This is a genomic window from Leptolyngbya boryana PCC 6306 (genome assembly GCF_000353285.1).
GTDB lineage: Bacteria > Cyanobacteriota > Cyanobacteriia > Leptolyngbyales > Leptolyngbyaceae > Leptolyngbya > Leptolyngbya boryana.
The window spans coordinates 169,816-285,158 of sequence record NZ_KB731326.1; the positions used below are offsets into that span (position 1 = coordinate 169,816).

Genomic DNA, 115,343 nt, shown 5'->3' on the forward strand with positions numbered 1-115,343 from the left:
TGCCGCTAATGCGAAGCGAAACACGATCAGCGACGAGGCATCATTCAGTAGACTTTCGCCTTCGACAATGCTGACGAGCGATTTCGGCACGCTGACCCGCCGCATGATTGTCGTTGCGGAAACAGCATCAGGGGGTGAGACAATGCCACCCAACAAAAAGCCCAGCGCTAAAGTAAAACCGGGAATAATTGCACTAGAGACGATTGCGATTACGCACGACGTTAAGAGGACGATCGGAAACGCAAACCCGATGATCAGCCCTCGCCATTTCCAGAATTCTTTCCACGAGACTTGCCACGCCGCTTCATAGAGCAAGGGCGGGAGAAAAATAAGGAAAACTAGCTCTGGATTAATGGTGATATTTGAAAACGGAGCAACGAAACTCAGCGCGAGTCCACCCAATACAAGCACGATCGGGTAAGCCAATTGCAGCTTATTCGCGAGCATGACCAGTCCGAGAATAATCAAGATCAGGCAAATATATTGAATGAAAATGTCTTGCATTAGGAGTTGAGTTTATTCACACCAAGGTTTTCTCGAACAAATTTTCCTAACGTAAGTTAGCAGGTGGGTTTGCAGGCACAGTCCAAAAGTAGACATTGTGAGTTCGTCCATCCACTTCTACTTGTGCTGTTTGTTCGGGTTTCCACTCGCCCATATCAAAATCGTGGGAGACAATCCGCGTTCCAGGTTTCAATTGACTCAATAGCTGGGGTCGAAGTTTGACATTTAATTCGGGTAGCAAGTACAGCGTGACGACCGTTGCGTCACTAAAATTGCTTTGAAAGAGATCTTGATTGAGGAAGCGAACGCGGTCAGTTACGCCTGCTTGTTGGGCATTCGCATTTGCTTCGCTGATTCGCTCCGGATTGATATCAATTCCCACTGCACGGCGTACCCCCCGTTGTTGCACCGCCGTAATCGGAATGCGTCCATCGCCGCTCCCTAAGTCATACAGCACATCGTTTTGATTGACGTTGGCGATTGCTAACATGCGCTCAACGACTTGGGGTGGAGTTGGCACATACACCACATCGGGCGAACGTAACGGTGGAGACTGGACAGGAGGCGATTGTGCTTCAGCCGGAGCAGATTCAACCGTTGCATCGCTAGTGCGGCTACTACAGCCAGTACTGATGAGACTGATACTGATCGCGCAGATCACGATCGCTCGGTACAGTGAAATCATAACTATTCTCCAGATTTCTAACGTTGACTCGATGAAGTTCGATTCGTCCACCACAGCAAAGGTAATCCCAGCAAAAGCACAACCACCCCAAGTAAACCGCCCCATCCGGTATAAGCTAAACTGGCTTGCAGCATATAGAGACAAATTCCGCAAAATAAAAGTGGAGTCAGGGGATACAACGGAACTTTAAATGAACGCTCAACATCCGGTTCGCGCCTGCGTAGGACAAACAGCGAGATGCCGCTGAGTAAAAAGAAGAACCAAAACGCAGGAGCCGTGTAGTCTACCATTGTCTCGAATCCTTGTCGGGTGATACTCCCGACAAGGACTAGCAACAGGGCAATTGCACTTTGTACCAGCAGTGCATTGGTCGGATTACTTTCGCGTCCGCGTCCCAGCAGGGAAAAAATTGAGAAGTCCCGCCCTAGTGCATAGTTCGTTCGAGCGCCTGTAAAAATGGTGGCATTGATCGAGCAAAGGGTTGCGATCGCGACTAATCCACTGATCAAGACCACCCCAACAATCCCGACCGTCGATCGCATCAACTCAGCCACGACTGCCTCCGATGCTGCCATCCGAACCAATCCTAATTCTCGAACTAATGCCCAGTTAATCAACAGGTAGACCCCTGTGATGATTGCAATGCTCCAAACCAGAGCAAGAACAATGTTGCGCTGTCCGTTTCGCACTTCTGTCGAAATGTAGGCTGCTTCGTTCCAACCGCCATAAGTCAGCAACACAAAGACCAGAATAATCCCAAGATTGCTAGAAGCGGGAAGGCTGGCTTGAGCGGTGATCGACGCTTGAACAGAGGTGTAAGTTGCGGGATCAATCGGAACACCCGAAGTTGCTCCAAATGAGAAGGCAAGACCAATCCCGGATACGATTAACAGCCCAGCGACTTGAGCTACGGCTAAAACATTCTGCACCCACTTGCCTTGTTGAACGCCCAGAATATTTAATCCGGTGAAAATAACAATCGCGATCGCAGCATAGATCGAAGCAGAATAAGTGCCGAGCCGCCAAAGTTGCGAAGCATAGTCGCCGAATACAAACGCTAACAATGCGATCGACCCGGTTTGAATCACACTCAGCCGTGTCCAAGCGAATAGAAACGCGATCGCTCTGCCAAATGCACGTCTCAGGTAATAGTAGTTGCCGCCGGGATGGGGGTAGGCGGTCGCCAGTTCAGCATAGCAAAGTGCCCCAATCAACGATAGGACTCCACCTAGAACCCAGGTGAGGAGTGCAACAGTTGCACTGCCCGCGTTCGCAGCCACTAATGCAGGTGTTTCAAAGATCCCTGCACCGATCACTAAGCCGACGATTAGTGCGATCGCATCCAGCAAGGATAGTGTAGGTTTTAGCGTAGTCATTTGACGAGAGAGTAACTTCAAGATTCTGCTCCTTGATGCGAACAGTTGCGACGAGTCGTTTCTGTGCCTTCGATGCGATCGCTTTCGACTGGAGTCCTTGCATCATTGTTTCCCTCCAAGCTGTGCTTTTTTCCTTAGCACAGCAACCCTGCTATGATTCGGGGCTGACCGCTGTCATTCGACTCAATCTGTCAGGATGATCTGGTCGGAGGGGCAGTTATGCTAGACCTAAATCCTGCAATCAGCCTCAGCGACCTGTCAGTTGCTCCAACTTTTCGGGGTATCTCGCCCCTTGCACTGTGATCTTGGCAGCGGCATCATCAATGTCCCGCAGATCGGTGGGTGTGAGTTCGACTGACACTGCCCCAATGTTCTCCTCTAGGCGATGCAGTTTCGTAGTTCCTGGAATCGGAACAATCCACGGTTTCTGAGCCAGTAGCCACGCAAGCGCGATTTGAGCCGGAGTCACCTGCTTTCGTTGCGCGATATTGTTGAGCAGATCAATCAGGCTCTGATTTGCTTTGAGCGCATCTGATGTGAAGCGCGGCAGGGTGCTGCGGAAGTCGGAACTATCGAAGGTGGCGTTTGGGTCGATCGCACCCGTGAGAAAGCCCTTACCCAGTGGACTGTAGGGAACCAAACCGATTCCGAGTTCTTCAAGGGTCGGGATTACTTCTGCTTCAGGCTTTCTCCACCACAGTGAGTATTCGCTCTGAAGTGCCGTCACGGACTGAACGGCGTGAGCGCGACGGATCGTTTGTACGCCTGCTTCAGAGAGTCCAAAGTGCTTGACTTTCCCTTCCTGCATCAATTCCTTCACTGCTCCTGCTACGTCTTCGATCGGCACGTTCGGATCAACTCGGTGCTGATAAAGTAAGTCGATCGCCTCTACCTTGAGGCGCTTGAGCGAACCTTCCACGGCTGCCTTGATGTGTTCCGGTTGGCTATTGAGTCCAGGTGAACCCGCCATTCCACGAGGATCTTTATTAGGGCTTAGGTCGAATCCGAATTTGGTGGCAAGTACTACTTGGTTGCGGAAGGGAGCAAGGGCTTCACCCACCAGTTCTTCATTTAAGTACGGACCGTAAACTTCAGCGGTGTCAAAGAATGTAATGCCGTGATCGACAGCCGCATGAAGCAGATTAGTCATCTCCTGCTTGTCTTTGGGCGGACCATAGGAAAAGCTCATGCCCATACAGCCCAAGCCGATTGCTGAAACTTCTAAATTGCTATTGCCAAGTTTGCGTTTTTGCATGGTGTCTCCTCAGTTATTCAGATTTCAGGGATGCCATATCGATTGAGAAGCGGTACTTCACATCGGATTTGAGCAAGCGATCGTAGGCTTCGTTCACTTTTTGAATCGGAATGACTTCGACATCGGCAGTGATGTTGTGTTCGCCACAAAAGTCAAGCATTTCTTGAGTTTCAGCAATGCCACCAATATTCGAGCCACCGAGCGTATGGCGACCCATAATCAGGCTGAATGCTGCAACTTCCAGGGGCATCTCAGGTGCGCCGACCAGGGTAACATGACCATCAGGACGGAGCAGGTTGAGATAGGCGTTGATGTCGTGCTGAGCAGAAACGGTGTCGAGGATAAAATCGAAACTGCCAGCGTGCTTCTGCATCTCATCTGTGTTGCGGGAAACTACAACCTCATCAGCACCGAGGCGAAGCGCATCTTCTTTTTTGTCAGGAGACGTAGTAAAGACAACAACGTGGGCACCGAACGCATGAGCAAACTTCACGCCCATGTGACCTAATCCACCCAGACCGACCACGCCGACTTTGTTGCCCTCGCTGACTCCCCAGTGACGTAACGGCGAGTAAGTTGTGATGCCAGCACAAAGCAGCGGCGCGACTCCAGCAAGCTTAAGGTTAGAGGGAACTCGCAGCACGAAGCGTTCATCGACGACAACGCTATCGGAGTAACCACCATAGGTCATCCCGCCAAGATGCTTATCTGGGGAGTTGTAGGTGAAGATTACGTTCGGGCAAAACTGCTCAAAATTAGCTCTGCAATGGGGGCAGGTGTGGTCTGAGTCCACCATGCAGCCCACTCCGACAAGATCACCGGACTTGAACTTCGTCACGGCTGAGCCGACTTGGGTGACCCGACCGACGATCTCGTGACCGGGAACGATCGGATAGGCTGTGTTGCTCCACTCGTTCCGCACAGCGTGGAGGTCGGAGTGGCAGATGCCGCAGAAGAGAATTTCGATCTGGACATCGGTTTCGGTTAGATCGCGCCGCTCAATTGTGTCGGAAGTGAGGGGTGCAGTCGCACTGGCAGCAGAGTAAGCTTTTGCATTGTACATAGATTAATGTTCCTGTAGTTGATGCTTGTGGATGTGAAGGGTGTTGTTACAGATCGTGATCGCAAATCATCGCTGTCATCTGATGATCATTCATCCACCTTCTGGACCAAGTGAGTCAGGTTCTTACCAAGGCTGCGGGGTTGGACCAATCGTAAATTCGGTTACGTTTGTATCTTCTGGCTGGTCGATCGCAAACGCCACCACCTTGGCGACCCGATCCGGTGAGATGCCATATTGCTGATACAAGGCTGTCATTTGTTCAGCCACATCCTGATTGGTAATCTGACCTAACAACTCAGTGTTAATGGCAGCAGGATAAAGGGTCGCAGTCCGAATGTTCGTTCCCTCAAGAGCCGACTCCATGCGGAGAACTTCCATGAAATCACGCACGAACCATTTCGTCCCACCATACACTGCACCCCCTGGATAAGCTTTTAATCCAGCAACCGATGAAGTGGCGATCACATGCCCAGACTTTTGATTAATAAACGTTGGCAACACCGCAGCGATACCATTGAGGACACCCTTGATATTGATATCCACGGTTCGATGCCATTCATCGGTTTTCAAGGCAGACAGTGGAGAATTTGGCATGATGCCAGCGTTCAAGAAAATCACATCAACGCCACCAAAGGTTTCCTGAGCAAGCTTAACGATCGCAGTGTTATCTGATGGGTTCACCACATCCATCACTTGATATGCTGCTTGTCCGCCAGCGCTTTGAATTTCATCAACCAGTTGTCTTAGTTGGTCTTCACGACGCGCACCTAGTACGACTTTAGCGCTTTCGCTGGCAAGCAATTTTGCAGTTGCTTCACCAATGCCTGATGATGCGCCAGTAATAATCACAACTTTGTCTTTAATCATCTGATTCCTCTGTTTGTTGAGTAACTATTAAGTTCTCTGCTCCGACCATCACTACACCGTTTGACCGCCATCGACGACCAAGGCGTGTCCGACGACGAAGGCAGCCGCGTCCGAACACAACCAGACGACAGCATTGGCGATCTCTTCGGGCTGCCCCATCCGTCCGATCGGCTCCTCTGCGATCACCTGTTCGCGTCCTTCAGCAGTGCCGCCAGTGAAGCGCCCCATCATTGGGGTATCAATATAACCAGGGGCAACGGCATTAACGCGGATGTTCTGCGAGGCGTAGTCAAGAGCCGCCGACTTGGTGAGTCCAACCACGCCATGTTTGGCGGCGGTGTATGCAGCTCCGCCCTTGATGCCGATGACCCCGGCACCTGAAGATGTGTTGACGATCGCGCCGCCACCTTGCTTGAGGAGCAGCGGGATTTCATACTTCATGCACAGAAAAACGCCGCGCAGGTCGGTGTCTACGATCCGATCCCACTCTTGCTCTTCGATTTCCGCTGTTGCTGCATTCTTCTGCTCCACACCAGCGTTATTAAAGGCAAAGTCCAGCCGCCCAAAGGTTTCGATCGTCTTGTCCAGAGCCGCCTTCACGTCTTCGGCTTGCGCTACGTTGCATTTAATAGCGAGCGATCGTCCGCCGAGTTCTTCGATCATCTGTGCCGTTTCTTGATTGCTCTGTTCTGAAACGTCAGCGACCACCACATCAGCACCCTTACGGGCAAATGCCAGTGCTGTCGCTCGACCGATGCCGTTCGCTGCTCCGGTTACAAACGCAACCTTTCCTATGTAGTTTGCATTCTCGTTCGTTGTCATTTTCTACTCCTTGTGTTGCTAATTCGGAAAGTCTTTACCGGGATTTCTACGATTTATTGCTGGGTGGTGGAGCCAAGGACGTGCATCTCGATGCCCAAAAATTTCGAGCACGGAGATCAAGGGCGATATTGGTCGTCGCTGACCTGTTCCATCCAGTCCACATTCTTGCCATCAAGTGCTTCCTGAAGGGCAATGTGCGTCATGGCTGTCGTCGGTGTGGCACCGTGCCAGTGTTTCACTCCTGGCGGAATTTGCACCACATCACCGGGTCTAATTTCCTGAATGGGTCTGCCCAATTGCTGGACATATCCGGAGCCAGCCGCCACAATCAGCGTCTGCCCTAACGGATGGGTATGCCACGCGGTTCGCGCATTCGGCTCGAACGTTACATTTGCGCCAGATGTGCGGGCTGGATCGCGTGCTGCGAACAACGGGTCGATGCGGACAACCCCTGTAAAGTTTTTGGCAAGTCCTTTCGTGGAGGGCTGCGAGCCGTTTCGCCTCACCTCTACGATTGGTGTGTTATTCAACGGGGCTTGTGCTTGTTCCACCGGAGCGAAACCCAAAGCCAGCAGAGAAGATGACACGATCGCGGTCGCAAGCAATTTCATTTCTATCTCCTTTAACGGTTTCTACTGAATTCGCTCGATCGTCGCTTCTACAGAGCCAGGCACATTCAATGCCTTGATGTCACCGTCTATTTTTCCGAGGATCACGAGTCCGTCTGAGTATCCAAAATCTCGGTAATAGATCGCCAAGTTCCCCCAGGGAGCGTAATAAGCAATATCTCCAACAGATGGATCACTGCCTGGGGGTGCATCTTCTGTCGATAATCTTTTGGGCAAATTACTGATTTTTTCGGTCTTCGCGTAATCTTCTAACGTCAGCGTTAACGGCAGCAGGGAAACAAAATCCTGCGTCGTTTTGCTGTCGATCAAGGTAGCTGTCACAACTTGGTTTCCGACCTTGATGTTGATCTTCATGCTGTTTGCTTGCGGGGTTGATAGTTCAGTCGGCAGCTTCGATGCGGCACTGCTCGGCATCCTGTTATCGGCATGGCAGGCTGAGTAACTTAGAGACATCGCTAGAGCAAAAACCCAAATTAGCAGCCTCTTCTGGTAGTTTTTTCCCTGGGTAGAGAACCTTCTGAAAAGCATTAGGATTTTCCTTCATACTGCTCGTCGCTGACCTGTTCCATCCAATCCACCGCCTTACCGTCGAGTGCTTCCTGAATGGCGATGTGCGTCATGGCTGTCGTAGGTGTGGCACCATGCCAATGCTTCTCACCCGGCGCAAACTGAATCGCGTCTCCGGATCGAATTTGCTCGATCGCTCCACCCCATCGCTGTACTAGACCGCAACCCGCTGTCACGATCAAGGTCTGTCCCAAAGGGTGGGTGTGCCACGCCGTTCGAGCACCAGGCTCAAACGTGACACTGGAACCGGACGTGCGGGCTGGATCATGCGCCTCGAATAGGGGATCAATGCGAACCGTGCCCGTGAAATATTCGGTTGATCCTTTGGCAGAAGGCTGTGAGCCACTTCGTTTGATGTCCATTGTCTGAATTGGGTTACTTGATGCCACACGGGCTACTGTCCAATCGTAGAGATTGAGTACTGGCTGCTTCCTCTATAAGCAGGGATGAAAATTGTTAAGCAGCAAGGTTAGCCTTTCTACCGTTCGAGTTGTCAATCAGCAAATCCTTGCTCAATCAAACCTGAAGGCTTTAGCGCTGTAGCTCGACCAATGCCGTTTGCTGCTCTGGTGACAAAAGCTACCTTGCCTGTGAAGTTTCCATTCGAGTTGGGTAGTATGGTTTCTCCTGCTAGTTCGCTTACCGACCGAGATGCTGATTGAAAAAAGACACAAGCTTATCCCACGGGATCAGGTTCACCCGATCGTACAAATCGACATGTCCCGCGTTCGGAACGATGTAGAGATCCTTCGGCTCGGCTGCACGCTTGTAGGCATCTTCGCTGAACTCCCTCGAATGGGCATTGTCACCCGTGATGAACAGCATGGGACGAGGCGAAATCGTCTCAATGTCATCGAACGGGTAGAAGTTCATGAATTTGACGTTGCTGGTCAGCGTCGGATGTGTTGTCAGTTTCGGCGACGAACCTTTGGGGGTGTATTCGCCCCTGGGAGTGCGATAGAAGTCATAGAACTCACGCTCGATGGCAGTGGAGTTCTCATTGAGTTGATGCACGGTTCCGCTTGTATATTGGGTTTCGCCGCCCGTGAACTCCGCATAGCGTTGCTGGGCTGCCGCTGCGATCGCTTGCTTTCTCTGCTCAAGGGTCGTAGAATGCCTCAGCCCGTTACGATTGGCTGCACCCATGTCATACATGCTGACCGTCGCAATGGCTTTCATGCGTGGATCGATCTTGGCGGCGCTGATCACGAAGCTGCCGCTGCCGCAAATTCCAAGCGCGCCAATCCGATTCCGGTCAACGAAGGGTCGGGTGCCCAGAAAATCGACCGCAGCACTGAAATCCTCGGCATAAATATCCGGCGAAACAACGTTGCGAGGCTGCCCCTCACTCTCGCCCCAGAAGGACAAATCGAGGGACAAGGTAACGAATCCCTGCTCAGCCAGCTTTTGGGCATATAGATTTGAACTCTGTTCTTTGACTGCGCCCATTGGGTGCCCAACAATGATTGCCGGATTCTGGGTGTTCTGATCTAAGTCTTTGGGAATGAAGAGATTCCCGGCAACCTGCATGTTGTATTGGTTTCTGAACGTAATCTTCTGCATGTTCACCTTGTCGCTTTTGTAGAAATTGTTTGCTCCCTCGACCACAGCGGACTGTTGCACGGGTGCTTGAGCGCTCTGACGCGAGACGGGTGTTTTGTCGATCGCAAATGCTGCTGTTGTGCAGATTGCACTCATCAAGAGGGTTGGTATTAGAACGCGGTGTTTCATTGAGTTCTCCATGTTGATGCTTTATCACGCAAAGCTTTCCCACAGCGACCAATGCCTGCCGTGGATTTGAGGATGCTTCTCGTGCAATTCTGAGAAGCGCTTGACCAAACAAACCTGAGTGTTCTCTTGAAGAGAAATCCAGACGATTATAAGAAGCCGGAATCACGTTTCATTGCTTTAACCTCATTCTAGGCATCCTGGAAAGCAAGCAATAGGATGATTGTCTAGGATGGTTGTACAATCCTGCAAACTTGCACCAACTTCGATTGAAGCCACGCTAGATTCTATACAGGCTTAACTGCCAAACCCTTTCTAGACCTTGATGTGTCTATAAATCTATTTGGAACGAGTATAAGAAATGAACGCTGCAAGAACGAGTGAAAAGTCTGGTAGAGCTTTGATGAATGACCCTCAGGCAAAGCGCGAGGCAGACCGATCGCAAGCCAACCGGGAGGAACTGACCGAGCGAATGGCACGGGCGATTCGTCACGATGGCGTTATCGAACCGCTGAAAGGATTGCACTTCTATCGCACCTCCTTCCCTTCGGAGTGCCTGCATAGTGTCTCGATTCCTTCCTTTTGTGTGATTGCTCAGGGCAGCAAAGAAGTGCTTTTGGGCAGCGATCGCTACCAGTACGACCCAATGCATTATTTGCTGGGGACAGTCGAACTGCCGATTGCCAGCCGAATTCTAGAAGCAACCCAGGAGAAACCGTACTTGGGTCTTCGTCTCGATCTCGACCCCACTCTGGTTGGTTCAGTCATGGTTGAGGCGGGCTATCCTTCAGGACAAAGGGGGGTGAGTGTCAAAGCCATCGATGTGAGTCCATTAGATGCAGACCTGTTGGATGCTGCTGTACGGCTCGTCAGGCTAATAGATTCCCCGGCTGAAGCGCATGTGCTCGTACCCCTGATTAAGCGGGAGATTCTCTACCGACTCCTAATGGGAGAGCAAGGAAATCGGCTGCGTCAGATTGCCGTTCTCGGTGGCTACACCCACCACATTGCTAAGGCTGTTGATCGGCTGCGTCAAGACTTTAACCTGCCGCTACGGATTGAAGCGATCGCACGGGAGTTAGGCATGAGTGTTTCGGGCTTCCATCATCACTTCAAGTCGGTTACGGCGATGAGTCCTTTGCAGTTCCAGAAGCAACTACGGCTTCAGGAGGCTCGTCGCCTTATGCTGGGGGAAAACCTGGACGCGACTAGTGCAGCTTACCGAGTCGGGTATGACGACGCTTCGCACTTCAATCGGGAGTACAAACGGCTCTTCGGTGTACCACCGATGCGAGATGTGGCTCGGTTGCGGGAAACCGCTAGAGAGACCCTGAGTTCAACATGATCTCCTGTCGCATGAAGAAGACGTAGAAAGATGGTCAGCACAATTGAGCGCCCATTTAGAATCCCGTCCTCAAGAAACAACGTCATTCTCAGCGTTGGTTGAGGCATTGGATCTTCCAGCCAGTGCAATTCGGCTGGCGCTGCTGCTGGGCGACCATCCCTATGAACTGCGGCGCAAGCACGACGATTTCTACAGTGAGGTGGGCATCAAGGTTGTGCGAAAAGACGAGCAGGATTCGGCCTGATGGAACTGACGAACACCCTATGAAGCGGCACTAACCGAGAATCGTAACCGGGATAGAGAAAGATAGGGTTCAAGATAGACTTAGAAACGGACAGATAGAGTTTGAGATAGGGCTACGCTGCATTGATGCGTTTTTTGAATTGAGCTACATCTGGAAACGCTCACGCAGTGAGGATTTAAGAAAGAGTGCTATGCTTAACCTGGATCTAAAACTATCTCATCAGCCCGCAAGAATGGGCATTTCGAGCGGGTTAACTTCAACCACGTTAAAGCCGTGAATATGGGTTAAAAAGCTTGTTTGCTGAGAGTTGTAGCAATCAGAGACTGAAATGTTAAAGTTTCGATCGAGGGTCGGGTAAGAGAGAACAGGTCGCCCTGTCTCCCTCCCCTCAGAACGACTCGTGATACTTTCGCATCAAGCCGCTCAAGCCTCATACTTCACAGAACTCCACCTGCATGAAGATGTTTGTGGCAGGCGACGTGCAAATGCACAAGATTGTCGATCGAATCCGTGCCGCCTACTTTCACAGCTTTGCGATGGTGGGTATGCAGTGCTTCCCCATTGAACAGATGCTCTCCACAGAGGGGGCATTGCCATTGCTGGTTTTCTGCCACTTTCCTCAGTTTCGAGCCATTCTCCCACCGGATCTTGCCGAACTTGGTCAAGCGTTTCATCCAGTAGTCGTTTAAGCTGGGGTCGTCTGGAGAAGCAATGCCTTCAACCTTAACGTGCCGCTCGATGGGAATCGATGCTGCTCGAAATAAGGAGATGAAGGTCGTCTCTCCCCGTCGATTGCGTGTTCGTGCGAAGAACGCCCATGTTCGGTTTTGATGAGTGCGGAAGTATTTTTCCTTGACCCATTTTCGACCTTTGTTCGGGTGTCTTCGTTTTGCCCAACGCCAGAGTGCTTGCCAGACTTGTTTGTCAAAGTAGGACAAGACCTGTTTGCTGCTGCCAATGCGGTAGTAGTTTCCAAACCCCCGAATGATGGGATTGAGGTAGTTGATGACCGTCTCCGGACTGACTTGTTTATGATTTTTCAGCCAGGTTCTGATCTCCTTCAACTTGTTGAGAACCTTTTGTTTTTCAGGCATTCCCAAAGTTTTACCTTTGAATTGCCGAAAAGTCACTCCTAGAAAATTCACGCCATCATTGATATTTCTGATGGTTGTCTTTTCTGGATTCAGTTCTAACCCTCTTTCCGCTAACCATTGCTGGATCACCGGGACAATCTTCTCAATATCTTTCCTCGTCGTTGCAGTTACCAGCATGTCATCTGCATAGCGAATATAACCGTATGCGTTAGACTTTCTCGTTCTGTTTCTGACTTTTCCCCGACCTTTATCAAAGAACGGGGCAGGCTTAGATTTTTGGTATTGAGATAAAAGGTCTTCTAATCCGGTCAGAGCAATGTTTGCCAAAAGTGGTGAACATATTCCCCCTTGCGGTGTGCCCTTTATGGTTGGATAGAAGATTTCGGATTCTACATACCCTGCTTTCAACCATTGCTTGATTAATTCCCTGCCTGGTATCGTTCCGATGGCATTGAGAATCGATGAATGGCTGATATGATCAAAAGCACCCTGGATATCCGCATCGAGAATCCAGCTATCCCGCGCTCTGCTAAACCGACTGTGGCACTGCCTGAGCGCATCGTGACAGCCTCTTCCGGGGCGGAACCCGTAGCTGTTGGCTTCAAATCGAGCTTCCCAACTGGGTTCGAGTGCATTTTTGACCATTGCTTGGGCGACGCGATCTTGCAAAACAGGAATTCCGAGCGGTCTTTGTTTTCCGTTCGATTTCGGAATATAGACCCGTTTAGTTGGGCGAACTTTCCACATCGTATATTCCTGCATCTGATGCACAAGTTTCACTCGGTCAGCGGGTGTTAAGGCTCGCTGACCATCAATCCCAGCCGTTTTCTTGCCGTGATTTTCGAGTGTGACTCGTCGCACGGATAGCAGCAGGTTCGCGTAACTGCGTAACATCAGTTTGGTCAGGCTTCTCACCCGATTCCATTGATGGTTCTGTGTCGCACGATAAATCCGCTGTCTCAGGTTTTTCACACGCTTTTTGATCAACTTCCATTGAATGGTTGTCCAATCCGTCAGTGGTGCCTTTGCTCCGATTTCAAGGTTGAATCTATCTTTCACTCTGGTTCAATTCCTTTACGTTGGTTTATCGTTTGAGACCATTGGGAAGTCTGCTCCCTTTCAGGATGGGGCAAAGTTAGAACCCCTATCTCTTAAGTTACTAAGAGCCTTCGCTTTCTCCCGTTTCCTTTACCCGCTAGATGATTCTGCCTTCCTTACGGTTGACTTACTCAAAGGTTCGACCTAGCTTTGAGAATCTATCGGGCTTACCCTTTTCGCTGCGCTCTACCTTCGCTTCGGACTTAGGTGCCAACTCTATTCCGGTGAGACTGGAGACCTGCTGTTCGCTACTCCTATAACTAGCAAACCTCTCCTGAAACTCTTGCGAGTGATTCAGTTTGCTCACGTACCTTTTGGTTCAGGTGTGACAACCTCATTTCACCTGTTAGTCGATAACGGAACTGATGTTGATTCACAGATGTTCACCTTATCCAGCTTTCCCTTGCCCTGACATTCCTGGAGGTTAGGAATGGTTCAGGCTTTTGTGCCTTGCACTCCATCAGGTTCATTACTTACTGCTGACGTAGGCGGGGTCAGTGACCCTTTTACACGGGAACATGGGGCAGGAACCCAAGGGGAAGACGGCTTCCCAGTAGAGGCGCAACGCTGAAGGTCGCGCATAGGGATCGATTTAGTTCCGGATCTCGATCTGTTTCGATCTCTACAAGCTCTAATCACAAAATAATAGATCAGGTGTTCTAAGTCTCACTGCATCTCATCAGCATTTCCAAATGTCGGTGCTTGCGGCTCACGCGAAGCGTGTTCGATTTCCTTCAGCCGAACACTGCGTGGAGCGAAGCTACCGCGCCGATACTTCTGTCGTTTCGCCTCCTGATGCCCTGGGCTACCCTCTTCCCCGATATCGCAAGATTTCACCTTTTTTCCCCTAGAGCGCTTCGACTCAAATATTGCCTGCTCACTCCGCCACCAAGCTTCCTGCTGACCTGAAAGATTTGTCCCATCAAGATTTGCGATCGCCTGATCTAGACAGAGTAAGCGTTCAAGGATTCAGCGATTCTACCTTTCCAGTTATTCTATCAAGATCAGAATTTATAGAATTCTTGCTACATCAGCATTTCACCAATTTTACTCCCTAGAATCAGGTAGATTTGACCCAAATTTGATTGATTCCGCTGCTTAACTACAAATAATAACCATTATCTGTAGTTACGGTATTGTTGCAGTATAGAATGAGGTTTTTTAAGCGGAATCAATCGATGATAAAAATAGGAACGCTGTGATGTCCAGACTGTCAAGAGTTTATCCGTTTCTGCAATCGATAAATTCTTGTTGTTTTAAATGGCGCAGAGGGAGCGAAATCGAGTAAAATTACCGCATGGTCGGTATTTCAGGCGGATAAAATCAGTTTAGAGCGCGACTTTACCATGACTCAAGCCAAATTGCAATTCAAAACGATCGATGAATATTTGGAATACGATGACGGCACCGATACACACTACGAATTAGTGAATGGAGAGTTAATTGCTTTGCCAACGGAAGAACCCATTAATTCGACGATCGCGATGGTGCTCGCTTTTGCGTTTGGAGCCTTAAGCATTCCTGCTCATCGATTAGCCATTGGGCATCAAATCGAGGTTGAGTCGGATGAAGTGAGCGCACGGCAGCCAGATTTGATTGTTCATAGCGAAATGTCAATCAGCGCTTTACTATCAGGTGGGAGAATCATTCGGATGGGAATGCCTGTTCCCTTGTTGGTGGTAGAAGTTGTGTCACCTGGCGATCCGAACAGTAAAAACTATCGGCGCGATTATATTGAAAAACCGAAAGAATATGCTGCGCGTGGGATTTCTGAACTTTGGCAGGTTGATCCGGGTCGATCCGTCGTGAACGTGCTGGAACTGGTGAACGGAGCCTATCAATCTCGTCCGTTTGCAGGAGAGGATTTGATCCTGTCGCCGCAGTTCCCAAATTTACAATTGACCGCTGCACAACTTCTAGCCGTGCCGAGATGAACGTTAGGGTGAATCATGCCGAGAAAAGCGCCTGCTAAATGTTATAAATGTGCAGCACTGCACATCGATCAGGTGCATCAACTTCACGGCAGTCCGAAAACAGACCCAGAAAATTTTCTACGCGACCCAAACATTCCATCGGACGGCTGTTATAACCTCAAACTCTGCCCACCGAAGCGATCTCGTCTTAGAAATACTGAAATAAATAGCCAGAAACAGGCGATCGAGCAGCAAGAACAACAATTTGAGCGGCTTAATATCGAGTCTCCCTATCTTGACCTTGTTTATGCCGTTTTGATTGTCTATCGGGAAGCCGGATACGATTCCCCAGTTCACGCGATCGCAGGTTCAGTGTGGAAAGGGAATGAGCAGATTGTAGAGATTACTCCAGTGCATTGCGAAGCCATGACTCCTTCAATTATGGAAGCTTACACTGCAAATATGCTGAGTGTTCTGTACAAAGAGTATGGGATTCGCAAATTTGCTGCTCAGGTTCGTCGCGACCCCCAGTGTTGTCCCATCCGCCCTTGCTATCTGGAGGCGGTTCGATGATTCGATTAGACATTCCGCTGTTTGAGCATCTCCAGGACGCGATCGCGTTTCCTCAAGAGGCACAACTCCTTGAGCTATTGCAAGAGTTTGATGCAGCCATGTTAGGACTGGAGGAGCGACACCAGCTCGAAGTTGCTGCGGATGCGATTCTTCAACTCGCGACGATCGTGGAAGCGAAATATGTTGGTGTGATGGAACAAGTCAACACGGAATTGAAGAAATCGAGAGATCCGGTTGTGCCGATCGACTTCTTCGATCGCTTTGTGCGGCAATCGATGTTGGTGAATTTTGAGCAATTCATTGAGCCGATTCCACTTCTGCCCTTGCCTTCTCCTTCAGCGGCGTACTGGTCGGTGCCGGATCATTTTTTTATGAAGTCTCTCTCAGAGTCAGAAATGGTCAAGGCAATTCACGAGGCGATGATTGATGATGCGGCAGCTTTGCTGGATGCGTTACCGGATCGGAACGTCGAGCAGCCGGATTTCAATGCAATCGTCCATCTTTCGCATGGGGAAGAGATTCAGGGATGGACTGACGCACTGATCGCAATGATGGAAAAACTGCAACACCGTCATCGCGGGACGGTTTCGCTGCTTGACCTTATTTTCATGCTGAAGACTTCCCGAATCGAGTCGAAGCGCAAGGAGTGTTTCATTGACCTGTGGCTTGCGTTTCTTCTAGGCAACCATGCTTACAGGCTTCGCCGCACTGCTCATGATTTTTATAGTCCAGTCGGAATCCGAGTTGAGGTCGAGGATTGACGGGTGTTCGTGGAGTCCAAATGGCTTGTTTTAACAGGGATTGAATGGGTTGAAAGGGATGAAGCAGATTCAAGAATGTTGGTGCAAGTTAGGCTCAGAACCGCGTGTGGAATACCAGAATCCACATTGCGATCGCGAAGCGTGTTCAAAGCTGTCGGGATCGAAACAGATCGAGATCCGGAGCTATTTCGATCCATCATTTTTAGAACTACTACTGTGAGCCAGTTTCAGAAGCTCAAGATTTTTGAACTGTTGCATTTAGAAAAGCTGAAATACTTTCTATACCTGCGTTTCACCAGTCGGGTAAGAGAGAACAGGTCACCCCGTCTCCCTCCCCTCAGAACGGCTCGTGATACTTTCGCATCAAGCCGCTCAAGCCTCATGCTTCATAGAACTCCACCCGCATGAAGATGTTTATGGCAGGTGACGTGCAAATGCACGAGATTGTTGATCGAATCTGTGCCGCCTGCTTTCACACTTTCGCGATGGTGCGTATGCAGTACTTCCCCATTAAACAGATGCTCTCCACAAAGGGGGCATTTCCATTGCTGGTTTTCTGCCACTTTCCTCAGTTTCGAGACATTCTCCCACCGAATTTTGCCGAACTTGGTCAAGCGTTTCATCCAGTAGGCGTTTAAACTGGGGTCGTCTGGAGAAGCAGTGCCTTCAACCTTAACGTGCCGCTCGATGGGAATCGATGCAGCTCGAAATAAGTAGATGAAGGTCGGTTCTCCCTGTCGATTGCGTGTTCGTGCGAAGAACGCCCATCTCCGGTTTTGATGAGTGCGGAAGTATTTTTCCTTGACCCAATTTCGACCTTTATTTGGATGTCTTCGCTTTGCCCAACGCCAGAGTGTCTGCCATACTTGTTTATCGAAGTAGGACATGACCCGTTTGCTGCTGCCCATGCGGTAGTAGTTTCCAAACCCCCGAATGATAGGATTGAGATAGTTGATCACCGTCTCCGGGCTGACTTGTTTATGATTTTTCAGCCAGGTTCTGATCTCCTTCAACTTGTTGAGAACCTTTTGTTTTTCAGGCATCCCCAAGGTTTTCCCTTTGAATTGCCGGAAAGTCACTCCCAGAAAGTTCACACCATCATTGATATGTCTGGTCTGATAGCGGTCTTCTCTGAGCTCAGTTCCAACCCTCTTTCCGCTAACCATTGCTGGATCACCGGGACAATATTCTCAATCTCTTCCTTCGTCGTCGCAGTGACTAGTATGTCATCCGCATACCGAATATAGCCGTATGCGTTGGACTTTCTAGTTCTGTTTCTGACTTTCCCCCGACTTTTATCAAAGAACGGAGCGGGCTTAGATTTTTGATATTGAGATAGTAGCTCTTCAAGTCCAGTGAGGGCGATATTCGCTAAGAGGGGTGAACATATTCCCCCTTGCGGTGTGCCTTTCACAGTTGGATAGAAGACCTCGGATTCTACATACCCTGCTTTCAACCATTGCTTGATCAATTCCCTGCTTGGGATTGTCCCAATGGCGGTGAGAATCGATGAATGGCTGATATTATCAAAAGCACCCTTGATATCCGCATCGAGAATCCAGCTATCTCGCGCTCTGCTAAACCGATTGTGGCATTGCCTGAGCGCATCATGACATCCTCTAGTAAAGTCAACGACTCTCTCACAAGAGCCGTTGCTCTTCAAAACCGTGCATGAACCGTTAAATTCACACGGCTCCTCAATGTCTTGGTGCTTGTCACGCATTCCTCATTACCGATAGTTCCTTTGCGGTCGGCTTAGGCTTGGCACTGTTGCAGCCAGATTCGTTGCCAGGACTGCTATCGTTCGCAGTCTTTGTGTCGTGGCAATGCCTATGTAGAAGCTGCCAGTTTTTATACTCATCCTTTCCACCTTTCGATTTAGGAATGGTATGGTCAACTTCTATCACATCAGTTTCACGGAAGAGTAATCCGCAGTGGGCACATTTTCCCTGTTGTTGTTTCAAGAGTGCTGCCACCCTTTTAGACATTTCAGGACTGTTCCCCATTCTTGTACTCCAGTACACTAGGTTTCCGTCGTATGGAGACGCGCTCCCTTTAACTTTGATATGTCGCGCAATTTTGATGTGCGTGTGATCAAGGAGTCGAAAAGAGCTGTTTTCGTCTCTTTTCGTGGCAAAAACCCAGTTATCGCCATCAATGGAGTGCCAATATTTCTTTGACACCCAGCCTTTGCCTTTCATTGGATGACGAAATTTCGCCCAACTCACCAGTTTGCCGTATAGCAGATCGTCTAATCTGGCATACGTTTCTTTGCTTATGACTGTTGCAAAGTAATTCGCCCATCCCCGAATAATCGGATTCAGGCGTTTGATCAGCGCCGCTTGCGGTGCTGCTTTGTGGGCATCAATCTCCTTTGCAAGGTGATCATAATGCGCCTTAATGCTCTGGCAGCTTGGCGTGATGATGGTTTTGAATCCCAGCATTTCTCCAGACGTGTTTTTACCACTCTGGTGCTTACCCATCTGGAACTGACGAACATTGAATCCCAGGAAGTCAAACCCTGGGGTTCCTTCTGCTACACTCTCTAGTGTATGTGTCAGTCTAGTTTTGCTAGGTTTCAATTCCAAACCCATGTCATCTAACCATTCCGAGATGATCTCTCGGCATCTCTGAACAACGGTGATGTCTTCGTGAAGAACAACAAAGTCATCGGCAAATCGGATCAATGCGGCTCCCGGTTGGTAGCCCATGTACTTACCTTTCTTGACAAGAGTACGTCTCGGAAAGGCTTGTTTAATCCGATTTTCGATGCCGTGAAGGGCAACATTTGCCAAAAGTGGGCTTAATAGAGTAGGGACAGAGCGCACCTTCAAGACTTTCGACTCGCGTGTTTCATCCATCCCTCTCTCCAAACGAAGCGTGACAGTTTCCCGTCACTTCGCTTTCCCTCATTGCAATCGACTGTGATCCCCAAAGGTCTCAGTTCCCGTGTGACAGCTTCGGCAAAGCAATTGCAGATTCTCTTTGTGCGCTTTTCCCCCATAGCGTCTAGCTTGGAGGTGATGAAGGTCGAGATTCTCCCGACTGCCGCAGAGGTCGCACTTTGCACCGCGTTCAGCTTTGATCTCTTCTTTCAGTTCGCGCCATTCTTCGTTATTCTCGGCATTGCCAAGCCAAACGATTTCAGGCTGTGGAGCTTCGGCAAGGTTGAGTGTTGTGACCCATTCTCCAGCGAGATACAGATTCGGTGGGTTACGTGACCGATATTTAGTTATCGGTTGGTCGCTCATTCGATAGAGATACAAGGTTGTCTCTCCATTGCGAATGCCCCAATTGTCTCTGGTTCCATGTTCTCGTTGCTTATACAGGTCGATGATCTTCTTCGGCGGAAGCCGATGTCGCTTTTGTAGCCAGAGAAACAGGCGTTCATTCACCCAGAAATCTAGGTCTTTGGCTGTTCCTTTGGCATTTGAATAGCGAAAGTAATTGATCCATCCTCGTAGTACAGCATTGAGCGCACTGAACTTGAGTAAGGGTTTGTCCCGAAACCGCTTACGAGCAGTCATCTCCTTGATTTTCGCTTTCAGTCGTGTCACTGCTTTCTGGCTTGGAGTGACCAACAGTTTAGGTCGGTCATTCCGACTGGTATAGCGGCGGACGTGAAAGCCCAAGAAGTCGAACCCGTCGTTCACGTGTGTGACGTGCGTTTTCTCGACCGACAATTCCAGATGAAGTTCTTCCCGTAAGAAGGTCTGGATTTCGTCGCGGAGGCGAAGTGCTTCAGCTTTGCTTCCATTCGTTAGAATGAGCCAATCATCCGCATATCGAATCAGGGCACAGTTCCCTTGTTGCCGAATTCGACGACGCTCCTTTTCCTTGCGGTCAAGACAACCATACTTGTTCCACCAAAACAAATCGAGTTGGTGTAAGTAAATGTTTGCCAATAATGGCGAGCAAATACCGCCCTGCGGTATGCCAACTTCAGTAGATTTGAAGAGGCTGCCTTCCATCATTCCAGCTTTTAAGAAGCGGTCAACTAGGTTCAGGAGTCGTTGGTCTGCTATCCGTTGTGCCAAGAGTTTGAGCAATATTTCATGATGAATATTGTCAAAGGCTCCCTTGATATCACCCTCGATGACCCAGTAGTATTTATTGCGATTGTTGACGTAGCTATCCAGTCGGGCAATGCAATCCATTGTCCTGCGCCCTGGGCGAAAGCCGTTAGAGCAGTTCAGGAAGTTACTTTCCCAAATCGGTTCTAGCACCATCTTCAATAGCATTTGTACGACTCGATCTTTGAGTGTGGGAATGCCGAGCGGTCGCAGTTTGTCATTTGACTTCGGAATGTAGACGCGCCGGACTGGAACGGGGCGAAAGCGCTTTTGGCGCAATTCTGCTTGCAGTTCCAGAACAAATGCTGCTCGTGCCGTTTCTGACATGAGTGCCTTCTTGGTCACGCCATCAATCCCCGCTGTCCGCGCTCCTTGGTTAGAAAGAACGTGGTTTAAGGCGGTACGAATCCACTCTTCTCGACAAATTAGGCGATACAGATCCTCGAACTGATGAGTTCGGTGATGCGTTGCCTTTCGAGCAAGGCTGCGTTGGGTTTTGATGATATCGGACATACATCTTAGTCCTCTCTACTTCCCGGACGTTCCTTTTGCAATGACTGCGGTGCTTCGCCATGTACCAGTCTTTCTCTGGCTCGGACTACTACCACCGCTCTGCCACGTTATCGTCACTTCAGTTGCAGCTAACCCAGTCTTTTCAGACCGACCATAACGCTTCCTACGTTCACAGTGTGGTACGTGGTGCGTTTGACCGTAGGCTCCCTCTTTACGCCCGTAGGACACAGACCTAGTGTCCGCAACATCAGCCGTTGATTTATACCCCTATAATCAGAGCGGTTTGGTCGAACCAAAGACCGTTTCGCCAGTTGCGTGCAGGCTGGCTACCTGATGTCTCGCACCATCCCTGTTGTTTAGCAGTGCGCTCAAGGTGTGGACGCTTCGGACAAGGGTTTCTTGCGTAGCCATAGTCAAACTCAGACTTGGAGCCTTGCGCTGTAACAGGGTGTCAGCGGGTTGCCCCGTGTTCTCCGGGCTTCAGACGGGTTCTTGCTCATTGTCCGCCGCCTGCCGGATCAGTCTTGGCGCTTTGGGGGAAACGCCATCCCGTATCGTTGGTTGTTGACCTCCTTTTGAGAATTACCACACTGCGCTTCGTAGCGCACTACATCCCCCTTGTGGTGTTCCCTCAGATGTTGGAAACAACTGCTTGGCATCTATCACTCCCGCTTTTAACCAAGCACGAATCTGTCGATGCAAGGTTGGAAAAGTGTTCAATTTCCTCAGCAGTGCTTGATGGTCGATGCGGTCGAAACAACTCTTGATGTCGGCATCCAGTACAAATTTTGGTTTGTACCGAATTTCATTGAAGATTGCCTCAATTGCATCATGACAGGATCTTCCTACTCTGAACCCGTATGAGTTTGGTTCAAATCGCGCTTCCCATTCTGGCTCTAATGCCAGTTTGACAAGCGCTTGCAAGGCGCGGTCTTTCGTTGTAGGTATCCCTAAAGGTCGTTTCTCTTCCCTTCCTGGTTTGGGAATCCAAACTCGTCGGGTCGGGCTGACCTTAGAACCCAGTTTGAGTTGACTGACTAGGTTAAGTCGTCGCTTTGGGGTTAGTGATTTGACACCATCCACACCTGCTGTCTTTTTCCCGCAGTTATCCTGAGTGACTCTACGAACCGCTAATGCTCTTGCTGACCAGGATTTCATCAGTGTTTTTTGGAGTCTGCGAACTGCCCTCACATCGCCACGTTGAGAGGATTGATAAATTCTCGTTTGCAGCTTATACACGCGCCGCTCTAGCTTGCGCCAGTTAATCTCGTGCCATTCCACCGTAGTCTTAGAACTCGTTTTAGACATATTGACTGCTACTGGAAACGTTATCTTCCAAGTCACCGTGATTCTGTCTGCATATCCTTCCCATTACAGGTAGGCATTCGCTTCTGAATCAATCTCTCCAACTCGTTGTATCCGGTTAGCACCTGCTCAGTGCCTTTAGAGGCTGAGAACAAACGAGCGGTTACTTCGTTTCTAATAGTCATGGTTTGAGTTTTTAGAGCGGTACTATCCACCGGGTTTAGGGGAAGTGCTTGTTGGTCAACCAGGTCCTTGCCAACTCCCCATGATCCTTGCCCTTTTGGGTCTCCCAACGTATTAGCCGTTTCGCTGGTTCTTCCTGACGATGGTTCAAACATACCTTCGTGTTCCTACTCATGAACTCTTGCTCGATGAATTGCCAGATTCGGCTTCCAGCATTGTCACCTTTCACCCCCGCTTCAGGGATTGATGGCTAGTCGCTACCCTGGGGGACGCAGTTCGTAACCGCGTTCTGTGTGCTTTCACTCCTGCACCTGGAGGACGGGACTTGGGGTTCTAGGATACTGACCTCACCCGTATGACTATCAAATTGTCAAGGTTTTGTTCCTTGCGGGTAATCCTCCCTCCATTTCAGGATTAGTTTCTACCCAACGAATCGCACTCCGGGGCGAAACCCGTAGCTGTTAGCTTCAAATCGAGCTTCCCAACTCGGTTCAAGGGCATTTTTGACCATTGCTTGGGCGACGCGATCTTGTAGAACAGGAATTCCGAGCGGTCTTGGTTTTCCATTTGATTTCGGAATGTAAACCCGTTTAGTCGGGCGGACTTTCCACATCGTATATTCCTGCATCTGATCAACTAGCTTCACTCGGTCAGCGGGTGTTAAAGCTCGTTGACCATCAATCCCGGCGGTTTTCTTGCCGTGATTTTCTAAAGTGACTCGTCGCACCGATAGCAGCAGGTTGGCGTAACTGCGTAACATCAGTTTTGTCAGGCTTCTCACCCGATTCCACTGATAGTTCTGTGTCGCACGATAAATCCGCTGTCTTAGGTTTTTCACACGCTTTTTGATCAACTTCCATTGAATGGTTGTCCAATCCGTTAGCGGTTCCTTCGCTCCGATTTCAAGGTTGAATCTATCTTTCACTGAGGTTCAATTCCTTTACTTTGGGTTATCGTTTGAAACCATCGGGAAGTCTGCTCCCTTTCAGGATGAGGCAAAGTTTGAACCTTTATCTCTCCAATTACTAAGAGCCTTCGCTTTTTCCCGGTTCCTTTACCCGCTAGATGATTCTGCCTTCCTTACGGTTGACTTACTCAAAGCTTCGACCTGGCTTTGAGAACCTATCGGGCTTACCCTTTTCGCTGTGCTCTACATTCGCTTTGGACTTAGGTGCCAACTTTATTCCGGTGAGACTTGAGACCTGCTTGTTCGTTACCTCATCAACCAACGAACCTCTCCTGAAACTCTTGCGAGTGATTCAGTTTGCTCACGTACCTTTTGGTTCAGGTGTGACAACCTCATTTCACCTGTGTTTCGATAACGGAACTTGCGTTGATTCACAAACATTCACCTTATCCAGCTTTCCCTTGCCCTATCTTCCTCTGAGGTTGAGACTGTTTAGGCTTCTGTGCCTTGCACTCCATCAGGGTCATTACTTACTGCTGATGTAGGCGGGGTCAGTGACCCTTTTACACGGGAACATGGGGCAGGAACTTAAGGGGAAGACGGCTTCCCAGTAGAGACGCAACGCTTAAGGTCGCGCGATGATGTCGAAATAGATCGAGATCCAGATCTATTTCGACGTAACCCTATCATCAAATCTATCCAGATGCATCCCAATGTCTCCAGTATAAAAATCACTGCCACGTCGTTCTACTCGGTAGCCACCGGGTAGCAAGTCGAGCCATACACACTTAATCTTCGGGATTTTGCTGCTTCGAGTCAGGCACTTTCTCACCAAGCGCTTGATAAAACGCAGATTCCGCCGCTGCGAGTTGCTTGCCCTGAATGTAGCGTTCAAACACCTTCTCTGACCGATGCCCAGTCAACGTTCGTGCCAGCAGCGAATCAATCCCCAACTCCACCAATTCTGACGCATACGTATGACGAAAGCGGTGTGGGGTTAAATTTTCAATTCCAGTCGCCTCACCCAATCGGCTCTTTGCAAAGTGGTAAATTCCTTGGTAACCCAAACGTTTCCCCGAATTATGAAAGTCATAGGACAAGAACAGTGGACTTTCATCGGTCAACACTTCTCGCGCAGCACGTCTTCGTTCTAGATACGCCTGAATGTGGTCGCGTGCTGCTTGACGAATGGGAACGATCGCTTCTTCACCATCTTTTTTCCTGGCAAACCGCAACCGCGTTCCATCATAGTTTTCCACATAGATGCTGCGAACAGTTTGGCTGTACCGTCGGTATCGAGGTGAATCCCAACATCGCAAGTTCGGCTCAGGGTATCTTGCTAAAGTTCGAGCGAAAAGTATGAATTTTGCCATTGAAGAGAGCGAGCACGTCCGCGTGTGCCAGAGGCATCGCGCTTGTTGTATTTGCTCCAAATACGTCATCGTCTAATACAAGCGCTCTCAATAGGTAGAATGAGTTCTATCGGTTCGAGATCAAAAGCAACGAGCATTGTTGCGAGCAATCACGACTTCCCAACTTCTATCATCAGCCTAGCATCTTGAACCGTTCACGCCGATTTTCAGTGGTTAAACGTAACGGCGTTGCACAGAGGTGAATGATTCATCCCAGTAGAGACACTTGACGGTGTTTCAGATAGTAAATCAACAAGCGAATTGATGCCTTTAGCATCTCGACAAACTTGGAATAGCAAAAGGTCTTGCGATGTAATCGAGCAAGATAGTGCCGTAATCGACTGTTCTCTCCTTCAACGCGAGTCATAGCAGTCTTGCTAACTAAATGGTCACAATCCTCAATCAAACAGGGATAGACCGGATAACCATCAGTAATGTACAAGAAACAGCACCAACCCCGAATCAGCAACCAAAGCAGGCGAAACGTCGCAAGAGAACGGTCGCCGACCACCCATTTGAGAAGACCAGAGAACTTGGAATTTACTGCGACCCAAATCCACACTTTGACTTCTTTGAGCCGACAAAGGTCTGGAGTTCATCAACTTGAGCTGTTTCGGGAATCTCATCATCTTCCTCTGGCAAAGCTTGATGGGCTTGTTTAACCCAGTTGATCCCCGTGTTGTGGTTTACACTGGTCACGCGCTCGGACTCGCTTTGCGAGAGCCGAAGGCACTGCTCTAACGCCTCTGCCATTGAGATAAAGTTCCAAGCAGGGGTTTTTGACTTCGGCTGGATAGCCTTGAGAAGTGTGAGTTTCGCGAAATTGACGACCACAACTGCGGGACAGATAGCTCTGTATGCTCTTGCGTCGTCCGTTCTTGACGATTTGACTGGATTGGCAGTAAGGACATGGCATCATTCTTCTATTATGCAACGCCGGATTCTGCCACTACAAATCGACCAATGGTATTAAGCGTCATTTAGCGGTCGATACATTAGGGCTACCGTTTTTCACGCACTGTACCAGGGCGAATGTCACCGACGACCAAGGCTTAACTGAAATGCTCATCGATAACTTAGACTACTTTCGTCGTAAGCCCGTGAACATTCCGAAAGTAACCATCTTGCTTGATCACGGGTATCATCCTGAAACCATTGCTTATGCTTTGCAAGTGTTTTATCCACAAATCCTGACGAAGATTTGCTTTCAACTTGCGCCGAAGCCGACGAAAGCAGCGATTGGGAAAACTGGATTCGTTCCCGTTGCGACCCGGTGGATCATCGAGCGTTTCAATGCGTGGATGGAGCGATGTAAGAGTTTAATCAAAAACTTTGAGTGTACCTTAGATCATGCCACAGCCAAGATTAATCTCTGCTTTATCCGATTGATGCTAAAGCACTTGGCGCATGGATAAGAACCCATTTGGGTTCTATAGGATATTACGATCGCGAGGAAATGCAGTTCAGAGATACTCTTTTCAACACACTTCCGAATCTGCTGTACTCCAAGGACGTGGGCAGTCTTTCGCTTTGAAAGCATCACCTCCTTTGTGCTGAACATCATCTGTGCCCCAGTGGATCTTTTTGTCTAGTTTCTTCAGGAATGGAATGTGTTTGGAACAATGAATATAAGCTTCTTCGACTTCAACAAAGATCCAACGTTCTGGAGCATGACCGCCACGAGTCCGGCTTTCCTCAATGATTTCTGGCGACACATCAGCGCGATCGAACAATTCTGCATTTTCAACAATGCTCGCTTTCCCATTGATATGCAGCCCAACTGTATGTCGGAAAAAATCAATAAAAATCATACCAATGTGCGGATTTTCTAGAATGTTCCCCACACTCGCCATCACCCCATTGCCTCGATACTCTGGATAGGCAACGGTTTTCTCATTCAGCACTTTAACAAACCCAGGCGCACCTGCCCGAAGTGAGCAATCGCATTCTCCATGAGCGTCAGATGTAGCGATAAAAAGTAGTTCCTGTTCACCGATGAATTCACGCATTAAGGGGTTGAGATAGTTCAGCATTTGCCTGTTGTAGAATGCGAATGCTCGTCGGGTTGTTCCAAATTTTGCTTGGGCGAGGTGTTCACCGCTAGAACCAGGTAGCTTGATGCTGTTTCCTTCTGTTGTTTGCATAGATAATTTCAGAAACTCACTGATTGGATGCTCAATCAGGTTTGGGTTTCACACTGAGGGAGGTTATGCAATTCGCAAAAGTTGTTATCTTGCTTTTACGGGGATAAAGGTGTTATGACAGCTCGTCCACAGGTCTAGAACATTGCCGAAATTTCTAGCGTCTCAACATTATTACAAGAAGTCGTATCAACGTTATCGTAAACATAATTACATGAAAAGACCCAAAACCGTTTTGAGAAAACAAGGATGATAGCACTTGAGAAAACAAGAATGGTAGCAATGTTAGACTACCAACGTAGATCAGCAGCAAGCCTCCTATCCACCAAGAGAGATTAAGGGGTTTTTTGAGAGCTAAAGCCGTTATTCCCAAAAGCCCTAGAACAGGGAAAATAATCAAGTATAGCCAGAACCAAATTCCCAAACCTGGAGCCGTTTTAGGTGGTGACAGAAACAAGGCTATATGCCAAGCTCCATTGATACCCATCACGAAGAGAATTAAAAAGTAAAGTAGTGATTTTAGTAGTAACTTTAAATTCATGCCCTTGCTAGTCCTTCAGCGCGAAATGTGATGAACCCGATTTGGCTCAAGTACACCATAGTTCCAGTCGTAATTAGGAAACTCCCAATACAAGTCACCTGCCCAATTTGTCGCAGAAGCTGAAAAGCTTGATGTATCGGTTGTAAAGGTGTAGAGTTCACAGCAAGAGAGGTTATGCAATCCCTTCGCTCTCACAGTCGATCAATATAGCCAAAGAGCGACAATAACCAATAAAAATATAGGGTCAATGCTAAGAATGCAGACAATCCGCAGAGCAATGCAAGACCTTTTGACCAGTAAAAAGCCAAGAATTCAGAGACATTTGCTGCGCTGAAAATTGAAAAGATACTCAGCAGAATGCCTAACAATACTACATCTGAAGATTTATCCTCTAGAAATCGAAGACTGAGAATTGATTTTCGAGTCGCCTCCCACTTGAAGAACTTTTTTTTGATTCGTATCTAACTGTAGATCATCAATGTAGACAGTATCGAGTGCTGATGCCTGAACTCGTGTACAAGTGACATTCTGATTTCCATAAGTGGCTTGACAGTCTTTACCTGTTGTTCCTTTTAGAGAAAGCACTTGATTATTAATTATTTTTTGGCAAGTAAACAACTCTGCTTCCCCACAGTCATCAAGTAGCCTGGAATGACAATATCAGTCTCATTAGGCTGAGAAATCACAACTTCAAACAGTCTATTGAGTGCGCGATCGCGCTAGAGCAAAGCCGTGATTAGACCAAGCGCGACTAGGTTAAGAATTAAGCAATTTTTTAGACGCATGGCAGTTCGAGCGATCGCGACTCCAGTAAACTACTTTGCAAGTCCTGAGATCACAGCTACTCTGGCTAGATCCTCAGAAATCTCTTCTGCGGCTTGACGTGCTTTCTCGAACTGTCCTGACCGAACGAACTCATTCGCAATACTAGCCAAAAGACGATCGCGCTGAGGAGGTAACTCCCAATGACTGCTATTTTTGAGCGATAGTGCTAATTCCATCGCTTGATCAAGTTGTCCAAGTTTGACCTGTTGTGCTGCGATCGCTAGTAGAACGGGATGTCTATTTCCATTCTCTTTAAGTTTGCTAGAGAGTTCTAGAGCTGGCTTAAACTGGTTCAGGTTCACAAATTGCAGCGCAGTTTCTATTAAAATTCGTTGGTGTGCATCTGATTGCCCGTCTAGTTTAGCAATCAAATTGAGGGCGCGATCGCGTTGTCCGATCGCAATTAGTTCAGGCGCAGACTCAGGAGTTAACATTGGGATCAAACTCTCGAACAAAGTATCAGCTTGAGCTGTGAGTCCTACTTTTTGCAAATTCTCAACGATCGCAAGTTTGCTCCTTGTTCTCATTGTGGTATCTGAAACAGAGTTTGCGACTTGCATCGCCTTGTCGAGCTGTTTTGTATGAGCAAGTTGACCCGCAATTTCTTTACGAACAATATCCTGTCGAGAAGGGGCATCCGCTAGTAGCTGTGTCACTTGCAAAGCTGCCTCAAATTGTCGCTTCTTAGCAAGTTTAAGGGCAGTTTTTTGCAAATCCTTCTGCCCCATTTCTACTAAAAATTCTGGATAGATGTATGTTCGAGTGCCATCTTTGACCTTTGAGAGTGTAGAGAGTTGGGTTGTGATTGATAAAGCCAGTGGAATATCTCCTAAATCAATTAGCTTATCGGCAAGCTCATGCCAAGTCATTAATCGTTCGACTGGATCTCCTGAAACGTTTGGTGCTTGGGGCATCTGTTTAGCACTATTCCAAGTTTGTTGGAGTTGCTCAACAGTTTCAAGGTGACTCAGAATTCCCAAGTAAGCCCAAGCTTGATAATACTGCGCTGCATCTCCTGATGCCGAGTTGCAACCCCATATCGTTTCGGCAACTTGTAACGCTTGATCTAACTCTGAGACTAAACTTAAGCTTTTAGCAATGTCTGAGAAAATTGCAAACTTTTCATTCCCACAACTGCCGTTCGATTCATAGGCGTAGTCTTCAGTGTCGCCTTTCACCGATCGCACAGCTTCACTCAATAACTCTCTAGCCTGTTGAGCGTTACCTTGGTGTGCGACTGCGACCGCAATTTTGTTGAGCGCTTGCCCTTTACGCAGATTTGAGGAAATCCTAGTTTTGACTAACTGAAGGGCGCGATCGACCTGTCCAGCTTCTGCAAGTTGAGCGCTGATGATAGCTAGGTCTTCCTGTTGTCGAGCCTTGTCATAGTCATCTTTGACGGGTTCTGAAACGCGATCAAGTGAAAGTTGAATCGCTCGTTCAATTAATTGCTGAGATCTTGAAACTTGATTGACTTCACGAAGTCTACGAGCAATGGTGAGCAACGCTTGAGTCCGCTCTGTGAAAGTAGGGATTGCTTCTGCTATCTGAATCGCTCTCTCGAATAGCGCCTCAGCAGGTTTAGGAGTCGGACTTTCAGCGATTTGAATTCCAAGCTCTGTCAAGGATCCAGATGTCGTGAGAGTCTGTGTTACCTGAACTGCGGGAGCTGCTTGAGCAGGCTGCTTAAATTCAAAAAGCAAAAGTAGGGCAATTGGAAAATGTATCGCTGGTTTTGAGGAAGCTAATATCGTCATAACGTCTAGTGTGTAAGTCTAAATCAAACTTTGATGTGCTTCTAATCTTTTGTTAAGATTACCCCTTTTGAATTTGGGTAGCTCAACGTGCTTTAGCTTTTCACAATAAGCAGATGCTGAGTAAGCTCACGTCGCACTATCTTGAGGTCTACTCTGATTAATGGTTAGATCACTCTCTCTTTTATTCGGGTAGAACTGCTTCTTTTCAGGAAGCTGATAGAACAAAGTACCGTGAATGCCATGAATTTCTGGCTTTTTTAACCGCCTCTTCCAAAGTCGAGCTAAGATCTGTCGAATCTCTTCATCATCTTCAATGTCCTCGTTGAATTGGATATCTTGATTTGGCTCTGGGAAAATCTTGAGAAATTCCTCATCGGTTGCACTATAAACATCATAAGCACAGTTCGTTGCACGATCGATAACTTGAATATTTTTCATACTACCGAAGTTGACAACTGATATTACGCAAGGCAATTTTGATCGAATCTAGCAACAAAGTAACTTGCTTACCTGTTGAGCTACTTTGGCATCAATTTAAGCCTTGCAACCTGCGTTTAGCGCAGAGCGCAAGTGCAAGGCACCCGCAAAACAGCTAGAGGGAAAGACGAAACTGAGATAGCGCATTGTAATAAATCTTGAGAAGTAAAGTGCTTTTAGCAATATGCAACAGACATCGAATTTCTGATCTTGACCCATTCGCGCATTGCAGCACGTTCATCTGGGCGAATGGGTGTTCCTCTTCTCTCAGGATAGCGACTGTGAAAGACAGCATCTGCAAGACGATCTTTGAGTGCCTCATCTTTGTTGGAAAATGTCCAGTCTGGCTCACCACATGCGCCTCCGTTTGGACCCACTTTGGAGTAACGCAAGCCGTCTTGGTCAATCACACGGCGAATCGCATTCCACTCTCGAATATAGCCATGCTCATAATGCTGCAATCTGCGGCGGTTCAGTCCAGGATTCAGATTTCCAAACAACCAATCCGTCACACTATCCACAGACTGCTCACGGGTTTCAGCATGAACGATGCTTGGACTACTCAGAATCAAAGGAATGCTTCCAGTGCAAGCGATCGCGATTACAAAAGCACTTGAAGTAAAAAACTTCGAGATAGATTTCAAATTCTGATTTTGCATGAGAAAAGCTCTAATTAGCTACAAGGTTTTTCCACGATAATCGATCGATGAATGCTCTTCTTTAGAGATTGAGAGTTGACTAGCTGCAAGGTTGTTCGATCATGATGGCTTGACGAATCTGGCTCCATTCACGAGCGAGTGCAGAATTTGAGGAAGAGAGCGATCGACCTGCAAGTTCAGGATGACGACTGTAGAAAATCGCATCTGCAATTCGGTCAAAAGATGAGGCAGGGCGGCGACCAGAAGGCAATCCATTGATGCCGTCATAGCTGTAGAGTTCCCAGTACTGATCGCCTGCACATTCAGTGATATTCGGCTTCATTTCTTGATTGACAGCTTGCCGAATCGCATTCCACTCTCGAATGTAGCTAGTATCACTCAATCGCAGTTTCCGCCCGTTTAATTCAGGATTCACTTTATGAAGAAATAGGTCGGTTTGCCAATCGATCGCGCCTTCACGAGTTTGAACAGGAGCCGCATTTGCAATATCTCCAGCGGCAATCATCGTGATCAGAAGTCCTGTGAGAAGTGAGATCGAGCGGAGACTGGAACATTGATATTTCATGATTCGGGTTGTGAACGTCTTGAGCGGGTGTAGAGTTCGGGATTACAGAGGTTATGCAATATGGAAGATATTTTATCAACAGAGCAAACTAACAACGCTCGGAGAGATTGTGACAGTGCAACTGTTCACGATCGCGAAACTCTATACCCAGTTGGAAAATTCTGCAACCTCTCAAATTATCTTGAACACTATGTTTCAACGGTTTATGATCGGGCTTCTCTCTTTCATTCCATTGTTTGCAGTTCCCGCAGTCGCTCAAACTGCTTGCCAAAGTTTCTATCCTCCAGGACTTTCAGATCGGTTGAGTAGTCTGCCGATTTCACCAGAATTTGAACAGCAAATTCGAGCAATGTGGCAAGCTGAAATCGCGATCGAGTTTCTTCGTGCGAATCGCCCGGATCGTCTTGAGCAAATCAATGAAACAATTCGATTTCAAATGAAGCTTTCACCCGAATCTGTGACGGTATTAAGGTTGTTGCAGAATTTAGCAGTTGAAAAGACAAATGATGCGATCGCGCTTGTTCCCAGTATTCAATCTTCATGGCTGAACTCGCCTGCTGTGGCTCTTCAATTGCTAGAACTGCCGTTGAATGATAGAACACAATGGGTGCTCAAAGTCATTGAAACGATGCCAGAGTCTTCGACCTATCTTGAATTAGAGAAAACTGATTGGCTGTTAAATTTAGCTGCTCAACATCAAGAAGCAGACAATCCAAAGCAAGCTCTAGCGCTATTAGAAAAAGCTCGATCGCGCACAGGAAAGACTAGGATTGTAACCCTAATTCGACTGGCAGAAGCCTATCGCAAATCGGGAAAACCGGACATTGCACGATCGATACTCGACACTGTACCCGCTCGAATCGAGACCGAAGTGCGATCGCTCGATGGTTCCAATTCTGTCAAAATCTTCAATCTCGTGAATCTAGGACATCAACTTGCACTACTTGGTCGATCGCAGAAAGCTTTGTCCTATCTTACTCAAGCAGAAATACTGCTGCGGAAATCTCCAGACCCGATTTACCAGTCGCACATTCAATTATTAGCATTAGGTTATGCTGCTGCGAATCGATCGACAAAAGCATTTGAAGTGATCAAATTGCTGCAACCTAATCAAGCGGATTTAGCTTATGCGTTAGTGGCGAAACAAGCGGCGGAATTGGGGAACGATCGTTTCACAATTCAAGCCATCCAGCGAATTCGACCTGAATCAACAAAAGCCTGGAGCTTCGATAGACAATCGCTGACCGTGTTACCTGAGATTGTCGAATTCTATGCAAAAGCAGGCAAGTTTGATCTGGCTCAACAAGTCACGGCTTCAATTCAGTCTCCGTTATTCCGGATCAAGTCGCTAGCTACGATCGTAAACTATGCTGATCGCGCAAATCAAGCATCGCTCTCGAATCGAATTGTTGCTCAAATGTTGCAGATTGCTTCTAAATTGCGGTCAGGCACTCCAGAGTTTGAAGTTGCGAATCACTTGGTTAAGGCTGGTGCAGTTAATCGAGTGCAGCAACTTCTCAACCAAGTCTCACTCAAAGATCTAAAATCGCAATTCGTGATCGCTTATCTCTATGCGAGAGTTGGTGATTTTCAAACTGCGAATCAGCGACTAGCTGCCATTAATGTCGATCGTGCAGCGGCTGATCTAGTTGCTTCTCCGACCCCGAATCAGTACGAGTCCCACTTCGAGTTAGCTCCGCTGTCTCCATCTTCTGGATTAGGATCATTCTTCTCTTCAGCCCGTTTCGCCCCATCACCTTCCGCGATTCCTGCTCCTCAGCAAAAACAATTCGACAAACCTGTACCAATTCCGAGCGCAAAGCCTTCCCCTGCAACTGTGACAGCAAATCGATTTGAAATTCTAGGTGCATTAGCGAAACATTATGCGATCGCTCAAAATTTCCAGAAAGCGAATGCTCTGATCGAACAGATTCCGAATCAATATTGCACCTTCAAATCTGATGTTCTCGCACAAGTGACAAAAAGCGCGATCGCAGCTAACCAGCTAGAAATTGCTCTCGATGCGTTGCAAAAGAGCGATCGTCTGAATCAACGCGCCTCACAGCTTGATCCGAACTTCATCAGAATGCAACTAATCGCGATCGCGAAACGCTATTCCCAACGGAATCAATTCAAAGAAGCTGCTCTTTTACTAGAATCTGCACTCACTCTAATTCCATAACCATGTTTCAACGTTTTACGATCGGACTTCTCACCTTTTCGTTGGCTCAATCGATTTCTGTTCCGACGATTGCCCAAACTCGACCCGCGCCTGCTTGCAAAAGCTCAATCGCAGTTGCACGATTCTCATCTCCTTATTCAACTCATTCGGTTCGAGGAATCTCGCTCCAACAAGCAGAGCAACGCGCTGAAATTGCGATCGAGTTTCTCCGCGCCAATCGCCCAGATCGGGCGAATCAAATCAATGAGAATCTGCGATCGCGGCTGGAACTATCTGCGTCTGAGATCGCAGTCTTAAGAACGATTCAGAACTTAGAAGCGGGCAAAATTCAAGCTGCGATCGCGCTATTTCCTGAACTTAAAAAACCGGAGGCTTATCGTCGACTGCTCGCGCTACAACTCAAAAAGATTCCCCTACAAGCAAAATCAACTTGGATTCTACAAGCGGTTGACTATTTTCCAGAACCCGACGAAGACGAGATGAAATATCAACAGCAGTGGAATCTTCCAACGCTTAAAGCAGAATGGATGCTGCTACTTTCGGAGGACTATCGGACTCAAGGTAATGTGACCGAAGCCGTGAAGATTCTCGATCAGGCTCGAATGCTTCTGAACTGGAATAACAATGCCGAAGCTCTTCAATTTGTTGAAGCTTATCGCAAAGCTGAACAACCTGAGAAGGCTCGATCGATAATGACTTCGATCGTTGCTCAATTGCTACGCGACGTTGAACCCCAAACCGTCAGACCAAGAGCAATTCAGAACCTCATCAAAGCAGGACATGAACTCGCATTGATGAAACAATCTTCTGAAGCCTTGCTACTTTTGAATCAAGCCGAAACATTGATCAAATCTATCGATCGTAGTAACGTAAAACCCCTTCAGCAGTCGTTAGTTCTCGCGTATGCTGCCGCAGATCAAACTGCACAATCCCTCCAAATCGCTCAAAGCTTAGATTCGCGTGATGCAAGAGAAAGCTACATCAGTTTAGCAAAACAAGCCGCAGAACTGGGGGATAGTCGTAGTGCTCAACAATTTCTCCAATTCATTCGAGATCAATGGACAGCTTCACGCGCATCGCTTGATGTTGTCAAAATTTTCGTCGATGCAGAACTCTTATCTGTTGCTTACAACATTGCAAGCCTGATCGCTGATCCTCAAATGCGTCTCGAAGCAATGGCAACGATCGTAAAACGTGCTGACCAAGCGAAACCGTCTGCTCTCAGCACTCAGATTATTGCTGAAATGCAGCAAGTTAAAACAGGAGAGTTTTCAGGATTTCAACGACTCGACGCGATCCGCGCCCTGATTCAAGTTGGAGAACGAACCCAGGCTCGGTCGCTTCTTGCTGAACTAATCCGACAGCCTGATCTCGCTTGGTTAAACTTACAAATTGCAGAACAATACGCAGCGATCGGAGAGTTTGATCAAGCAACACGATTGATCGATCAACAACGAGCCAGACGTGTTCAATCTAAACTTTCACCGTTGCCAGTCTCGATCGTTGCACCACCGCTCGATCTTCTCAATGAACCACCCTTCACCCCTCTAGGCGTGTTTTTCTCCAATGTCCTCTTGGATGTGAATCTTCCGCAACGTGTACCAGATACGAGACTGCTGCAACGTCGAGTTACACCCATTCCATCGGTTCAATCAAAGCAATCTAAGAAACCCAGAACCGTCCAATCGCCCACGCTTCCCCCAACTTTACGGCTGTCTCCCGAAGAAAATCGTGCCTTGGACGAAGCCCGATATATTCGCGCTTATGCTCAAGCCCGTAACTTCACGAAAGCCTCTAATCTACTCGCTCAAATTCCCGATCATCTCTGCTTGTTCAAAGCCGAATTATTCGATAACATCGCGATCGCAGCACTCGAAGCCGGACAGTTAGAAATCGCGATCGATAGCTTTCAACAAGCCAAGCGCCTTTCCCAACGTGCGAATCGAGTCAGGTCTGAGTCAGTTGGTCGGTTGATTGCGATCGCAAAACTCTACTCTGAGCGCAACCGAACGACAGAAACGATTCGATTACTAGAAGCTACCCTGGCTCTACTATCGAATCGCTAAATTGCTTTGTAGTATTCAGGGGATCAGTACTTACAATGGGTTGAGCAATCTTACACATTGTAAGTACTTTTCTCAAGAGCGATTAACGGAGTGCACTCCGGAGTTGAGCTTCTGTCCAAGTGGTTCCATTTGCAAACCGGATACTCTCCACTCCATAGTTTGCAGAAAGACCGCCAAAGAGTTGATTCTTCAGCAAAATCGATGCTGAACTTCCCCCAAAGGAAAGCTGCACATCATCAGTATTCACGCGGGTTGCTCGAACGTTTGTCGATTCGAGACCTGCTCCCGATAGTACCAGCACATCCACACTCGCATCAGGACTACTATCACCGAGGATATCTGCACCATCAAGCGCATTGAAAAGATAGGTATCTGCACCATTTTTACCATCAAGGTAATCATTGCCGGTTTGTCCCGGCAAAGTATCGCTTGTAGTGCTGCCAATGAGCGAATCATTTCCAGCAGTGCCCGTTAGACTCATTCAATTTTCTCCTGAAGTTTGTTGTGAAAAATTCTGTTTCAGCACCCTGTATCCGTGTTGGCATTCGTCAATCTCACACCGAACACCAACTGTTTCAAAGTTCAATGCCATCACTTCTGCTCAATCAATCAAAGAGTGATAGCTTTAACTTGCTGTAGTGGTTTAGGTTCACGATCCGAGAGGTTATGCAGAGGATTAGAATGCACAAAAAGTGCTTTCTTCGACTTCTCGAATCGTGCTAGAGCTTTTAGCTGAATCGTTACTGTAAGCTCAACAAGTAACTATTGCGGTTTTGTCGATCGTAGTTTTTGCGTCAGTCTCCAGCACCCATTCCGATGCTGAAAAATGTATGCGGCTGAATTCCCAAATGTTTGCACAATTTCTTCGGATTCTGTGCCTGTAACATCTCCGGTGTACTTGTATTGTGCTTTGATATAATCGACTTGAAACGTATCCGAACTAATACGATCGATGTTCAAATTCAATCGAGTGTACGGGCTGTTATCAACCGGAGAAGCTACGAGTTGAACCCACCGAGTGTCTACTAGATCGATGCTAAATTCATCATCTTGGCGGCGCAAAACTTCCAGTACTTGATCTGGGTTGTCATAGTTGCGAACTTCGATGAGATCGGCAGTGTACATTGCTCGAATATCATTGCCCTGCTCGTCTTTCCCTAGAACGAACTTCTCAAAGAAAAGTTTGTACTCGTCTGGAGCACAGAAAGCAGGTAAGTTTGGGCGTTCCGCAGTTTGAACCTCTCTAACTGGCTCAATCGATTGAGTTGGTGTTTCAGAAGTTGGCGGATTCGGTTGAGAAACAGCTTCCTGATTAGTAACAGGTGTGGATTGCAGCGAAACAGGAGGACTCCCACTACAAGCTTGCAGCAATCCAATCAAGACGATCGGTATTAGTTTCTGACAGTTCATACCGTTAGCAATAAGCAACATATAGCAGTCGCCTAAAAGCTTGCGGCAGCGATAGTTATGCGATTAAGCCGTTGCATCTTTGAGAACAGCTTCCATTGCATGGCGCAAGGATGGAGCTTGGCCTAAGCGCTTGCGAGTGCGACTTTTGAGCCAAGCCCAACACTTTTCAATCCGATTGAAGTCTGGAGAATAGGGCGGTAGATAAAGGAGATGGCAGCCTGCCGCCTCAATAATTTCAGCCACCCGTCCACCATGATGAAAAGTCGCGTTGTCGAGAATCACCACTTGATTGGGCTGAAGTTGCGGAACTAAGCAAGTTTCGAGCCAGGTCTCAAAGATGGTTCGATTACACGAGCCTTCAACCGTGAACGGCGCTTGGAGTTGTCGCTCACAGTACGCTGCAATCATGTTGATGCGTCCGCCCCGTCGTCCAGATTTGACAGCTTCAAATCGTTGCCCCGCTTCGCACCAACCATAGCCATAGTCATCGCGCTGATCCATGCCCGCTTCATCCACGTAGACACGCCGCGACGGCTCGATTTCGGCAAGTTGTTCGAGAAATTCCGCCCGTTTCACTTCATCGCGTTCACGATAGCCGTAGGTCTTTTTTTCCGCGTGAATCCAATTCGAGCTAAAGCCCGTGAGATGGTTCGCGAACTCACGGAGTCGTGCCACAGTTCTGCAAGTTCTTCCTGGGTCTTGTCGCCATGCTGTTTGACAAACGCACGAAACCGCTCCCAATCGACAATCCGATGGCTGTGTCCGCGTTGATAGCCTTGAATAGCTTCAAAATCTCCGGTATCTGCACGTCGTTTAAGCCAACGGTCAAGACTATCACGACTAATGTTGAACATGGTGATGACTTCATGTTTAGGCACACCACGATCAATTGCGGCAATCGCTTTTTCCCGCAAATCTCGACTGTAAGCTTTCGGCATTGAAGGAACTTGGAAACTCGACTTTCTTAGAGTGCCCAGCTATTCCTCTGCAATACCGCAACGCTAATGGCAACCGCTATACATTGAATTTTTCAACCGAAGCCATTCCCGCATTGCAGCCCGTTCGTTTGGGTTAATCGGTCTCCCTCTTCTTTCGGGTAACGAGCGTAGAAGACTGCATCTGCAAGTCGTTCTTTCAAGGCTTCATCATTGTTTTGAAATGACCAATCTGGAATCCCGCAAGCTCTAATGTCCTTCGCTCTCTCGTAGCGGAGTCCTCCATTATTAATCACCGTCCAGATTGCTTGCCGTTCTTGAATGTACTGATACTCATTTGCTCTCAGCTTTCGACGATTCAATTGAGGATAAAGATTGCCAAACAGCCAATCAGTCACACTGTTTACAGATTGTTGGCGAGTTTCAGCACTGGCAACTTTTGCACCTCCAAATACTAAGATTGTTGTGCAAGCGCTCATGATGAGAAGCATTGAAATCGATTTGAATCCTTGATGTAGCATAGAGAAATCTCCAAATGAAATAAGATTGAACATTAATTCAGAATTGCGATCGACCTGCTATATGATGCAGGTTGATTAATTGCGTGAATTGTTGTCTGGAGTGGATGGAGTCACCCAGCCTTTTTCAGAACAAGATGCAATCTGACCTTGAGGAGCCATGCTCGATAAGCACCAATAGTTGTTTCCGTCGTAGATCACACCTTCTTGCACCGCTTGTAGTTCGGTAATCGATCGCCAAGGTTGTGTTCCGCCCTCAGTTTCGTATCGATAGCGATTGCCTTCGACTTCTAATGCTTGACCTGTGTAACCGATCCAGTATCGTCCTTCTAGAATTGTAGGAGTTTCAACTTCGGTAGGAAAGTTCTGTGCTGACTCTGACGGTTTCTGAGTCGCAACGGGTTCTGGTGCAGTTTTAGGAGATTCCGCAGCAGCAGGAATTGCTTTTTCTGGTGCAGTTTTAGGAGATTCCGCAGCAGCAGGAATTGCTTTTTCTGGTGCAGTTTTAGGAGCTTCCGTAGCAGCAGGAATTGCTTTAGATTGAACAGACTGATTACAGCCGATACATAGGCTCATGAGACTGATCAAGATGGTTTTTGTGATAAATGATGGATTGAGAAGCATAAAAGATTGTTCTGTGAAGAACACAAGCAAGGAAGTTATGTGGATTTAGGGATTGCTGTCGAACAGGTTATGCGATCGATTAAATCTGTTTGCAAGCCACTCCTTTAGGGCTAGTGGATTCAATCTTTTCGGTCTTGGTGTTGGCTCTCCAAGCTCGACGGATGTTAGTACGGATGTCTTCGTCTGTCGCTTCTGCGATCGCAAAAATCTCTCGATCGTCTTGACCATTGAAGGTGCAAAAAGCAAAGTGTAGTTCTTGCGATCGCGGGAATGTCGGTAGCTCCATCACGTCTACGACTTGCACCGGAACGGCTCCCCCTCGATTCCACGGAAGCGCTTTAGTAAACCAGATCATTCTGGTGTTGCCTCGCTGCACAAAATCCGCTCGATATCGACCGCCTTTCACGACCCATCCTCCGTTATCTTTGAATCCTTTGGGTAGTGTTCGATAGGTTAGCCCAATGTAGGAGCGAATGTTCGATCGAGACACAGACACGGGTTCTTGACTGATTGCGGGCAACGTTGCACTAAACAAAATGCTTCCCATCAACGTCAGCGACAGTAATGACTTCATGAGTTATTCTCCAGGTTTCGGAATGAGCGAACGTTGCGTCTAGCACGAGTTGCACGATCGAAAAATTCTTTTGACTTTGCAGAGTTTCCGAGTGCTTTGTAGAATTCTGCCAGATTCGTTAATGTTGCGATCGTCTGTGGATGGTTCTCTCCGACTGTTTTTTCTAGAATCCTGAGTCCGTTTAGGAAAAGAGGTTCAGCCTTTGCGGGTTGTCCTTGAATGGCATAGAGATCGGCAAGATGATTTAATGCGATACCTGTTCGGGGATGTTCTTTTCCTAATCCCGCTTCATAGATCGCCAAAGCACGTAGAAGCAAAGGTTCGCTCTTTGCAGGTTGCTTCTGATCTCGATAAAGCAAAGCTAAGGCGTTCAAGCTAGTTGCTAGCTCAGGATGCGCTGAACCCAAACGAGATTCACGAATGCTGATTGCTCGGAGATACAGCGGTTCTGCTTTGGCATACTGTTGTCGATCGCGGTATAAGCTTGCCAAGTTGTGCAGCGTCATCGCAACCAATGGATGAGCTTTGCTTAATGCTGTTTCATAGATGCGGAGGGCACGCAGATAGAGCGATTCTGCTTTCGTATCTTGATTTTGCTTTTTGTACAATCCTCCTAGCGTATTCAGCGTAAATGCAACTTCAGGATGGTTTTTACCGATCGTTTGTTCCCGGATGTTCAAAGCGCGAAGATAGAGCGGTTCTGCTTTGGTATAGTTTGCTTGCTCATCATAGAGGGCTGCAAGATTCTGTAAGGTTGCAGCCACATCAGGATGATTCTGTCCCAAAGCTTTCTCTCGAATCGTCAGAGCACGAGTAAACAGACTTTCTGCAATGGCATATTTTCCTTGCTGCAAGGTCACAACTGCTAGATTGTGTAAACCGACGGCAATATCAGGATGACCCGGTCTTAACGTCGTTTCCCGGATGTTGAGGGCACGAGTAAACAGGGCTTCTGCATTCGCATATTTCCCTTGATCGAAATAGAGAACACCGAGATTGCTTAGAGTCTGAGCCACGGAGGGATGATTCTGACCGAATGTTGTCTCTTGAATTTTGATCGATCGTTGATAGAGTGGTTCTGCCTTGGCGTACTGTCCTTGCTCTCGGAAGACTTCGGCAAGATTACCAAGAATTGTTGCAATGGATGGATGCTCTTTGCCGAGCGCTCTTTCTCGAATGACGAGGGCGCGAACATAGAGCGGCTCTACTTTGGCATACTGTTCTTGAAGGTGGTAGAGCATTGCTAAATTACTTAGCGTGATAGAAAGTCCGGGATGATTTGCGCCGGATTTTGCTTCGCGAATTTGAATCGATCGCTGATAGAGCGGTTCTGCTTTGGCATACTGTCCTTGCCGAACGTAGCTCAACCCCAAGTCATTCAGCAACACTGCAATTTCAGGATGATTTTTACCTAAAGCTGTTTCCTGAAGTTGCAACGCCTTCTCCAACAGCGGAATTGCTTCTCGATATCTGCCTTGATCAGTGAGTTGACTCGCTTGCGCTTGTAGCTGTTGCACCTCAGAAGATGCGGTTTGTGCGATCGGAGGATTAGCAGGTCTGGGTTGGGCGACCACTGGCAACTGAGTCCCGATCGACAAACTCATAACCAAGGCGACTCGAAGAATGCGATCGCGCTTCTTGAATTTAATCCGGTTGTCTATCATGTGCTTACTGAATCTCGATTGATCGCTCATCGTCTTAGAAATTTGAATCTGTTTGGGTTTAGAGTTCAAGGTTTATCAGGTTATGCAATCTTTTGAAGCGCACAACTTGCATATCCTTGATCGCACTCAGCCATAGATCCAGAGTGCCTACCCATGAGAATTAAGATGAAGTATCGAAACGTTGCTTGTTGGATAGTTGCGATCGCATTCGGATTCGCGATCTCGTCCCCAGTTTCCGCTCAGATTAGCATTCTTCCGACTCAAGAAGCGGCGACTGAAGGATTAGTCGATCGACTCAATCAGCAAACTTTAGATCTGACGTTGCAAGAGAAGTATGAAGAGGCGGCAGCGGCAGCAGAACACGCGATTGAAGCTGGGGAACCGATTCTAGGACTCTCAAATCCTGCACTTGCAATTAGCTTCGATCGATTACTTACGGTTTATCATTTACAGAAACAGTACGACAAAGCAGAAGCATTGTTACTTCGTTTGATTCGTAGCTATGACTCTACCCCGAATGAGACTCATCCTTCACTTGCGCCCAGTCTCAGCAGGCTTGCAGATCTATATCGCGAACAGGAACAATACATTAAAGCAGAACCGCTCTATTTACGCGCCCTCAGCATTCAGGAGAAGAGATTGGGAGCGAATCATCCTGCGGCAATTTCAGCGATCGAGACGCTTGCTAATCTCTACAAAGCAACGGACAATCCGACTCAGGCTCAACAGTTTTTACAACGACTTAATACACTGCGACAACAAGGTAAAACAAATCTGCGTTAGTCGTAAAAATGTGAGTATCTAATTTCGTAACACTATCTGCTTTTTCCTACATCAACTTCAGAATTGTTACTGTAGCATTTCTCAATTACTGTATGTTTCAAAGATTTAGCATCAAAAATATCGCCTCTGTAGTAGCAGGTAGCATTGTATTGACTACTTTCTGCGGGTTTGCGGCTCAATCTCTTCCAACGCTTACAACTCAGCTGATTAACCCGATTGGGCAATCTGTTCCCTTTGAAGGTATCACCTGGCAGCTTTCCGAATGGCGACGATCGAATGGCGATCGTATTTCGTTACTACCCAAAAATCCGATCACGATTCGACTTGATGGCAGAAGGCTCGGTGGTTCATCAGGTTGTAATTCTTATGCCGCAGATTACCAAGTGCAAAACGGTCAATTACGAGTAATCGGAGATTTCGTTTCTACAATGATTGGGTGTTCTTTAGAAGTGGGTGTGCGGGAAAATGAATTTAGAACGATTCTAAAATCACCTCGCCTATCGATTCGTTCTGCCAAAAATCGACTGACAATGAACTATTCATCAGCACAGGGTAGCGGCGTTTTAGTGTTTACTCCTGTTCAGTCGAAGCTACAGAATACAAGCTGGCAACTTCGCTCAATCAGCACTCTTGCACCCAACTCTGTGAGAAGCCAACATCCGATCACTCTTCAATTTACAGCAGATTCAGTGAGGGGATTTTCAGGCTGTAATCGATACAATGCAACCTATCAAGAACCTGCGAATCAACTCAAAATCGAAGCTATTGCCAGCACGAAAAAGGGATGTGCTATCCCGCAGATGCAGCTTGAACAGAATTATCTATCCTCTCTCGCAACTGTTCAGCGGTATGAACTCGGTAGTAATGATAACTTACAGCTGTTTTTTGCAAATAGAACTGAGCTAGGAGTAATGACTTTCGCTCGGCAGAAATAGGGAATCGCAAACCGAAATCCGAGGATAGATGCTACTTCCTCGGATTCCTAAGCTATTCGACGCTAATCGCGATTTTTCCTTGCACCTGCCGCTCTTCGATCGCACGAATCGCGGTCGGAATTTCACTTAGCGAATAACAGCGATCTACGTACGGACGAATCTTGCCCGCCTCAATCAGATCTTTCAACACAATCAAATCAGCTTGAGTCGGCTTTTGAGCTAGACTTTTCACTCGACGATCGCTAATTTTTGACATCCAAGCTCCAAACAACATCACCTGAAACAATCGAGCGATCGAGCCACCAACGCAGACATAGTGACCTTTGGGTTTTAACAGTGGTAAATAGTCAAAAACCGAACCGTATGCAGCAACATCAAACAGCAGATCGTACTGCTCCTTCAATCCCGTTTTCGCCTGCGTATAGTCCAGAACATAGTCTGCTCCAATTTCTTGTACCATCTTCGCTTTGCTAGGACTACACACCCCGGTCACTTCGGCTCCGAATGCCTCGGCAATCTGCACCGCAAACGATCCCACTCCACCAGAAGCCCCTTTCACTAAAACCTTCTGTCCTGGTTGAATCTGTCCAACATCCCGCAATCCTTGTAAAGCAGTCATCGCAGAAACGGGAATTGTTGCAGCTTCCTCGAACGTCAAGTTAGTTGGCTTCAAAACCAAAGCAGTTTCGGGAACACAAACGTATTGAGCAAATGCCCCAAATCCAGCTTCTGATAAATCACCAAAGACCTGATCCCCTGGCTTAAATTGCGTCACTGCTTTGCCAACTGCTTCCACTTCTCCCGCCACATCAGTCCCTAAGATTTTGATTTTTGGCGATCGTATTCCCCCATAAACAAGACGAATAAAGAACGGTTTCCCGCGCATTAAATGCCAGTCTCCTGCATGAACAGCAGTAGCACGAACACGCACAAGCACACCGTTATCAGATAGAACTGGTTTATCAACTTCTGCCAGTTTCAACACATTGGGAGAACCATACTCGGTCTGAACGATCGCTTTCATCTTAGGCTTTGTAATGTTAGTTGTGTTCATGGTCATGTTAAATCTGTAAGAGTTCAAAGCTAGAAAGTGATGCAACATTAGCTTCTACGTTGAGAAGATTCGAGGGCTTTTAGTTGCGTGAGTAGCTGATCAATCGCAGTTTGTCGTTCTGTTGGAGATAAGCTTGATCGCTCAATTTCTTGAAACGCATCAGACCAAAGTTCATGTTTTGCAAATACCTCAATTCGTCGCTGTAATTGGTCTAATGGTTTGAGCTTTTTATTAATGCGATCGAGGTCTGCTGTGACTTTTTGACGTTGTACGATCGACAAAGTTTGAAATTCCCAAGCGGTCACAATCTCATCTTTTTGCAGATCAGCATTGCGTTTGAGAAACCTTACAAGATAGGTTTTGCTTGGTTCAAGTTTAACAGCGATCGAGAGTGTACCGCCTGATTGAATTGTCCGGCTCCATAGCGGAGTGCGTGAACCTGCTTGGAGAATTTCAACGCGATCGGGAAGTTGCTTTGAGGTACGCCAAATTAAGCTTGGTTGCAACGTCCAAAGCTGCTTTCTCCAAATGCCAGGTGAAATCACTTCCCAGTCTCCACGTCCGCCGCCTCGTTTGCGTGGAACCGGAGTTCGAGAAACAATCCGCTGGAAAAAAGGTTGCCAACTCGATCGCTGCTGAGATTGAGCAGAAAGCAGATTCGCATCCGTGAAGAAAGAAACGGTGAGTAGGCTAGATAGAATCAGAGTTCGTTTAATCATCAGATTGAGGTTTCGAGGTGACAAGAAATGCAAGGTACGTGAGTGCTGGGAGTAAAAATGGAAGTAAGACAGAGTAAGAAATATAGAACTGTAAACTTGCTAAACCATAACCAATCGGAACCATAAAAAACCGTTTTCGTTGGTGTTGATTGATTAGGATGATTGTTGCTTTTCCTGCGATCGCAGCAATGATCACGATCCATAGATCCGGAATTGGTAGGAGCATTCGGCGATTTAATAAGCTATGAACTAAGTAAGCGTGAATTGTTCCGCTTGATGTTTTTGCACTCGCGGTGGATTGCCAGAATTTGAAGGCAAGCGGGCTGATGAAGTAGTCTTCTCCAGGTGTGACTCCTGCATCAATTTGACCATCTGGAACAATTAGCGCGATCGCATTTGTGCGATCTGTTGTATCTTGATTTCGCAAGAGTTTCCAGCTTGGAATTGCTTTGTAGACCTGGTTTGGTGGAATTGAATAATCGATTAAGGGATGTAACCAGGTTTGTCCAAAGATTGCAGAGAACTGAGTGATTGGCTGAAAGTATAGGCGCGGATCTCGTCGATCGAGGGCTTGCGGATTGCACAATCGAACAACTTGATAGGCAAAAGGTAACATTTCGCTTTGAGCTAGAGTATCGCCAATTACTCTGGCATAGAAGGCAGGATCACCAATTAGATCCATATCACCATTGCTTCCGAATTGTTTGAACTCTGGTAGTGCTGTGATCCAAGATTGATTTGACTGTAAATCTGGCGTTGCTGCCAATACAAACTGTTTACCCGATTGAATCGCCGTTGAGAGCGATGTTTCTAGAGCGCGATCGCCACTTGGTTGATGTCGAAACAAAAGATAATTGATGCCAATCACTGAACTTTCTGATTGTGAAACGCGATCGACAACTTTTGCTAAATATCGTCGATCGAGATTTTGTTCGATCAAGCTTACTCTATCTTTCTGAAGCGATTCTTCATTGATTTGAACGAGTAACACCGGAGAAGATTGAGGTTGAATGCTTTGATTTGTAACTTGGCGGTAGATTGCCTGCACGAATTGGCGCTGATCAATGAGCGCACTTTGAACCGGGAGCAGAACACTGAGAGAAGCGAAAATACTGACTGCGATCGCTTCTAAACATTGCGGCTTCCACGGTCTTATGCGGGTTTTCCAAGTGGGTGTTGCGAATCGAAAGGGTTTTGCTTGAGGATGAGAAAAAAGTGAAGGAATAAGATAGGCAGAAGGATAAGTTAGATTTTTCTCTAGTTTGAGAAACTGACAGGCAGAAAGCGTTGCTTCTTGTGCGTTCTGGTGATTTGATAGATATCTTAAGAAGTGAAGTAGAAAGTCTTTTGCAACATCATCACGAATCGGTTCGCGCATCACAACGACTTGATTTAGACCTAAGTTAATGAGTGATTCAGCAATACTGAGACCATTACAAGAATTGAAAATAGCAAACTGTAATCCGCACTCCTGAGCAATCTTTAGCTGTGGAGCAATCTCGCTGATTAGAATCGAAGTGTTTGGCGCAATGCCTAATTCGCCGCCTGTAAGTGTGGATTCGTTGCTGTGTCCGGCGAAGAAGAGAATATCCCAGCCTTTTGGATCAGCGATCGCATTCCGAATTTGTTGCAGTAGCTCAGGAGTTCGCGCCTCTGGTTGCCATCCAATTAACTGAATTTCTGCACGATGATTTAACTGCTGTAAGGCTGCCCGTTCCGCTTCAAAATTGAGACCTGTTTCATCACCCAAAATGACTAAGATGCGATTTTTAGTGCGATGAATCGGTTTCGCTCGTTCAGCACAAAGCGCGAGTGAAGTCCGAATAATCTGAATCGGTTGAGAAGAGCCGAACTCTGCACCAATTTGCCAAGATTCCCAAGGTAATTTAACAATCTCTGAAGAATCACAGCGAAGATAAAGAACTGAGGTTTTAGTGATTTCGCGTCGAATTTCTAATAGTTCTGCACTGTTTAACCAATAATGAAATTCAGCCAGAAAAGCGGCTTCAGCTTGAACGAGCCGAGTTCGCCAATCGATTTCGGGTTGTTGAATGTTGAGGACTAACCCAAGACGAGCGCGTAAGGTTGAACGGTAAAACTGAAGGTAAGTACTTTGCCAAGTTTGATAAAGCGTAGTAAGTGTTTCTGGATAGGTCAGCTTTGCACTTAAAGTCTGTGTCTCATGCCAGACTAACTCAAATAAGCAAGTTTGTTCAACGCGCCAAATCTTTAATAGCATGGCATTAGTACGGTTGAAATACGATCGGGGCTAGACTCAGAGAATCCGTTAGAGTATGGGTTTCAGGATTGATGCTTCTGAGCATTAAAGTAAATTTCTCATTCCAGTTTCCAATAATTTGAGCAATCAAATAGGATGATTCTACCTTAGCTACTTCTTCAATTAATACCGTACTCCCTTCTTGAACAATCAATTGAGTCCCTGTCGGTAATGTTGAAGAATCGATCGACTCTAAGATCACTAACAAAGACCATTCTGGCTCTGAGGTTTCTTCCATTGCCCAAGTCGTAACATAGAGCCGAAATATATGTTGATTCAGCGTGATCGATCGATAACCCGATTGTGCCGTTGATGGAATGTGAATGCCAGAGCGTTCGATTTCCGTAAACACAGACGTTACATCTGCACTAAACGCATCTGCGCGTGTTCTCATTGCCGGAACTAACTCAAGCGAGAACAATGTCCAAGTCAATTCATCAATCTGAGTTTGTGCCCATTGAGCCGCATTCACAAGCGGTTGAATTAACCATTGAGGAGAAATCACTGAACAAGTTTTTAGTAATGGAATTGCACTAAGCTCTAAACCTGCGAGATACCATAGCAATTGTTCTAAGTTGGTTTCACATAAAGAAATTGGAATCAGACACGTCTCATCTGCTGAATTTATCGTAAGTCGATCGCCAAGTATAAAGGAATGAAACGCTATTTGATTCGATTCCTCATCAACATAAATCACCACATAAAAATGAGCAGGGTTTTGCAGCAATGAGATCGGGAACTCGATCGTATCTTCTACGTCATTGATAACAATAAAACCAAGATGAAACTGATTCGCATACACAGAATTGATCGCAGCAGGGATACCAAAGCCTGAAGGTTCAATTAACCGAGCTTGGGAGCGATCGAACTCGATTGGAGTTGAGCGATCAAGCATCCACTGAGTAAAACCCTCCAAGGCAAGCAAGGCAAGATAGGAGTGCCATTGAGTGAGCGGATTTGAGAGCGATTGAGTGAATGCGATCGCGGTTCTCACTCGCTCTGGATCGAGGTCAATTAAGGTAGAGGCAGCGTTTAACGGAGTCATCATGATCTGAAGATTGAATCAATGTAAGTCACGACTGAGCAAAGCACAAAGCTGTTCAGCGAACAAATTATCTTTTTGATAGGCTTTTGGAGTTTTAGATTGTTGAGCATCCTTTTCTAATAGGGCATCGACTTGATCGCGCAACGCTTCATCGATCGTTTCGGCAAATTGGCTCAACCGTTCCGAGTCGGTGAAATTTTGGGCGATCGCTGAGATATCCTGTTTCAGTCGGGTGAGGATATGCAATCCCACATCAGCCCGTAAAGTTTTGAGTTTCAATAATCGCGCAACGTTGTCTTGGCGCTTGAGATCGAGTTGTTCCGCGATTTGCGTCATCGTGATCCGTTGGCAGTAAAACAAATGAAGCGCAATACGGAATTGGTTAGCTTTCTGCTCTTTTAGACGACTGGTATAGTCGCGAATCACAATTTCTAGAGCCGCACTCAAACATTGAACGAATTGAGCGCGGTAGTAATACAAAAATTCATCTGTTGGATCGGATTCAGTGCTACGAACTGTAAGCTGTTCTGCTTGAATCGGTTTTTCCTCGATCGATTCAGTTTCGTAGCGATTGAGACGATGCTGGCGGAGACATTGCGCGATCGCAAGTAATTGTTTTAGCACTTGAGTTGAAGAAATCGGCTGATTCAGCTTTGTTTGCAGTTGATCAGCGATTCGTTTTAATTGTTCAGGGGTCGGTTCTTTACATCGTCCCTGACTGCCTTCAGAAATACGATCGCTTAAATAAACCGCGTGATAGCTTTCTAAATAGAGAATTGCAGTCTGGATTGCATCTATCGACCAGTAAAATCGATCGCTTAATATTCGTTCTAATCGCTTGGTCGTTGTACTGTTGAGAATCGCCCAATCGCTTTTTAGATATAGTCCTTGCTGCTTGAGAAATTGATTGAGATCGGGGTGCTGTCTTACCAGTCGAGTCGCCCAAGTGTTGAGAGATGCGATCGCTGGATTGTAACTTGCTAGAATCTTCTGCGATAACGGATGATAGTGACGGTTTAGCGTTCCATCATCATCGAGAACATAGCTCAGAACATCAAACTGATTGAATTGGTAGTAGTCTCCGAACTGACGTGTGATCGAGCTTGCTTCTTCTAAGGTGCAGTGAGAAATAAAGCAACGAAGACACAATTCCGCCTCAGTTGAACCATTTTGATAGTCGCGAATAAGCAACTGTTGTAATGAATTTGATTCTGTGATTTGAGCGTAATTTTGCTCGATGTAGTGATGTGCGATCGCGGATTTTTCCGCACGATATCCGCCTGCTGGATTGACCCGAACTAACGTCCAATATTCACCTATCTCACTCATCGCCACCTCGATTCCTGCTAGTCAGAGAAAACAATTAATCTTTCCCCGAAGAAGTTATGACATATCGAAGGGATTCTCGGCAAATTTTCCGAATTCCGTAAATTCAGCGAGAAGAATAAAAAATAAGATACCGCAAATAAATTTTCTTTTAAGATGAACTCCGGACGATCAAGGACTGACCGATGATGCAACGCTCTCTCAATCTTTTAGCGATCGCGCTTCTCTTTGTAGGTACAAATGCACCCTTAACACTGGCTCAATCGATTGCTCAAACGCAACAGATCGATCGCAAATCAGAAGCCGATCGCTTATCAAAACAAGGTCAGCAGCAGTACGAATCCGAGCAGCACGAAGCCGCGATCGCATCTTGGGAAGCAGCACTAAAAATTTATCGGGAAATTGGCGATCGACAAAAAGAAGCAAGCATTCTGAACGATCAAGGACGCTCTTACACGCTGCTATCTCGCTACGAAGAAGGAATTCGTGCGTTTGATCAAGTACTCTCTATTTTTCAGCAACTCAAGCGGCGCAACGATGCAGCAGTCGTCTTGATGAATCGGGGAAGTGCTTATACTGCTTTATCTCGTCACGAAGACGCACTCCGGTCTTACGATGAAGCTTTATCAATCGTTCGTGAAATGAACGATCGCAGCCGTGAAGCAGAAGTTCTAATGAATCGCAGCATCACGTATGCTTACCTCACTCGTAACGATGAAGCGATCGCAGGTTTCGGAGCTGCTTTAGCAATCTTTCAAGCTGCAAACGATCGGAACAATGTCGCTAAAGCACTGATGAATCGAGGCATTGTCTATAATTTCATCTCTCGTTACGACGATGCGATCGCAGCTTTCAATCAAGCCTTACCGATCTTTCGAGAACTCAAAAATCGTCGCTCAGAAGCTTCAGCACTATCTAGTCTTGGAGATGCGTATCGTTTCTTATCCCGTTTCGAGGAAGCTTTAACCGCATTCGATCAAGCTTTACCCATCTTGAGAGCGATCAAAGACCGAAGCGGGGAAGCAGGCGTTCTGATGAATCGGGGAGTCGTTTATGATTTGCTCGATCGTAATGATGAAGCGATCGAAGCTTACACTGAAGCTTTATCGATTTTTCGATCGATTAAAAACCCTCAAGGGGAAGCAGAAGCACTCAGCAACTTAGGCATTATCTACGGTGCGCTGTCTCGACATACGGATTCAATTCAGGCGCATACACAAGCACTCTCAATCTATCGAGCGATCCGAAACCGTGACGGGGAAGCATTAGCACTGATGAATCGCGGAATTGCTTATGTTGCGATTTCACGCTACGAGGATGCAATTCGAGCTTATGCAGAATCTTTAGTGCTTCACCGAGCGATCAAAAACCGTAACGGGGAAGCAAAAGTTCTATTGAATCAAGGGAATGCTTATCGAGCTTTACGGCGCTACGAAGATGCAATTCGTTCGTATAATGAAGCATTGCCCGTCTACAAAGCGGTTAGAGATCGCTCTGGGGAAGCACGAGCATTGTATAATCTGGGTGCTACTTACTTTGAGATAGGTCGATTTGCTCCAGCAGAACAATCTCTGAAAAGCGCGATCGCTGTTTTTGAATCGATTCGACTCGATCGACTTTCTGAAGCAAATAAAATCTCATTCTTCGAGACTCAAGCCGTTAGCTACCGCATCTTACAAGAGGTAATGATTGCACAGAAGAAATTTGAAGCAGCACTCACGATTTCAGAATGGGGACGAACAAAAGCGTTAGTAGAACGATTAAGTCAACAGTTGCAGCCAACAGATTCACCCTCTCAAGCAGCACCGAGCGCGGAGCAACTTCGACAAATTGCGCGATCTCAGAATGCTACTCTCGTTGAATACTCGCTCAACGAACGCAAACGAGAACTCTATATCTGGGTTGTTCAGCCGACTGGAGCGATCGACTTTCGACAAGTCAAGTTAACCGACGTTCTACCGCAGCAATGTTCTTCGATCGCACAATTGATCGGAAATGGTCGTCAATCGATCGGGGTTCGGAGTTCCCAATCTGATTGGCTAATTGTCGATGACGCAGCCCAAAAGAATCCCTGTGCCCAGTCTGATCGAGATGCAAATTTCAGAGCGCTTCATCGATTGCTGATTGAACCGATCGCATCTCTTCTTCCAACCGATCCGAATCAGCACATTGTTTTTATCCCAGATGGAACACTCTTTTTAGTTCCCTTTGCTGCTCTCAAAGCTACAAACGGTCAATTCTTAATCGAGCAACGTACAATCCGTACTGCTTCTTCGATTCAACTGCTGGATAAAACTCGTGCGCTCAACTCTCGTCCAAAAGGAAACAATGTGCTGATTGTTGGCAATCCGCTGATGCCGATCGATCCAAATTCTACCCAAGCGAAACAACTATCGAATCTACCGAATGCAGAACAAGAAGCTAGAGCGATCGCGCCTTTATTCAACACACAAGCGATCACAGGCAAAGCAGGAACGAAACAAACAATCCTTCAGCAAATCTCTGATGCTAGAGTGATTCATTTCGCAACACATGGATCGTTTTCCGATCGCAATGGTTTCAAAAGCTGGTTAGCGCTTGCTCCCTCTGAAAATGATAGTGGGATTCTTACGGCTGAAGAAGTCGCGCAACTGAAGTTAAATGCTGATTTAGTGGTTCTGAGTGCTTGTGATACGGGACGGGGACGAGTGACGGGTGATGGGGTTGTGGGATTATCTCGATCGTTTATTGCCGCAGGTGTTCCGAGCGTGATTGTCTCATTGTGGGCGGTTCCTGATGCTCCTACAGCAGATTTGATGAAGGAATTCTATCAACAACTAAAACGCAATCCTGATAAGGCTCAAGCCCTAAGACAAGCAATGTTAACAACGTTCAGAACCCATCCGAATCTGAAAGATTGGGCGGCTTTCACACTGATCGGGGAGGCACGATGAAACGTCGGTATTTTCTTCAAACGACAGCTTTAAGTGCAATTTATCTCGCTCAGGCAGAACAGTATCGTCAGGCATTAGCTCGATCGAGTTCACGCAAACTTGCATTATTAGTCGGCATTAATAGTTATTCGGAGACTCGCAATCGCAGTCTTTCCCCTCTAAACGGTTGCAAAACTGATGTTGAACTTCAACGCGAACTTCTAATTCATCGCTTTGGTTTCAAACCTTCAGATATCAAAATCTTGCTCAACGAAGATGCAACTCGAAGCAACATCCTACAAACTTTCGAGACTCATCTAATTCAGCAAGCAAACTCAGATGATATTGTTATGTTTCACTTTTCAGGACATGGCTCACGAGTGTTCGACTCTGAAGCAATTACCTCGGATCAAGCAAATACCGCTTTCGTTCCTGCGGCTTCAAATCATCTCAATCCTGACCAAAGCGTGAATGACATTATGGGCAAGACCTTATTTCTATTAATGTCAGCCCTGAAAACAGAGAATGTTACTGCCGTTTTTGATTGTTGTTACTCAGGGGGTGGAACTCGCGGAAGTGAACGAGTTCGAGCCGATGCAAGCAATACGCTCTATCAACCGAGCAAAGTAGAAATTGACTATCAGAAGAGTTGGATGCGAAAGCTGGGATTGACTCCTGAACAATTGCGCGATCGCAGAAAGAAAGGCGCGAAAGGTGTAATTCTCGCTGCCGCCACAGCGAACCAACTTGCAAAAGAAAATGATCTCGCTGATGTATCTTCTGGCTTGTTCACGTACTTTCTCACTCAATACCTTTGGGAATCAGCAGAGAGTTTAACGGACGCAGAAGCAATGATTAAACGATCGCTGTTCGCTGCCACAGGCTTCCAAGAACCCGTTTTTGATGTTGGACCCGAACTTACAACAAAGCCAATCTACTTCACGGCTCCGATTGATCGATCAGCTCAAGCGGTGGTGCAATCCATTCGACAAAATCAAGCTACTCTTTGGTTAGGAGGATTAGATAAGAGAACATTAGAATCTTTTGGAACGGGATCAACGTTCTCAACATTAGAGGGAACAGAGACAGTAACCATCATTGAACGAAAAGGATTAACCGCGATCGCAAAAATTCCCAGCAAGCTCCGCCCCGGAACATTGCTAAAAGAATCCGCACGAGTCATTCCAAGAACAATCAAACTGCGAATTGGTTTAGATTCATCGTTTGACGATCAAGCGCTGAAGATTGAGAGCGATCGCATCGAATTTGTCCCGACTCAAAACGGTGCTTATCCTCAATTCGTTCAACATATTCTCAGTCGCGCAACTTCAAACAGCATTGGATTATTCTCACCGAGCTTAGAACGATTGCCTGATTCATTTGGGCAAGCTGATGAATCGATTTCAGATGCGATCGTACGTCTCACCCCCAGATTTCAGAGTCTTTTCGCCGCTCATCTCATTCGCCAAACCCTCAACCCGACTGCTTCACAGTTAAACATTGAAGTTTCACTACATCGCCAAAACCAACCGGATCAAATCATCGCTCAGTCTAGTACAAATCGAAGTTCAAACCTTCGCAATCAACCGATTCCAGTTAAAACGCCTTGTCAATTTCAGATTAAAAATCACGATCGTTCATCGCTTTACTTACTCATTGCCTTGATCAGTCCGAATGGTCGTTTTTCGATCGTTTTTCCGAATGATTACATTAGCGGAGATTTGAGCGGTGAAGTGTCTGCAAAAGCAAATCGATTCGTTCCTGATCCAGATCAAGGCGAAACCTTCAGAATTGTACCTCCTTTAGTTGGACGAGGTGAAGCTTTAATTGTTGCGAGCCGTAATCCACTCACGAGAACTTACAAACAACTAAGAACACTAGCAGAAGAATCGAATCGAATGCCAATCGCGATCGCAACTCAGCGGGGAATTGATGCGATCGAGAATCTTCTCTCTGATCTCGATCGCCAATCTGGTCATTCCACTTACAAGATTAGCACTGAAGATGTTGCCACTCTTTCCCTTGCATTCCAAATTATCTAAAGATTTACTACATCACAGGGTACTGTCAACTTAACCCTCGTGACCCCGATCGTCGAAGCCTTGCCGTACCAAAACATTGACAACATCACCCTGATGGCTGTGGCAATATGGCTAGGATGGTGCCTCTTCTAATAACGGCCTCGGAAAAAATTAGTTGTAGCCAATGAGTTAAATAACTCTGCAATGAAACTCGATGAGCTTCATTGCAGAGCCAAGATGCTTTATGGACGACAGATTAACGTCCCAGCAACCGGGGTCAGTGCCCTGACCGTTGCGGTATTAGGACCGCCGCCGCCTGTCACAACAAACTGTTCAGAGCCTCTTTCGTTCATGTATTGAACGGTCACCTCTGTCCCAAAGGTCAAGTATGTTAAAGAATTCCTTCCCGATAGTGCTTGAGTGACAGCATTTGTTCTGACATCCTGTGATGATCGACAATCGACCGTGAGCAGCGACAAACTTGTCTGTGGGTACTGTGGTGGTTCCAGAAGACCGATATCCTCCAAGGTTTCTGTGGGTAGTGTTCTAGATGTGTGGGCATAACGTTATACTGCTCGCCCGAACTCATGACGATTGATGAATAATCCAATCACAGTATCATGCATCTTCTCAGTCTTGGAAAAACAGATCGTCTTTCTGGCAAGCCGCTTGATCCGAGTTCTCAAAGTTAGATGTTTCCGCTCAATGCGCTGTGTGTTGGCTTTGCCAACCGTATGGTGCTGCTCATCTAGCAATCGCAAGTAAGCTCCCCAACTATCGGTGTAAAACCGTTGAATCGAAAAAGGAGCTAACAGTTGCTGAAGTTGCTTAAGAGCTGAGTCTTCATGGGTGGCTAGCACATAGGCAAGGACTTTTCCAGTTTGATGGTCAATCGCGTGCCACAACCATCGTTGATGCTGCTTTGACTCGACAAAACTCCACATCTCGTCCATCTCCGCCGCCTCGACTCTGACGACCATGACTGCCGTGTTATCCGGTTGGTGCTGTTCGAGCAGACTTATGTTTACTTGTTCAAGTTGACTTGACTTTTTTTCAGCGTTTCAATCACAGTCGTTGGGCTAATCTTCAACACTCTGGCGGTATCACGAATACCACTGCCGTTGATTGCCATGTCGCTGATTTGCGCTTTGACTTCAGGCAGTCGTCCTCGATAGCTAAAGTTCAAGATAAATGATCGTCTCGAACACTCTAAGTTACGGCAACAATACCGTTGTTTTCCAGCAGCACTGCGACCATGCTTAACGACATCCACACTCTGGCAATCGGGACATTGAACAGGTTCTAGGACCATCTCTAGACTCAGCCCTCTAACACATCGTTTTCATTCTGCCATATATCCACATATCTAGAACACTACCGTTTCTGTGATGGGAGAGGGTTGTCTGACCTGATCCAAGATCCGTTCGATATCGGTACGGCTTTGGGGAGGATGTCCAATGACGACGATCGTTGGGAGTGTTGTTTGAGCCTCAGCGGGGTGTGGAGTTAGGACAGTGCTACAAGACGCGACTAAGGATAGTCCGATCAGTGCTTTGCAAGAGTTGATATTCATGACTTTCAGAAAGTAAACAGTTTGTTTGAATGTGTTGAGCATAGAGCGCGGTTAAATGTCCCGATGCTCATCATGGTTGACTGTGCGATCTAAGATGCTCTTAGAAGTTTTAGAGAGTTCATTGAACTTCTCATATCGGTGTAGAGTTCACTCCTAGAGAGGTTATGCAATCTCAAGAATTCGCTCTACGATAAATTCAGACGGTCGAGGAATTGCGATGAACAGCAGATTAAGTTTGATGATGGTGCTGATCCTTGTTGGAACAAACCCTACAATGGCTCAAACCACTCTGGTTACTCAACTTCAGCACTCTGAAAAAGTCGAAGCAGATCGATTGTTTAATCAAGGATTGCAGCAATATCAGGAAAATCAGTATGGATCTGCGATCACATCCTGGCAATCTGCATTAAAGCTTTACCGAAGACTTCGTGATCGACCAGGAGAAGCGCAAACCCTACTACATCAAGGTAAAGTCAGCTTTGCTCTGTCTCGCTATGGAGAAGCGCTGCAACTATACAGTGAAGCACTACCGATTATCAGATCGCTGAAAAATCAAGATAGCGAATCTACTCTACTCTTACTTCAAGGGAATGCTTACTTTGCTCTAGCCCGCTATGAGGAAGCATTGCAACTCTATCATCAAGCATTGTCGATCGCTCAAGCGGTTCAAAACCACAGTGAGGAAGCCAACAGCCTGATGAGCCAAGCGAATGTCTATACATCTCTTCTTCGCTACGACGAGGCAATTCACACCTACGGTGAAGCACTCCTCATCTTCCAAGCCGTTCAAGATCGCAGAGGCGAAGCAACCGTTCTACTTAATCTAGCAACAACCTATCGCCGCTCCTCCCGCTACAAGGAAGCGCTTCAGTACTACAATCAAGCACTGCCCATTTTTCAAAAACTGAAAAACCGTATTCTTGAAGCACACACCTTATTAAGTCGAGGCATTGCTTACGTTTCCCTCTCTCGCTATGAAGAAGCAATGGCTGGCTACAATCAAGCACTGCCCATTTTTCAAAAACTCAACGCTCGCGATCATGAAGCAAACGCCTGGATGAATCTGGGGTTCGCTCAATTTGCAGTGCAGCAATTTTCTCAAGCAGAACGGTCGCTCAGACGGGCGATCGCAGTATTTGAACAAATTCGATTAGACCGACTCTCTGAAGCAAATAAAATTTCAGTGTTTGAGACGCAAACGAAGAGCTATCGGGCGTTACAAGAAGTTTTAATTGCTCAAAATCAACCTGAAACTGCCCTGACCATTTCAGAGTGGGGGCGTACTAAAGCTTTAGTTGAACGGTTAACTCAACAGCTACAACCATCCTCGCAACTGATTAGCCAAGCCCCCTCTCTTGCTACCCTGACTCAGACTGCACGATCGCAAAATGCCACTTTAGTGGAGTATTCAGTCATTGATGATCCTAAAGGGCAAGAAACGCGACTCTTTATATGGGTGATTCAACCGAATGGCAGCATTGCGTTTCGTCAAGTCAATCTTGCAGCAGTTCTACCGAAGCAATGTCCAACAATTTCTCGTTTGATTGGTAACAGTCGTGACTCAATCGGTGTTCGTAGCTCCCAATCAGATTGGCTCATTGTCGATGCAGTCACTCAAAAGCATCCTTGTACTCAGTCTGATCCCGATGAGAATTTCACAACACTTTATAAACTGCTAATCGAACCGATCGCGTCTCTACTTCCAACTGATCCGAATCAGCACATTGTTTTTATTCCCGATCGCACTCTTTTTCTTGTTCCTCTTGCTGCGCTTAAATCTGCTGATGGTCAATTTCTAATCGAGAAGCACACAATTCGCACTGCCCCTTCTATCCGACTCCTAGACAAAACCCGTGCCCTCAAATCACTGTCAAGCGGGCAAGGTGCGCTAATTGTTGGGAATCCTTTCATGCCGAATGATCCAAATTCAGCACAACCGCTCTCGAATTTGCCAAACGCCGCACAAGAAGCGAATGCAATCGCGCCTTTATTTGGCACTCAAGCAATCACTGGCAAGCAAGGAACTAAGAAAACTGTCCTTCAACAAATGTCGGATGCAAGGATCATTCATCTTGCAACGCATGGCTCGTTCGACGATCGTAATGGCTTCAAAAGCTGGTTGGCGCTTGCTCCATCTGAAACAGATAATGGAATTCTCACGGCTGAAGAAGTTGCACAATTGAAGCTAAATGCAGATTTAGTGGTCTTGAGTGCCTGTGATACTGGACGTGGAAAAGTAACTGGAGATGGAGTCATTGGACTATCGCGATCGTTCATCAGTGCAGGTGTTCCAAGTGTGATTGTTTCACTCTGGGCTGTTCCTGATGCTCCGACGGCTGAACTAATGCAGGCATTCTATCAACAGTTGAAACACAATGCCGATAAAGCACAAGCACTCCGTCAAGCAATGTTAACGACTCTCAAAACTCATCCCAATCCAAAAAATTGGGCAGCATTCACACTCATCGGTGAAGGGCTATAAGATGTCGTCATGGCAACGATATTATCTTCAGCCTTGGTCGAGGCGTTAAATCTGTCATCAAGCGCGGTCTGGCTGGCGCTGCTACTTTACGATCATCCCTACTAGTTGTAGCGTGTGGGAAAAATAGGGTTCGGGATAGACTTAGAAATGAACAGATAGAGTTCGAGATAGGGTTCGCTCATATTTTGCACCTTGTCTCATTGAAACGTCTGTGGAAATATCTATGAAATAAGGGTTTGAGAAATGGGAGCAATTAGAGGTTTGAACCGAAACTATTTCGACAGCACGCAAAATCAGGCATTTCGAGTCGTCTGAAGCACTGCTGTTGTAGAAATTTATATTGGCTAGAAAGCCTCTCTAACAGGACTTACAGCGATTAATGTCTAAGTGTTAAGGTATCAATCAAAGATAGGGATCGATTTAGATCCGGATCTCGATCTGTTTCGATCTCTACGCGCGACCTTCAGCGTTGCGCCTCTACTGGGAAGCCGTCTTCCCCCTGAGTTCCTGTCCCATGTTCCCATGTAAAAGGGTCACTGACCCCGCCTACATCAGCAGTAAGTAATGACCCTGATGGCGTGCAAGGCACAAAAGCCTGAATCACTCTTAACCTCTAAGAATGACAGGGCAAGGGCAAGCTGGATAAGGTATGGCGCGACAATAGTAGGCACTTGTCCAAATTTGGTGATCTAGCATTGAGAGGGAGCTAACTTGTCAGCAAGAAGCGCTGCTCTAGTAACTTGATTCCTGCTCGACCGTACATCTGCCTTTTAAGTAGCTTCAATCGATTGATTTGCCCTTCTACGGGTCCGTTACTAATCGGCAGAGTCATTGCTGCTTTGACTGCTTCATAATCCTGCTGTAGTCCTTGAGCAAACTTCTGAAAAGGAACGAGATCGCTGACCTCCACTTGCTTTAACCAAGTCTCGAACTGCTCTGCTTGCCGACGACGAATGATTTTGCAAAATGCCTCACTCAGTTCAATTGCGGTTTTCAAAACAGGCGAGTGTATCTTCAATCTCTTAATCAGTTGTTTTTGCTCACGGGTGCGCTTCTTTGGTACACGCATCACAAGCCAAGTCGCTCGATTCGCACTCAGCGGTGTAGCAGGAACCGTTGACCCAGCCTTGCGTTTTGGAGTAGGCAAACGAGGGTGATCTTGAGATTGAGAAGTCAGAGGCTTGGCTTCGCGTAACCGATGAACATATCGACTTAATGTTCGTCTACTCCCCTTGTAGCCTTGGCGTTTTAGTGCACTAAACAATCCGTAGGGTTGCTTGTGCTTTTGTAAGGACTCAAGGATGAAGGCTCGATAGGGCACAGCTAGGCTATCGCCATAGTCACTGCGTCGTTGAGGGTCAGCAAACTGAGGTTTGCGAAGGTCTCGTTGGACAGTCCGAATCCCCAAGCCAACTTCCTCGGCAATCGCAGTAGTAGACCATCCTTGCTCAAACAAACTCCAGATTGTTTGATGTTGTGTACTACGCTTCTGCCAGTGAGCAGAACCAATGGTCTGCTCTGCTTGTGGTTCAGCGTCTGTTTCTGGTGCTAGGGCTGATTTTGGAACTAAATCGCTCAAATGCTGGGCAATGACCGCAATCGTTTCTGAACTCACCTGCTTCGACTCGGTTTTCCCGACCGTTTTCAACACCTGAGTTTGAGTTCTCAAAACTTGCTCTAAAACCTCCGCCAGATTCTGCATCAGATGGAATCGGTCTGCAACTTGAGTGGCACTCGGCGCACCTGCTGTAATTGCACTCCGATACGTGGAGGAGCGGTCTCGTGATACGAATTCGATGCCGCGATACTGGCTCAACCATTCGGCAACAGGTTCCGCCGCTCGTCCGGGGAGTAATGCAATCGGTTTATGCGTCTCTAAATCCACAATAATCGTGCCATAGCTCACACATTTCCGAAAAGCAAAATCATCAATTCCGACAATTCGAGGCGAGGCAACTTGTGGAGGAGGTAGGCGCATCACCAATCGCAGAATAGTATTGCGGCTTACAGGACAATGCAGCTTCTGGCTCAGCCTAATTCCGGCTGCACCTCCTAATACCAAGCCGATTTCACTCAATTGATCGTTCAGCCGTCGCGTCCGGCGTGCCCAAGGTGCTGCGATTTCGTGCAGTCGTTCGCTGAAGATGCGGCGTTGACACGCGGAGTTATCACAGAAGAATTTTCGCACTGCAAATTGCATCACCACCCGATAGTCCGCCCACGGCAAATCTCCGAGTGTTCGTTCATAGCAGCTATGCACTCGAACTGCTTCGTGCTGACAAACTGGGCAAGGTGCAAATGCTTGAGTTGAACAAAGATAAATCTGCACTTGCTTCTGAACGCGATCTAGCTCATAGTTTTGGATTTCTATCTGTTCTGAGTTGGGTAATAGTTCTAAAAATCTCACAAGCAATCTGAAGAGTTCCCTGCTCTATTCTAGCGAATTGCTTCACCAAATTTGGACAAGTGCCCAATAGTATTGGCTCAACCGACAATTACGGGCACTTGTCCAGATTTGGTAATCTAGCATCGAGAGATAGCTAACTTATGAGTAAGAAGCGCTGCTCTAGTAACTTGATTCCTGCTCGACCGTACATCTGCCTCTTAAGTAGCTTCAATCGATTGATTTGCCCTTCCACAGGTCCGTTACTAATCGGCAGAGTCATTGCTGCTTTGACTGCTTCATAATCCTGCTGTAGTCCTTGAGCAAACTTCTGAAAAGGAATGAGATCGCTGACCTCCACTTCCTTTAACCAAGTCTCGAACTGCTCTGATTGCCGATGGCGAATGAGTTTGCAAAATGCCTCACTCAGTTCAATTACAGTTTTCAAAACAGGCGAATGGGTTTTCAACCTCTTAATCAGTTGTTTCTGCTCACGGGTGCGCTTCTTTGGTACACACATCACAAGCCAAGTTGCTCGATTCGCACTCAGCGGCGTAGCAGGAACTGTTGATTCAGTCTTGCGTTTTGGAGCAGGTGAACGAGGGCGATGAGATTGAGAAGTCAGAGATCCGGCTTCGCGTAATCGATGAACATATCGACTCAATGTCCGTCTACTCCCCTTGTAGCCTTGTCGTTTTAGTACACTAAACAATCCGTAGGTTTGCTTGTGCTTCTGTAAGTACTCAGTGATGAAGGCTCGATAGGGCACAGCCAGACTATCGCCATAGTCACTGCGTCGTTGAGGGTCAGCAAACTGAGGTTTGCGAAGGTCTCGTTGGACAGTCCGAACGCCCAAGCCAACTTCCTGGGCAATCGCAGCAGTCGCCCATCCTTGCTCAAACAAACTCCAGATCGTCTGATGCTGTGTGCTACGCTTCTGCCAATGAGCAGAGCCAATCAATTGCTCTTCCTGCAATTGGGAGTCTGTTTCTGATACTTGATCTGATTTTGGAACTAAATCGCTCAGTATCTGAGCAATCACAGCGATTGTTTCTGAACTCACCTGCTTCGACTCGGTTTCTCCGACCGTTCTCAGCACCTGTGTTTGAGTTCTCAAAACTTGTTCTAAAACCTCTGCTAGATTCTGCATCAGATGAAATCGGTCTGCAACTTGAGTAGCACTCGGCGCACCTGCTGTAATTCCACTCCGATACGCGGAGGAGCGGTCTCGTGACACGATTTCGATGCCGGGATACTGGCTCAGCCATTCGGTAACAGGTTCCGCAGCTCGTCTAGGGAGTAATGAGATCGGTTTATGAGTTTCTAGATTCACAATGATCGTGCCATAGCTCACACACTTACGAAAAGCAAAATCATCAATCCCGACAATTCGAGGCGCTGCAACTTGTAGCGGCGGTAAACGCATCACTAATCGTAGGATGGTATTGCGACTCACAGTGCAATGCAACTTCTGGCTCAACCGAATTCCGGCTGCACCTCCTAATACCAAACCGATTTCACTCAATTGAGCATTTAGCCGTTGAGTTCGTCGTGCCCAGGGTGCTGCGATTTCATGCAGTCGTTCGCTAAAGATCCGACGTTGACAGGAGGCGTTATCGCAGAAAAATTTTCGCACTTCAAATTGCATGACTACCCGATAGTCTGCCCACGGTAAATCTCCGAGTGTTCGTTCATATCGGCTATGCACTCGAACTGCTTCGTGCTGACAAATCGGGCAAGGTGCAAATATTTGAGTTGAACACAGATCAATTCGCACTTGCTTCTGAACGCGATCTAGCTCATAGTTCCGAATTTGTATGTGTTCCGAGTTGGGAAGTAGTTCTAAAAGTTCCACGAGTCATCTGAAGAGTTCCTTGCTCTATTCTAGCGAATTGCTTCACCAAATTTGGGCAAGTGCCGAACTTCGGGATCATGTCAGCTTTTGGTGATCCCCTTGTAAGTAACGTGAAAACTTAGCGATAATTTGCTGATTCGTTAGCAGAATAATTTCTTAACTCTTGATAAATCACAAGACCACTTCTGCCAGCTTACAAAAATCCAATACTTTTCTTTGTCTTTCAGCAATCGCTTCACTGGGAAGTCTACATAATTGTATCTGTTGCTTCAACAAGATGCAAGTCATTCAACTTGCACTCAGAACTCGCCGCCTCAATAGCTCAAAGCCCGCTCTTCCGTACATCTGTCGCTTGATCATCTTCAGCCGATTGATTTGTCCTTCCACTTGTCCGTTACTCACACTCAAGGTCATGCCTGCTTTCACTGCCTCATAGTCTTCTTGCAGACTCTTGGCAAAACGCTGAAATACAACCGCAGAGCTTTCAACGGCTGATTTAAGCCAAGCATCGAATTGATCTCCCTGTCGTTCTCGTACCAAGGTCGCAAAGTTCTCTGCTAATCCAATCGCACCTGATAGTGCTGAGTGTTGCCTCAATCGCTCTAACCATTGTTGGTCTTCTGAATTGAGTTGTTTGGCTGGTCGCAGGACAAGCCATGTAGCGCGTCTTGCACTTAATGGGGGTTGCGTATCTTTGAGATCAGTGGGACAAGCACCTCGCCCCTCTTCCTGACTTAATTGAGATCGCTGTTGCTGTTTCAGTTGGTGGGTATAACGTGCCACGGTTGGATAGCTGCCTCGATACCCCTGCTGCTGAATCAGCTTGTACAGTTCCTTCGTGCTGCGTTGTCCACGGTTCCACTGCTGTAACAATTCAGGCTTATACTTGTCCAACTGGCTCCAGCACTGCCGTTTCTGCGGTTGCCACTCTGGAAAGGTCGGCGTTGCCAGGTAACGAGCTACAGTGCGTTCTCCCATGCCGAGATGATGAGCGATATCTAGCACTGCATAACCCTGAGATCGCAGGCGATGGACTTTCTTAAACTTGGCACGTCGTTGCTCGTTCCGTTGAGCTTGTAAAGCCGTTGGTTGACGTGCAACACTCGCCCTCGCTTGTTGCTGCTGGTAGTATTGCTTTTCGATTGCTTTGAGTACTGCCTGATGTCCGGCAAAGTAGCGCTCTAGTACTTCAGACAAGTTTTGCAGGAGATGAAAGCGGTCTGCTACCTGAATTGCTTCTGGTGCTCCTTGCGTCATGCCCTGCTTGTAGGTCTTCGAGCGGTCTCGTGAGAGAACTTCGACACCCGGATGCGCTTTCAGCCACTCTGCTAATGTGTTCGCTTCACGATCTTCTAGCATTGCTATCGGACAATGACGCTCTAAATCGACTAAGATTGTTCCATACCGCTGTCCCCGGCGAAAAGCAAAGTCATCCACTCCGAGAATCCTGGGTAAACCGCTCTGAGGCAATGGCAAGCGCATGACACGCTGAATCAAGGTATTGCGGCTGAAGCGATAGCCAAGTTTCTGGCTCAGGCGCTTGCCTGCTGAGCCGCCCAATGCCAAGCCAATCGCGCTAATTTGGTCAATAAAACGCTTGGTCGAGCGTGCCCACGGCATAGCCACTCTCGGTAAGCGTTCCGTGAAAATTCGCCGATTGCAGTCTGAATGAATGCAGAAGAATTTCCGCACTTGCAGGTGCAGTGTCAAGCGATAGTTGGCACAAGACAAATCTTGCAACGTTCGATCATAATGGCTGTGAATCCGAGAGCTGGATCGTTGGCAAAGCGGACAAGTTGCTTGGGATTGGGTGGAGGAAACGGTCAAACTCAAGTGAGCAGTTTCACTATCGATTGCCCAGTCCTGAAGGTGAAGATTGGCAGGATCAGGCAGGAATTGTTTGAAAAAGTCCAACAGCTTATGTCGTGAAGAGGGCTATTTCTATTTTGGCAAATGATTCACCAAAAACTGACATGATCCCAAAGTATTGCAACCCAATTTGAGGGGCTTTCCTGTCTAACTCGGTTAACAGTCTGACTATAAGTTGATATTTCCCGTTCCAACTCTGTCAGTTCGCGACCAATAAAATATAAATGTTCGGGTATGTGAAATCCGCAATAGCCCACATGCTCAAAATTTCCGGTTTCCATTGCACTTTGATAGCTCTCTAGCAAAATTGGTAGCGTCTCTTTAAGATGCTCTTTCCAATGCATTACAGAAGCAGCAAATGCAGTAAATATCTTAGTCTTAATTTCTTTAACATTGACTTGTTCGGCTAAACTTAAAGCCAATTTACCAAATTTATAACCAGTCTCAATTTCTTGGACTATGCCACACAAAACAATTCCATAAACGACATAACCCTGTGCAGACCAGGTGGTATTGCCATAGGCGATCGATAAATTCACTTCTGATAATGAAATCAGCGGGAACAGATCGGGAGCAGCAATAAATGTCAGAGAGGTGATGCTAGATAAAATACACATCGCTGCTAGTGGTTCAGGTTGGCTCATTCTTCTCAGATTAATGAGTTCTGCAACTTCCTGAGAAGCTAATTGTGAAGCGGTTTTCTTCAGTTCTATTTGAATATCCAACTGAGTGGGTTCTTCGGGTAATCTCACACCTAAACGAGCGAGTACCATAAGCCCAGTCTTAATCGCTTGTTTAAGATTACCCTGTGATGCATCTGCTTGAATTTTGACATCGTAAACTTTAACTTCATCGAAAACTGTTTTGGCGTTGTTATGGACTACACAAGCCAAGTGTTCCATTGCAATAAAGTCGCCACACAAATACGCCACCTCTACTGCTTCTGAATACAACGTTAAGGTCAGGTCATACTCACTCTGCCAGCTTTCTGAATCGAGAAGTTTCAGTCCGGTATTGAAATACTTAAAAGCTGCTTCATAAGCTGTTGCTGCCTTTGCCTTCTGACCTGCTATCAAATTCAATTTGGCAATTTCAGTTCGTTCTGGTTGAGTAGTGACCAGTTCAACCCCATGATTAAGATGATCAACAATAGCGAACAGCCGATCGGATTGTTGCTCTAGTGAAGTTTTTTCGAGTAAATTGCGACCGATTTGGAGATGAACAACTTGTTTGTGTGACTCATCAATCAAAGCATAGGCAGCTTGCTGTACGCGATCGTGCGAAAATCTGTAATTCTGAATCAGCAGATTCTCATCTAGCTCTGAGGTCGTTAGAATCAACTCCGACTGAATCACTGTTGTCAGTTCTGCAAAAATTTTAACTGCCGATCGTTCGCAGATTGCTGAGAGCGTTGCTAAATCAAACTCAGCACCCACGCAAGCCGCTAAACGCAAGACCTGTTGAGTTTGCTCCGGAAGTTGTTTCAGCTTCTTGATCACTAATTCCACCACATTGTCGGTAATAGTTTCGGCTTGAATGTGAGCAACATTCCACTGCCAGCATTGCTGATTATTGTTGAAGACGATGAGACTTTCGGTATACAACGTTTTGAGAAACTCATTCGTAAAGTAGGGGTTGCCATTCGCTTTCCGCCATACTAACTCTGCCAAAGGTGCGATCGACTCAGTAGAGGTGTGCAAAGTCTCACCAGTTAGTTGAGCTACTGCCTCCAGTCCCAGCGGAGCTAATGTTATTTGATTGATTGCCACCCCTTCCTGTTTTAGCTTCTCTACGGTTGTAAGAAGCGGATGCGCCTGAGTAACTTCGTTATCCCGATAGGCTCCAATTAAAAGCAAGAATTGCATCGCCCAATCGCTCAGGATCAACTCAATCAGTTTAAGCGTGGCAGAGTCTACCCATTGCAAATCATCTAGAAAAATGACCAGAGGATGCTCCTCGGAACAGCAGGCTCGAATGAACTTTTGAAAGACAAGGTTAAATCGATTTTGTGCCTCGGTCGATCCAACTTCTGGCACGGGCGACTGCTTGCCCACAATTAATTCAACTTCCGGGATGACATCAATAATCAGTTGTCCGTTGCTTCCCAAAGCTGTGAGCAGTCGCGATCGCCACTCTTGTACTCGTTCGTCAGGTTCACCTAACAATTGCTGCACTAATTTTCGTAGGGCATCGACGATCGCGCTGTACGGAATATTGCGCTGAAATTGGTCAAACTTACCAGAGATAAAGTAACCGCGCCTTGCCGTAATCGGTGTATAGAGTTCTTGTACTAAGGCAGATTTACCAATGCCAGAATAGCCCGACACCAACATCATTTCAGAAGACGTGGGAGTCTCCGGATCTTCTCCTGCTACTCTTTCAAACGCTGCTAATAATGCGGCAATCTCCGTCTCTCGTCCATAGAGCTTCTGGGGAATTTGAAACTGATCCGAGACATCTTGCAGACCCAGTTGGATGGGAGCCACTTGACCGCTTGCTGCTAATTGTTCAGCACACCGTTCCAAATCTGCTTTGATCCCCCAGGCGATCTGATAGCGGTCCTCTGCATTCTTCGCCATCAGTTTGAGAATCAGATCTGAGATAGGTTGAGGAATTGTTCCATTCAGTTCATGCGGTGGAACAGGCGGTTTGGCAATGTGAGAATGGACGAGTTCAAGGATGTCTATTGTGGGAAACGGCAGTTGTCCAGTTAGCAGTTCGTAGAACGTCACACCCAGCGAGTAAAAATCGGTACGGTAATCCAGCGATCGATTCATCCGCCCGGTTTGTTCTGGAGACAGATAAGCCAGTGTCCCTTCTAAAACATGAGGGCTTTTAAAGCTTGGATTCGTGCGACTAAATTGGGTAGCAATCCCGAAGTCAATGATTTTGACCACGCCCGTATCGGGATTCAGAACAATGTTGCCGGGATTAATGTCCTTGTGAATGATATTGGCAGCATGGATTTTGCCTAGAATGTTTGTTATGTCGATCGCCAGTTCTAGAAACGTAGTTAAGGGCATGGGACAGAAGATTGCGGGTTGCTGCCGCATCCAGTGTTCTAGGGACTCGCCGCCGAAGTCTTCTAAGAACATAACGAGCGTCCGCTGATAGTCCTGCTGACTGTAAACTTTGATGATGCCTTCCAGGTTTAGAGAGCGAGTAATGGCATATTCCTGTCTGTAGCGCGTTAATTCTTGAGGAGAAGGATAATCTTGCTTGAGGAGTTTGATAATGATCGCTCGACCATCCTCTTCTCTAACGCCCTGATACACCAAAGACGCTGAACTCTCGTAGATTTTGCGTTGAACGGCAACTCTAGGTAGGGCAATCATCTGAATCTCCTGATGAGGTTTTGCCTTGGGTCGAGCGAACAGCTATCTCATATCTTGTTGTGGCATCAGGTTAATGCCTGAAAACATTAGAGGGCACAGAAATTTTATCTTCTCTGCTTGCTTTAGTCCAGATGGTCAGACGGAGTAGCTGCTTAAATTCTGGTTTAACTTAACAAACTTGTCTTGTTAAAACAATTTCATGCGGCACAATCAAGACCAAGAAGGTTCATCAATAGGAGATTAACATGAGAGTCACAGAGTCAGAAACAGAGGTGTCCGTGGTTCGCTCTGGATGGTTAACCGCGATCGCAATTTTCATGATCGTGCTAGGCATGATTGCGATCGCGTTTCCCTTCTTTGCTACTGTTGCTTCGACCTTAGTGTTTGGTTGGGTCTTCATCATTGCTGGAATTGCTCAAATCGTTTATGCCTTTCAATCCAAAGGGGTGGGTCAAGTCGTCTGGAAGCTGATTCTAGGTCTTCTGTATCTTGTAGCGGGAATATTTGTGCTGGCGAATCCACTAGAAGGGGTGCTTGCTTTCACGTTAGTATTAGGAATCACGATTTTTGTCCAAGGCATCATTCAAGTGTCGATGGCGTTTCAAACCCGTCGAATCTCACCGAATTGGGGATGGATGTTAGTGAGCGGCATTATTGGAATTATTTTGGGTATTTACATTTGGTCGAATGTTCCGGCGAGTGCTACATGGCTGCTTGGAACTTTGATTGGAGTCAATCTGCTGTTCGATGGTGTTTGGATGCTAACGCTACCTTCAGGACAGCAACGCGCTTTACCTTAGAAGATTGAGAGTCAAACGTTTTGTGGACAACCTTAACGCTTGACGAAACCCTCCAATTTATCGATGCGAGATAGTTAGTCATTCTAGCTATCTCCAGTGAACAAACTCAAGAATCTAATGAATACCTTTTACTCCTTTAGCAATTCAATACAAGCGGGTGAAATACTTTCTGTAAGTCCAACTTCATCGCCTTCTCCAGATTTGCCTGCCGAGCCTTTGATCAATCATAGCTGGCAACCCTTTTTTTACACTGCCGCGATCGTACTTGTAGTCTGCTTGGCTATCATTGTTGGTGCTTTTAGCCGGAGAGTTGAACACGCGATCGCATCTGCATTGATTTTAAGTTTAGTTCTGATTGGCTTCTTTTTTGTGCTTACTCGTTGAGTTGTGCTCTATTTATTTCTGATCGTCTAGGAGTTTTGAGTTATACAATAAACTCAACGTGCTTCGATCGCTAAAGTTGCCCCTGGAAATCATGTTGCAGCAGCTTCTTTCATCTACGGTAGCAACTTTCATTGCTTTGTTCCCGATCGCCAATCCGGTCGGGGCAATTCCCATTTTTTATAGCATGACAGCAACCGATACGAAAGCTTACCGCTCCAAGCAAGCGCGGCAGACAGCCATCAATGTGGTGCTGGTATTAGTCGTATTCCTGCTGATCGGAAAGCTCATTCTCTCGTTCTTCGGGATCAGTTTAGGCATCTTACAAATTGCGGGTGGTTTAATCGTAGCTCACACAGCTTGGGAAATGGTCACATCTCGTCAACGATTAACCGATGCAGAACACCAAGAAGCAGTAGATAAAGAGGACATTTCTTTCACGCCAATGGCAGTTCCATTAGTCAGCGGACCGGGCGCGATCGGTGTTATCATCAGCTTTTCTGAACGATCGCAAGGGTGGATGTCCTATTGTGGGTGTCTACTCGGAATTGTTGTATTCGGGCTATCGCTCTACTTGTCGCTTAAGTTAGGAGAGCCTCTCATTCAGAGAATGGGACAGAATGGAGTTGGCGCATTGAATCGCGTTTTTGGCTTTTTTATTTTAGGAATAGCAGTTCAGTTAATCGCTGATGGTATTGTTGCGTTTATTCAGCAATCTATCCCCTCTCTACTTCACTAGCATCTCTTTCAGCAAAACTGGGACATTGATCGTAACTTCAACCTATTGGTCTGCCTTCTCATCATAGTTAAAGCTTTCCTGTGATGCCGTTATAGATCATCTGAATGCCGATCGCTAAAATCGCAACGCTGAAGATCAGACGCAGCATATTGACTTTAGCTCGGGCTAACACTTTGGCTCCACACCATGCACCAATTAATACGCCTAGTAACACAGGCATACACAACCCCGGATCAATGTATCCCCTGCTGAAGTAGATTCCAGCACTGGCAGCGGCTGTCACTCCAATCATGAAATTGCTCGGAGTGGTCGAGACTTTAAACGGCAGTTGCATCACCCGATCCATTGCTAACACCTTGAGCGCCCCAGACCCGATACCGAGCAATCCAGAAAGCACTCCTGCGACCAACATCACGGCAAATCCACCGGGAACATTTTGAGTATGGTAGGATTGTTCGCCCTCTGGAGTTGGATAGCTACCATCTAGCTTTAAACGGGCTGCTAGAGGATTAACAGGAAGATTGGTAGCTTTTGTTTGACGCGATCGATTGGTCAGATAAGTGGAAACCAACAGCACGACTCCAAATAGAATTGCAATCACTCTGGTCGGAACGAGCGCTGCAATCAGTGCCCCAGTTACGGCTCCAAACGTCGTCGCTACTTCTAGAAACATCCCAATCCGAATATTGCTATAGCCTTCTCGCACATAAGCGATCGCCGCCCCTGAAGAGGTGGCAATCACAGACACTAAAGCAGCACCGATCGCATATCGAATATCTACGCCAAACCCCAATGCCAAAAGTGGTACAACAATAACCCCTCCTCCTAGCCCGGTCAAAGCACCTAGTAAGCCTGCTAAAACAGAAGAGATGGAAACTATCGCGCTGAATTCGAGGTTATTCATAAATTATCACCTAGAAGAGTTTGGGACGGCATGATGAGTAAAATCAACAGTTCAAAGCCGGGAAATTACGGTTCTCTAACATGCGAATTGCGATCGCACAAATGTTGCTCACCCTCCCTCCCGTGTACAAGATTCAGCTAAAATCGAGCGACCGTTCCTAAAGACTTCCAGCGTTCCTTGCCCTTGATGATCGCCTCCACCTCCAAGAACTTGGTATGTATAAAGACCGTTCTTAAACTTATAGACTTGAGCAGAGCCAGTGTTATATATGTCCCCTCTACCTAGACTTAAACTGCCCAAAGGTCCGACAGAACGGTAGAGTAATTCGCCTGAACCGCGCCGCTTCCAGATATTCACAATGTACTCATCTGGACACTTCAGAGTGAGAACTAAGCTAGCAGTAGAGTCAGCCGAGGCAGGTAAGGTAAGGCAAGCTGAACTGCAAGTCAAAAAACTCAGCAGTAATGCAAATTGATTTAATCGTGTTTTCATTGTTTCCTCTTTATAGCGGTCGCCAATAGTGTTGCGGTATCGAATAAGACTTAGTGGGCACTCTAGTCTTGTTGAGTTGTCAGGTCGAGATCGTGCCAAAAGCATACAGTCAGGATTTACGAGAAAAAGCTATAGCAGCCATAGACCGAGGTGTGCCCAAGAGTGAAGTGATCCAGATGTTCAACATCAGTCGCGATAGTCTCGACCGTTGGTTGAAACGGCGCTCAGAAACAGGAAGCATCCAAGCGATTCAAGGCTATCAGCAGGGACACAGCCATCGAATTGTCGATTGGGAAGCCTTTCGCGCGTTTGTGAAACGACATGGGGACAAGACGCAAGCAGAACTCGCCGAATTGTGGCACGACCCCGTGAGTTCGCGCACGATTTCACGGGCTTTAGCTCGAATTGGATTCACGCGTAAAAAAAGACCTACGGCTATCGCGAGCGCGATGAGGTGAAACGCTCAGAATTTGTGCAGCAGCTTGCTTTGATTGAGTCGTCACGTCGAGTTTACGTTGATGAAGCCGGGATGGATCAACGCGATGACTATGGCTATGGTTGGTGTGAAGCGGGAACGCGATTTGAAGCCCTCAAATCTGGACGACGCGGCGGACGCATCAACATGATTGCAGCGTACTGTGAGCGTCAACTCCAAGCTCCGTTCACTGTCGAAGGGTCGTGTAATCGAACTGTCTTTGAAACTTGGCTCGAAACCTGCTTAGTTCCTCAACTTCAGCCGAACCAGGTGGTGATTCTCGACAATGCCACCTTTCATCATGGCGGACGAGTCGCAGAGATCATTGAATCAGCAGGCTGTCAGCTACTCTATCTACCACCGTATTCTCCTGACTTCAATCGGATTGAGAAGTGCTGGGCTTGGCTCAAAAGTCGCATTCGCAAGCGGTTAGACAAAACTCCCTCGCTGCGGGATGCAATGGAAGCAGTTCTCAAAGTTGCAACGGCTTAATCACATATCTATCCCTGCCGCAAGCTTACAGACGACCGCTATAGTTATGAGAGTGCCATAGTTTCCTCTGCTATTTTGAGAGTGTTGCAGCAAAAGCTTGATCAGTACATTAGTGGACGAGACCAGAGCGGAGTGCCCAAATTGCTGCTTGAGTACGATCGTTGACACAAAGCTTTCCAAAAATACTGCGAACATGGGTTTTCACAGTTCCTTTAGTGATGTAGAGTTTGTTAGCGATCGTGAGATTGTTGTACCCATCCACAATCAACTGCAACACCTCTAACTCACGAGCAGTTAACGGCTCAGCAATAATTAACTTCATGTATTCTGGCTCGATCGCTCGAATTGCGATCGTCTCAAAAGCATCGTTATCAGTTTGAGGTGGATAAGCTTTTTGCAGGAGGTTATTAACCTCCTGTGCAACAGTGAGCAGGGCGCGATTTACAGAAGAATCGCCAAGGAAATCAATCTGAGTTGGAAATTTTGTACATCCATCATCTTCAACCCACAACGAAATGAGTGTCATAGCACGTTCCTCAATAAACTACTAATTGGAATTAGATAATTCTATGAATTCTGGCAATAGCAACTGCTATACAATCTGTAAACAGCAATCACACATCTTGCAGTTCAGCGCTTGCTTGAAACCAATATAAGTAATTGCCGCTAACCTGTCGTCCACTTGAAGATGAAACTTTTGTACAGTCAGACGATTGATGCCTCAGTCCTACTCACAGTGGAGGTATAACTTCAACTCTAGTTGGAAGTTAGAGACATACCTCAAGCTAGACCGAGTTGCACCAGATGAGATCGTTATAATTGCCAGCATTAGCGCATCTCGAAATCGCGAATGGTTGCATCCAGCGCTGACAGATAGCCGCGGTCGTTGAGTGCTGATGCAGAAACAAGATTGTCATTGATTGCAGCTTGAACAATGTTTTTAGACGTGATACTACCAGAAATATATCTAGTCACCAGGACATTATAGCTATCACTGTCCTGGTTCTTAAGATATCCTCGGTAGGCTAGAAAGGCAAGGTCAACAGGACTGGTTTGAGTTGAACTACTGGGTCGTGCGATCGCAAGATTATAAGTAAGGTCGCGATCGCCACTAGGCTGCGCTTTGACAGGGTAAGCAATAAGCGCCGAGACCAACAGACCTAAAAGTGTAATTGATTTCATGATTTATCTCCTAAATTTGTGCTTGAAATACTCTAAAAACTCAATCGCTAACACCAGCTTGAAGCTTTAGCAATTTGGATTAATGTCGGTCTGTAATCTTCCTTGAGAATAAAGATTATGGAAAATTATGATCTTTCACAACTAGCACAGAGCAGTTGGCGTGATGAATCACATAGTTGCTAGTGCTGCCAGTGAACAATTCTGCGATCGCAGAGTGATCCTGCCGACCCAAAATAATCAAATCCGATGCCCACTGTTGAGCGACATTGCGAATCGTTCTCTCTGGACTGCCAACCTGATACTGATATTCAGTTGGAATCTTGAGATTTACCGCTTTTTGGTAGTATGTTTGAAGCCAATCCTTTGCTTGCTGAATCTCTACCTGCACCGCTTCTTCATAGAACGGCAGAGAAAATCCAGTATCATTGGGATAGATTCCGAACGTAGCACCCGATTCTACTAAAGGAGCAAATCTGGCAACATCTGCAAGACAATACAGGATTAGCAGATTTGCTTGCTCTTTTTTGGCTAAGTGCAATGCTCGATCGAACACCGTAGAAGTCACAAGAGAATGATTAATCGCAACCAAAATTCGTTTAAATTCCATTGTTTTCATCCTGAGTTGAACCGAGCAGTAACCTTCAAGCTTGCACCTTAGCTGTTACTGTTTTTTGCCTAAACTCAATGTTGAACCGAGCAGTAACCTTCAAGCTTGCACCTTAGCTGTTACTGTTTTTTGCCTAAACTCAATGTAGAGAATTGACTTTCTCATGTCGTCCACACAGAGTTGACTCTTTTAACCCATCAAGTGATTGAGGCAACAGTCCATCTCGAAGGGCAAGATTATTACTAACTCAAGTTGGAATCTAAATGTCAACTTGAGTACAGCCTACTGATCATCTTTGCTTCACAGCCGCGATTCTAAACTTTAGCAGTCATCAATAATGCTCCAGCGATAATTAGCAACGCGCCTAGGATTGATGAAATGCTGAAAGGCTCATCCAGAAAAAGTGCTGCAAAGAGAATCACGAATACCGAACTGAGTTTGTCGATCGACGCAACGAGCGAGGCTTGTCCTATTTGCAAAGCTCGAAAGTAAAAAAGCCACGATAATCCTGTTGCCGCACCCGATAGTACTAGAAAGATCAGAGAGCGATTCGACACAGACCCTAGCTGGCGCATTTCACCTTGAGTAATGACGATTACCCAAGCGATAACTAAAATCACAACTGTCCGAATCGCAGTTGCCAAATTCGAGCTAATTTCGGTAACACCAATTTTCGCAAAAATCGTTGTCAATGCTGCAAACACGGCTGAAAGTAGCGCATAAAACCACCAAACGGTGAACAGTTCCATTGGTTTTACAATACTGTGAACGTTTCAATCCTGGCACATTTTTTTTGCACAGGGTTGCTTGTCGATTGACGAGGTAATCTCCTGTGACATCGGCAATCTATCATTACTATGCTTTGCATCGACGTATTTAGCCTCGATCTCCGTCAGGTTGCCCGATTCATAGCGGCGCGGTCCGTCCGGTTGCATCCGCTGTCCAAAGCCTAATTCGATTTTCTCGATCGATTATGATTCATGGCATTCCGCTCCCAAACGATGAAGCAATGGATGTCCTGGATGGATGCACCATTCTATCCAGTAAATGTTCCAGAACAGCAGGCAAGTCTTCGCACAATCCTGTGTGAACTCGTGAGGTTTGAATGATCGTACTGCGAGGCGCAACCAGCCAGTGAAAGCGATCGCGTTGCGACAGTTGCCCGATTGTACCAGCAGCTTTCCCACCCTCACAAATCATTGAAATGGCGGCGAGATGTTGATGCACCATTTCGAGATCAAGCGTGGCATCGATCGCGCATAGTCGCGCCTCATCCACTTCAATCCGCGCCTGTAGAAATCTTCGAGTCGGACACGAGACAATCACGCCCACATTGACAAATTCTTCGCGCTCCACCTTGGGCACGACTCGAATAATCGCATAATCATAGGGCAAGGGATTGGGCACGGATTGCCTCCTCTAGGAAACCATGACGAAATTCTAATCGGGTCAGTAGATATTCAATATACGCTGTTCGATGCGAATTGCTCTCGCTGAAGGGAGAATCAGAGACTAGCCACGAGTCTGGAATCAAACGGATGATGGTTTCAATTACACTTGGAGTCAGTTGTTGAGCGAGTTTTGAGTCTACTGCTTCTAACTCAGTTGCAAACTGGGTAGTCCTAAACAGATAAGGATGCGTTGTAGTCATGAATAAAATACCAAATTGCTCCAATGTGATTGTCCAACTTCTTGGAGAACGACAACGTTTTTCGCACCAGTCGCGAGAGTCTTTGTCGTAAGGTGCAGTTGAAGCGTTCAATTCGATTGGTCAACCCCGTTTCCTTACCTACTGCCCGATGTCGTTTGCTGGGTAGCCCTGCCGCATAAGCTGACCAAAAGTCGGTATAGCAAACAGCACATTATCGATAGCCTGAAGGCAAGGATTGCCATAACGCTTTGGCTGCACGTTCTGAGCAGTCTCCAATGTGAACCCCGACAATCTCGCGTGTTTTAGCATCCATCGCTAACCACACCCACTGTTTGTTCCCTTGGTTGGACACGAACGACCATAACTCGTCGCACTGGATCGTTAATCGCCCCTTTTTTTAGCGCTGACGCTCACTTGTCGCGGCACAGCAGCATATTTGGCGTTCACGTAGCGTTGTAACCATAGCTCAGAAACCCCGACCACTCTCGCAATTCCTGCCAAGGACAGACGTTCTAACAGCAGCTTATCAATCAAGTCTTTGGTCGCCTGGTCAATCCGTTTGTTCTGCGGGTCTTGCACGAACTATCGTCCACAGTCCCGACACCGATAGTTCTGTTTGCCGTTATGGATCCTGCCATTTTTGACTGTATGTTTTGACTCGCAACTTGGACAAGAAAGCATGGCTGCGACACTAGAAAAGCTTAAACATCGCTTCTCATTCTATCCTTACTTGTTTAGGTCTACCGACACGCTCACGGCTTGTATGTTGAGAGTGAACTGATTTACAGTTCAAGAAACCAGGTGAATCTGTTCACGGCTGAGACGTTTACAGTCTGGTATGAAGATTAGATCCCTGGTTTTCTCGCTACAAGTTCGCTCTTAGGTTGGACAGTATCAGAGGTCAGTTCAATCGAACTTGAACCTGCATTGACAAGGATAACCAAGAACCTGTGGCATCATCGCACAAATCGTGAGGAGTTCCGACGAGATGAGTCAGTCGTATTTGGGTATTGATATCAGTAAAAGCAAGTTCCATGTTGCGTTATATGTGCAAGGCAAAGCAAAGAATAAGCCGAAGCTGAAAGTGTTGAAGAACGATGTGAGCGGGTTTGAGCAGTTGCAGCAATGGTTGAAGCAACAAGGAGCAAGCACGGTTCACGCCTGTTTAGAAGCGACCAGTACCTATGGAGAAGGCGTAGCAGAATTTTTGCACGAGCAAGGGCACACGGTGAGCATCATCAATCTAGCTCGCATCAAAGGATTCGTCATGAGTGAGTTATTGAGAACCAAGACCGATAAAGCAGATGCCCAATTAATCCTGCGGTTTTGCATGGCGCTACAACCCGAGCCGTGGCATCCCGCTGCGCCTGAAGTGAAGCAATTGCAAATGTTGCTCCGGCGATTAGAAGCATTACAGCAAATGGTCGTGCAAGAACGAAATCGATTAGAAACAGCAACACCAAAGTTACGAAAATCAATTCAAGCACATATTGACTATTTAGAACAAGATATTGAGTCAATCAAGCAGCAGATCAAAGACCACTTCAACCAACACTCAGGGTTAAAACAACAGCGGGATTTGCTAGTGTCCATTCCTGGCATCGGGGAACATACGGCTGCTATTCTACTCTCTGAGATTGTGCATTGGAGTTTGTTTGACTCCCCACGCCAGTTAGCGGCTTATGCAGGGTTAACGCCACGAGAACGAACGAGTGGGTCTTCAGTGCAAGGTAAACCTTGCTTATCTAAAGTTGGCAATGCTCGATTGCGAAAGGCATTATATCTTCCGGCGATGGCAGCAAAGCGATTCAATCCCCTGATTGCTGCCTTTTGTGAACGTCTCTTAGCTAAAGGCAAAGCCAAGAAACAGGTGATTGGAACTGCCATGCGGAAACTTCTACATCTGGCTTACGGTGTGCTGAAATCAGAATGTCCTTTTAACCCCAATTTTGCAATCGCTGAGACTTGACTTCCAACACAGTATCTTCATAGTAGCTGCTCAATCAACCTCATCATCAGTTATCACACCAACAGCAGTTTGATTCTAGTTTTTCTACTACCGATAAAACAGCCCTGCCCCTTAGAACGGCTATTTATTGTTCTGCTTTTTGATTGTAGCTAGTATCTTCGTAACGTGCGTAGCTTAAGATTTGCTGTCCAGGCGTAATGAAGCTGATTCGCTGGTAAATCGAAGGATGTTAAACACATCCCTTCGGCGCGTATTTCTGAGAATCGCCACCAAGCAGTTGCTATTTTTTCTAGCAGCTTATTGAGAGAGGCGCTCGTCATACAGGGGTTATTCAACCTGACTGTTACTTTCAATGCACATTCGAGCAACTGCTCTGATATCTCTTTATCAACTTGTAATGACTGCTCCAGAAGGCTCACTGATTGTGCAATCGCAATCAGCTCCGTCTCCAATTTTGCTCTCAATTCCTCATCGGTTGTATTGGCAGCATGATCACAAGCAACTCTTAATGCCAAAAATGTCGTTGTGGGTTGAGTGTCATAAAGTTCGGCAAAATTGATCGTCTTTGCTAGATGGCTCAGTTTCTCCGCTAAGTCGGCATACATTGGTAAATCACCAATGATATAAATTAGCAACGACCATTGATTTTCGCAGGTTGGTTCTGTTTCTAGCACCCCGATCGCAGTGTCTACCATCGCCTTAAGGTAGTCAGAAGCTCCCTGCCTAGCAAGATCCTCTCCCAGTACAATTGATAAATTTTTCTGACGGCTTCCGCCCCACAGTGCGCCCAAATTGTTTTGTGCTAGTGTATCGTCATCATGCCAGAGCGATATGCTGAGAAATCTTTGATCTTCTACCGTTTTTGTTGCAAAATCGGTTAAGCTTTGAACAACCCCAATTGCCTCTAGCACGCTTTGCTCGCAGTCTTGAAGAATAGCTCCCATTCCACCGACAATGAATCGAATTCGATTCAGTCGCCTGGGAGAAAGAATATCATTCCACAGTGCGGCATCACGATCGAGAATTTCTGCGCTGATTTGCCTCATCTGATTTAGGTCGTTCAGTTCCCGACTGAAGGCTTCTAGATCCACGTCAGGCTCATAGAGTAGATTATGCAACTTACTACTATGTGCCCACGTAATTGCCAATCGAATCGATGGCGACCATTGCCGAGCCTCAAGCCAGTAGCTGAATTCTTTGTCAACTAGACATAGAATTGCCTCGAATAATTGAAATTGAATTTGTCCATCCCTACTCAGAAGCGCATTAAAGACTTGTTGAACAAGTGGAATTGAACCTGGAGAAGATAGAGCAAGGTCCAACATATGTAGTTGACAAACTGGGGAGGTCATTTTGTCAACTAATCCTTCCAGGAGTTCTTCTCTCTCGTCAGATGGTAAGTTGAGAAAAGCTTTTTTGATTTGTGATGGTAATTTTGTTGGAAAACAGGAGAATCGTTCTATGCACGTCTCCAAATCATTCACGACCAACATTGATATTGCAGCAGACTCAAGACTCTCGCTAAAGCTAAGCGATTCAGATGAATGTTGCACTAAATGAAAATGCCGCAGCAATCCAGCACCGCAAGGAGAAATCAAATCTTCAGTTGTAAACTCTTGCTCCTGATGAAGTTTCTGCTGAAATGATTCATAGAAACATCTTGCTGATTCTCTTCGCCACTGATTTGTTTGATCGAGTCTTCTTTGTAAATCGGTTGTAGAAACGATCGCCGCTATCGCGTTTTCGTAGGTTGTGTGATCGCAATCAAACCAAGCTGGATTTGCTCGTAATAGCTGCTCACGCACTTTAGGATTTGCGGATGCAAGTCCCATTACATCGTCTTGTATTGCAAACTTATGTACGGTTGTCAGATTCGTGAAATGCAGTTGGATCACTGTGTCACCTTGATGCACTGCCTGCACTCGATAGATTATTTCGGAGTTTGAAGCTTTAATTTCTGCTTCCCTACCATTCATGACTGTTGAGATCGCGCTAAGAAATTCAGATGCTGAAAAGATTGGACGATGAGCAGGATCAAATTGACTTAGATTGACTGCTTCAATAATCTCAATCTGGAAGTAGGCAGTCAGTTCGGGTTCAGCATTTAGCTCATTCTTCAGAGCAGTGGGGAGGTCTCGATAAAATCGCTCCAACATCAGACGGCAGAGATGTGATTGTTGCTCATTCAAGCTCTCGTCCCGACTAAGGTGAAGAATCGTTTCGCAAATTAGACGCGCGATCGCCGGAATCATTTCTGAATTTGCTCTAAATCGCCGCTCAATCATTCGATGTTCCAGCCATTGAAAGTATGCCTTGCGGCGGTGAGACACAAAACGATGACTTTGCTCATCAATCCGCCATAGCCCTAACCCGTAACAATAGAGCATCCAAATATCATCACTCAACACCTCAAGCCCATCTTGATCAACGTCTAGCTCAGGCAGTAAATGTCGAACCCCAAACATCCCGGTATACAGATTGAAAAGAATCCAGTCTGAGTAAGCTGCTGCTGTTTTTATGGATCGCTGCTCATCCGCCCAGATTGTTCTCAATGCTTCTAACGTCGCTCGCACACATCCAGAAACAAACGGTAATTCGCCATCGGGATGCGTCGCATTCTGATCCCTTGTTGGACGTTGCAAGCGATGCGAATCTAGCAAACAAGTAGCAATATAGCGGCGCAAGATAGCTAGATCTTCAGTTTCTTGCAGGTTGCCGTTGTCCTTCACCTGGGTTTGCTCGAGGTGATATAGGATTTCTCGGCTTGTAATGGGAACATAGCGAGCATTACTTTTCCGAAGCTGTAAAATCTTTTCATAGTAGTCTGCTTCACTCAAGTCCTGATTGACCCTGAGTACTTCTAAAATCTCTAAGATTCCAATAATAGGAACTCCATGTTCTTGATAGGGATACTGGCTAAAGAAGCGATCGTCAATCCAAATCAAATCGTTCTCTTGAGGCTGATAGTTGAAGAGATCATAAGCCGTCAAACCGTTCGCATCCAGAAGCTGGCGTGATTCGGAAGCTTCATCTGAATCAGACGATAGTACAGCAACCATCTCATACCGACCTTGTGCTAATCCATCTGAGATTTTCTGAATTAATTCTCGTATCCACTGCACCATTTCAGTTGCCGCCTCGTTTCCATTAACAGCAGCCTGAGCCTCGTCAATGCACTGTGTTGTGATAAAAATACGGAAATGACGACACAATTTTGCAAGAAGTTCTGAATCAGCTAACGACTTGACTAATCCTGAATTTACGAACAGCGCGTCGTTTCGGGTTGGACGTTGAGAAACGGACACATGACTTAGATCAGGTAATTTCTCAAGGGCAGATTCGTAAGCAGTTTGAGACAGGCTTCCTTCTTCTCTTAGAACTTCAATAAGTGTTCGGCAGTTAATCAATCGCTGTTGATCGCTTTCTTCTAGAACGATAGGATGAGAATTCCCATTCTCGTCAATGCGTTCAAGCGGTAAAAATTCAACCACAAATCCATTTTCACAACGAGCCTGCTGTAACAACATCGCAGTCTGTTCATTCAGGTGTTCAAGTAGATTCTCAGAACTGAGAGTAAGCGACGATGGAAGTTGCTGTAATTGCTTTGCCTTGTGAAGGCGTAGAATTTCACGATAGCCTGCTAATTGGGAAGGTTGTTGAGGCGTAAAATGTTCAGCTTCTTGTAAGAGCGCCGTTGGTAATGCGGGTGAGATCCGGATTGGATGAAACCGACGCTCAAGAACATCTAAAATCTCTAAGTGGGCGGCAACTAGAAGTGCAGAAATATCTAAATGCAATCGCCGTTGAAACGTTGATTCTAAAGTGATTTGAGGAAAAGGTCGAGCGCCATGACGAATGAAGATAGGAGCTTGAAGCAGTGGATTTGGCTCAGATGCGTTGACATTAAAAAGGGAGTGAAAAATGCCTGACAAAGGAAGATGGCGGAATTGAGCAATCAAATGAATTGGAAGCTCTGCCACATCGTACTTTGAATTCATTACCTCAGCGCTAGCAATCCACTCTCGTTCTCGATTCAAAAGTTCAGGCATTTCAATCAATTGAAATGGACCTTGCCCACTTAAAGCAAGAATCTGCGCTCGATGAATAAAAGGTCGGAGTTCTCGATCGAATTCGAGGTTGTAACCTAAGCTAATCACTTCACGTAAAAGATCATTGTCAATGTCTCCTGTTACTGCTCGTTGCCATAAACGACGCGCCAGATGGAAATCTTCAATGAGCAAGCATCGTGAGGCTCGCAATAAAACACTTGGACGAATTTCTTCGTTTCTAAGCAAGCGACTTGCAGTTTGAGCAACTCCTTGAAGATCACCATGATCAATTTGAAGATTCAGAATGATGGTGAGATTCTCGACAGTTTCTTGTAAATAAGCTAACTCACTCGCATCCGAGATCGCTTGAGGGAGCAATCCTAATCGTGCTTGACACCGTGTTCTCAAGCGGCGCAAATCGGGCGGCAAGACCCGATGTGGGAAAAGATGAAGATGATTATTGAGCAGGTGATAGCACTGTTCTGCATGATCGACTTGCCAAGCTGCTAACGCGGCGAGGCTGAGTGCATCTGCTGTTGCGATTGACAAAACAAGTGTGTCTGCATGTTCAACAACATAACTCCAGTTCTGCAATTTAGCTTGAAGTTGACACGCTTCGTATAGATACTGATTGTTACCACTTTCTTGCCAACAAATTTCAAGGAATTCAGCCAGCGGTTGCCAGTGATTCTGGAGACGCGATCGCTCGTAGAATACAGCTACTTGAAGATTGCGTCGAACTTCGGAACGATCAAATTGTTCGATGATTTCGAGTGCTTGCTCAAAATCACCATTTGCAGATAAAGCTTGCACATACCAGAATTGCCAAATTTCAAGACGGTTTGTACGCTCAAATACTTCCTGTTTTGCATTGAGTAAATCTAGCGCAAGTTTAGGCGAATTGAACTGCACATAAAGACCGAGTAGCGTAATGATGCACTCTAAATCCTGACTCCCTGCTTGGACTAGAGCTTCTAAAGCTTGCTGACTGGAAGTTGTATCAATTTCATAGCGACGCACTATACTCCAAGCGATCGCTTGAGGATGAGTTGGATCTTTTGCTAACAAAGCTTGGCACAGTGTTTGAGCTTCTGCTTGATGATCTGGATCATTCGCTAAAGCGGCAAAATGCCAAATCTCCCAATGATCGCGTTGCGGATCGCCCCGTTCAGTTTCCGCTGCAAGTTGGCTAAACTCTGCTGCTGCCATGCGTAACCTTCTTAAGCTTTCGTCATCTCGTTTCACTAGACACCATTCGACTGGTAGAGGTCGATCGATCAGCCTTGGTGCAATGGATGGGGAAAGTGCGCTGAAATAGTTGATAGTTGCCTCTGCTGCTCGGATTTTTTCCCATCGGGGGTTGTCATAACGCGCCTGTTGAATTTTGACCTGTGCGCCAGGAATATCACTTTGATCCAAAAGAGCGAGTGCATGAATTCGGTTAGTCTCCGAGTCTGCTTCAAATTTTTGTGCTAATTTTTCTAGCTGTGAAAAGACTTCATCAAGCTGCCCTAGTTCCAGATGTAAGCCCAGCTTCAAATTGTATAAGTCGAGTGTAGACGGATTGTCAATGAGTTTTAGAGCAGCTTCAGCGCCTTCGATATTGTACTGAATCAACACTCGAATAATTGTGGTATTTGCTTCTGGATCAATAGCTTGAGCCTCTTCTGCAAGTTCCTGAGCTTTTGCCACATCTTTCTCAATACCAAGCACATAGCCCGCAAGGGAGCATAGAATCTGTGCCTGTAGCACTTTATCAAAATTATCCCAATGCTCATCAGCACGGAGGGCACTCAGAATAGACAGCGCTTCTTGAAATTCTCCTCTTCGGTAAAGTTCACGGTATGTTTCAAGGTGCTGCGCCTTCGCTTTGGATAGCTCGGAGGAGAGCCGATCAATCTTGGATGTTAGCATACCAACTGTGACATCTACATTCCTAGATTCACCTGGAACAAGCAAGGTCGGTTGCTGAATACGTCGCGTAGGAGACTGAAACCGAGTGTTCCGGATAAAAGAGGCTTGTTCTTGAATTCTCGCGCCAGATGCGATCGCTCTTTGAGCCTTCTGATTAGCCTTGAAGTGCTGATTAATGTGATGAACAATCTGACTAATTGATAAAAATTCCTCAGTACTTCCAGCCTCAAACTGCATTGCGGTCGAGAGTGCTTCAACAAATGCACCATCTCCCGCTTGACCATCAGTACTTGCAGCAACGATCCAAATACCGCTTCCTGCTGAATTGAAATTCTTTAAACGGTTCAGAACATCAAAGGCTTGTTGTTGCCCAATTCCAGCGTAACAAACGTCTAGAATCAGCAAAACATTTTGAGGACACTCATTATCTCCCTGAAACAGGCTTTCGATTAGACTGCGCGTTGCGATCGCAGTATTAGATAAGTTGTTCTTGCAAGATTCAGCAGTGAACAGATAGTGATCGCTAAGTTGTCCGACCTCATCTCCATGTCCCCCATAATAGATAACAACGCGATCTGAAGCTCTCCGATCAGAACTGGCAAACCAGATGTTTAATGCATTTTTAATTTGGTTAGAGGTTGCACCCACTGGAATTTGATCAGTTAATACGATCTCATATCCCTGCTGCCGATTCGCGAACAGTTCGATGATTTTTACAATATCGAACTCAACTTGCGGCAAATGTGGAAGTCCTAAATTCGGGCAGTGAGGAGAGCCGATTACAATTAAGTAGCGTCGAGGCTCATCATTTTCAGGAAAATTATTCATCGACATCATGCTTCAAACAATCCTGTAGCGATCGCACGTCCAGTCTCTTTCGCATTAAGGTAACGAGTGGCGGAGTGTGACTCCCATCCGTTGTATACCAGAACATCTACGATCGCGCCAAATTTAGGCTCCAATTCTTTCTCCAATGCCACAATATCCCCTTGATCGGCAACGTTAAACCACTGCTTTACGTTCGGGTACATTCCTCGACCAAGCTCAGGAGCAGGTGTTAGTGCATCAAACACAATCGGAGACATGCCCAGCGGAGATCCCAATGTTATTAGCGTTTCCACATTCCATTCTGGATGGGCACATAGACATTCATAAGCAACAACCGAACCGAGCGAGTGTCCGATGATCACTCGCGTATCTGGTGAAACTTTTTCGATCACTCTCTGTTGAATGGCTTGCTTCATCTCTAAATTGTGCAAATACTCCCGCACCTGCTTTAACACAAATAGAACGGCTCGCTCCCCTCCAAGCTGGCGGAAATATTTCGATTTTGCAAGTTGCCTCAGTGCTGCTTGAACGGTGCGTGAAGTTCGCCCTCGCCCCTCAGAATCTGGGCTTTCAATTGTGAGATCTTCACCTAAAAAATCAGGCTGCGGATGACTACGATTGATCTGCGAAAGTCTGGCAGCTTCACGCCACCACTCTAGAAGCAGTGTGACCTCCCGCTCGTCTTGAATATCTGCTGCGGTCAGTCTAGGAAGCCATCCTGCCCGCGTCCCTTCTGGACGAAATAACGCACCATAAGCAGCGATCGTAAAATCTTCTGGCTGAATGCGTGAAAAGCCTGCCTCTTCAAGCCCACCCTGAATCGCAGGCAACCACTCGCGCTCAATTTCAGGAGCAGTCAGGTGTGTATGGGCAATTCCGTGAATTCCAACAATTTTCATGAGAAGCTAGAGTTGAGCAACTATTTTTTCATCGTCTCTTTACACATACTACTTCGCGAGATTTTGAAGCGGCGACTGAAGAGTAATTAGCGACCGTATGATCATTACTCATTTCGCAGTAGATTTTCGGCTGTATTTTGTCAAAATCAATCAGCAACTAAGCTCTGATCCAAATCGATCATGACAGACCTAACAGCGAAGAGATCCTCACCTTGCTCTTTTCATGAGGGTTGAGCTATCTTCTTGCTCTATACCGTAGCTTCCGCCAAAATTTTCTAAGGACACTCAAGCAGCGCTCGATTAAGAATGAATTCAATTTGGCTGTCTTTGCTTGAGAAGATGGTTTTGAAGTACATTGAACACTGCTGTTTGGCTCAGTTCTGACATAGTAATCCGCTTTGGCAGATTTATCCTGAACGCGATTCGCTGAAATCTGCTGATCCGTCCAGATCTCAGCTTCAATCACTCGCCCAGATTGAATCCAGTAATGAGAACGACAAGTGAAATTCCAGTTCCCGATCGACGGAGATAACGAAACCGTCTCCCCGTCAAATGTCATCTTCCAGTCAGTTGGAGTAAAGGGTGTAACCACTTCTTCTCCACAACCACAGCAGCAACAATGAGCCGCAGTGGCATACTTCATAGAGATATATAAGATGCCTACCTGTAAGGTTTTTGGGAATTGCTCGACGAACTCATGTTCAAGAGAGGTGTGCTGCATCATACGAAATCCGCGCTCAGGAGCATATTGCTATCGGTTGTGTAGGTGGAGTGAAGCTCACCCTCTAGATCGCGATAAAATCCTCGGATCTTCTTCCACTTGATCACGGCTAGCATTGCATTCAAGGCGTTCAGATCAGCAACCTGGATATTTGAGGCGTAGATATCATTTTCGCCCCCGCCTTCAAAATTAACTCGCTGTGGGCATTCTGTTTGTTTGCCCGGAATGTGTGCAGTGGTTCGCAGAATTCCTCCAAGCGATCCATCGACTAATTCCAGTCCCATCCCAACATCAATAAACGGAATACCCAGTGCTTCCAACTTCTGAAAGATTTGCCGCTTTGCTGTTCCTTGATCAATGCAGACAAACACAAAGCTTAGCCCTTCTAGTAGATGAAGCGTACTGGAATCGATCGTAACTGCATGAGGAATAATCCTACGGTGCATTTTCGAGTAAATTTTTGCCCAGTAATCGACTTTCAAGGGCGCATCCCGCAATTCATCAATAGACGGCGCACCAGGAGAACGAAAGGCATTGTGCTGAAGAAATCGATCGCCATCGAACAATCGAATCTCCCGTACTGGTGTCTTGGCAGCCGAGTCAAGGATATATGAGCCAGTGCCGCCCAAACCGATAATTCCTAGCGTTTCGTGAGCAAGCCGATCGGTAAGCGCACCGATACCAGCTCGATCCGATGCCGTATCAATGTATACAAACACGCTCTTTTGTCCCTCATCCGGCACGCGAAAGGTTCTTGGATTTGAACCTGGCTTCAACACTGCTGCTGATCCAGAAAGGATAGCAGCATAGGTCGTCATTTTGTGGTAGTAATCTGTGTAACCGCTTTCTGGCTTGCTCGAAAAACTGTGCTTTGCGGTGAGTCCATCTCTCAAATTCAGATCGCCGCTTTGATGGGCAATCTGCTGGATTGGCACCCCCTCAGCCGTGCAGGGAAACTCACCATCGAAGTAAACGACGTGATCTCCACCATACTGAGTAACATCTCCAGCCAGCGTCAAGCTGGAGATTAGCGTTCCAGTTTGCACCTGTCGCTGTGCATTGACGTATGGCACTTCCCGCAAAAGCAGGAATCCCGCATAAATCTCGACGAAATAGCCTTCTTCGCGCAGGCGCTTGAGATCCGGGCTATGACTTATCAGTGCGTGTGACATTGAAGACTGTTCCTTGTTTGACTTTGACAACTCCTCCAGCACCAAGTTCACCTTTGGGTGGTGTAGAGGCAGCTTTGCTGTAGGTAATCGAGAAGACGGAGTTTGGATTGTGCGAACCTGGAAAAGCGAGTTGCACGATTTGCTCGTAGGTCACTTCAGGGCTTGTCACCTTCTGCGATCGCGCATTCACAATGATCTCGATTTCAAGTGTGATTCGAGGCGCAGTGATGAATCGTTCGACTCCTGGAGCCGTTAAGTCGATCACAGCTTCGGGTGCGATCAATTGATCTTCACCCCCACGAACTTCAAGAAATACTGCTTTATCACCGCTAATGTCAGCCAGCTTGTAAAGGTCAGATCCGTTAATTGCGGGTTTGCCCCAGGTGATTTGTCGATCGTCAAGGGTCAATTTGAATTCTCGATCGCACTGGAATGCTACAAATCTCTCAACGCCACGTCCGCGCAAGTCAAAGGTTTCATCCAGACGGATGTCCTCGAAATCGCCAGAAGTCAGGATGGAAAAAAGGCTGTAATCCCCTCTCACATTAATCCCAGCCGCCGCGAGAATTTGCCGACCCAGAGGCACAGGGTCAGTGATTTCAACGGCTCGAAAATTTAGGTTGTTGAGCGCGAACTGAATACGATAACTGCGTGAGTCTTGCCCGGACTCGCTTGAGCTTTGGCAATTAATTTGCTCATCGTCTTTCATTCTTCATTCTCCTTGAAGCCTAGATTAGTTAGTTGGCTCTAAGGTGTTAATCGATACTGCTAGACGAAAGCGGTAAATGATCTCTAAAATTCTTTTGATAGAGATCCGGCTGGGGTTGAACCGCAGATAAAAAAGGCGGGACAGCTTGGACAGGTGTGAGTTGAAGGATTCATCGGAAAACGTCCACTGCTGACAGCGTTGAAAAATTCTCCCAGTTTGTCATTTCTAGTCTGAAGTACTTTATCTGACAATGAAATGCCCTGCACCGTTTGGTCTGCCAGGTAGAGAAATTCGATGGTGGCATCTGGGCAAGCCTGCCGAACCGCGATCGCAAAGGCAGCCGTTCCGAGATCCTTGTCTGTCGATCGCGAATGTCCAGTTTGAATCCGTCTGAACGTCTTTTTCCCATCTGAACTGACCAGAACATCATCAGGTCGAACGGTGATTTCTGCTTTGTCCGCTACCTTGAATTTCAGAATCGACGGTAGTTCCGGCGTATATCCAAAACGTGCTGATTTTAGAAATTGAAGCATTTCAACTGCGAAAGTTTTTAATTCTTCAGCACAGTCATCGTCTTTCAACTCGTTTTCAGTCATTGCTTTCCGCATCCACTGTTCAAGATCTAAATCAGGGTTAGATGTTTTACCTTCAGCGATCAGGATTTGGGTCAATGTCCGTACAATCTCGTGCATTTGCATCAGAGCAGTTTCCTTGCGACGACCCCCAATTTGCATCAGATGTGTATAAAAAAATCGGCGTGGGCAAGACTCATACAATCCAATCTGTGCTGCGTTGAACTGTAGACTGTCCTCAATCTGAAGCGAAATGCTGTCGTTCTCCATCACTTCTAGCAGTGTGCGTATCGGTGTGACATGCTGCCATTTGAGTTTGTCTCCCAGACGCGCTAAAAACGGAGACAACCCCCACTGATGACCATTCGCTTTCTGAGTTGGTGCATAGAGGAACAGACGATCGCGAGTCCGCGAAAGTGCCACATAGAATAAGCATTCTTGTTCAAGTGCCTGCTCAGTGCGAAACATTTCTCGTGCAGTCCCAAGGCTGCCTTCTATCATTCCGTCTGGAGGTGAACAAGCTGGTGGTTGTGGCGTTCTAGGCAGGGTATTCACGTTCAAGCCCGGTAAATGCACCACTGGAAACTCTAATCCTTTCGAGCCGTGAATGGTCATGAGACGGACTGCATCAAGGCTTTGAGCGGCAGCAGGGAGTTGACGTAGATCCCGATCGTCTCCTAGCCTGACCAAACGACGAACCCGATTCAAGAGTCGCGTGATGGGCAATCCCACGCTAGAGGGCTGGCTGCGAATGAAGTTCATCAGTTGCCAAAGTGCGATTCCGCGTGATCGATCGTGAATATCATCTGAGCCAGCAATTTGAGCAGCGATTTTAGTTCGGTCTAGTAACACCGTTGCTAGAACTGTCCAAGGTGAGGACTGTTCATCAAATCCCTCTAGCATCTGGACGATCGCTGTGAGAGCAGTACGACCTGATTCAGACAAATCAGGAATTGTTGCTAATTTATCGAGCCAAATACCTGATTCATCTTCGTGTTGAAGATAATCGATCACTGTTGCAACGTCATCCAGTTGCATTGTGAACTCACTCCAGCAGGCAAGCCGAGCTAAGCCAATCGCACGCCGATCAACCAGTATCGATAGCAGAGCCAAGACATCTTTAATCTCTTGTCGCTCAAAGAGACTCCCCAAGAACAGAACGGGTACGCCTAAACGTTCTAAATCCTGAGCAAGCTTCGAGAGTTTCTCGTTCCCTGTACAGAGTACAGCCTGATCACGGTAGCAATGTCCCTGAGAACGCATTGCTTCGATCGTATCCGCGATCGCGACTGTCTGCTGATCAGCTTGATCAACGGTATAAAGTATCGGTTCATCACCCCCAGAACCTCGTTCGGCTTCTAAGGTAGAGTTAGCATCGCCTACTGTCATCGTTGAAGCAAATTCAGAGAAGGCGCTTACGATCTCGTGAACCGATCGATAGTTTTGTTTTAGCCGACTTCGCTGACCGCCTGGGAAATCCTCCTGTCCAAACCGCGTCATGTTAAATGAGGAGGCTCCTCGGAATCGGTAAATCGATTGTTTCGCATCGCCTACAACCCACAAGTTCTCTCCATGACCGCAAATCGCTTGAAGCAGGCGAACACTACTGCGATTGACATCTTGATATTCGTCAACCAGCACATGATCATATCGATTCGCCAAGTGTTGTCGAACTGCGTCGTTTCCCTCCAATAACTGCACTGGCAGTAAGACTAAATCACCAAAATCGATGTAGCTCTCCTGACGCTTCAAGTTTTCGTATGTCTTATAAACCTGAGCAACTTCGATCGCTTTCTCGGCTGCCTCCTGTACATCAGGTGTTGACGCTTTCTGAAGCATCGCCTCTGCAAGATCGGCATACTTCTCTGGAGTAATGACCTCATCCTTGGCACGCGAAATCGCTGCTAGAATATTTGCAATGTTCTGAATCGGATCGTAAAGATTACGATAGTGCAATAGCTTGAGCCGAGAGAACTCTTTTTCGAGAAGTTCGACAGCAACAGTTCGATCTAGTAACCTTAGATTCTTCGGTAACCCCAACTCAACATGGAAACGTCGAATCAGATCCAGTCCGAAGGCATGAAAAGTTCCAATCCACATTGCACAGGCAGCATCCTTGTTTTTTAGGGCAATCCGTGCAGCCATTTCTCCTGCGGCTTTGTTTGAGAATGTCAGCAAGAGAATTTGGCGTGGATCAACCCCCTCAGCCAGCAAAGCTTCTACACGGGCAGTGAGTGTCTGAGTCTTTCCGGTTCCAGGTCCTGCTTCAAGCAAATAAGCTTCCCCTCGATGCTGTGCTGCTTGAGCTTGCAGTGGATTGAGTGGAAATGCGATCGCTGGAACTTCTGATGCTGGAACGACTGGTGGCAGAAGTAAGGCATCCAGTAGCTGCTGAACGACGACATCAAACGGCGCACCAAACTTTTCTGCAATCTGGGAAGCTGTGAGTCCTGCGTCGATAAATAGAGACCACACCACAGGTCGAGGCAGGAGAAATTCACGAGCGAACAGATCCATCTGAATTTCGCGCCGTTGACGTGGACTATAATCTACAACGCGATCTGCACCAATGGGTGAGGGTTCTGATGATCGTGCTGGTTCAATCTGATAAGCCGAGTTCGCATTAGCATTATCGCCGAGTTCAACATGACCAATTTCGTGCGCGACCAAAAAAGCTTGCTCGAAGGGAGTTCCACTATTTTCGTGTAGGATCAGAGCATCTTTAGGAATAAAAGTCGCTTGTCCACCATCAAGAAGCGGAGTACCGGGATTCGTTGGCTCAACATAGATGTCCCGCCGCTCTGCTTCAACTACTGCAAAACGATAGGGATCTTGAGGATCTTCACCTCTGGCAACAGCTTGGGCATGAAGATCAGCCGCAATTTGACGGGCAAGCTCGATCGCGTCCATTTTAGTTTTCACCTTTCATCAACTGCGATCGGTTTTCTAGCGAAACACCAGCATCAATCAAAATCTGCTCAAAAGCTACCTGGGTTTGAGCTTCAGGTCTGTTATCTGCTTTGTAGCTGCGCTCTAGGTTCGGTGTAGGTGGAAGGCTAAGGGAACTAATGAGAATCTCAACGGTGCTGTCTAAAGCAGTTGCTAGGCGCTCTAGAAACGGAAGTGGGATTGAAGTCGGTTCAATCCGATGCTCACGAAACGCTGTAATCACTTGTTGTGGTACATCAAGAAGCCGAGCAATCTGACGTTTTCTCTCAATTGAAAGATCTTCCAAAGGGTCTGCTGTTGCTTTGGGGGCTGCCTCGACGTGTCGCTGCCATGCCTTGTCGATCGCTGCTTTGTCTTCATCTGTAAGCGGTATTTCGTCCTCGCACACTGGACGAGAGAGTACATACGACAGTTCAATCAGTTCAGCCGTGTATTCTGGATAGTTTTGGAGGTAGCGTTCGAGAGTGTCGTTTCCTAAATTGGGTTCCATTGCGAAGGCATCCAACACATCTTCGCAAGAGAGGTGAGAGTTTCTAGGTGTCATACGTCTTCTCCTTCGTTGAGGGCGGCACGCAGAACAGCATAGGCTTTATTGCGATAGGTTCGGATTGTTTTTTCTGACTTTCCGAGCGTTTTCGAGATCGTACACGCATCTGGATCTTTTGAATCGATTGGAATACCTCGATCAATCATCAGGATAATCTGCCGCTGTTCAGGTGGTAATGAATCAATCGTTTCCCAAAGGCGCGATCGGTAATCGGCATCAGCCCAAGCAGGTGGATTGAAGGGATCAAAACTTCCAGCCGATCGTTCAACCGCGACAGTTGGCTCACCTGTTTCTTCATCGTAGAAAGCAGTTGATCGCTTTTCATCTCTCCAGATCTGCTTCTGAGCATCGAGATACCGCCTCTTCATGACATTCTCAAAACTCACTTCGTAGTAGTCGAGTTTGTCCATATACTCAATTCGATCGTGGGCAAGCAGATTCACAAATTGATCGAAAACTTTCTCTCGAATCTTAATTTCAGTTGAAGAATTTGTCTGACTGCTGCTCTGTATGGAAAAGCAGCGCACCCGTCCAGCTAAACTTTCATAAAGCTGATTAAAGAGAGCATCTGAATTGTCGTCACGGCAAACGCGAACGAAATATACTAAGCATTCGCTTGGAACATAAGCTGGATCAGATCGCGTTGTGATTTTGCACCGCGCGATCAATTCGTGTCGAGGAAGCATCGACAATTTAATGATTTTGGACTCGATCTCAGGTCTACGGACATATCGCTTTCCTTCTAATGTCTGCTTCCTTAATGGTTCTATCAAGGCTTTGTATCCTCACTCCCTTGCAACAACTCTACTCTACGCCTAGCGCTGATGAAGCATAAATTAGTGCTATGAACGCTCTAGATAGTTAAGCAATGAAGTCGATTTTAATACCCGTAATGCGATTGGACTAAGTGCAAAAGAATTTTTAATATTTGCTTAATTCTTGCAATGATATGAAAACTGTTTGAAGTTGCTTTTAATTTCCTAACAAGTCAGTCGCCCAAGCACTGCGATCACCTCCTAAAATACTGCCAGAAGCTAAAGCCCCGGGTAGCTCAACTGCCGACAGATCGAATTCATGCGAACTTTCTAAGAACGAACCCGTCTTGCGTAAGAAGGCACCGCTCAAGTCGCCAATCTCCTATTAAATTGTCCGGCTACGCCATTTTTCCTGATATTGTGCGGTTCTTGGGTGAGACGGTGGAAAGCGATCGCACAAACAATTCACTCAAGCAGCATTTAAATTATTTGCATACTTTTGCAATTGTGCTATTGTCTAATCATGGAAATGAAAGATGCGATTGACGCGCTCTCAGCCTTAGCGCAAGAGACACGGCTATCGCTGTACCGTCTCCTCGTTCGCACCGGACCGAAAGGGTTACCTGCGGGGGAGATTGCGTTACAGCTAGACGTGAATCCTTCTACGGTGTCTCGGCATTTAGCACAGATGGAACGAGCAGGATTGATTCGTTCTTGGCGGGTGCAGCGACAAGTATTTTATGCGATCGACTGGAAAGGCACTGAGGCATTGCTGGCATTTTTGACTGAGAACTGTTGTAAAGCAGACCCCGATGTTTGGTGCGATAAGCAATCTAGCAATTGCCGCAAATAATTTCGAGAGGATAGCTACATGAGTTTTGATCACAAGCCTAGAATTTTGTTTCTTTATGGGTCTTTGCGGGAGCGATCGTACAGTCGCTTATTGGCAGAAGAAGCGGCACGAATCATAGAAGAAATGGGCGCAGAAGTCAGGTTTTTCCATCCTCATGATTTACCGCTCCCCGGCAGTGCTCCCGATACGCATCCGAAAGTGCAGGAATTACGCGAATTAGTGCAGTGGTCAGAAGGGCAAGTGTGGTCGAGTCCAGAAATGCACGGGAATGTGAGTGGACTCTTGAAGATGCAGGTCGATTGGATTCCGCTTAGTATTGGGGCAGTTCGACCGACCCAAGGAAAAACGTTAGCGGTGATGCAAGTCTGTGGGGGATCACAGTCGTTTAATGCGGTCAACACATTGCGGGTTCTAGGTCGTTGGATGCGGATGTTTACGATTCCAAATCAGTCATCTGTGGCGAAAGCGTATCAAGAGTTTGATGAAGATGGCACAATGAAGGACTCACCTTATCGAGATCGCGTGGTCGATGTGATGGAAGAACTCTACAAGTTCACGCTCTTGCTGCGTGACAAAGTGGATCACTTAACCGATCGCTATAGTGAACGCAAAGAAGTAACGGCAAAACAAGCTGCAAGTATTGTGAGTCAATCGATTGGAGTCGCTCAGTAGTTATTCATCGAACGAAAGAGCATGATTGAAGGATTAAGTCATATCACGCTGATTGTTCAAGACTTAGAGCGAATGGCGCACTTTCTAAAGCACATTTTTGAAGCTGAAGAAGTCTATTCGAGCGGCGATCAAACTTTCTCGGTCTCACGCGAGAAGTTCTTCTTAATCAGTGATGTGTGGATTGCCATTATGGAAGGTGATCCATTACTAAGCAGAACTTACAACCATATTGCTTTCAAAGTCTCAGATGCGGAATTTGATAGGTATGTTGATCGAGTTCATGCTCTGAACATTGATCTGCGTGAAGGGCGGAGTCGATTTGCTGAAGAAGGTCGATCGCTTTACTTCTACGACTACGATAATCATTTATTCGAGCTACACACAGGTACATTAGAACAACGCCTTGCGTTTTATCGTCGAAGTGAATGAGTATCACCTCAACTTACCAAAGAAACCGTTCAGAACTAACGTCTTGATCTTTCTGCCTAATCATGCAATTTTGAAGCATCTCTAGCAGTTTAAGTCAGAGTTCACTATGTCGGCAAAAGACGCGAAATCAATGACGGGTTTGTGCCCTTGGTGTGATAGTGAGGTGGTTGCGGTCGGGATCTGCTTAGTAGATGGGCAGGCTTTAGACTCCTGCCCTGCTTGGAGATGTGAGGTTTGCGATACTTATCTTGACTGTTTGGGGTTGCCAATTCTTTTTGATCGAATTGTTTTCGACATTTCAGGCATCCAAAACTGTCGCTTTCCATCGTTGTGAATCGAGTCGATCTCGACATCATTTCAACACTAAATCGCTAGGAGTAAGACTCCAAACACTAAACTACTTACGCCGCCTGCAATCCACCAAAGAGATTGATTTTTCTGCTCTCGATCCCAAGCGGGGGTTCGCTGTGGTTGCTCTCCTTGAGCTTGTAAGCGTTCTGCTTCCTCTGACCATAGATAATCGCGATCGCACAGCACTTCATAGGCTTGCCAGAAAGCTGCTAATCCAGCCGCGATAAAGGCAATACCCAACATCTTATTCATGATCAACAGCTCCAAATTCGAGGATACTCCTCGATTGTGTGTTGGGGCGCTTGATCGGGTAAAAACGGTAAGATTTTTATTAGAAACTTGATAGCCAGCCGTGCATCGTTAATTGAATGCTGCACGGCTTGATTTACATCAGTTGCTTTCATTACGTTTAGTTTCTAGGGGCATACATCATAATTAAAACGCCTAGTAATACGATCCAACCTCCTAGAAGATCAAATTTATCGGGTTTGATTTGATCGACTAACCAACCCCATAAGATAGAGATCACGACGAAAACACCGCCATAAGCTGCGTAAGCGCGTCCAAAATTAGTCGGTTGTAGTGTTGGCACAGCACCATAGAGACCAAGTAATACAACTCCAATCACAGCAAACCAAACACTCTTTCCCTCTCGCAACGAGAGCCAGACCAAATAACCGCCGCCAAGCTCAAAGAGTCCAGCCAGAACGAAAAACAGCATGGATTGAATCACTTGTATATCCTTTTGCTTTACTCCCAGAATTATCCCGCGTTAGGATTGTAAGTTGAGCATTCATCAGCAATACAGGACGAACCGTAATTCTCTTTGTCATCAAACCCAAACACCAATTACGATACTCCTACAATTTTGTATTAAGGCGAGTGATTGGGGAGAAACTGTAAGACTGTTACTAGAATTTGAACCGACGACTACGGGTGAAGGCAATGGTCGTGAATTTAGAGGTGGGATTTCTGATAATGCCAACATATGTACGGTTGGAATAACCCCTGCTCATTTTCATTCGCTTCTCAAAACAGCTAGCCTTGCTGATTACCGCAAATATCGTCTCGCTCAATCAGTTGGCAAATCTTGCCGCCACAACTATCTTCGATAGATGCAGCCGAAGGTTTAGACAAGACTGATTCAATTCGCTCATATCGCTGGGCTAGTTCCTGGCGCAATACTAACATCTCCTGAATATGCTGATCTAATTCATCAAGGTGCTGCTTCACCATCGTCTTGAGGTCTGCACAAGGGGCAGCACCCTCCGTTCTAATTTTAATCAGTCGCTTAATTTCGTCGAGAGAAAGCCCAAAACGCTTGGCTTGCTGGATAAACCGTAAACGGTGTTCAGCCTCGGATGAATAAATTCGATACTGGGATGCTGTTCGCCTGGGTGGATCAAGTAACCCCAGGCGTTCATAATACCGAACTGTTTGAGCAGGAAGATCCACTCGACGGCTCAATTCGCCAATTAGTAAGTCTTCTTTCACAGCCTAAGTCTCCTTGACCGGGAAAGATTCACTGCTCTCCCGGTTCACGTTTTATCCTTGCCCGATTCCAGCCGCAATTAATGATTCACGAGAAATCGGCTGCTGATTTCGGCAGCATTCTGCTAGTTTGCCATTAACAACTACAGCAGGAACCCGATGAATGCCATACTGCTTTACTTTCTTCTGGCTCTCATTTGTAGCTTGTTCCTCGCGCAGATCCCATACCTGCACCTCACAATTAGAGCAGGCTAGCTCCCGCACGAGTTTGACCATCTCATCACATAGCGGACAGCCAGCCGTAAAAACTTCAACTACTTGCTTGGACATATCTAATCTCCTGAACGCTAAGTCCAGGCTAAACCTTATACCCAACTGCAAGGTCAAGGGATAGCCATCAGTTTTTACAAACAGAAACATTTAACAGGGCAATCGCCGACATGACTTGGCGTAAATTAATTTGTCTAAGGCTTTATTTGCTCCTTTAACTCGCTCCCGCTAAATTTTGCAGAAACAGAGTTTGAGCTTCTCGCAACTTGACATCAGGATTGTTCGAGTGAATGAGTTGCATCGCGTCATCGTAGGAAGAACCGCTACTGATCAAATAAGCAGCTAGCATCGTTGCCGTTCGCCGTTTGCCATTTGTGCAGTGAATCGCGATCGCACTTTGATTAGATTGATCAACAAACTCTTGTAGTTTCTGAACTTGTTCTAAAGTGGGTGCAGTGCCACCTTTCATGGGCAACCACAGATAAGGAATGTTTGACTGTTGATATAAATCTAGATTAGTCGGATCATCCATTACAGACACGATCGCTCCAATTCCCGCTGCTTGTAATTCTGGTAATTCTTCTGCGGTTGGCTTACGAACGCCTGCCAACTTTTTCGGAATCACCCACCAAAGATTTTCTGTAATTGGTTGTGCTGTTGATTGTTCCATAGAACTGGCTCATGAGTGAGAAGGTGAATGGATAACGAATGGAACAATGTTTAGATTGAGAAGCTATCGATAGTTACGATCGGGGAAAACACAGCGGGGATCAGGCAGGGTCGCTTTTTCAGGCTGGCGCGGAAACCAAAAGGCAGTGCGTTTACACACTTCAACCAGCATCAGCATGACTGGAACTTCAATTAACACCCCAACAACGGTTGCTAATGCGGCTCCAGAATTTAAGCCAAATAAAACGACAGCCGTTGCGATCGCAACTTCAAAATGATTGCTTGCCCCAATTAACGCAGCGGGAGCCGCATCCTCGTAAGGCAATCGAAGTTTCAGAGCAGCAACATATGAAATCAAAAAAATGAAATTGGTCTGCAAAAAGAGTGGTACTGCAATCAGCAAGATATGCAGGGGATTACTGACAATCAGTTCGCCTTTGAACGCAAATAGCAGAACCAATGTGATGAGTAGGGCTGAAATTGCGATCGGGTTCAGGTACTTGAGAAACTTCTGCTCAAACCAAGCTCGCCCTTTGTGCTTCAAAATCCAATGGCGTGAATAAATTCCGGCAATTAGCGGTAAGCCAACATAAATGGCAACAGAAAGCGCGATCGTTTCCCAAGGAACGGCTAAATCATTTGCTGCTAATAACCACCGCCCCAAAGGGGCATACAGAAACAGCATCGCAAGCGAATTTACCGCAACCATCACTAGGGTATGACCTTGATTGCCATAGGATAAGTAACCCCACATCAGCACCATTGCAGTACAAGGCGCAATGCCTAACAGAATGGTTCCAGCAATGTAAGAATTCGCTAACGTCACTTCGCTGCCTCTGATCACTTCAGTCCCAGTGATCAGAGGGCGAAACAATCCCCCTAAAAACCCTTGAGCAAAAGCAACCATCGTAAACGGTTTAATTAGCCAATTTACAATCAGGGTTAAAATCACAGGGGTCGGAGCGCGAACGGCTTGCTTGGCTTGTGAGAAGTCGATCTTCACCATGATCGGATACATCATGAAAAACAAGCAAACGGCGATCGGAATTGACACCTGATAAACGCTCATGGCATCCAGTGCGGTTGCAATTCCCGGAAATAGTCTTCCTAGCACAATGCCGATTCCAATGCACAAAAAGACCCAAAGGGTTAGATATTTCTCAAAGAAGCTCAATGCACTGCCAGCTTGTACTGGTGCGGTATTCGTCGATCGAGGATTGAGGCTCATTGCATTAATCTCCGTCTTTCGTTTTCCAAGCGATCGCTTTACTCGGTTGTGGGGTTGGTAATTTGAGAGAAATCAATGCAGCAGCTAAAACAAACGCTGCCGAAGTCCACAAGCAACCGATCAGCCCAAAGCTTTGATAGATTAGCCCTGATAAAACGGTTCCTGCCAATCGTCCCCCAGAGTTCGCCATATAGTAAAACCCAACGTTCAGCGCTACTTTGTCATCATCGGTGTATGCCAGAACCAAGTAAGAATGAACGGCTGAATTGAAGGCAAAAACCACACCAAAAATCATTAAGCCACCGACAATCGCATAGTTTGGATTCACTCCAGCCGCAAGCGCGATTGCAATCAAGACAGGCACGATCGTTAAGGTAAATGTCCAAAACCGAATCGTGCTAGTAGAGGGCGGACGACCTGATCCAAAGCGTTTAATCAAGGTTGGTGCAGAAGATTGAATGATGCCATAGCCAATCACCCACAGTGCCATAAATCCGCCCACTTGATAGAATGACCAGCCGAGCGGTCCGCGTAGGAATACAGGTAAGCCCACCACAAACCAAACATCACGAGAACCAAACAGAAAGAATCGTGCAGCAGAAAGAATGTTGATTTCGCGACTCTTAGAAAAGAGCTGCGTGAACTTCACCTTGCCCTTGATTTTGCCCATGCCACTCGGCAGCAATAATCCGGTAAACATCAACGCGAACAGTCCACCTGCCATCAGCCAGAGCGAATGCACAAAGCCGATCGAAGCCAGCAATGCAGCTCCTAAGAAAAACCCTGCCCCTTTCAGCGCATTTTTCGATCCCGTAAGAATTGCAACCCATTTGAAGAGCGAGGATTGCGCGTCCTGCGGCACGACTAATCGAATTGCACTTTTGGAACTGAGTTTCGTCAAATCTTTCGCAATTCCAGAAAATGCCTGAGACACCATGACGTAGGCGACCGCAAGCCACTGCGCCCAATTGCGATCGAGAAACGACAACATGATCAGCGCGAAGATTTGCAGTCCAATCCCGGTGTAAAGCGTCGCTTTTAGACCGAGCCGGGAGCCAATCCAACCACCAAGGAAATTCGTGACAACGCCAAACACTTCGTAAAACAAGAATAGGAATGCAACTTGTAAAGGGGAGTAACCAATTTCATAGAAGTAGAGCAGCACCAACAGCCTAAGCGCGCCGTCGGTAATCGTAAAGCCCCAATAAGCAAGCGTTACGAGAATATAGTTTTTGAGATTGGCACTAGATGCGGTTGTAGAGGGCATAGGATTAGTTCAGACTCAGTGCAACTTTTTGAGCGAGTTCAACCATACGATTTGAGTAGCCCCATTCGTTGTCATACCAAGCTAGAATTTTCACCTGTGTTTGATCGACAACCATCGTGGAAAGGGCATCAATGATCGAGGAGCGGGGATCGTCTTTGTAATCGATCGAAACCAAGGGACGTTCTTCATAGCCCAGTATGCCTTTCAGTTCACCCTCGGAAGCTGCTTTTAGCAATTGATTGACTTCCTCAACAGTGGTCGATCGCGCCACCTCAAACACACAGTCAGTGAGTGAAGCATTAAGTAACGGCACTCGGACAGCTAACCCATTGAGCTTGCCATTGAGTTCTGGGTAAATGAGTCCGATCGCAGTTGCTGATCCGGTGGTGGTTGGAATCAGAGATAAACTGGTGGCTCTCGCTCGACGGAGATCTTTATGAGGTGCATCGACGATCGTTTGAGTGTTGGTATTGTCGTGAATCGTCGTAATGATCCCGTGCTTGATGCCTAATCCCTCGTGAATTACTTTGACCACGGGAGCAAGACAATTGGTGGTGCAGGATGCAGCAGTGAGCAGATGATGCTCGCCAGGCTGATAAAGATTGTCATTGATGCCCATGACGATGTTAAGTGCGCCTTGCTTGACGGGAGCCGCGACAATCACCTTTTTCACACCGCGCTTGAAGTAGGGATCAAGCGTTTCAGTGGTACGAAACTTGCCTGAACATTCCAGCACGATATCAACGCCGTAATCTTCCCAGGGCACGTCACCTGGCTTAGCATATTCGCTGAAGGTCACGGGTTTTCCATCAATGAGAATACGATCGCTCCCCGCTTCAACTTCTGGTGTCCACCGTCCATGCACCGAATCGAACTTCAGCAGATGAGCGGCAGTTTCCGCCCCGCCTTTAACTTCATTAATGTGAACAAACTCGAACTCCGACCAGCCCCAAGCAGCGCGGAAATCGAGCCGCCCAATTCGACCGAAACCATTGATCCCAACCCGTACAGTCATGTGCTTCACCTTGAGAAGTCGTCTCCTTATTTCAATTTAATTTAGAATAATGCTAGAAGAAGCACTTTGCAATACAGCACTAAAACAAGCTTATAGAAAATTGCATCTAAAAAACTTGTTTTGACCTCACCGCATCTGTGACGCTCGCACAAACCGCGATTCTGCTAAATGCAGCCCCTAAAACACAGCTTGCTTGCGAAGTAATTCGCTAATGGTCAAATCAGGCTGAGGAACACCGTCAAATACTGTTCCCACCTTGCCTTGATAAAAATGCAGGTTCGTCAATCGATAACCTTCATCTGGTAGCGGAATGTACCCGACCTGTGTGACGAGCCGTTTAGCATTATCGAGATAGTATGTCACAAACGCTTGCAGTTCCGGTTTACGCTGTGCAGCAGTAATGTTGACGTAAATAAATAGGGGACGAGAGAACGGGCGATACTGCGCTTTCTCAACCGTTTCTCGCGAGGGTAAAACTGCACCACGACCATCGCCATAATCCACAGCGAGGGCTTTTAGCTCATTCTGCTTAGCTTCATAGTACGAAAGCCCAAAGTAGCCTAAAGCATTGGGGTCTTTCTGCACACCTGCCACTAACTCATTGTCATCTTCGCTAGCGGTGTAATCCGTCCGGCTCTCATTTGGCTTTCCGGTTGTGACCTCATTGAAATAGTTGAATGTTCCAGACTCTTTGCCTGCGCCATAGAGTTTGAGCGGTTGGTTTGGATAGGAGGCGCGAACCTGATTCCAATTTGTAATTTTGCCTTGAGCAGCAGGTTCCCAAATCTTCTTCAGTTCCGCAACCGTAATATCTTTTGCCCAAGTGTTTTGTGGATTGACGACCAGTGTGAGGGCATCGAATGCGATCGGTAACTCATAAAACCGCACACCCGCTTTTCCGCACATCTCTATTTCTTCTTTGAGGATCGGGCGAGACGCATTGTTGATGTCGGTTTCGCCTGCACAGAACTTTTTGAAGCCGCCGCTTGTACCGGAAAATTGAACGTCGATCGTACCTGCTTTGTTGCCCTTTTCCTTGCGGTACTCTTTCGCAACTAAATCTGAAATTGGATAAACCGTACTCGATCCATCGACCTTAATACCAGAATGAGTTGGTATAACTGGATTCGGCACGTCTGCTCTTACAGGAGTGGAAGACTGGGATTGATTAGAATCGGTTGCCTGATTCGAAGAAGTACAGCCAACTAACCCAAAAGTCATTACAAATCCAGCGCCCAGCAGAAACTTGAAGAGAGTTGAGGTCTGCATTGCCATAGTGAAGCTCACTTATGCTTCAGGAGTAACATCTCAATCATTTCAAATAAAATTGATTTGATCAAGTGTTCTGCAAGACACTCTGCTTAAGAATTGTAAAAAACTTGATGAATTACTCCGAGTCGCGACAGCTTCGAGCAGGCAGAATTGGGCTGAAGCGGCGAAACTCAGCAAGATATTGTTCGAGAACAACGAACTGTGGCAGATTCAAACTGTAATAAATCCAACGCCCTTCTTGCCGTGATCTAACTAATTGAGCCTCTTTCAGCGTTTTGAGATGAAAAGAGAGCTTCGATTGAGTCACGTTTAGAACTTCACACAAATCACAGACGCAAAGTTCACGATCGCGCAACAAATCCAGCACTTGAACGCGCAATTGATCAGAGAGTGCATGAAAGCCCAAAACAACTAAATTTGATGAGACTTCGGCAGCTTTAGTCATCAACTTTTCTCAAAATGGCGACTAGGGTAGTGACTTCCAGTTTAGCCTGGAACTTAGACAAAAGTGAAAACGGGGCAACAATAAGCGCGAAAGTGCCCCTAAACAGTAGAACACTTGGAAATTACGAACAGCAGACAGAAGTGGCGGTTGAAGACGTGCCAAAGGTGGCAGAATCCTCTAGTACCGTATAAATTTCCCACTTCGCGCCGTTTGGATCTTGAACCCAAACTTTGTCTTGCAAGGCGTAGCAACAGGTGGTCTGCTCCTCAATCTTGACCGATAAATCCGCTGCTTTGACACGATCGATGGCTTCGACCACTTGTTGGGAGGACTCCACCTCGACTCCTAAATGATTCATCGTTCCAGCCGCAGCCGGATTTTCAATCAGGACAAGTTTTAAGGGTGGTTCTGCGATCGCGAAATTAGCATAGCCCGGACGACGTTTAGCAGGTTGGGTTCCAAACATTTTGACGTAGAACTCAACCGCTGCATCGACATCATTAACATTCAATGCAAGTTGTACACGAGACATAATTTTAACTCCTTATATTGACATACATCAATATCGATTAATATCAATATCTTGTCTACAATATTGATGTATGTCAATATAGAAGTCATGAAGTTATCTAACGCTGTTACTTCTTGTTGTTCTGGGCTGCTGACAGGGCATCTGAAAAATGACGATGCAATCATCCTAGCGGCGATGTTTCGAGTGCTAGGTGAACCTGCACGACTGCAAATGCTAAGTCTAATTGCAGCACAGCCGAATCAAGAGGTTTGTGCCTGTGAATTGGTTGAGCCATTGGGATTATCACAACCGACTATTAGTCACCATCTCAAGGTAATGTATGAGGCAGGATTGCTGGAAAAAGAACGACGCGGTACTTGGATTTACTACCGCATCGTGCCAAAACAACTTGAATTATTACGAAAAGTTCTATCTTGATTGAAGCTTCAGCGTTTCAACAGCCTCAACCCACTCAGGGTCACTAGCACAGTCGATCCCTCGTGTCCAACCACTCCAAGTGGCAAGGTAATCTGGCTGACAAAATTAGCAATGAGCAACAGCACAATGAAGCCTAGTGCAAAGACAATGTTTTGCTTTACGACTTGTTGAGAGCGTCGCCCTAACCGGATCGCATTCACTAGCCGCTCCAGCCGATCTGCCATCAGTACAATGTCTGCGGTTTCCAGCGCCACATCACTTCCAGCCGTTCCCATCGCGATGCCAACGGAGGCTTGTGCCAGCGCAGGGGCATCATTGATCCCATCTCCTACCATTGCAACCGTGTGATATTGCCGTTGTAATGATCGCACCACATCGACTTTGTGTTCTGGCAATAGTTCTGAGTACACCTGCTCGATTCCAAGTTCACGAGCAATGCTGCGAGCCGTGCGTTCATTATCGCCAGTTAGCATGACGATTTCTCCAATGCCTAATTGTTTCAGTTGACGGATTGTGCTTGCAGCTTCCGGGCGAACCGTATCGGAGATCGCAATCATGCCTAACGGTTTTCCAGCATAAGCCGCCCAAACCACAGTTTTTCCAGTTTCTTCAAAGTGTTGGGCGGATGCAGTCAAAGTATTTGCCCAACTGTTCACTTGACTACAAACAAACGCGGCTTTACCAACGATCGCCAGTTGTCCATTAATTTCTCCGGTAATTCCTTGTCCTGCATGAGCCTGAACATTGGTTGCTGACCGCCATTCAATTTGTTGTTGCTGAGCAAATTTTACGATCGCTGCCCCGATTGGATGCTCGGATAAGCTTTCTAAACTCGCTGCAACTTGCAGCAATTGCTGTTCAGACTGGGACGCAGCCATGATTTGAACCACTTCGGGGTTTCCCGTGGTGAGCGTTCCGGTTTTGTCGAATGCGATCGCTCTCACTCGTCCGATCTGTTCTAACTGAGCACCATTCTTGAATAGAATCCCTTGCCTTGCACCGTTCGCAATTCCAGAAAGCAAAGTTGGCATGATTGCTGCCATCAATGCACAGGGAGAAGCAACGACGAGAAAAATTAAGGCACGGTAAATTGTGGTTTCCCAACTCCAACCCCAGAGGAAAGGCGGAACGATCATAAGTAAGATGCCGACGATGACAATCACCTTGGCATAGCTGCGCTCGAATCGCTCGATAAATTGTTGCGAGGGTGGTGCTTCCATTTGGGCTTGCTCAACCAATCGAATGACGCGCTGAATTAAACTACTTTCCGGCGGTTGATGAATTTTGAGTTTTAATGCACCGTTGCCGTTAATCGTGCCCGCAAAGACTTCATCGCCGATCGTTTTCTCTACAGGCATCGATTCCCCAGTAATCGGCGCTTGATTGAGGCTGCTAAATCCTTCAATGACCAAGCCATCGGTTGGAACCAGTTCGCCGGGTCTAACGATCACTTTGTCGCCAATTTGCAAATCTGCGACCGCAACTTCTTTTTCTTGTCCATTGCGCCAGACCCTTGCCGTATCCGAAGTCAAACTCATCAAGCCTCGGATGCTGCGTTCGGTGCGCTGCATCGCATACCCTTCTAAGGCTCCACTAATGGCAAAGATCAAGATGAGAATCGCGCCATCGACAATGAAATCATATTCTCGTCGCCATAATCCCAATGCTGCGGCTCCTAGCGCCGCCACAATCATCAAGAGATCAACATCGAGTTCTTTTTCTTCAAACAGGGTGGTTAACCCTTCGCGGGCGCTTTCGTAGCCGCCAATCACGTAAGCGGCAGGCAGAATCAGCAACGCCAGTCCCAGCCAGCCCGATTGCAAAGTGATCCAGCCCAAGAAGACCAGAATGCCGCACACGATCGCGGCAACTGCGTCAGGATGCTCTTTCAGGAGTGCAGGAAAGCGAGAAACAGTAAGGGAAGACATGGGTAAGCGGTAGAGACAACATCACGCTTTCATGCTAAACCTTGACATTAGTGTTAATGTCAAGCTTCGGGATTAGAATAAACGGATGAAAATGCGAAATTTGACGATTAAAGAATTAACCGAAGCCGTCGGGGGTGGCATTACGCCGCGAATGGTGCGGCACTATCACACCCTCGGATTGCTGCCGCAGCCGGAGCGCTCCGCGAGTAACTATCGTCTTTATCGCGATCGCGATGTGCAGCAATTAAAACAAATCGTTGCGCTCAAACAGCAAGGATTTCAGCTTGCTCACATTCAGCAGTTGCTCCAGAGCCAAATGGACACTGAGCAAACGATCGCTGCCCAACTGCAACAGCAGTATCAAACGATCGTGCAGCAGTTAGCGCGATTACGCCAGACCGCAGCAGCATTAGAGAGTGTATTGGGGCGCGATCAGGATTGTCAAACGATTCAAGCCGAAGCTCTTGCCCAACTGCGATTATTAGACGCTGAAAATCAAAGCGGATTTGGAACTCTGGATCAACTGTGGCATCGCTTAGATAGCGAAACGACAACGCACCCTGAAGCTTTTGGAGAATCCTTACAGCGGTTACTGCCTGATTTGTCTGATCGCTCTGAAATTGAGGTAGATTTACTCTCGAAACTGGTTCTAGCTTGCGGTGATGTTAGCTTGGTGCAGTTTGTTCGGCGGAGCCGAGATGCGATCGCTGCCGCTCGTGATGCCCTCAAAGCTGGATGTACGATCGTCGGCGATATCTTACCTGTTGTTTCTGCTCTCGATCAAACTCGTCTCGCACATCTGAACTGTTCGGTTGAGACGTTGATTGCTGATTTACATATCAATAGTGCCGCAGAAGCAGAACAAGCATTTTGGAACAACGAGCATTGGAAAGATTGCTTACAGCACCTTCCAAAAGGCTGCATCTTAGTAGTTGGCTACGCGCCTTCAGTGTTGATGTCAGTTTGCACTTTGATTGAACAGGGACAAATTCAGCCTGCATTAGTCATTGGAATGCCGATTGGGTTTAGTCACGCACCTGCGGCTAAGCGACGGCTGATGAAAACAAGCGTTCCTTATATTACGATCGAAGGAACATCAGGCGGCGGTCTGTTAGCAGCCGTGGCATTGAATGCGCTTGTGGAGTCTCTGCTTGAGAAGCCAGATTGTCACTGTTACTTGTCCTCACGGTAAAGAAAGCCAATCTTTTCAACTTCTACTCACAACCATTACTTAGGCCACTGAGCCAGCTATCGTTGATATAGCGATCGCAAACCCTTCTGATCTTCTTTTAGGAAAATCCTTCATGAGCGAATCTGAAGTTCGTCAGCAGTATGATCAAATCGCAGCTAGCTATGATCAGCGCTGGAGCAAATACGTCACAGATACACTATCCTTTCTCAAAACTTGGGCAGAGATTCCACCACAGGCAAACGTACTAGATGTCGCCTGTGGGACTGGCAAATTTGAACAAATGGTCTTAGCAGAAAACCCTAGGCAGAAAGTTACTGGTGTGGACATATCGGAGAATATGCTAGCGATCGCTCAACAAAATTGCAGTGTTTATCCAAATGCTTCATTTCATTCTGCATCCGTATTGGCATTACCATTTTCAGATTGTCATTTTGACGTGATTGTTTCTGACAGTGCATTCCACTATTTCGATCAACCACAGGCAGCCCTCATCGAGATAAAACGAGTTCTTAACCTTGATGGAAAGGTTGTGATTCTAGATTGGTGTAAAGATTATTTCTTGTGTCGAATCTGTGATATTTTACTCAAGATTTTTGATCCTGCTCATCGTCAATGCTATACACAGAAGGAATTGCATAATTTACTGACTGATGCAGGCTTCAAAATTCACCATGCAAGAAAAGTTCGATTTGGAGTTGTCTGGGGATTGATGGTTGTCACTGCGATAGTTGAGCGCAGTGAGATGAAACTAGAAGAGAGACTACCTTAAGTTTCAATCTTTAAGCTCAGAAGGTTGATGCTTGGCAAACTGGTGATTATCCTTGCTCAATGATGGGGCAAATGATTGCTGTAGAGTTCTCAGATAAGACATCTTCTTCGGCAAGGAGTCGTTTCAATTCCTGCTTGAGAATTTGCAGTTGCTGAATTTGTCGATCGATATCTATAAGCTTATCTCTCAGCGTCTCTTGTACATGATCACAAGGTAAATCACCTTGGTCGTGAATATTCAAGAACTCCCGAATTTCTGACAAACTCATCCCCAAGTTTTGGGCACGCTTGATGAAATTTAATCGGGCAAACACGTCTGCATTGAACAATCGATAACCACCCTCAGTTCTACCTGCCGTCTTCAGTAACCCTAGCTCCTCATAGTAGCGAATCGTTTTAATCGGGATACCGCTTTCTTTAGCGACAGAACCAATCAATCTCGGCTCCTCCTGAACAATCATGTTTATCCCCTTTGTGAAACTAGATTTTGAGTTGTTTCTACTGAATGATCTGTTGCTTGCACCTCAATCACACCTCTAAACATATTCATGCCACAAGTGAATTGATACTCTCCAGGTTGAGTTGGCGTAAACTCGATCTCTGTGACTTGATTCAGGGGCAAGTCTTTGGCAATGTGAAAGTCAGGGATTCGCACGGCTTCAAGACAGCTAGAGGGATCACGTCGATCGAAGCTCAATCGTACAGGTTGCCCTACCGTAACAACGACTCGATTAGGCTCGTAGCCGCCATCAACGGTAATCGTTGCTTCTTGCATTCCTTGATTGCTGTCCGCTTTACGCGACTTAGATTTACTGAACAAAAACCACCACAGTTCAACTCCAATAAGCCCGATACCGCCTGCCGTGACAGCACCTTTCAACCAATTTGGTTGATCAATCCGGCGGAAGCTCGTTGTTTGTTCAGTTCCAGACGGTTGCATTTCGTCATGCGGCATTTGTGCGATTGATGCACCAGAAACACCCAGCATCAGTCCAAATCCCGCTAAACTTCCAATCATCCAATGTTTTTGGATCATGATTCCTCCTTATGCTGTTGCTCTCGGTTTGAAGTTTCGCAGACGCAGTGCATTCGTCAGCACAGAGACGGAACTGAGCGCCATTGCACCACCTGCAATGATGGGATTCAGCAACCAGCCAAAGATCGGGAAGAGAATACCAGCCGCGATCGGAATGCCGACTGTGTTGTAGATAAATGCAAAGAACAGATTTTGCCGAATGTTGCGAATGGTAGCGCGGCTTAGTTGAATCGCGGTCACGATGCTTTGCAGATCCCCAGAAATCAGCGTGATGTCACTTGCCGCGATCGCCACATCGGTTCCAGTTCCGATCGCAATTCCGACATCTGCTTGAGCCAATGCAGGTGCATCATTAATTCCATCTCCGACCATTGCGACAATTTTTGATTTTGCGTGTCGTCGTGACTTTGTTTGAGTCGTCGATTGCTTGCCGATTTGACCACTTTGGATCGCTGAAATTACAGCGGCTTTTTGGTCGGGTCGAACTTCAGCAATCACGGTTTGAATTCCAACTTCTTGAGCGATCGCGTTTGCAGTCTGTTGGTTATCTCCAGTAAGCATCACGACTTCAAGCCCTAATCGTTGTAGAGCGCGGACTGCCTGAGCCGAGGACGGTTTAAGCGCGTCAGAGATGCCCATTAAGCCTTGAAGTTGGTGATCGATCACAATTAGAATCACTGTTTTACCCAATGACTCTAATCGGGCTTTTTCCGCTTGCACTAGAGTGGTATCAATTCCTAATTCATTTAGCCAGCGTTGTGTGCCGATTTGAACTAGGTGGTTATTTACTTTCCCTTCAACACCACTTCCAGCAACCGCTTCAAAATTCTGAGCCGTTTCTAAGGTGACTTCTTGGGACTGAGCGTATCGAACAACTGCTTCAGCTAAAGGATGCTCAGAATTGCGCTCGACTGATGCCGCCAACTTTAATAGCTTCAGTTCATTTGCAGTTCCAACTGTGGGAATAAAGTCGGTGACTGTGGGCTTGCCTTCGGTCAGGGTTCCAGTTTTATCGAGCACGATCGTTTCAATCTGATGTGCCAGTTCTAAGCTTTCGGCTCCTTTGATCAAGATGCCGTTCTCTGCACCTTTGCCAGTGCCAACCATCACCGAAGTCGGAGTGGCAAGTCCTAATGCACAGGGGCAAGCAATGATTAATACGCCAACAGTGGTAATAAGAGCAAGCGTCACGTTACCCATCACGTTAAACCAGATCAGGAAGGTTGCGATCGCAATAGCAATCACTACCGGAACAAACCATCCAGTAACTTGATCGGCTAGTCGCTGAATCGGCGCTTTTGACCCCTGTGCTTGTTGTACAAGTTGAACAATCTGAGCGAGAACCGTATCTTTCCCCACGCGAGTCGCTCGAAATCTGAAGCTTCCCGTTTTGTTGATTGTGGCTCCAATCACTTCATCACCGGGTTGCTTTTTCGTCGGGACGCTTTCACCTGTCACCATCGATTCATCGATCTGCGAACTGCCCTCGACAACTTCACCATCAACCGGAATTTTCTCACCCGGACGCACGATCACAATGTCACCAATGCGGACATCTTGAATCGGAACTTCAAGTTCCTGTCCATTCCGAATGATCCGAGCATCTCGCGCCTGCAATCCAATCAGCTTGCGAATCGCATCAGAAGTTTGCCCCCGCGCCCGCATTTCGAGCAACCGACCGAGCAAAATCAGCGTGATGATCACATTCGCTGCTTCATAGTAAACATCCGGGTTCAGTCCTTGCGACAGAAAAAAGTTCGGAATCAGCGTTGCGATCAGCGAATATAGGTAAGCGGCTCCCGTACCGAGCGCCACTAACGTATCCATCGTTGCCGTATGACGCTTTAAGGCTTTCCAAGCATTGACGAAGAACTCTCGTCCCGCCCAAAACAAAATCGGAGTGGAGAGAATCAATTGCAACCAAGGATTGTGCAGCCATGCGGGAATGAATGGAATCGGCAATCCTAACATCATCGGTAATGATCCAATGACCAAAACAGCGCTGATGATGCCTGCAACAATCACTTTTGTTCTGAGATGCCGAAATTCTCGCAATCGGGCGGTTTTTTCAGCCTCGGTTTCATCCGTGATGAATTCTTGGTCTTGTAAGGAATAGGAACTGTATCCAGCATCGACGATCGCGCTTTGAATCTGCTCTAGATTCGTGCGCTTGGGATCATATTGCAGCGTGGCTTGTTCGGCTCCAAAGTTGACGCTAACATCCGCCACACCGGGAACTGATCGAATCGCATCTTCGACACTGCGGGCACAGGATGCACAACTCATGCCCTGCAATTTGAGCGTATTGGTTTCCATGATTTAAGAAGAAACGAGAAATGAACCTACGCGACGGTATAGCCTACATTTGTTACCGCTTCTTTAACGCGGTTTTCTGAAGCTTGGGTTTCAACGTTGACTTGCTTAGTTTTCGGGTCAGCGCTCACGGTTGCAGTGGGATCGATCGCTTTAATTGCACTGGTAATCGTTTCACTGCAAGCAGAACAAGCCATATTCGGGACGGTAAATTGAAGGGACATAATTGAAGCTTCCTTGAAGCGAGAAGTTGAACTGTCTCTATGTTGAACCCTCTAGTAGGCTGGAGAGTCAAGCGGTTGCTTCAAAATCCCTCCATAGAATGAGAAGAGGCTGTCTCCTAATTGAAGAGACAGCCTTGATCGAACCCGTTGATTAAGCCATTGCTGTAGCCATCTGGCGACAGGATTCAGCACAACGACGACAAGCTTCGGCGCATCGCTTACAGTGGTCATGATCGTGTTTTTCACATTCGGCAGCACAGCGATCGCAAGCTTCAGCACAAACGCCACAGAGTTGAGCATGAAGATCAGAATTACGTGCCATAAACCGAGCGCAAATATCGCAAGTGTCGGCACAGTCGCGGCAGGTCTTAATGCACTGCGCCATCATTTGTACCATATCGCTATCAAGGCAAGCAGTTGCACAGGTTTCGCACTCTCGCAAACAGTCCAGACAAGCTTCGATACAAGCATCGAGTTGAGATTGATGAGATTGGGTTGCAGTCATGATGAAACTCCTAAAATGTAAAGTTCAAAGAACTACGATTTAGTCCTTGGCTTTCACGGTAGGAGGTTACTGATTCCAGTCGCCTCTAGCGTCTGAAGTACAATTTTCTATAAAAAATCAACACTATTGATGGAATTCCATTTCATGCTGATTTCATTTTCGCCTGGTATGAACTTAAATAGAATGAAAGAATTCTGATTCAATTAAAACACTTCATACTCATTTCATCTTTTTGTATCAAGATATTAGTTAGCAGTCTTTTGCTCAGTAATAAAAAATCGTTTTTGCTGCTGAATCTCAATTCTCACCTCAGCAATGTAGATATGCGCTCTAAACTCGCTTTGTGGATAGTTTTATTCACAGCAACGATTGTAGTTGTCTTTCTCACTCCCAAACTGGGATCAACTCAAAGCTTACCCAGCCTTCATCGCTTCATTGCTCAATCTCCAACAGATTCCAGTATGCCTGGAATGAATATGCCTGAAATGTCACCCGCGATCGCACCACAGCCTCAAAGCACAATGCTGATCGATCAAGTTTTGCTGGTTTGGTTTAGTCTAAGCGCGATCGCGGTTATTTACGTTGCTTGGGATGCCCTTACCCGCAATCCTGAACTCACAATTATGAAGTGGGGATGGATATTAGTGACACTCTACACTGGAATCGTTGGGGCTGCCCTATACATCTTGTCTTGCCAAGAACCAGCCCCCGGAGAACACGAAGAGTTTGTTAAACCCTTATGGAAGCAAACACTCGGATCAACAATTCACTGTATGGCGGGAGATGCAACAGGGATTATTGTCGCGGCGGCTATCACAGCAGTTTTAGGACTACCGATGTGGCTGGATGTCATTTCTGAGTATGTCTTTGGCTTTGCATTTGGGCTATTGATCTTTCAATCCTTGTTTATGAAAGATATGCTCGGTGGTTCGTATCTAAAAGCCGTTCGACGGTCTTTTATTCCTGAATGGCTTTCGATGAATGCGGTCATGGCAGGCATGATCCCTGTGATGGTAATTCTGATGAGTCGTGATATGCAGGCAATGGAAGCAACATCTCTTCGCTTCTGGGGTGTAATGTCACTTGCAACATTAGTTGGTTTGGTGGTCGCTTTTCCGGTCAATATGTGGCTGGTTGCTGTTGGTCTAAAACATGGCATGGGAACCATTAGAGCTTTGGGTAAAGGCGGTCACAGCCTCACTGCTGAACGACAGCGGATTGCTGCAATTTCTGGTGAACAACTCACATCTAACACCTCTACCAACAACTATCCTGACCAAGCATCGCAGCCTGACATCTCTAATACGGAGCGAAAATAAATGAAGGCTCACTCAAATCAGCAATCTGCAAGTTCGCATAGGGAGATGAGCATGAAGCCAAAAGCGACAAGAGCGCAGATTTTCGCTGTCATGCTTTTAACGTTGTTAGCACTTGCGATCGGCGTTCTGATCGCGGCTCTCTATGGCAACTTCAGCATGAGCAGCAAAAATATGCCTCAGACTGCAATGCCAGGAATGAACCAAAGTAATGGATCGATGCCGGGAATGAACATGAAAGGCACAACTGCTCCCGCGCCAGTTGCATCACTGCCCACTGCACTCATGAGTAGCGTTTCTCAAATGAACGGACTGGTGATGCCGCCGGGAATGATCATGACTGCCGATACGAGTATGGAAGCGATGGAAGATATGGCAGCAGTCGATTTAACTAAAATTGCCTACACTGCTCCTGCGGATGCACGGGGCAATCAAATTCTAGAACCCAAGGTAGAAAAGGGTTTCAAGGTCTTTAATCTAGATGTCTCTTTAATTAATTGGAACATTCTCCCCGGAACGCAAGTGGCTGCCTATGCGTTTAATCGCCAAGTTCCTGGACCGCGAATTCAAGTGACAGAAGGCGATCGTATTCGGATGATCGTCAAGAACAACCTGCCTGAGCCGACTACCGTTCACTGGCACGGCATGATTTTGCCAAATAATATGGATGGTCCTGCTGATGTCACTCAGAAACCGATCGCGCCCGGTGAAAGCTACACCTATGAGTTTACGGTAAAACAATCAGGTACTTACTTTTACCATTCGCACAAAGATGTCGATCGACAACAAACGCTAGGAATGTATGGCGCATTGATTGTTGAACCGAAAAATAAAGCCAATACTCCTGCGTTCGATCAGGATGTAACTGTGCAACTGCAAGAATGGACGGTGAAACAAGGTTACACTTTCCCCTCAATGCCAATGGAAGGTTTATTACCCAACTTCTTCACCATCAACGGCAAAGCCTATCCTTCTACTGAAACTGTGAATGCTAAAGTTGGCGAAAAGATTCGCTTCCGTTTCATCGGTTCAAACAATGCCTTCATTCATCCCATGCACATCCACGGCGGACCTTTCAAAATTGTTGCAACCGATGGAAATCCGGTTCCTGTCGCTGCCCAGATCGAGAAAGACACAATCAATGTCGCTCCGGGTGAGCGTTATGACGTAATTTGGACAGCACGGGAGAAAGGAAAGTGGTTACTACATTGTCACATTGCTCACCATGCCACGAATGACAATGTTGAAGTGCAAGGTGCAGGAGGACTAACGATGTTGATCAACGTTACCTAAAGCGAATTCCATTCTTTTGAGAAAAGGTTGCCTATCGATTTATGAAAGGCAACCTTTTTCAGTAGGACGGATTGAGGGTTTCTATCTTTGAGCAGAGCAGTATTTCACTTCAGTTTCATTTTGATGTACTGTGTCAGACTAGCAGCCTCTAATTTCGATCGAGATTCTGTAAGAATGCGCTTAAAAGTGCTGAGAAGGTTACAAGAAAAGGTGATTGCCTACTTCCTCAAAACTTTTTGCAAAACTGCTTGACTCTCCCGTTGACTGAATACTTTACAGTGATGAGCAGTTGAGAAAAGAATCCTACTGCAAGTGTGCGCTGCTCGAAGGTGCTGTCTGAACTTGCAGAACTGAGATGATTCTCCAAGCTTTCGATGCTAATCCCTAACTGCTTTTGAGAGGTTTATCATGACGATGCTGAACAGTAAAACAACGGAAACGAACGCAAAAAACGTTAAGGTTTATCGGATGTCAATGCCTGAGCATGAATGCCCTTGGGGACTTCGGGCAATCAAGCTGCTTCAAGAGCAAGGCATCGAATTTGAGGATGTGAAACTTCGATCGCGTGAAGAAGTCGATCGATTTAAAGCAAAACATGAGGTTGCAACAACACCTCAAATTTTCT

107 protein-coding genes and 2 pseudogenes (2 of these 109 only partly in view) are annotated in these 115,343 nt (G+C 46.7%); 28 read left to right on the forward strand and 81 right to left on the reverse strand.

The window, feature by feature from the left end:
• The 11 genes from LEPBO_RS0134050 to LEPBO_RS0134105 all read right to left on the reverse strand — a co-directional run.
• On the reverse strand, positions 1-504 hold the 5' end (the start) of the coding sequence (locus tag LEPBO_RS0134050) for a Na+/H+ antiporter (RefSeq protein ID WP_017292072.1). 1,116 nt of this gene lie to the left of the window's left edge; 504 of the gene's 1,620 nt are visible here — the first part of the coding sequence; its start codon is at positions 502-504; the stop codon falls past the left edge of the window.
• 46 nt (positions 505-550) lie between these two features.
• Complete coding sequence (locus tag LEPBO_RS0134055) at positions 551-1,189, reverse strand: SAM-dependent methyltransferase (RefSeq protein ID WP_017292073.1); 639 nt, start codon at positions 1,187-1,189, stop codon at positions 551-553.
• 17 nt (positions 1,190-1,206) lie between these two features.
• Complete coding sequence (locus tag LEPBO_RS0134060) at positions 1,207-2,586, reverse strand: APC family permease (RefSeq protein ID WP_026149123.1); 1,380 nt, start codon at positions 2,584-2,586, stop codon at positions 1,207-1,209.
• Positions 2,587-2,812: 226 nt separating this feature from the next.
• Entirely contained in the window at positions 2,813-3,820 is a 1,008-nt protein-coding gene (locus LEPBO_RS0134070; protein WP_017292076.1) for an aldo/keto reductase, read from the reverse strand.
• A 13-nt stretch (positions 3,821-3,833) separates the two neighbouring features.
• Positions 3,834-4,883 carry an NAD(P)-dependent alcohol dehydrogenase gene (locus LEPBO_RS0134075; protein WP_017292077.1) on the reverse strand — a complete coding sequence of 350 codons (1,050 nt, stop codon included), beginning with the start codon at positions 4,881-4,883 and terminating at the stop codon, positions 3,834-3,836.
• A 123-nt stretch (positions 4,884-5,006) separates the two neighbouring features.
• Positions 5,007-5,750 carry an SDR family oxidoreductase gene (locus tag LEPBO_RS0134080; RefSeq protein ID WP_017292078.1) on the reverse strand — a complete coding sequence of 248 codons (744 nt, stop codon included), beginning with the start codon at positions 5,748-5,750 and terminating at the stop codon, positions 5,007-5,009.
• Positions 5,751-5,801: 51 nt separating this feature from the next.
• Entirely contained in the window at positions 5,802-6,572 is a 771-nt protein-coding gene (locus LEPBO_RS0134085; RefSeq protein WP_017292079.1) for an SDR family oxidoreductase, read from the reverse strand.
• Positions 6,573-6,688: 116 nt separating this feature from the next.
• Entirely contained in the window at positions 6,689-7,183 is a 495-nt protein-coding gene (locus LEPBO_RS0134090; protein WP_017292080.1) for a (R)-mandelonitrile lyase, read from the reverse strand.
• Positions 7,184-7,204: 21 nt separating this feature from the next.
• A complete protein-coding gene (locus tag LEPBO_RS0134095) occupies positions 7,205-7,654 on the reverse strand; it encodes a cyclophilin-like fold protein (RefSeq protein ID WP_199326381.1) in 450 nt (149 codons plus the stop codon).
• 74 nt (positions 7,655-7,728) lie between these two features.
• Positions 7,729-8,130, reverse strand: coding sequence for a (R)-mandelonitrile lyase (locus LEPBO_RS0134100; protein WP_017292082.1), 402 nt, complete (start codon positions 8,128-8,130; stop codon positions 7,729-7,731).
• Between the two features lie 277 nt (positions 8,131-8,407).
• Positions 8,408-9,499 (reverse strand): alpha/beta hydrolase, encoded by a 1,092-nt coding sequence (locus LEPBO_RS0134105; RefSeq protein ID WP_026149125.1) that lies wholly within the window; start codon positions 9,497-9,499, stop codon positions 8,408-8,410.
• Between the two features lie 358 nt (positions 9,500-9,857).
• Here LEPBO_RS0134105 and LEPBO_RS0134110 point away from each other — a divergent pair, with 358 nt between their 5' ends.
• The gene (locus tag LEPBO_RS0134110; RefSeq protein WP_017292084.1) at positions 9,858-10,841 is read left to right on the forward strand and encodes an AraC family transcriptional regulator; all 984 of its coding nucleotides are present in this window, start codon (positions 9,858-9,860) and stop codon (positions 10,839-10,841) included.
• A gap of 43 nt (positions 10,842-10,884) precedes the next feature.
• Positions 10,885-11,085, forward strand: coding sequence for a hypothetical protein (locus tag LEPBO_RS43190; protein ID WP_026149126.1), 201 nt, complete (start codon positions 10,885-10,887; stop codon positions 11,083-11,085).
• Between the two features lie 437 nt (positions 11,086-11,522).
• Here LEPBO_RS43190 and ltrA (LEPBO_RS0134120) read toward each other — a convergent pair whose 3' ends face one another.
• The gene (gene ltrA / locus LEPBO_RS0134120) at positions 11,523-13,238 is read right to left on the reverse strand and encodes a group II intron reverse transcriptase/maturase (RefSeq protein ID WP_017292086.1); all 1,716 of its coding nucleotides are present in this window, start codon (positions 13,236-13,238) and stop codon (positions 11,523-11,525) included.
• 469 nt (positions 13,239-13,707) lie between these two features.
• On the opposite strand from ltrA (LEPBO_RS0134120), the gene LEPBO_RS43195 reads away from it, so the two are divergent.
• Positions 13,708-13,848 (forward strand): hypothetical protein, encoded by a 141-nt coding sequence (locus LEPBO_RS43195; RefSeq protein ID WP_154660852.1) that lies wholly within the window; start codon positions 13,708-13,710, stop codon positions 13,846-13,848.
• A gap of 95 nt (positions 13,849-13,943) precedes the next feature.
• Here LEPBO_RS43195 and LEPBO_RS43200 read toward each other — a convergent pair whose 3' ends face one another.
• Positions 13,944-14,114, reverse strand: a complete 171-nt coding sequence (locus LEPBO_RS43200) for a hypothetical protein (RefSeq protein WP_017292088.1) — start codon at positions 14,112-14,114, stop codon at positions 13,944-13,946.
• 509 nt (positions 14,115-14,623) lie between these two features.
• On the opposite strand from LEPBO_RS43200, the gene LEPBO_RS0134135 reads away from it, so the two are divergent.
• Genes LEPBO_RS0134135 through LEPBO_RS0134145 form a run of 3 tightly spaced genes read left to right on the forward strand, consistent with a single transcriptional unit; the run spans position 14,624 to position 16,524 of the window.
• Positions 14,624-15,211: a Uma2 family endonuclease gene (locus LEPBO_RS0134135; protein WP_017292089.1), complete on the forward strand. Its 588-nt coding sequence runs from the start codon at positions 14,624-14,626 to the stop codon at positions 15,209-15,211.
• A 15-nt stretch (positions 15,212-15,226) separates the two neighbouring features.
• Positions 15,227-15,763, forward strand: coding sequence for a hypothetical protein (locus LEPBO_RS39380; RefSeq protein ID WP_017292090.1), 537 nt, complete (start codon positions 15,227-15,229; stop codon positions 15,761-15,763).
• Positions 15,760-16,524 (forward strand): hypothetical protein, encoded by a 765-nt coding sequence (locus tag LEPBO_RS0134145; RefSeq protein WP_017292091.1) that lies wholly within the window; start codon positions 15,760-15,762, stop codon positions 16,522-16,524. The genes LEPBO_RS39380 and LEPBO_RS0134145 overlap by 4 nt, the downstream gene beginning before the upstream one ends.
• A 386-nt stretch (positions 16,525-16,910) precedes the next feature.
• Here LEPBO_RS0134145 and LEPBO_RS43790 read toward each other — a convergent pair whose 3' ends face one another.
• The 9 genes and pseudogenes from LEPBO_RS43790 to LEPBO_RS41450 all read right to left on the reverse strand — a co-directional run bounded on the left by LEPBO_RS43790 (position 16,911) and on the right by LEPBO_RS41450 (position 25,833).
• On the reverse strand, positions 16,911-17,567 hold the full coding sequence (locus tag LEPBO_RS43790; RefSeq protein WP_199326382.1) for a group II intron reverse transcriptase: 657 nt from the start codon (positions 17,565-17,567) through the stop codon (positions 16,911-16,913).
• A gap of 47 nt (positions 17,568-17,614) precedes the next feature.
• Positions 17,615-18,247 (reverse strand): reverse transcriptase/maturase family protein, encoded by a 633-nt coding sequence (locus tag LEPBO_RS43795; protein WP_051077914.1) that lies wholly within the window; start codon positions 18,245-18,247, stop codon positions 17,615-17,617.
• Complete coding sequence (locus LEPBO_RS0134160; RefSeq protein WP_017292093.1) at positions 18,240-19,385, reverse strand: group II intron reverse transcriptase; 1,146 nt, start codon at positions 19,383-19,385, stop codon at positions 18,240-18,242. Before LEPBO_RS0134160 ends, LEPBO_RS43795 begins: the two co-directional genes overlap by 8 nt.
• Positions 19,386-19,433: 48 nt before the next feature.
• On the reverse strand, positions 19,434-21,110 hold the full coding sequence (ltrA, locus tag LEPBO_RS0134165; protein ID WP_017292094.1) for a group II intron reverse transcriptase/maturase: 1,677 nt from the start codon (positions 21,108-21,110) through the stop codon (positions 19,434-19,436).
• A gap of 582 nt (positions 21,111-21,692) precedes the next feature.
• A complete protein-coding gene (locus LEPBO_RS0134170; RefSeq protein ID WP_199326396.1) occupies positions 21,693-22,418 on the reverse strand; it encodes a reverse transcriptase N-terminal domain-containing protein in 726 nt (241 codons plus the stop codon).
• A 32-nt stretch (positions 22,419-22,450) separates the two neighbouring features.
• Positions 22,451-22,753, reverse strand: coding sequence for a hypothetical protein (locus LEPBO_RS0134175; protein WP_017292096.1), 303 nt, complete (start codon positions 22,751-22,753; stop codon positions 22,451-22,453).
• A gap of 266 nt (positions 22,754-23,019) precedes the next feature.
• Positions 23,020-23,523, reverse strand: a complete 504-nt coding sequence (locus tag LEPBO_RS39390) for a reverse transcriptase N-terminal domain-containing protein (RefSeq protein ID WP_017292097.1) — start codon at positions 23,521-23,523, stop codon at positions 23,020-23,022.
• Between the two features lie 770 nt (positions 23,524-24,293).
• Positions 24,294-24,878, reverse strand: coding sequence for a tyrosine-type recombinase/integrase (locus tag LEPBO_RS39395; protein WP_190711067.1), 585 nt, complete (start codon positions 24,876-24,878; stop codon positions 24,294-24,296).
• Positions 24,879-25,125: 247 nt separating this feature from the next.
• Positions 25,126-25,833, reverse strand: a pseudogene (locus LEPBO_RS41450) (IS1 family transposase).
• A 1-nt stretch (position 25,834) separates the two neighbouring features.
• Here LEPBO_RS41450 and LEPBO_RS0134200 point away from each other — a divergent pair.
• A complete protein-coding gene (locus LEPBO_RS0134200) occupies positions 25,835-26,332 on the forward strand; it encodes a transposase (protein ID WP_263970858.1) in 498 nt (165 codons plus the stop codon).
• 63 nt (positions 26,333-26,395) lie between these two features.
• On the opposite strand, the gene LEPBO_RS0134205 is transcribed toward LEPBO_RS0134200, so the two are convergent.
• The 6 genes from LEPBO_RS0134205 to LEPBO_RS0134240 form a co-directional block, all read right to left on the reverse strand.
• Entirely contained in the window at positions 26,396-27,061 is a 666-nt protein-coding gene (locus LEPBO_RS0134205; RefSeq protein WP_017292099.1) for a pyridoxamine 5'-phosphate oxidase family protein, read from the reverse strand.
• A gap of 922 nt (positions 27,062-27,983) precedes the next feature.
• Positions 27,984-28,184, reverse strand: a complete 201-nt coding sequence (locus tag LEPBO_RS0134220) for a hypothetical protein (protein ID WP_017292102.1) — start codon at positions 28,182-28,184, stop codon at positions 27,984-27,986.
• A 230-nt stretch (positions 28,185-28,414) separates the two neighbouring features.
• Positions 28,415-30,049, reverse strand: coding sequence for a tetratricopeptide repeat protein (locus LEPBO_RS0134225; protein WP_225903995.1), 1,635 nt, complete (start codon positions 30,047-30,049; stop codon positions 28,415-28,417).
• A 258-nt stretch (positions 30,050-30,307) separates the two neighbouring features.
• Entirely contained in the window at positions 30,308-30,619 is a 312-nt protein-coding gene (locus LEPBO_RS0134230) for a hypothetical protein (protein WP_017292104.1), read from the reverse strand.
• Between the two features lie 215 nt (positions 30,620-30,834).
• On the reverse strand, positions 30,835-31,317 hold the full coding sequence (locus tag LEPBO_RS0134235) for a hypothetical protein (RefSeq protein WP_017292105.1): 483 nt from the start codon (positions 31,315-31,317) through the stop codon (positions 30,835-30,837).
• A 79-nt stretch (positions 31,318-31,396) separates the two neighbouring features.
• The gene (locus LEPBO_RS0134240) at positions 31,397-31,882 is read right to left on the reverse strand and encodes a hypothetical protein (protein ID WP_017292106.1); all 486 of its coding nucleotides are present in this window, start codon (positions 31,880-31,882) and stop codon (positions 31,397-31,399) included.
• Between the two features lie 109 nt (positions 31,883-31,991).
• On the opposite strand from LEPBO_RS0134240, the gene LEPBO_RS0134245 reads away from it, so the two are divergent.
• Complete coding sequence (locus LEPBO_RS0134245) at positions 31,992-34,064, forward strand: tetratricopeptide repeat protein (protein WP_144056468.1); 2,073 nt, start codon at positions 31,992-31,994, stop codon at positions 34,062-34,064.
• A 2-nt stretch (positions 34,065-34,066) separates the two neighbouring features.
• Positions 34,067-36,130, forward strand: coding sequence for a hypothetical protein (locus LEPBO_RS0134250; protein WP_017292108.1), 2,064 nt, complete (start codon positions 34,067-34,069; stop codon positions 36,128-36,130).
• Between the two features lie 82 nt (positions 36,131-36,212).
• Here the strand turns inward: LEPBO_RS0134250 and LEPBO_RS0134255 are convergent, their stop codons facing one another.
• The 7 genes from LEPBO_RS0134255 to LEPBO_RS39415 all read right to left on the reverse strand — a co-directional run bounded on the left by LEPBO_RS0134255 (position 36,213) and on the right by LEPBO_RS39415 (position 41,855).
• The gene (locus LEPBO_RS0134255; RefSeq protein ID WP_017292109.1) at positions 36,213-36,611 is read right to left on the reverse strand and encodes a calcium-binding protein; all 399 of its coding nucleotides are present in this window, start codon (positions 36,609-36,611) and stop codon (positions 36,213-36,215) included.
• A gap of 281 nt (positions 36,612-36,892) precedes the next feature.
• On the reverse strand, positions 36,893-37,561 hold the full coding sequence (locus LEPBO_RS43800) for a hypothetical protein (RefSeq protein ID WP_017292110.1): 669 nt from the start codon (positions 37,559-37,561) through the stop codon (positions 36,893-36,895).
• A gap of 42 nt (positions 37,562-37,603) precedes the next feature.
• A protein-coding gene (locus tag LEPBO_RS42025; RefSeq protein WP_144056469.1) for an IS630 family transposase occupies positions 37,604-38,478 on the reverse strand; the annotation gives its coding sequence in 2 pieces (ribosomal slippage) (positions 37,604-38,149 and positions 38,152-38,478; 873 coding nt in all).
• Between the two features lie 92 nt (positions 38,479-38,570).
• Complete coding sequence (locus tag LEPBO_RS39410; protein WP_199326395.1) at positions 38,571-38,996, reverse strand: hypothetical protein; 426 nt, start codon at positions 38,994-38,996, stop codon at positions 38,571-38,573.
• Positions 38,997-39,071: 75 nt separating this feature from the next.
• On the reverse strand, positions 39,072-39,569 hold the full coding sequence (locus LEPBO_RS0134285; protein WP_144056470.1) for a hypothetical protein: 498 nt from the start codon (positions 39,567-39,569) through the stop codon (positions 39,072-39,074).
• A gap of 127 nt (positions 39,570-39,696) precedes the next feature.
• Positions 39,697-40,191, reverse strand: coding sequence for a hypothetical protein (locus tag LEPBO_RS0134290; protein WP_017292114.1), 495 nt, complete (start codon positions 40,189-40,191; stop codon positions 39,697-39,699).
• The gene (locus LEPBO_RS39415; RefSeq protein ID WP_190711066.1) at positions 40,188-41,855 is read right to left on the reverse strand and encodes a tetratricopeptide repeat protein; all 1,668 of its coding nucleotides are present in this window, start codon (positions 41,853-41,855) and stop codon (positions 40,188-40,190) included. Before LEPBO_RS39415 ends, LEPBO_RS0134290 begins: the two co-directional genes overlap by 4 nt.
• Before the next feature lie 165 nt (positions 41,856-42,020).
• On the opposite strand from LEPBO_RS39415, the gene LEPBO_RS39420 reads away from it, so the two are divergent.
• The gene (locus tag LEPBO_RS39420) at positions 42,021-42,638 is read left to right on the forward strand and encodes a tetratricopeptide repeat protein (protein ID WP_017292116.1); all 618 of its coding nucleotides are present in this window, start codon (positions 42,021-42,023) and stop codon (positions 42,636-42,638) included.
• Between the two features lie 149 nt (positions 42,639-42,787).
• Positions 42,788-43,573 carry an META domain-containing protein gene (locus LEPBO_RS40660; RefSeq protein WP_190711065.1) on the forward strand — a complete coding sequence of 262 codons (786 nt, stop codon included), beginning with the start codon at positions 42,788-42,790 and terminating at the stop codon, positions 43,571-43,573.
• 52 nt (positions 43,574-43,625) lie between these two features.
• On the opposite strand, the gene LEPBO_RS0134310 is transcribed toward LEPBO_RS40660, so the two are convergent.
• Genes LEPBO_RS0134310 through LEPBO_RS0134330 form a run of 5 tightly spaced genes read right to left on the reverse strand, consistent with a single transcriptional unit; the run spans position 43,626 to position 49,998 of the window.
• Positions 43,626-44,627 carry an NAD(P)-dependent alcohol dehydrogenase gene (locus tag LEPBO_RS0134310; protein WP_225903996.1) on the reverse strand — a complete coding sequence of 334 codons (1,002 nt, stop codon included), beginning with the start codon at positions 44,625-44,627 and terminating at the stop codon, positions 43,626-43,628.
• A gap of 47 nt (positions 44,628-44,674) precedes the next feature.
• Positions 44,675-45,346 carry a hypothetical protein gene (locus tag LEPBO_RS0134315; protein ID WP_017292119.1) on the reverse strand — a complete coding sequence of 224 codons (672 nt, stop codon included), beginning with the start codon at positions 45,344-45,346 and terminating at the stop codon, positions 44,675-44,677.
• The gene (locus tag LEPBO_RS0134320) at positions 45,339-47,585 is read right to left on the reverse strand and encodes a CHASE2 domain-containing protein (RefSeq protein WP_017292120.1); all 2,247 of its coding nucleotides are present in this window, start codon (positions 47,583-47,585) and stop codon (positions 45,339-45,341) included. Before LEPBO_RS0134320 ends, LEPBO_RS0134315 begins: the two co-directional genes overlap by 8 nt.
• Before the next feature lie 4 nt (positions 47,586-47,589).
• Positions 47,590-48,672, reverse strand: a complete 1,083-nt coding sequence (locus LEPBO_RS0134325) for a DUF1822 family protein (RefSeq protein ID WP_017292121.1) — start codon at positions 48,670-48,672, stop codon at positions 47,590-47,592.
• A gap of 15 nt (positions 48,673-48,687) precedes the next feature.
• Positions 48,688-49,998 carry a hypothetical protein gene (locus LEPBO_RS0134330; protein WP_017292122.1) on the reverse strand — a complete coding sequence of 437 codons (1,311 nt, stop codon included), beginning with the start codon at positions 49,996-49,998 and terminating at the stop codon, positions 48,688-48,690.
• A 182-nt stretch (positions 49,999-50,180) separates the two neighbouring features.
• Between LEPBO_RS0134330 and LEPBO_RS0134335 the strand changes: the two genes are divergently transcribed.
• Positions 50,181-52,928 (forward strand): CHAT domain-containing tetratricopeptide repeat protein, encoded by a 2,748-nt coding sequence (locus LEPBO_RS0134335; RefSeq protein ID WP_026149133.1) that lies wholly within the window; start codon positions 50,181-50,183, stop codon positions 52,926-52,928.
• The gene (locus LEPBO_RS39430; protein WP_017292124.1) at positions 52,925-54,949 is read left to right on the forward strand and encodes a caspase family protein; all 2,025 of its coding nucleotides are present in this window, start codon (positions 52,925-52,927) and stop codon (positions 54,947-54,949) included. The genes LEPBO_RS0134335 and LEPBO_RS39430 overlap by 4 nt, the downstream gene beginning before the upstream one ends.
• A 545-nt stretch (positions 54,950-55,494) precedes the next feature.
• On the opposite strand, the gene LEPBO_RS45665 is transcribed toward LEPBO_RS39430, so the two are convergent.
• Positions 55,495-56,240 (reverse strand): IS1 family transposase gene (locus LEPBO_RS45665; RefSeq protein WP_455565126.1). Its coding sequence is split into 2 segments (ribosomal slippage): positions 55,495-55,985 and positions 55,985-56,240, totalling 747 coding nucleotides; the frame shifts between segments, so codons are not numbered across the junction.
• A 54-nt stretch (positions 56,241-56,294) separates the two neighbouring features.
• The gene (locus LEPBO_RS0134355) at positions 56,295-56,501 is read right to left on the reverse strand and encodes a hypothetical protein (protein ID WP_144056472.1); all 207 of its coding nucleotides are present in this window, start codon (positions 56,499-56,501) and stop codon (positions 56,295-56,297) included.
• Positions 56,502-56,718: 217 nt separating this feature from the next.
• Here LEPBO_RS0134355 and LEPBO_RS39435 point away from each other — a divergent pair, with 217 nt between their 5' ends.
• A complete protein-coding gene (locus LEPBO_RS39435) occupies positions 56,719-58,983 on the forward strand; it encodes a CHAT domain-containing protein (RefSeq protein ID WP_017292126.1) in 2,265 nt (754 codons plus the stop codon).
• A 706-nt stretch (positions 58,984-59,689) separates the two neighbouring features.
• Here LEPBO_RS39435 and LEPBO_RS0134365 read toward each other — a convergent pair.
• From LEPBO_RS0134365 to LEPBO_RS39440, 4 genes are all read right to left on the reverse strand, one after another.
• Positions 59,690-61,390, reverse strand: coding sequence for an ISL3 family transposase (locus tag LEPBO_RS0134365; protein ID WP_017292127.1), 1,701 nt, complete (start codon positions 61,388-61,390; stop codon positions 59,690-59,692).
• Positions 61,391-61,523: 133 nt separating this feature from the next.
• Positions 61,524-63,221: an ISL3 family transposase gene (locus tag LEPBO_RS0134370; RefSeq protein ID WP_017292128.1), complete on the reverse strand. Its 1,698-nt coding sequence runs from the start codon at positions 63,219-63,221 to the stop codon at positions 61,524-61,526.
• Between the two features lie 288 nt (positions 63,222-63,509).
• Positions 63,510-65,135, reverse strand: a complete 1,626-nt coding sequence (locus LEPBO_RS0134375; protein ID WP_026149134.1) for an ISL3 family transposase — start codon at positions 65,133-65,135, stop codon at positions 63,510-63,512.
• 44 nt (positions 65,136-65,179) lie between these two features.
• Positions 65,180-68,425, reverse strand: a complete 3,246-nt coding sequence (locus tag LEPBO_RS39440) for an ATP-binding protein (protein ID WP_017292131.1) — start codon at positions 68,423-68,425, stop codon at positions 65,180-65,182.
• A 245-nt stretch (positions 68,426-68,670) separates the two neighbouring features.
• On the opposite strand from LEPBO_RS39440, the gene LEPBO_RS0134385 reads away from it, so the two are divergent.
• From LEPBO_RS0134385 to LEPBO_RS0134395, 3 genes are all read left to right on the forward strand, one after another.
• A complete protein-coding gene (locus LEPBO_RS0134385) occupies positions 68,671-69,225 on the forward strand; it encodes an HdeD family acid-resistance protein (RefSeq protein WP_017292132.1) in 555 nt (184 codons plus the stop codon).
• Between the two features lie 117 nt (positions 69,226-69,342).
• The gene (locus LEPBO_RS0134390) at positions 69,343-69,609 is read left to right on the forward strand and encodes a hypothetical protein (RefSeq protein ID WP_017292133.1); all 267 of its coding nucleotides are present in this window, start codon (positions 69,343-69,345) and stop codon (positions 69,607-69,609) included.
• A 91-nt stretch (positions 69,610-69,700) separates the two neighbouring features.
• Positions 69,701-70,345 carry a MarC family protein gene (locus LEPBO_RS0134395; protein WP_017292134.1) on the forward strand — a complete coding sequence of 215 codons (645 nt, stop codon included), beginning with the start codon at positions 69,701-69,703 and terminating at the stop codon, positions 70,343-70,345.
• A gap of 67 nt (positions 70,346-70,412) precedes the next feature.
• On the opposite strand, the gene LEPBO_RS0134400 is transcribed toward LEPBO_RS0134395, so the two are convergent.
• Both LEPBO_RS0134400 and LEPBO_RS39445 read right to left on the reverse strand, forming a co-directional pair.
• On the reverse strand, positions 70,413-71,249 hold the full coding sequence (locus LEPBO_RS0134400; RefSeq protein WP_017292135.1) for a sulfite exporter TauE/SafE family protein: 837 nt from the start codon (positions 71,247-71,249) through the stop codon (positions 70,413-70,415).
• Positions 71,250-71,357: 108 nt separating this feature from the next.
• Entirely contained in the window at positions 71,358-71,741 is a 384-nt protein-coding gene (locus LEPBO_RS39445; protein ID WP_017292136.1) for a hypothetical protein, read from the reverse strand.
• Positions 71,742-71,833: 92 nt separating this feature from the next.
• Between LEPBO_RS39445 and LEPBO_RS42035 the strand changes: the two genes are divergently transcribed.
• Positions 71,834-72,708 (forward strand): IS630 family transposase gene (locus LEPBO_RS42035; protein WP_144056473.1). Its coding sequence is split into 2 segments (ribosomal slippage): positions 71,834-72,160 and positions 72,163-72,708, totalling 873 coding nucleotides; the frame shifts between segments, so codons are not numbered across the junction.
• 109 nt (positions 72,709-72,817) lie between these two features.
• On the opposite strand, the gene LEPBO_RS45185 is transcribed toward LEPBO_RS42035, so the two are convergent.
• The 7 genes and pseudogenes from LEPBO_RS45185 to LEPBO_RS42040 all read right to left on the reverse strand — a co-directional run bounded on the left by LEPBO_RS45185 (position 72,818) and on the right by LEPBO_RS42040 (position 76,829).
• Positions 72,818-73,234 carry a helix-turn-helix domain-containing protein gene (locus LEPBO_RS45185; protein WP_017292138.1) on the reverse strand — a complete coding sequence of 139 codons (417 nt, stop codon included), beginning with the start codon at positions 73,232-73,234 and terminating at the stop codon, positions 72,818-72,820.
• A 302-nt stretch (positions 73,235-73,536) separates the two neighbouring features.
• On the reverse strand, positions 73,537-73,890 hold the full coding sequence (locus tag LEPBO_RS40665) for a hypothetical protein (protein WP_017292139.1): 354 nt from the start codon (positions 73,888-73,890) through the stop codon (positions 73,537-73,539).
• 115 nt (positions 73,891-74,005) lie between these two features.
• Positions 74,006-74,497 (reverse strand): universal stress protein, encoded by a 492-nt coding sequence (locus tag LEPBO_RS0134425; protein ID WP_026149138.1) that lies wholly within the window; start codon positions 74,495-74,497, stop codon positions 74,006-74,008.
• A 314-nt stretch (positions 74,498-74,811) separates the two neighbouring features.
• Positions 74,812-75,246: an EamA family transporter gene (locus tag LEPBO_RS0134430; protein ID WP_017292141.1), complete on the reverse strand. Its 435-nt coding sequence runs from the start codon at positions 75,244-75,246 to the stop codon at positions 74,812-74,814.
• A 229-nt stretch (positions 75,247-75,475) separates the two neighbouring features.
• A complete protein-coding gene (locus tag LEPBO_RS0134435) occupies positions 75,476-75,904 on the reverse strand; it encodes a DUF3037 domain-containing protein (RefSeq protein ID WP_017292143.1) in 429 nt (142 codons plus the stop codon).
• A complete protein-coding gene (locus LEPBO_RS42705; RefSeq protein WP_017292144.1) occupies positions 75,882-76,148 on the reverse strand; it encodes a hypothetical protein in 267 nt (88 codons plus the stop codon). Before LEPBO_RS42705 ends, LEPBO_RS0134435 begins: the two co-directional genes overlap by 23 nt.
• A pseudogene (locus LEPBO_RS42040) lies at positions 76,120-76,829 on the reverse strand (IS1 family transposase). Before LEPBO_RS42040 ends, LEPBO_RS42705 begins: the two are co-directional and overlap by 29 nt.
• A 307-nt stretch (positions 76,830-77,136) precedes the next feature.
• Between LEPBO_RS42040 and LEPBO_RS0134450 the strand changes: the two are divergent.
• Positions 77,137-78,117, forward strand: coding sequence for an IS110 family RNA-guided transposase (locus LEPBO_RS0134450; RefSeq protein WP_017292147.1), 981 nt, complete (start codon positions 77,137-77,139; stop codon positions 78,115-78,117).
• Positions 78,118-78,266: 149 nt separating this feature from the next.
• On the opposite strand, the gene LEPBO_RS0134455 is transcribed toward LEPBO_RS0134450, so the two are convergent.
• From LEPBO_RS0134455 to LEPBO_RS43205, 9 genes are all read right to left on the reverse strand, one after another.
• Entirely contained in the window at positions 78,267-84,908 is a 6,642-nt protein-coding gene (locus tag LEPBO_RS0134455) for an HTH domain-containing protein (protein ID WP_190711077.1), read from the reverse strand.
• Positions 84,909-84,913: 5 nt separating this feature from the next.
• Positions 84,914-85,807 (reverse strand): PGAP1-like alpha/beta domain-containing protein, encoded by an 894-nt coding sequence (locus LEPBO_RS0134460; protein ID WP_017292149.1) that lies wholly within the window; start codon positions 85,805-85,807, stop codon positions 84,914-84,916.
• A gap of 235 nt (positions 85,808-86,042) precedes the next feature.
• Complete coding sequence (locus LEPBO_RS39460) at positions 86,043-86,531, reverse strand: DUF6527 family protein (protein ID WP_017292150.1); 489 nt, start codon at positions 86,529-86,531, stop codon at positions 86,043-86,045.
• A complete protein-coding gene (locus LEPBO_RS0134475) occupies positions 86,528-87,700 on the reverse strand; it encodes a ThiF family adenylyltransferase (RefSeq protein WP_017292151.1) in 1,173 nt (390 codons plus the stop codon). The genes LEPBO_RS39460 and LEPBO_RS0134475 overlap by 4 nt, the downstream gene beginning before the upstream one ends.
• Positions 87,675-88,409, reverse strand: coding sequence for a multiubiquitin domain-containing protein (locus LEPBO_RS0134480; protein WP_017292152.1), 735 nt, complete (start codon positions 88,407-88,409; stop codon positions 87,675-87,677). The genes LEPBO_RS0134475 and LEPBO_RS0134480 overlap by 26 nt, the downstream gene beginning before the upstream one ends.
• An 83-nt stretch (positions 88,410-88,492) precedes the next feature.
• Complete coding sequence (locus LEPBO_RS0134485; RefSeq protein WP_199326375.1) at positions 88,493-91,903, reverse strand: UvrD-helicase domain-containing protein; 3,411 nt, start codon at positions 91,901-91,903, stop codon at positions 88,493-88,495.
• Positions 91,893-92,474, reverse strand: a complete 582-nt coding sequence (locus LEPBO_RS0134490; protein ID WP_017292154.1) for a hypothetical protein — start codon at positions 92,472-92,474, stop codon at positions 91,893-91,895. The genes LEPBO_RS0134485 and LEPBO_RS0134490 overlap by 11 nt, the downstream gene beginning before the upstream one ends.
• Positions 92,471-93,250, reverse strand: a complete 780-nt coding sequence (locus LEPBO_RS39465; RefSeq protein WP_036047176.1) for an RNA polymerase sigma factor — start codon at positions 93,248-93,250, stop codon at positions 92,471-92,473. The genes LEPBO_RS0134490 and LEPBO_RS39465 overlap by 4 nt, the downstream gene beginning before the upstream one ends.
• A 199-nt stretch (positions 93,251-93,449) precedes the next feature.
• On the reverse strand, positions 93,450-93,602 hold the full coding sequence (locus LEPBO_RS43205; protein ID WP_017292156.1) for a hypothetical protein: 153 nt from the start codon (positions 93,600-93,602) through the stop codon (positions 93,450-93,452).
• Positions 93,603-93,761: 159 nt separating this feature from the next.
• Between LEPBO_RS43205 and LEPBO_RS0134505 the strand changes: the two genes are divergently transcribed.
• Genes LEPBO_RS0134505 through fosX form a run of 3 tightly spaced genes read left to right on the forward strand, consistent with a single transcriptional unit; the run spans position 93,762 to position 95,186 of the window.
• The gene (locus LEPBO_RS0134505; RefSeq protein ID WP_242049427.1) at positions 93,762-94,085 is read left to right on the forward strand and encodes an ArsR/SmtB family transcription factor; all 324 of its coding nucleotides are present in this window, start codon (positions 93,762-93,764) and stop codon (positions 94,083-94,085) included.
• 18 nt (positions 94,086-94,103) lie between these two features.
• Entirely contained in the window at positions 94,104-94,757 is a 654-nt protein-coding gene (arsH, locus tag LEPBO_RS0134510) for an arsenical resistance protein ArsH (protein WP_017292158.1), read from the forward strand.
• Positions 94,758-94,778: 21 nt separating this feature from the next.
• Positions 94,779-95,186 (forward strand): FosX/FosE/FosI family fosfomycin resistance hydrolase, encoded by a 408-nt coding sequence (gene fosX, locus LEPBO_RS0134515; protein ID WP_017292159.1) that lies wholly within the window; start codon positions 94,779-94,781, stop codon positions 95,184-95,186.
• 363 nt (positions 95,187-95,549) lie between these two features.
• Here the strand turns inward: fosX and LEPBO_RS0134520 are convergent, their stop codons facing one another.
• From LEPBO_RS0134520 to LEPBO_RS0134575, 11 genes are all read right to left on the reverse strand, one after another.
• Positions 95,550-95,789: a DUF3185 family protein gene (locus LEPBO_RS0134520; protein ID WP_026149140.1), complete on the reverse strand. Its 240-nt coding sequence runs from the start codon at positions 95,787-95,789 to the stop codon at positions 95,550-95,552.
• A gap of 157 nt (positions 95,790-95,946) precedes the next feature.
• Complete coding sequence (locus LEPBO_RS0134530; protein ID WP_202806933.1) at positions 95,947-96,270, reverse strand: YnfA family protein; 324 nt, start codon at positions 96,268-96,270, stop codon at positions 95,947-95,949.
• 305 nt (positions 96,271-96,575) lie between these two features.
• A complete protein-coding gene (locus LEPBO_RS0134535) occupies positions 96,576-97,031 on the reverse strand; it encodes a heavy metal-responsive transcriptional regulator (RefSeq protein WP_017292163.1) in 456 nt (151 codons plus the stop codon).
• Positions 97,032-97,082: 51 nt separating this feature from the next.
• Positions 97,083-97,358: a thioredoxin family protein gene (locus LEPBO_RS0134540; RefSeq protein ID WP_026149141.1), complete on the reverse strand. Its 276-nt coding sequence runs from the start codon at positions 97,356-97,358 to the stop codon at positions 97,083-97,085.
• A gap of 154 nt (positions 97,359-97,512) precedes the next feature.
• Positions 97,513-97,968: a phosphatase domain-containing putative toxin gene (locus LEPBO_RS0134545; protein ID WP_017292165.1), complete on the reverse strand. Its 456-nt coding sequence runs from the start codon at positions 97,966-97,968 to the stop codon at positions 97,513-97,515.
• A 63-nt stretch (positions 97,969-98,031) separates the two neighbouring features.
• Complete coding sequence (gene arsB / locus LEPBO_RS0134550; RefSeq protein WP_017292166.1) at positions 98,032-99,195, reverse strand: ACR3 family arsenite efflux transporter; 1,164 nt, start codon at positions 99,193-99,195, stop codon at positions 98,032-98,034.
• Between the two features lie 4 nt (positions 99,196-99,199).
• Positions 99,200-100,462 (reverse strand): organoarsenical effux MFS transporter ArsJ, encoded by a 1,263-nt coding sequence (gene arsJ, locus LEPBO_RS0134555; RefSeq protein ID WP_017292167.1) that lies wholly within the window; start codon positions 100,460-100,462, stop codon positions 99,200-99,202.
• Between the two features lie 4 nt (positions 100,463-100,466).
• Entirely contained in the window at positions 100,467-101,477 is a 1,011-nt protein-coding gene (locus LEPBO_RS0134560; RefSeq protein ID WP_017292168.1) for an ArsJ-associated glyceraldehyde-3-phosphate dehydrogenase, read from the reverse strand.
• Between the two features lie 177 nt (positions 101,478-101,654).
• Positions 101,655-102,752, reverse strand: a complete 1,098-nt coding sequence (locus tag LEPBO_RS0134565) for a PstS family phosphate ABC transporter substrate-binding protein (protein ID WP_017292169.1) — start codon at positions 102,750-102,752, stop codon at positions 101,655-101,657.
• 112 nt (positions 102,753-102,864) lie between these two features.
• Entirely contained in the window at positions 102,865-103,194 is a 330-nt protein-coding gene (locus LEPBO_RS0134570) for an ArsR/SmtB family transcription factor (RefSeq protein WP_017292170.1), read from the reverse strand.
• Positions 103,195-103,315: 121 nt separating this feature from the next.
• Positions 103,316-103,726: an ArsI/CadI family heavy metal resistance metalloenzyme gene (locus LEPBO_RS0134575; RefSeq protein WP_017292171.1), complete on the reverse strand. Its 411-nt coding sequence runs from the start codon at positions 103,724-103,726 to the stop codon at positions 103,316-103,318.
• 87 nt (positions 103,727-103,813) lie between these two features.
• Here LEPBO_RS0134575 and LEPBO_RS0134580 point away from each other — a divergent pair, with 87 nt between their 5' ends.
• Entirely contained in the window at positions 103,814-104,143 is a 330-nt protein-coding gene (locus LEPBO_RS0134580; protein ID WP_026149142.1) for an ArsR/SmtB family transcription factor, read from the forward strand.
• Between the two features lie 8 nt (positions 104,144-104,151).
• Here the strand turns inward: LEPBO_RS0134580 and LEPBO_RS0134585 are convergent, their stop codons facing one another.
• Entirely contained in the window at positions 104,152-106,071 is a 1,920-nt protein-coding gene (locus LEPBO_RS0134585; protein WP_017292173.1) for a heavy metal translocating P-type ATPase, read from the reverse strand.
• An 85-nt stretch (positions 106,072-106,156) separates the two neighbouring features.
• Between LEPBO_RS0134585 and LEPBO_RS0134590 the strand changes: the two genes are divergently transcribed.
• Both LEPBO_RS0134590 and LEPBO_RS0134595 read left to right on the forward strand, forming a co-directional pair.
• Complete coding sequence (locus tag LEPBO_RS0134590; protein WP_017292174.1) at positions 106,157-107,263, forward strand: precorrin-8X methylmutase; 1,107 nt, start codon at positions 106,157-106,159, stop codon at positions 107,261-107,263.
• A gap of 112 nt (positions 107,264-107,375) precedes the next feature.
• Positions 107,376-108,032 (forward strand): class I SAM-dependent methyltransferase, encoded by a 657-nt coding sequence (locus LEPBO_RS0134595; protein WP_017292175.1) that lies wholly within the window; start codon positions 107,376-107,378, stop codon positions 108,030-108,032.
• A gap of 46 nt (positions 108,033-108,078) precedes the next feature.
• On the opposite strand, the gene LEPBO_RS0134600 is transcribed toward LEPBO_RS0134595, so the two are convergent.
• The 5 genes from LEPBO_RS0134600 to LEPBO_RS41465 all read right to left on the reverse strand — a co-directional run bounded on the left by LEPBO_RS0134600 (position 108,079) and on the right by LEPBO_RS41465 (position 112,109).
• A complete protein-coding gene (locus LEPBO_RS0134600; RefSeq protein WP_017292176.1) occupies positions 108,079-108,492 on the reverse strand; it encodes a heavy metal-responsive transcriptional regulator in 414 nt (137 codons plus the stop codon).
• A 2-nt stretch (positions 108,493-108,494) separates the two neighbouring features.
• Positions 108,495-109,067, reverse strand: a complete 573-nt coding sequence (locus tag LEPBO_RS0134605; RefSeq protein ID WP_017292177.1) for a cupredoxin domain-containing protein — start codon at positions 109,065-109,067, stop codon at positions 108,495-108,497.
• A 9-nt stretch (positions 109,068-109,076) separates the two neighbouring features.
• A complete protein-coding gene (locus tag LEPBO_RS0134610; protein WP_017292178.1) occupies positions 109,077-111,383 on the reverse strand; it encodes a heavy metal translocating P-type ATPase in 2,307 nt (768 codons plus the stop codon).
• 26 nt (positions 111,384-111,409) lie between these two features.
• Complete coding sequence (locus LEPBO_RS0134615) at positions 111,410-111,604, reverse strand: heavy-metal-associated domain-containing protein (protein ID WP_026149145.1); 195 nt, start codon at positions 111,602-111,604, stop codon at positions 111,410-111,412.
• Positions 111,605-111,755: 151 nt separating this feature from the next.
• Entirely contained in the window at positions 111,756-112,109 is a 354-nt protein-coding gene (locus LEPBO_RS41465; protein ID WP_071596270.1) for a four-helix bundle copper-binding protein, read from the reverse strand.
• Positions 112,110-112,432: 323 nt separating this feature from the next.
• Between LEPBO_RS41465 and LEPBO_RS44710 the strand changes: the two genes are divergently transcribed.
• The 3 genes from LEPBO_RS44710 to LEPBO_RS0134635 form a co-directional block, all read left to right on the forward strand.
• Complete coding sequence (locus tag LEPBO_RS44710) at positions 112,433-113,428, forward strand: DUF4396 domain-containing protein (RefSeq protein WP_017292181.1); 996 nt, start codon at positions 112,433-112,435, stop codon at positions 113,426-113,428.
• A gap of 51 nt (positions 113,429-113,479) precedes the next feature.
• Entirely contained in the window at positions 113,480-114,718 is a 1,239-nt protein-coding gene (locus LEPBO_RS44715; RefSeq protein WP_199326376.1) for a multicopper oxidase family protein, read from the forward strand.
• Positions 114,719-115,126: 408 nt separating this feature from the next.
• Positions 115,127-115,343 carry the beginning of a MauE/DoxX family redox-associated membrane protein gene (locus tag LEPBO_RS0134635; RefSeq protein WP_017292183.1) on the forward strand. The gene runs 611 nt beyond the window's last position, so 217 of the gene's 828 nt are visible here — the first part of the coding sequence; its start codon is at positions 115,127-115,129; its stop codon lies beyond the right edge, outside the window.

What these genes read in the sequence shown, in the direction of transcription:
- LEPBO_RS0134055 (WP_017292073.1), bottom strand. Translation starts at nt 1,189, where the DNA reads ATGATTTCACTGTACCGAGCGATCGTGATCTGCGCGATCAGTATCAGT.
- LEPBO_RS0134070 (WP_017292076.1), bottom strand. Translation starts at nt 3,820, where the DNA reads ATGCAAAAACGCAAACTTGGCAATAGCAATTTAGAAGTTTCAGCAATC.
- LEPBO_RS0134075 (WP_017292077.1), bottom strand. Translation starts at nt 4,883, where the DNA reads ATGTACAATGCAAAAGCTTACTCTGCTGCCAGTGCGACTGCACCCCTC.
- LEPBO_RS0134080 (WP_017292078.1), bottom strand. Translation starts at nt 5,750, where the DNA reads ATGATTAAAGACAAAGTTGTGATTATTACTGGCGCATCATCAGGCATT.
- LEPBO_RS0134085 (WP_017292079.1), bottom strand. Translation starts at nt 6,572, where the DNA reads ATGACAACGAACGAGAATGCAAACTACATAGGAAAGGTTGCGTTTGTA.
- LEPBO_RS0134090 (WP_017292080.1), bottom strand. Translation starts at nt 7,183, where the DNA reads ATGAAATTGCTTGCGACCGCGATCGTGTCATCTTCTCTGCTGGCTTTG.
- LEPBO_RS0134095 (WP_199326381.1), bottom strand. Translation starts at nt 7,654, where the DNA reads ATGTCTCTAAGTTACTCAGCCTGCCATGCCGATAACAGGATGCCGAGC.
- LEPBO_RS0134100 (WP_017292082.1), bottom strand. Translation starts at nt 8,130, where the DNA reads ATGGACATCAAACGAAGTGGCTCACAGCCTTCTGCCAAAGGATCAACC.
- LEPBO_RS0134105 (WP_026149125.1), bottom strand. Translation starts at nt 9,499, where the DNA reads ATGAAACACCGCGTTCTAATACCAACCCTCTTGATGAGTGCAATCTGC.
- LEPBO_RS0134110 (WP_017292084.1), top strand. Translation starts at nt 9,858, where the DNA reads ATGAACGCTGCAAGAACGAGTGAAAAGTCTGGTAGAGCTTTGATGAAT.
- LEPBO_RS43195 (WP_154660852.1), top strand. Translation starts at nt 13,708, where the DNA reads ATGGTTCAGGCTTTTGTGCCTTGCACTCCATCAGGTTCATTACTTACT.
- LEPBO_RS0134135 (WP_017292089.1), top strand. Translation starts at nt 14,624, where the DNA reads ATGACTCAAGCCAAATTGCAATTCAAAACGATCGATGAATATTTGGAA.
- LEPBO_RS39380 (WP_017292090.1), top strand. Translation starts at nt 15,227, where the DNA reads ATGCCGAGAAAAGCGCCTGCTAAATGTTATAAATGTGCAGCACTGCAC.
- LEPBO_RS0134145 (WP_017292091.1), top strand. Translation starts at nt 15,760, where the DNA reads ATGATTCGATTAGACATTCCGCTGTTTGAGCATCTCCAGGACGCGATC.
- LEPBO_RS43790 (WP_199326382.1), bottom strand. Translation starts at nt 17,567, where the DNA reads ATGCCTGAAAAACAAAAGGTTCTCAACAAGTTGAAGGAGATCAGAACC.
- LEPBO_RS43795 (WP_051077914.1), bottom strand. Translation starts at nt 18,247, where the DNA reads ATGCGTGACAAGCACCAAGACATTGAGGAGCCGTGTGAATTTAACGGT.
- LEPBO_RS0134160 (WP_017292093.1), bottom strand. Translation starts at nt 19,385, where the DNA reads ATGGATGAAACACGCGAGTCGAAAGTCTTGAAGGTGCGCTCTGTCCCT.
- ltrA (WP_017292094.1), bottom strand. Translation starts at nt 21,110, where the DNA reads ATGTCCGATATCATCAAAACCCAACGCAGCCTTGCTCGAAAGGCAACG.
- LEPBO_RS0134170 (WP_199326396.1), bottom strand. Translation starts at nt 22,418, where the DNA reads ATGTCTAAAACGAGTTCTAAGACTACGGTGGAATGGCACGAGATTAAC.
- LEPBO_RS0134175 (WP_017292096.1), bottom strand. Translation starts at nt 22,753, where the DNA reads ATGTTTGAACCATCGTCAGGAAGAACCAGCGAAACGGCTAATACGTTG.
- LEPBO_RS39395 (WP_190711067.1), bottom strand. Translation starts at nt 24,878, where the DNA reads ATGGCAAAATTCATACTTTTCGCTCGAACTTTAGCAAGATACCCTGAG.
- LEPBO_RS0134205 (WP_017292099.1), bottom strand. Translation starts at nt 27,061, where the DNA reads ATGCAAACAACAGAAGGAAACAGCATCAAGCTACCTGGTTCTAGCGGT.
- LEPBO_RS0134230 (WP_017292104.1), bottom strand. Translation starts at nt 30,619, where the DNA reads ATGAAAAATATTCAAGTTATCGATCGTGCAACGAACTGTGCTTATGAT.
- LEPBO_RS0134235 (WP_017292105.1), bottom strand. Translation starts at nt 31,317, where the DNA reads ATGCAAAATCAGAATTTGAAATCTATCTCGAAGTTTTTTACTTCAAGT.
- LEPBO_RS0134240 (WP_017292106.1), bottom strand. Translation starts at nt 31,882, where the DNA reads ATGAAATATCAATGTTCCAGTCTCCGCTCGATCTCACTTCTCACAGGA.
- LEPBO_RS0134250 (WP_017292108.1), top strand. Translation starts at nt 34,067, where the DNA reads ATGTTTCAACGTTTTACGATCGGACTTCTCACCTTTTCGTTGGCTCAA.
- LEPBO_RS0134255 (WP_017292109.1), bottom strand. Translation starts at nt 36,611, where the DNA reads ATGAGTCTAACGGGCACTGCTGGAAATGATTCGCTCATTGGCAGCACT.
- LEPBO_RS43800 (WP_017292110.1), bottom strand. Translation starts at nt 37,561, where the DNA reads ATGTTGCTTATTGCTAACGGTATGAACTGTCAGAAACTAATACCGATC.
- LEPBO_RS39410 (WP_199326395.1), bottom strand. Translation starts at nt 38,996, where the DNA reads ATGCTACATCAAGGATTCAAATCGATTTCAATGCTTCTCATCATGAGC.
- LEPBO_RS0134285 (WP_144056470.1), bottom strand. Translation starts at nt 39,569, where the DNA reads ATGAGCCTATGTATCGGCTGTAATCAGTCTGTTCAATCTAAAGCAATT.
- LEPBO_RS0134290 (WP_017292114.1), bottom strand. Translation starts at nt 40,191, where the DNA reads ATGAAGTCATTACTGTCGCTGACGTTGATGGGAAGCATTTTGTTTAGT.
- LEPBO_RS39415 (WP_190711066.1), bottom strand. Translation starts at nt 41,855, where the DNA reads ATGATAGACAACCGGATTAAATTCAAGAAGCGCGATCGCATTCTTCGA.
- LEPBO_RS39420 (WP_017292116.1), top strand. Translation starts at nt 42,021, where the DNA reads ATGAAGTATCGAAACGTTGCTTGTTGGATAGTTGCGATCGCATTCGGA.
- LEPBO_RS0134310 (WP_225903996.1), bottom strand. Translation starts at nt 44,627, where the DNA reads ATGAACACAACTAACATTACAAAGCCTAAGATGAAAGCGATCGTTCAG.
- LEPBO_RS0134315 (WP_017292119.1), bottom strand. Translation starts at nt 45,346, where the DNA reads ATGATTAAACGAACTCTGATTCTATCTAGCCTACTCACCGTTTCTTTC.
- LEPBO_RS0134320 (WP_017292120.1), bottom strand. Translation starts at nt 47,585, where the DNA reads ATGCTATTAAAGATTTGGCGCGTTGAACAAACTTGCTTATTTGAGTTA.
- LEPBO_RS0134325 (WP_017292121.1), bottom strand. Translation starts at nt 48,672, where the DNA reads ATGATGACTCCGTTAAACGCTGCCTCTACCTTAATTGACCTCGATCCA.
- LEPBO_RS0134330 (WP_017292122.1), bottom strand. Translation starts at nt 49,998, where the DNA reads ATGAGTGAGATAGGTGAATATTGGACGTTAGTTCGGGTCAATCCAGCA.
- LEPBO_RS0134335 (WP_026149133.1), top strand. Translation starts at nt 50,181, where the DNA reads ATGATGCAACGCTCTCTCAATCTTTTAGCGATCGCGCTTCTCTTTGTA.
- LEPBO_RS39430 (WP_017292124.1), top strand. Translation starts at nt 52,925, where the DNA reads ATGAAACGTCGGTATTTTCTTCAAACGACAGCTTTAAGTGCAATTTAT.
- LEPBO_RS0134355 (WP_144056472.1), bottom strand. Translation starts at nt 56,501, where the DNA reads ATGAATATCAACTCTTGCAAAGCACTGATCGGACTATCCTTAGTCGCG.
- LEPBO_RS39435 (WP_017292126.1), top strand. Translation starts at nt 56,719, where the DNA reads ATGAACAGCAGATTAAGTTTGATGATGGTGCTGATCCTTGTTGGAACA.
- LEPBO_RS39440 (WP_017292131.1), bottom strand. Translation starts at nt 68,425, where the DNA reads ATGATTGCCCTACCTAGAGTTGCCGTTCAACGCAAAATCTACGAGAGT.
- LEPBO_RS0134385 (WP_017292132.1), top strand. Translation starts at nt 68,671, where the DNA reads ATGAGAGTCACAGAGTCAGAAACAGAGGTGTCCGTGGTTCGCTCTGGA.
- LEPBO_RS0134390 (WP_017292133.1), top strand. Translation starts at nt 69,343, where the DNA reads ATGAATACCTTTTACTCCTTTAGCAATTCAATACAAGCGGGTGAAATA.
- LEPBO_RS0134395 (WP_017292134.1), top strand. Translation starts at nt 69,701, where the DNA reads ATGTTGCAGCAGCTTCTTTCATCTACGGTAGCAACTTTCATTGCTTTG.
- LEPBO_RS0134400 (WP_017292135.1), bottom strand. Translation starts at nt 71,249, where the DNA reads ATGAATAACCTCGAATTCAGCGCGATAGTTTCCATCTCTTCTGTTTTA.
- LEPBO_RS39445 (WP_017292136.1), bottom strand. Translation starts at nt 71,741, where the DNA reads ATGAAAACACGATTAAATCAATTTGCATTACTGCTGAGTTTTTTGACT.
- LEPBO_RS45185 (WP_017292138.1), bottom strand. Translation starts at nt 73,234, where the DNA reads ATGACACTCATTTCGTTGTGGGTTGAAGATGATGGATGTACAAAATTT.
- LEPBO_RS40665 (WP_017292139.1), bottom strand. Translation starts at nt 73,890, where the DNA reads ATGAAATCAATTACACTTTTAGGTCTGTTGGTCTCGGCGCTTATTGCT.
- LEPBO_RS0134425 (WP_026149138.1), bottom strand. Translation starts at nt 74,497, where the DNA reads ATGGAATTTAAACGAATTTTGGTTGCGATTAATCATTCTCTTGTGACT.
- LEPBO_RS0134430 (WP_017292141.1), bottom strand. Translation starts at nt 75,246, where the DNA reads ATGGAACTGTTCACCGTTTGGTGGTTTTATGCGCTACTTTCAGCCGTG.
- LEPBO_RS42705 (WP_017292144.1), bottom strand. Translation starts at nt 76,148, where the DNA reads ATGACTACAACGCATCCTTATCTGTTTAGGACTACCCAGTTTGCAACT.
- LEPBO_RS0134450 (WP_017292147.1), top strand. Translation starts at nt 77,137, where the DNA reads ATGAGTCAGTCGTATTTGGGTATTGATATCAGTAAAAGCAAGTTCCAT.
- LEPBO_RS0134455 (WP_190711077.1), bottom strand. Translation starts at nt 84,908, where the DNA reads ATGAATAATTTTCCTGAAAATGATGAGCCTCGACGCTACTTAATTGTA.
- LEPBO_RS0134460 (WP_017292149.1), bottom strand. Translation starts at nt 85,807, where the DNA reads ATGAAAATTGTTGGAATTCACGGAATTGCCCATACACACCTGACTGCT.
- LEPBO_RS39460 (WP_017292150.1), bottom strand. Translation starts at nt 86,531, where the DNA reads ATGATGCAGCACACCTCTCTTGAACATGAGTTCGTCGAGCAATTCCCA.
- LEPBO_RS0134475 (WP_017292151.1), bottom strand. Translation starts at nt 87,700, where the DNA reads ATGTCACACGCACTGATAAGTCATAGCCCGGATCTCAAGCGCCTGCGC.
- LEPBO_RS0134480 (WP_017292152.1), bottom strand. Translation starts at nt 88,409, where the DNA reads ATGAAAGACGATGAGCAAATTAATTGCCAAAGCTCAAGCGAGTCCGGG.
- LEPBO_RS0134490 (WP_017292154.1), bottom strand. Translation starts at nt 92,474, where the DNA reads ATGACACCTAGAAACTCTCACCTCTCTTGCGAAGATGTGTTGGATGCC.
- LEPBO_RS0134505 (WP_242049427.1), top strand. Translation starts at nt 93,762, where the DNA reads ATGAAAGATGCGATTGACGCGCTCTCAGCCTTAGCGCAAGAGACACGG.
- arsH (WP_017292158.1), top strand. Translation starts at nt 94,104, where the DNA reads ATGAGTTTTGATCACAAGCCTAGAATTTTGTTTCTTTATGGGTCTTTG.
- fosX (WP_017292159.1), top strand. Translation starts at nt 94,779, where the DNA reads ATGATTGAAGGATTAAGTCATATCACGCTGATTGTTCAAGACTTAGAG.
- LEPBO_RS0134520 (WP_026149140.1), bottom strand. Translation starts at nt 95,789, where the DNA reads ATGAATAAGATGTTGGGTATTGCCTTTATCGCGGCTGGATTAGCAGCT.
- LEPBO_RS0134540 (WP_026149141.1), bottom strand. Translation starts at nt 97,358, where the DNA reads ATGTCCAAGCAAGTAGTTGAAGTTTTTACGGCTGGCTGTCCGCTATGT.
- LEPBO_RS0134545 (WP_017292165.1), bottom strand. Translation starts at nt 97,968, where the DNA reads ATGGAACAATCAACAGCACAACCAATTACAGAAAATCTTTGGTGGGTG.
- arsB (WP_017292166.1), bottom strand. Translation starts at nt 99,195, where the DNA reads ATGAGCCTCAATCCTCGATCGACGAATACCGCACCAGTACAAGCTGGC.
- arsJ (WP_017292167.1), bottom strand. Translation starts at nt 100,462, where the DNA reads ATGCCCTCTACAACCGCATCTAGTGCCAATCTCAAAAACTATATTCTC.
- LEPBO_RS0134560 (WP_017292168.1), bottom strand. Translation starts at nt 101,477, where the DNA reads ATGACTGTACGGGTTGGGATCAATGGTTTCGGTCGAATTGGGCGGCTC.
- LEPBO_RS0134565 (WP_017292169.1), bottom strand. Translation starts at nt 102,752, where the DNA reads ATGGCAATGCAGACCTCAACTCTCTTCAAGTTTCTGCTGGGCGCTGGA.
- LEPBO_RS0134570 (WP_017292170.1), bottom strand. Translation starts at nt 103,194, where the DNA reads ATGACTAAAGCTGCCGAAGTCTCATCAAATTTAGTTGTTTTGGGCTTT.
- LEPBO_RS0134575 (WP_017292171.1), bottom strand. Translation starts at nt 103,726, where the DNA reads ATGTCTCGTGTACAACTTGCATTGAATGTTAATGATGTCGATGCAGCG.
- LEPBO_RS0134580 (WP_026149142.1), top strand. Translation starts at nt 103,814, where the DNA reads ATGAAGTTATCTAACGCTGTTACTTCTTGTTGTTCTGGGCTGCTGACA.
- LEPBO_RS0134585 (WP_017292173.1), bottom strand. Translation starts at nt 106,071, where the DNA reads ATGTCTTCCCTTACTGTTTCTCGCTTTCCTGCACTCCTGAAAGAGCAT.
- LEPBO_RS0134590 (WP_017292174.1), top strand. Translation starts at nt 106,157, where the DNA reads ATGAAAATGCGAAATTTGACGATTAAAGAATTAACCGAAGCCGTCGGG.
- LEPBO_RS0134595 (WP_017292175.1), top strand. Translation starts at nt 107,376, where the DNA reads ATGAGCGAATCTGAAGTTCGTCAGCAGTATGATCAAATCGCAGCTAGC.
- LEPBO_RS0134600 (WP_017292176.1), bottom strand. Translation starts at nt 108,492, where the DNA reads ATGATTGTTCAGGAGGAGCCGAGATTGATTGGTTCTGTCGCTAAAGAA.
- LEPBO_RS0134605 (WP_017292177.1), bottom strand. Translation starts at nt 109,067, where the DNA reads ATGATCCAAAAACATTGGATGATTGGAAGTTTAGCGGGATTTGGACTG.
- LEPBO_RS0134610 (WP_017292178.1), bottom strand. Translation starts at nt 111,383, where the DNA reads ATGGAAACCAATACGCTCAAATTGCAGGGCATGAGTTGTGCATCCTGT.
- LEPBO_RS0134615 (WP_026149145.1), bottom strand. Translation starts at nt 111,604, where the DNA reads ATGTCCCTTCAATTTACCGTCCCGAATATGGCTTGTTCTGCTTGCAGT.
- LEPBO_RS41465 (WP_071596270.1), bottom strand. Translation starts at nt 112,109, where the DNA reads ATGACTGCAACCCAATCTCATCAATCTCAACTCGATGCTTGTATCGAA.
- LEPBO_RS44710 (WP_017292181.1), top strand. Translation starts at nt 112,433, where the DNA reads ATGCGCTCTAAACTCGCTTTGTGGATAGTTTTATTCACAGCAACGATT.
- LEPBO_RS44715 (WP_199326376.1), top strand. Translation starts at nt 113,480, where the DNA reads ATGAAGCCAAAAGCGACAAGAGCGCAGATTTTCGCTGTCATGCTTTTA.